The sequence below is a fragment of the Chloroflexus sp. genome (assembly GCF_049970315.1).
Classification (GTDB): Bacteria; Chloroflexota; Chloroflexia; order Chloroflexales; family Chloroflexaceae; genus Chloroflexus.
In genome coordinates this window covers 1-92,771 of the sequence record NZ_JBMFNE010000014.1, presented here as the reverse complement: position 1 = coordinate 92,771, position 92,771 = coordinate 1, and the positions used below count along the sequence as shown (strand labels likewise).

At 54.5% G+C, this 92,771-nt stretch carries 81 protein-coding genes and 2 pseudogenes; 42 read left to right on the top strand and 41 right to left on the bottom strand.

The features are described from left to right. Positions 1 to 48: 48 nt before the first annotated feature. Positions 49 to 1,435: pseudogene (locus ACP5OT_RS11190) on the top strand (IS66 family transposase). 165 nt (positions 1,436 to 1,600) lie between these two features. On the opposite strand, the gene ACP5OT_RS11185 reads toward ACP5OT_RS11190, so the two are convergent. The 6 genes from ACP5OT_RS11185 to ACP5OT_RS11160 form a co-directional block, all read right to left on the bottom strand. After that, positions 1,601 to 2,827, bottom strand: a complete 1,227-nt coding sequence (locus tag ACP5OT_RS11185) for a metallophosphoesterase family protein (protein WP_428112044.1) — start codon at positions 2,825 to 2,827, stop codon at positions 1,601 to 1,603. A 150-nt stretch (positions 2,828 to 2,977) separates the two neighbouring features. After that, positions 2,978 to 3,976 carry an ABC transporter ATP-binding protein gene (locus ACP5OT_RS11180; protein WP_428132150.1) on the bottom strand — a complete coding sequence of 333 codons (999 nt, stop codon included), beginning with the start codon at positions 3,974 to 3,976 and terminating at the stop codon, positions 2,978 to 2,980. 48 nt (positions 3,977 to 4,024) lie between these two features. Beyond that, entirely contained in the window at positions 4,025 to 5,041 is a 1,017-nt protein-coding gene (locus ACP5OT_RS11175; protein ID WP_428112050.1) for an ABC transporter ATP-binding protein, read from the bottom strand. Between the two features lie 34 nt (positions 5,042 to 5,075). Next, a complete protein-coding gene (locus ACP5OT_RS11170; protein WP_287905801.1) occupies positions 5,076 to 6,068 on the bottom strand; it encodes an ABC transporter permease in 993 nt (330 codons plus the stop codon). A gap of 97 nt (positions 6,069 to 6,165) precedes the next feature. Continuing rightward, positions 6,166 to 7,359 (bottom strand): ABC transporter permease, encoded by a 1,194-nt coding sequence (locus ACP5OT_RS11165; RefSeq protein ID WP_015941099.1) that lies wholly within the window; start codon positions 7,357 to 7,359, stop codon positions 6,166 to 6,168. Positions 7,360 to 7,509: 150 nt separating this feature from the next. Continuing rightward, the gene (locus tag ACP5OT_RS11160) at positions 7,510 to 9,447 is read right to left on the bottom strand and encodes an ABC transporter substrate-binding protein (protein ID WP_428132147.1); all 1,938 of its coding nucleotides are present in this window, start codon (positions 9,445 to 9,447) and stop codon (positions 7,510 to 7,512) included. A 477-nt stretch (positions 9,448 to 9,924) separates the two neighbouring features. On the opposite strand from ACP5OT_RS11160, the gene ACP5OT_RS11155 reads away from it, so the two are divergent. Both ACP5OT_RS11155 and ACP5OT_RS11150 read left to right on the top strand, forming a co-directional pair. Further along, a complete protein-coding gene (locus tag ACP5OT_RS11155) occupies positions 9,925 to 10,662 on the top strand; it encodes a Maf family protein (protein WP_424675708.1) in 738 nt (245 codons plus the stop codon). Further along, positions 10,644 to 11,387: a response regulator gene (locus tag ACP5OT_RS11150; protein ID WP_424675707.1), complete on the top strand. Its 744-nt coding sequence runs from the start codon at positions 10,644 to 10,646 to the stop codon at positions 11,385 to 11,387. The genes ACP5OT_RS11155 and ACP5OT_RS11150 overlap by 19 nt, the downstream gene beginning before the upstream one ends. Before the next feature lie 16 nt (positions 11,388 to 11,403). Here the strand turns inward: ACP5OT_RS11150 and ACP5OT_RS11145 are convergent, their stop codons facing one another. The 6 genes from ACP5OT_RS11145 to greA all read right to left on the bottom strand — a co-directional run bounded on the left by ACP5OT_RS11145 (position 11,404) and on the right by greA (position 16,497). Continuing rightward, on the bottom strand, positions 11,404 to 12,696 hold the full coding sequence (locus ACP5OT_RS11145; protein ID WP_424675706.1) for a lysophospholipid acyltransferase family protein: 1,293 nt from the start codon (positions 12,694 to 12,696) through the stop codon (positions 11,404 to 11,406). Further along, complete coding sequence (locus tag ACP5OT_RS11140) at positions 12,696 to 13,661, bottom strand: NAD-dependent epimerase/dehydratase family protein (RefSeq protein WP_424675705.1); 966 nt, start codon at positions 13,659 to 13,661, stop codon at positions 12,696 to 12,698. The genes ACP5OT_RS11145 and ACP5OT_RS11140 overlap by 1 nt, the downstream gene beginning before the upstream one ends. Continuing rightward, positions 13,658 to 14,098: a type II toxin-antitoxin system death-on-curing family toxin gene (locus ACP5OT_RS11135; protein WP_428132144.1), complete on the bottom strand. Its 441-nt coding sequence runs from the start codon at positions 14,096 to 14,098 to the stop codon at positions 13,658 to 13,660. The genes ACP5OT_RS11140 and ACP5OT_RS11135 overlap by 4 nt, the downstream gene beginning before the upstream one ends. A gap of 4 nt (positions 14,099 to 14,102) precedes the next feature. After that, positions 14,103 to 14,318 (bottom strand): hypothetical protein, encoded by a 216-nt coding sequence (locus ACP5OT_RS11130; protein WP_015941091.1) that lies wholly within the window; start codon positions 14,316 to 14,318, stop codon positions 14,103 to 14,105. A 60-nt stretch (positions 14,319 to 14,378) separates the two neighbouring features. Next, positions 14,379 to 15,860, bottom strand: a complete 1,482-nt coding sequence (lysS, locus tag ACP5OT_RS11125; RefSeq protein ID WP_424675703.1) for a lysine--tRNA ligase — start codon at positions 15,858 to 15,860, stop codon at positions 14,379 to 14,381. 163 nt (positions 15,861 to 16,023) lie between these two features. After that, positions 16,024 to 16,497, bottom strand: a complete 474-nt coding sequence (gene greA, locus ACP5OT_RS11120) for a transcription elongation factor GreA (protein WP_287905809.1) — start codon at positions 16,495 to 16,497, stop codon at positions 16,024 to 16,026. 248 nt (positions 16,498 to 16,745) lie between these two features. Here greA and ACP5OT_RS11115 point away from each other — a divergent pair, with 248 nt between their 5' ends. The 9 genes from ACP5OT_RS11115 (at position 16,746) to ACP5OT_RS11075 (ending at position 27,221) form a co-directional block, all read left to right on the top strand. Continuing rightward, on the top strand, positions 16,746 to 19,094 hold the full coding sequence (locus ACP5OT_RS11115; protein ID WP_428132142.1) for a DNA translocase FtsK: 2,349 nt from the start codon (positions 16,746 to 16,748) through the stop codon (positions 19,092 to 19,094). 159 nt (positions 19,095 to 19,253) lie between these two features. Continuing rightward, entirely contained in the window at positions 19,254 to 19,523 is a 270-nt protein-coding gene (locus tag ACP5OT_RS11110; protein ID WP_287905811.1) for a hypothetical protein, read from the top strand. A gap of 52 nt (positions 19,524 to 19,575) precedes the next feature. Then, the gene (locus ACP5OT_RS11105) at positions 19,576 to 20,757 is read left to right on the top strand and encodes a M24 family metallopeptidase (RefSeq protein WP_424675701.1); all 1,182 of its coding nucleotides are present in this window, start codon (positions 19,576 to 19,578) and stop codon (positions 20,755 to 20,757) included. A gap of 652 nt (positions 20,758 to 21,409) precedes the next feature. Continuing rightward, positions 21,410 to 22,507, top strand: a complete 1,098-nt coding sequence (locus ACP5OT_RS11100) for an ABC transporter ATP-binding protein (protein ID WP_424675700.1) — start codon at positions 21,410 to 21,412, stop codon at positions 22,505 to 22,507. Between the two features lie 9 nt (positions 22,508 to 22,516). Beyond that, a complete protein-coding gene (locus tag ACP5OT_RS11095; protein ID WP_424675699.1) occupies positions 22,517 to 23,386 on the top strand; it encodes an ABC transporter permease in 870 nt (289 codons plus the stop codon). Beyond that, positions 23,383 to 24,249 (top strand): ABC transporter permease, encoded by an 867-nt coding sequence (locus tag ACP5OT_RS11090; RefSeq protein ID WP_424675698.1) that lies wholly within the window; start codon positions 23,383 to 23,385, stop codon positions 24,247 to 24,249. The genes ACP5OT_RS11095 and ACP5OT_RS11090 overlap by 4 nt, the downstream gene beginning before the upstream one ends. A 36-nt stretch (positions 24,250 to 24,285) precedes the next feature. Then, the gene (locus ACP5OT_RS11085) at positions 24,286 to 25,428 is read left to right on the top strand and encodes a polyamine ABC transporter substrate-binding protein (RefSeq protein ID WP_428132140.1); all 1,143 of its coding nucleotides are present in this window, start codon (positions 24,286 to 24,288) and stop codon (positions 25,426 to 25,428) included. Between the two features lie 158 nt (positions 25,429 to 25,586). Then, entirely contained in the window at positions 25,587 to 26,189 is a 603-nt protein-coding gene (locus ACP5OT_RS11080; protein WP_428112072.1) for a 4-vinyl reductase, read from the top strand. Positions 26,190 to 26,285: 96 nt separating this feature from the next. Further along, the gene (locus ACP5OT_RS11075) at positions 26,286 to 27,221 is read left to right on the top strand and encodes a pentapeptide repeat-containing protein (protein ID WP_424675695.1); all 936 of its coding nucleotides are present in this window, start codon (positions 26,286 to 26,288) and stop codon (positions 27,219 to 27,221) included. Positions 27,222 to 27,349: 128 nt separating this feature from the next. On the opposite strand, the gene uvrA is transcribed toward ACP5OT_RS11075, so the two are convergent. Continuing rightward, positions 27,350 to 30,274 carry an excinuclease ABC subunit UvrA gene (gene uvrA / locus ACP5OT_RS11070; RefSeq protein ID WP_428132137.1) on the bottom strand — a complete coding sequence of 975 codons (2,925 nt, stop codon included), beginning with the start codon at positions 30,272 to 30,274 and terminating at the stop codon, positions 27,350 to 27,352. A gap of 145 nt (positions 30,275 to 30,419) precedes the next feature. After that, positions 30,420 to 31,703, bottom strand: a complete 1,284-nt coding sequence (locus tag ACP5OT_RS11065) for an MFS transporter (RefSeq protein ID WP_424675693.1) — start codon at positions 31,701 to 31,703, stop codon at positions 30,420 to 30,422. Positions 31,704 to 31,890: 187 nt separating this feature from the next. Between ACP5OT_RS11065 and ACP5OT_RS11060 the strand changes: the two genes are divergently transcribed. The 6 genes from ACP5OT_RS11060 to ACP5OT_RS11035 are packed head-to-tail and all read left to right on the top strand — an operon-like array spanning position 31,891 to position 39,749. After that, positions 31,891 to 32,598 (top strand): DnaD domain-containing protein, encoded by a 708-nt coding sequence (locus ACP5OT_RS11060; protein ID WP_424675711.1) that lies wholly within the window; start codon positions 31,891 to 31,893, stop codon positions 32,596 to 32,598. 46 nt (positions 32,599 to 32,644) lie between these two features. After that, positions 32,645 to 33,328, top strand: coding sequence for an ATP-binding protein (locus ACP5OT_RS11055; RefSeq protein ID WP_424675692.1), 684 nt, complete (start codon positions 32,645 to 32,647; stop codon positions 33,326 to 33,328). Positions 33,329 to 33,378: 50 nt separating this feature from the next. Then, positions 33,379 to 34,308 (top strand): ornithine carbamoyltransferase, encoded by a 930-nt coding sequence (gene argF / locus ACP5OT_RS11050; RefSeq protein ID WP_424675691.1) that lies wholly within the window; start codon positions 33,379 to 33,381, stop codon positions 34,306 to 34,308. 25 nt (positions 34,309 to 34,333) lie between these two features. Further along, complete coding sequence (locus ACP5OT_RS11045) at positions 34,334 to 37,597, top strand: tetratricopeptide repeat protein (protein ID WP_424675690.1); 3,264 nt, start codon at positions 34,334 to 34,336, stop codon at positions 37,595 to 37,597. 2 nt (positions 37,598 to 37,599) lie between these two features. Further along, the gene (gene cdaA / locus ACP5OT_RS11040; RefSeq protein WP_424675689.1) at positions 37,600 to 38,430 is read left to right on the top strand and encodes a diadenylate cyclase CdaA; all 831 of its coding nucleotides are present in this window, start codon (positions 37,600 to 37,602) and stop codon (positions 38,428 to 38,430) included. Continuing rightward, complete coding sequence (locus ACP5OT_RS11035; RefSeq protein ID WP_428132134.1) at positions 38,427 to 39,749, top strand: CdaR family protein; 1,323 nt, start codon at positions 38,427 to 38,429, stop codon at positions 39,747 to 39,749. Before cdaA ends, ACP5OT_RS11035 begins: the two co-directional genes overlap by 4 nt. A 24-nt stretch (positions 39,750 to 39,773) precedes the next feature. Here the strand turns inward: ACP5OT_RS11035 and ACP5OT_RS11030 are convergent, their stop codons facing one another. Beyond that, positions 39,774 to 40,880 (bottom strand): hypothetical protein, encoded by a 1,107-nt coding sequence (locus ACP5OT_RS11030; protein WP_428132132.1) that lies wholly within the window; start codon positions 40,878 to 40,880, stop codon positions 39,774 to 39,776. Between the two features lie 159 nt (positions 40,881 to 41,039). Between ACP5OT_RS11030 and ACP5OT_RS11025 the strand changes: the two genes are divergently transcribed. Further along, on the top strand, positions 41,040 to 42,410 hold the full coding sequence (locus ACP5OT_RS11025) for a right-handed parallel beta-helix repeat-containing protein (protein WP_424675686.1): 1,371 nt from the start codon (positions 41,040 to 41,042) through the stop codon (positions 42,408 to 42,410). 5 nt (positions 42,411 to 42,415) lie between these two features. Continuing rightward, positions 42,416 to 42,757, top strand: a complete 342-nt coding sequence (locus ACP5OT_RS11020) for a cupin domain-containing protein (RefSeq protein WP_424675685.1) — start codon at positions 42,416 to 42,418, stop codon at positions 42,755 to 42,757. A gap of 59 nt (positions 42,758 to 42,816) precedes the next feature. Here the strand turns inward: ACP5OT_RS11020 and gyrA are convergent, their stop codons facing one another. Beyond that, on the bottom strand, positions 42,817 to 45,291 hold the full coding sequence (gene gyrA, locus ACP5OT_RS11015; RefSeq protein WP_424675684.1) for a DNA gyrase subunit A: 2,475 nt from the start codon (positions 45,289 to 45,291) through the stop codon (positions 42,817 to 42,819). A gap of 159 nt (positions 45,292 to 45,450) precedes the next feature. On the opposite strand from gyrA, the gene ACP5OT_RS11010 reads away from it, so the two are divergent. The 3 genes from ACP5OT_RS11010 to ACP5OT_RS11000 all read left to right on the top strand — a co-directional run bounded on the left by ACP5OT_RS11010 (position 45,451) and on the right by ACP5OT_RS11000 (position 49,900). After that, the gene (locus tag ACP5OT_RS11010) at positions 45,451 to 47,532 is read left to right on the top strand and encodes a thioredoxin domain-containing protein (protein WP_424675683.1); all 2,082 of its coding nucleotides are present in this window, start codon (positions 45,451 to 45,453) and stop codon (positions 47,530 to 47,532) included. A gap of 104 nt (positions 47,533 to 47,636) precedes the next feature. Beyond that, complete coding sequence (locus ACP5OT_RS11005) at positions 47,637 to 48,896, top strand: glycosyltransferase family 4 protein (protein WP_424675682.1); 1,260 nt, start codon at positions 47,637 to 47,639, stop codon at positions 48,894 to 48,896. 680 nt (positions 48,897 to 49,576) lie between these two features. Next, entirely contained in the window at positions 49,577 to 49,900 is a 324-nt protein-coding gene (locus tag ACP5OT_RS11000) for an Eco29kI family restriction endonuclease (RefSeq protein ID WP_428132159.1), read from the top strand. Here ACP5OT_RS11000 and ACP5OT_RS10995 read toward each other — a convergent pair. From ACP5OT_RS10995 to ACP5OT_RS10975, 5 genes are all read right to left on the bottom strand, one after another. Then, positions 49,846 to 50,412 carry a GNAT family N-acetyltransferase gene (locus tag ACP5OT_RS10995; RefSeq protein ID WP_424675681.1) on the bottom strand — a complete coding sequence of 189 codons (567 nt, stop codon included), beginning with the start codon at positions 50,410 to 50,412 and terminating at the stop codon, positions 49,846 to 49,848. The two genes, ACP5OT_RS11000 and ACP5OT_RS10995, sit on opposite strands and share 55 nt — an antisense overlap. 24 nt (positions 50,413 to 50,436) lie before the next feature. Beyond that, a complete protein-coding gene (rsgA, locus tag ACP5OT_RS10990) occupies positions 50,437 to 51,417 on the bottom strand; it encodes a ribosome small subunit-dependent GTPase A (protein WP_424675680.1) in 981 nt (326 codons plus the stop codon). Then, positions 51,407 to 51,670: a hypothetical protein gene (locus ACP5OT_RS10985; protein WP_424675679.1), complete on the bottom strand. Its 264-nt coding sequence runs from the start codon at positions 51,668 to 51,670 to the stop codon at positions 51,407 to 51,409. The genes rsgA and ACP5OT_RS10985 overlap by 11 nt, the downstream gene beginning before the upstream one ends. A 421-nt stretch (positions 51,671 to 52,091) precedes the next feature. Further along, the gene (locus ACP5OT_RS10980) at positions 52,092 to 53,093 is read right to left on the bottom strand and encodes a threonine ammonia-lyase (RefSeq protein WP_428132129.1); all 1,002 of its coding nucleotides are present in this window, start codon (positions 53,091 to 53,093) and stop codon (positions 52,092 to 52,094) included. A gap of 12 nt (positions 53,094 to 53,105) precedes the next feature. After that, on the bottom strand, positions 53,106 to 54,086 hold the full coding sequence (locus tag ACP5OT_RS10975; RefSeq protein WP_428132126.1) for an aldo/keto reductase: 981 nt from the start codon (positions 54,084 to 54,086) through the stop codon (positions 53,106 to 53,108). 279 nt (positions 54,087 to 54,365) lie between these two features. Between ACP5OT_RS10975 and ACP5OT_RS10970 the strand changes: the two genes are divergently transcribed. The 5 genes from ACP5OT_RS10970 to ACP5OT_RS10950 are packed head-to-tail and all read left to right on the top strand — an operon-like array spanning position 54,366 to position 58,864. Beyond that, complete coding sequence (locus ACP5OT_RS10970; RefSeq protein ID WP_424677539.1) at positions 54,366 to 55,568, top strand: class I SAM-dependent rRNA methyltransferase; 1,203 nt, start codon at positions 54,366 to 54,368, stop codon at positions 55,566 to 55,568. 33 nt (positions 55,569 to 55,601) lie between these two features. Then, entirely contained in the window at positions 55,602 to 56,798 is a 1,197-nt protein-coding gene (argJ, locus tag ACP5OT_RS10965) for a bifunctional glutamate N-acetyltransferase/amino-acid acetyltransferase ArgJ (protein WP_424677538.1), read from the top strand. Positions 56,799 to 56,804: 6 nt separating this feature from the next. Further along, the gene (locus ACP5OT_RS10960) at positions 56,805 to 57,473 is read left to right on the top strand and encodes an LON peptidase substrate-binding domain-containing protein (RefSeq protein WP_424677537.1); all 669 of its coding nucleotides are present in this window, start codon (positions 56,805 to 56,807) and stop codon (positions 57,471 to 57,473) included. Positions 57,474 to 57,483: 10 nt separating this feature from the next. Beyond that, the gene (locus ACP5OT_RS10955) at positions 57,484 to 57,768 is read left to right on the top strand and encodes a DUF503 domain-containing protein (RefSeq protein WP_015941057.1); all 285 of its coding nucleotides are present in this window, start codon (positions 57,484 to 57,486) and stop codon (positions 57,766 to 57,768) included. A gap of 43 nt (positions 57,769 to 57,811) precedes the next feature. Next, positions 57,812 to 58,864 (top strand): ATP-binding protein, encoded by a 1,053-nt coding sequence (locus tag ACP5OT_RS10950; protein ID WP_428112097.1) that lies wholly within the window; start codon positions 57,812 to 57,814, stop codon positions 58,862 to 58,864. Between the two features lie 27 nt (positions 58,865 to 58,891). Here ACP5OT_RS10950 and ACP5OT_RS10945 read toward each other — a convergent pair whose 3' ends face one another. Further along, positions 58,892 to 59,710 carry a PD-(D/E)XK nuclease family protein gene (locus tag ACP5OT_RS10945; protein WP_428132123.1) on the bottom strand — a complete coding sequence of 273 codons (819 nt, stop codon included), beginning with the start codon at positions 59,708 to 59,710 and terminating at the stop codon, positions 58,892 to 58,894. Positions 59,711 to 59,848: 138 nt separating this feature from the next. Between ACP5OT_RS10945 and ACP5OT_RS10940 the strand changes: the two genes are divergently transcribed. Beyond that, entirely contained in the window at positions 59,849 to 60,076 is a 228-nt protein-coding gene (locus ACP5OT_RS10940) for a hypothetical protein (RefSeq protein WP_428132121.1), read from the top strand. Positions 60,077 to 60,157: 81 nt separating this feature from the next. On the opposite strand, the gene ACP5OT_RS10935 is transcribed toward ACP5OT_RS10940, so the two are convergent. Next, entirely contained in the window at positions 60,158 to 60,700 is a 543-nt protein-coding gene (locus tag ACP5OT_RS10935; protein WP_428132119.1) for an RNA polymerase sigma factor, read from the bottom strand. Positions 60,701 to 61,287: 587 nt separating this feature from the next. Beyond that, a complete protein-coding gene (locus ACP5OT_RS10930; protein ID WP_428132117.1) occupies positions 61,288 to 61,992 on the bottom strand; it encodes a hypothetical protein in 705 nt (234 codons plus the stop codon). 218 nt (positions 61,993 to 62,210) lie between these two features. On the opposite strand from ACP5OT_RS10930, the gene ACP5OT_RS10925 reads away from it, so the two are divergent. From ACP5OT_RS10925 to ACP5OT_RS10890, 8 genes are all read left to right on the top strand, one after another. Beyond that, positions 62,211 to 63,728: a YifB family Mg chelatase-like AAA ATPase gene (locus tag ACP5OT_RS10925; RefSeq protein WP_424677589.1), complete on the top strand. Its 1,518-nt coding sequence runs from the start codon at positions 62,211 to 62,213 to the stop codon at positions 63,726 to 63,728. Positions 63,729 to 63,918: 190 nt separating this feature from the next. Further along, the gene (locus tag ACP5OT_RS10920) at positions 63,919 to 66,087 is read left to right on the top strand and encodes a glycosyltransferase (protein ID WP_428132115.1); all 2,169 of its coding nucleotides are present in this window, start codon (positions 63,919 to 63,921) and stop codon (positions 66,085 to 66,087) included. A gap of 25 nt (positions 66,088 to 66,112) precedes the next feature. Continuing rightward, positions 66,113 to 67,066, top strand: a complete 954-nt coding sequence (locus ACP5OT_RS10915) for a class I SAM-dependent methyltransferase (protein WP_424676740.1) — start codon at positions 66,113 to 66,115, stop codon at positions 67,064 to 67,066. Further along, entirely contained in the window at positions 67,045 to 68,013 is a 969-nt protein-coding gene (locus tag ACP5OT_RS10910; protein WP_424676739.1) for a hypothetical protein, read from the top strand. The genes ACP5OT_RS10915 and ACP5OT_RS10910 overlap by 22 nt, the downstream gene beginning before the upstream one ends. Before the next feature lie 201 nt (positions 68,014 to 68,214). Then, positions 68,215 to 69,576 carry a hypothetical protein gene (locus tag ACP5OT_RS10905; protein ID WP_428132112.1) on the top strand — a complete coding sequence of 454 codons (1,362 nt, stop codon included), beginning with the start codon at positions 68,215 to 68,217 and terminating at the stop codon, positions 69,574 to 69,576. Positions 69,577 to 69,704: 128 nt separating this feature from the next. Further along, a complete protein-coding gene (locus ACP5OT_RS10900; protein ID WP_428132109.1) occupies positions 69,705 to 70,292 on the top strand; it encodes a carboxypeptidase-like regulatory domain-containing protein in 588 nt (195 codons plus the stop codon). 70 nt (positions 70,293 to 70,362) lie between these two features. Beyond that, a complete protein-coding gene (trpC, locus tag ACP5OT_RS10895; RefSeq protein ID WP_424676736.1) occupies positions 70,363 to 71,181 on the top strand; it encodes an indole-3-glycerol phosphate synthase TrpC in 819 nt (272 codons plus the stop codon). Between the two features lie 27 nt (positions 71,182 to 71,208). Further along, positions 71,209 to 71,589 carry a DUF4190 domain-containing protein gene (locus tag ACP5OT_RS10890; protein ID WP_428132107.1) on the top strand — a complete coding sequence of 127 codons (381 nt, stop codon included), beginning with the start codon at positions 71,209 to 71,211 and terminating at the stop codon, positions 71,587 to 71,589. 105 nt (positions 71,590 to 71,694) lie between these two features. Here ACP5OT_RS10890 and hpf read toward each other — a convergent pair whose 3' ends face one another. The 3 genes from hpf to ACP5OT_RS10875 all read right to left on the bottom strand — a co-directional run bounded on the left by hpf (position 71,695) and on the right by ACP5OT_RS10875 (position 74,279). Next, positions 71,695 to 72,288, bottom strand: a complete 594-nt coding sequence (gene hpf / locus ACP5OT_RS10885) for a ribosome hibernation-promoting factor, HPF/YfiA family (RefSeq protein ID WP_424676734.1) — start codon at positions 72,286 to 72,288, stop codon at positions 71,695 to 71,697. Between the two features lie 297 nt (positions 72,289 to 72,585). Beyond that, positions 72,586 to 73,428 (bottom strand): MBL fold metallo-hydrolase, encoded by an 843-nt coding sequence (locus ACP5OT_RS10880; protein ID WP_424676733.1) that lies wholly within the window; start codon positions 73,426 to 73,428, stop codon positions 72,586 to 72,588. Next, positions 73,425 to 74,279, bottom strand: coding sequence for an MBL fold metallo-hydrolase (locus tag ACP5OT_RS10875; protein WP_428132103.1), 855 nt, complete (start codon positions 74,277 to 74,279; stop codon positions 73,425 to 73,427). The genes ACP5OT_RS10880 and ACP5OT_RS10875 overlap by 4 nt, the downstream gene beginning before the upstream one ends. A gap of 210 nt (positions 74,280 to 74,489) precedes the next feature. Between ACP5OT_RS10875 and ACP5OT_RS10870 the strand changes: the two genes are divergently transcribed. Then, complete coding sequence (locus ACP5OT_RS10870; protein ID WP_424676731.1) at positions 74,490 to 75,245, top strand: LLM class F420-dependent oxidoreductase; 756 nt, start codon at positions 74,490 to 74,492, stop codon at positions 75,243 to 75,245. Between the two features lie 73 nt (positions 75,246 to 75,318). Here ACP5OT_RS10870 and ACP5OT_RS10865 read toward each other — a convergent pair whose 3' ends face one another. From ACP5OT_RS10865 to lspA (ACP5OT_RS10830), 8 genes are all read right to left on the bottom strand, one after another. After that, complete coding sequence (locus tag ACP5OT_RS10865; RefSeq protein ID WP_428132100.1) at positions 75,319 to 76,284, bottom strand: hypothetical protein; 966 nt, start codon at positions 76,282 to 76,284, stop codon at positions 75,319 to 75,321. Positions 76,285 to 76,710: 426 nt separating this feature from the next. Further along, the gene (locus tag ACP5OT_RS10860; protein ID WP_424676729.1) at positions 76,711 to 77,103 is read right to left on the bottom strand and encodes a PPOX class F420-dependent oxidoreductase; all 393 of its coding nucleotides are present in this window, start codon (positions 77,101 to 77,103) and stop codon (positions 76,711 to 76,713) included. A gap of 52 nt (positions 77,104 to 77,155) precedes the next feature. Then, on the bottom strand, positions 77,156 to 78,028 hold the full coding sequence (rsmA, locus tag ACP5OT_RS10855) for a 16S rRNA (adenine(1518)-N(6)/adenine(1519)-N(6))-dimethyltransferase RsmA (protein WP_428112124.1): 873 nt from the start codon (positions 78,026 to 78,028) through the stop codon (positions 77,156 to 77,158). Then, complete coding sequence (locus tag ACP5OT_RS10850) at positions 78,025 to 79,815, bottom strand: GAF domain-containing sensor histidine kinase (protein ID WP_424676727.1); 1,791 nt, start codon at positions 79,813 to 79,815, stop codon at positions 78,025 to 78,027. Before ACP5OT_RS10850 ends, rsmA begins: the two co-directional genes overlap by 4 nt. Before the next feature lie 65 nt (positions 79,816 to 79,880). Further along, a complete protein-coding gene (mdh, locus tag ACP5OT_RS10845; protein ID WP_424676726.1) occupies positions 79,881 to 80,810 on the bottom strand; it encodes a malate dehydrogenase in 930 nt (309 codons plus the stop codon). A 108-nt stretch (positions 80,811 to 80,918) separates the two neighbouring features. After that, positions 80,919 to 81,851: an RluA family pseudouridine synthase gene (locus ACP5OT_RS10840; protein WP_428132098.1), complete on the bottom strand. Its 933-nt coding sequence runs from the start codon at positions 81,849 to 81,851 to the stop codon at positions 80,919 to 80,921. Further along, on the bottom strand, positions 81,848 to 82,423 hold the full coding sequence (lspA, locus tag ACP5OT_RS10835; protein WP_424676724.1) for a signal peptidase II: 576 nt from the start codon (positions 82,421 to 82,423) through the stop codon (positions 81,848 to 81,850). The genes ACP5OT_RS10840 and lspA (ACP5OT_RS10835) overlap by 4 nt, the downstream gene beginning before the upstream one ends. 79 nt (positions 82,424 to 82,502) lie before the next feature. Further along, positions 82,503 to 83,009: a signal peptidase II gene (gene lspA, locus ACP5OT_RS10830; protein ID WP_424676723.1), complete on the bottom strand. Its 507-nt coding sequence runs from the start codon at positions 83,007 to 83,009 to the stop codon at positions 82,503 to 82,505. Between the two features lie 172 nt (positions 83,010 to 83,181). On the opposite strand from lspA (ACP5OT_RS10830), the pseudogene ACP5OT_RS10825 reads away from it, so the two are divergent. Beyond that, a pseudogene (locus tag ACP5OT_RS10825) lies at positions 83,182 to 83,700 on the top strand (restriction endonuclease); the annotation flags it as partial. Between the two features lie 183 nt (positions 83,701 to 83,883). After that, positions 83,884 to 84,276: an SH3 domain-containing protein gene (locus ACP5OT_RS10820; RefSeq protein WP_424676743.1), complete on the top strand. Its 393-nt coding sequence runs from the start codon at positions 83,884 to 83,886 to the stop codon at positions 84,274 to 84,276. Between the two features lie 721 nt (positions 84,277 to 84,997). On the opposite strand, the gene ACP5OT_RS10815 is transcribed toward ACP5OT_RS10820, so the two are convergent. The 6 genes from ACP5OT_RS10815 to ACP5OT_RS10790 all read right to left on the bottom strand — a co-directional run bounded on the left by ACP5OT_RS10815 (position 84,998) and on the right by ACP5OT_RS10790 (position 90,967). After that, the gene (locus tag ACP5OT_RS10815; RefSeq protein ID WP_424676722.1) at positions 84,998 to 85,828 is read right to left on the bottom strand and encodes a hypothetical protein; all 831 of its coding nucleotides are present in this window, start codon (positions 85,826 to 85,828) and stop codon (positions 84,998 to 85,000) included. Then, positions 85,825 to 86,907, bottom strand: coding sequence for a cell division protein FtsZ (locus ACP5OT_RS10810; protein WP_424676721.1), 1,083 nt, complete (start codon positions 86,905 to 86,907; stop codon positions 85,825 to 85,827). Before ACP5OT_RS10810 ends, ACP5OT_RS10815 begins: the two co-directional genes overlap by 4 nt. A 15-nt stretch (positions 86,908 to 86,922) precedes the next feature. Continuing rightward, positions 86,923 to 88,848 (bottom strand): N-acetylmuramoyl-L-alanine amidase, encoded by a 1,926-nt coding sequence (locus ACP5OT_RS10805; protein ID WP_424676720.1) that lies wholly within the window; start codon positions 88,846 to 88,848, stop codon positions 86,923 to 86,925. A gap of 27 nt (positions 88,849 to 88,875) precedes the next feature. After that, positions 88,876 to 90,198, bottom strand: coding sequence for a CHAT domain-containing protein (locus tag ACP5OT_RS10800; RefSeq protein ID WP_424676719.1), 1,323 nt, complete (start codon positions 90,196 to 90,198; stop codon positions 88,876 to 88,878). Positions 90,199 to 90,289: 91 nt separating this feature from the next. Next, positions 90,290 to 90,478, bottom strand: a complete 189-nt coding sequence (locus tag ACP5OT_RS10795; protein ID WP_424676718.1) for a hypothetical protein — start codon at positions 90,476 to 90,478, stop codon at positions 90,290 to 90,292. Between the two features lie 39 nt (positions 90,479 to 90,517). Continuing rightward, positions 90,518 to 90,967 (bottom strand): division/cell wall cluster transcriptional repressor MraZ, encoded by a 450-nt coding sequence (locus ACP5OT_RS10790; RefSeq protein ID WP_424676717.1) that lies wholly within the window; start codon positions 90,965 to 90,967, stop codon positions 90,518 to 90,520. 353 nt (positions 90,968 to 91,320) lie between these two features. On the opposite strand from ACP5OT_RS10790, the gene ACP5OT_RS10785 reads away from it, so the two are divergent. Continuing rightward, positions 91,321 to 91,770: a hypothetical protein gene (locus ACP5OT_RS10785; protein WP_424676716.1), complete on the top strand. Its 450-nt coding sequence runs from the start codon at positions 91,321 to 91,323 to the stop codon at positions 91,768 to 91,770. Further along, positions 91,748 to 92,194, top strand: coding sequence for a hypothetical protein (locus ACP5OT_RS10780; RefSeq protein WP_424676742.1), 447 nt, complete (start codon positions 91,748 to 91,750; stop codon positions 92,192 to 92,194). Before ACP5OT_RS10785 ends, ACP5OT_RS10780 begins: the two co-directional genes overlap by 23 nt. Positions 92,195 to 92,771 lie beyond the last annotated feature (577 nt).

Here is a 92,771-nt window from a genome sequence, read left to right as displayed (position 1 = left end):
TTGAGTAACTGCCTACCCATTTTCCGGGAAATGAGTTAACCTATCGCCATGGTCGAGAATCTGCTGGAAATCGACGCCCTGCTCAAGCGATTGACTTCGCTGGAAGCCGAAATTGCCTGCCTGCAAGCCGCGAATGCTTGTCTGCAGGCGGAGAATAGCCGCTTGCAAGCCGCGAATGCCGAATTGCGGCGTCAGCTGGAGCTGAACAGCGGAAACAGCCACAAGCCGCCGAGCAGCGATGGGTATCGAAAGAAGCGAGTGCAGCCGGCCTTGCCCAAGGGCGAGCAGCGGGCGATGGGCGGCCAGTTGGGGCACACCGGCGCGACGCTGCGCCAGGTGGCGCAGCCTGATCGGGTGCGGGTACATTTGTCAGAGCGCTGTCAGGGTGGTGGGCGGGAGGGTGCCCCGAACGAACGGCACGCGGTGGTGAGCCGGCACCAGGTGTTCGCCATTCCGGAGCCGAAGCTGGCAGTGACCGAGCATCGGCTGGGGCTGCACGAATGCTGTGGGCAGCAGCAGCTGGGAGCCTCTCCGGCCGCAGTGGGTAGCCAGGTGCAGTATGGGCCGGGGGTGCGGGCATTGGTCGTGCAGTTGTCGGTGGCTCACAAGATGCCGTTGGCCCAGATTGGCAGTCGGTTCAGCGACCGGTATGGCTACGCACTGAACGACGCGACGGTGGCGGCGCCGCAGGAGCAGCGGTGGCAAGCTGCGGTGGCTGATTTGGACGAGATCGGCCTGCGGGTTGGTGGGCGACTGCAATGGTGGCACACGGCGAGCGACGCCCAGTCCCCCGATTTGGTTGTACATGCGCAGCGCGGCGACCAGGCCTTGCGCAGGGCGTCTTCGATCTTGCCCTTGTTCACCGGCTGGGCCATTCATGACCATCTGGCGGCGGATTACAAGTTCCCGCAAGCGCCACACGGGGCCGGCAATGCGCACATTTTGCGTGCATTGCCGGGCTTGGTGGACAACGGGTCGTCGTGGGCCGGTGCCATGCACACCTGCCTGTTGGAACGCCATGACCAGGCTCGCCCTTTGCCAGGGGAGGCGGCGACAGCGGCACAGCAACGGGATCGGCACATTCTGAGCCAGGCTAAGCAGGAAGCGCCACCCCCTCAACCCCAGACGGGCAGAGGAGGTCCGACAAGCACGCCGGGGCGGAAGCTGCTCCGCCGTCTGACCGAGCATGCGGAAGCCGTTCTGGCCTTCACGCGGGGAGGGCGTGCCGTTCACCAACAATCAGGCCGAACGCGACGTGCGCCCGGCAAAGGTCAAGCAGAAAGTGAGCGGTTGCTTTCGCACGGACCAGGGAGCAAGAGGCTATGCTCGCTGGCAAGCGCTGATTTCCACCTGCCGCGAACAGGGGTGTACTGGCTTTGGGACGCTGCGCAGCCTCTTTGTCCATCACGCAGTCTCCCTACTCGCAGGAGGGTAGGCAGTTACGATTTTGATCTGTAACTATTTAATCATACAATCCGTACTACAGTGGCTCGTTACAAGCTGTGTCCGTGGGAACATTCTTACGATCACCACAGCAAAAAATACTGCTCTTCTAAGCGATAAGGAGCCATCGGATCATAGCATCATCGGTGCGCCAGACCTACGTATCCCCGCCGATCAGTTCATCCGCAGCAGCCAACAATTGTGCGATCCGTTCTAGAGGCGTATTCTTGCTCTTGAGATAGAGTTCGAGCGCGTGTCGTGGTGTAAGACCGGCACGCAACGCTTCAGCAACCCCGGCGAATCGCTGACGAACCGGACGTTCGATATCAAACACAATTGCCGCAATCACTGCCGCACCGGCCTCACGTAACCATTCACGCACGTGGTCTTCACGCAGCAACGTTGCCTGTTCGCGTGACAGTTGCACTTCAACGCGAACCACTGCTTCGCGCAGATCGTGACGATTGATGACGGCACGCAACGCCCCCACCGGATCGCTACTTCGACGCAGATCACGTTCGATACTAACGAACGGGCGTGCCGATAGTTGCACAAATTGCCAGCGTGTTTGTCCCGGCTCCAGCTCAACCAGCACACATCCTTTCGGCTCATCACGTTCACCAAAATCGATCCGCTCGATGCTGCCGGGATAAACAACCGGTGGCCGTTCACCAAGCACCTGATGACGATGAATGTGGCCGAGGGCAACATAATCGACACCGGGCAGAGCCAAGGCCGAACGCGGTAAGCTGAGATCACGACCCAAGATCATCGCCCGCTCAGACCCCAATTGCGCACCTTCGACCGTTCCATGAAAGGCGACCACCGTCGGTATCGTTGCATCGCACTCAGCCACCGCCCGTTCAATAAACTGCTCCAATCGACGACGTAATTCATATTCAATCGTCGCGAATGACACACCGACCATTTCGTCGCGGGTGAGCAACATTTGGCGCGTCACCCACGGCACTGCAATCAGTTGCAGATCGCCACTGCGCGTGGGAAGCCGATACCGACGCAGGCGGTCGGCCACCGTCACCCCTTCGAGGGCCAATGTGGCAAAAATCTCTACTGAGTGAGCGCGCCCTTGCGCCGGTGAGATGTCGTGATTACCGGTAAGGATCACCACCGCTACGCCGGCGTCGCGTAAACGGCGGATGCGCGTCGCAAACTCGCGCTGCACCGTAGGGTTAGGTGAACGGTTTTTATACACATCACCGGCAATCAGGCAAAGATCGATCTGATGATCAAGCCCAACCGTAATTGCCTCGTCAAGTCGGTCAAGATAATCAATCAGACGGGAATGCAAGCCGCGGCGCGGATCGGGCGCACCATAATTTTCGATCCCGAGATGCAAGTCGGCAAGGTGTAACATGCGGATCATGCATATCCTCTCTTGCGGGCAGTGGCAACATCAGCGCACCACACGCAACGTAAAGGGCGACGTCGTGCGTCGCCCCCTTGTCCACTGGGTGTTACTTTGGACAATGGAGAGTCGGCCATCGTGGCAATAACCACGAGCGTGGTAACCAGATCAGAACTGACCGGCGAAATGACATGCCACCCAATGCCCTTTGCGCTTCTCCTCAAACGCCGGTTCCTGCTCTTTACAGATGCTCTTGGCAATCCAGCAACGCGGATGGAAGCGACAACCGCTTGGTGGATTGATCGGACTCGGCACATCACCTTGCAAGACGATCCGTTCGCGCTTCACAAACGGGTTCGGATGGGGAATGGCCGAAATCAACGCTTTCGTATAGGGATGGAGCGGCTCACGAAACAGTTCAACGCTCGTCGTCAGCTCAACCATCTTCCCCAAATACATCACCCCAACCCGATCCGAGATATGCTCGACTACTGCGAGATTATGCGCAATGAACAGGTAAGTCAGACCAAACTCACGCTGGAGCGAGCGTAGCAAATTGAGCACTTGCGACTGGATCGACACATCAAGTGCCGAGACCGGCTCATCGCAGACGATCAGTTTTGGCTCCATAATCAGCGCTCGCGCAATTCCGATACGCTGGCGCTGACCGCCGGAAAACTCATGGGGAAAACGGGTCATGTGTGAAGCGCTCAAGCCAACCTTCGCCAACACTTCACGCACCCGTTCACGCCGTTCGGCCGGTGTCCCAATGCCGTGGATCACCAAACCTTCGGCGACACTCTCACCAATCGTAATGCGGGGATCGAGCGAAGCATAAGGGTCTTGGAAAATGATCTGCATATCGCGGCGCAGTGCCTTCATCTGCCGGCCACTCGCCCGTATCACATCTTGCCCCTCAAAGACTACCTCGCCAGACGTTGCCCGCTCGAGACGCAGCACAGTACGGCCGGTCGTTGTTTTACCACAACCACTCTCACCGACCAAACCGAGCGTCTCACCACGTTTAACGGTAAAGCTCACATCATCAACGGCCCGCACTTCAGCGATTGTGCGCCGCAAAAAACCACCCTTAATGGGGAAGTATTTCTTGAGATGACGTACCTCAAGTAACGTATCGTTCGCCGGTTGCACCACCGGAGTAGTCATTGCCCTCACTCCATGTATCAAAAGCTTTAGCGTCTGCGCGCCATTGTCTCAATCTGCATACAACCAACAGCGCACCCGTCGATTCGATCCCAGCTCGATCATTGGTGGTGGCTGGTCACACTTCTCGAAGCGCTTGCTACACCGTGACGCAAAGCGACAACCCTTCGGGGGATTGATCAGGCTCGGCACCGTCCCGGGAATTACCTCGAGTTCCTCACGTTCATCACCGAGCACCGGCATCGAATTCAGCAAGCCACGAGTATACGGATGCTTCGGATCGCTAAATAGGGACTGCACATCGGCATACTCGACTACCTGGCCGGCGTACATCACCACCACACTATCGGCCATTTCGGCAATCACCCCCATATCGTGAGTGATCAACATAATAGCCGTCTCGATCTTCTCACGCAACTCACGCATGAGGTCGAGGATCTGGGCTTGAATAGTCACATCGAGCGCCGTTGTCGGCTCATCGGCAATCAACAATTCAGGGTTACAGGCCAATGCCATCGCGATCATCACCCGTTGGCACTGACCCCCGGACAATTCATGCGGATACTGACGCATCCGCCGCTGTGGATCGGGCAAGCCAACCATCGAAAGGAGTTCGACACAGCGCTTTTGCGCCTCTTCGCCTTTCAGGCCCTGATGTATTTCCAGCGTCTCGATAATCTGATCGCCGATGCGGAAGACCGGATTCAGCGCTGTCGTCGGTTGCTGAAAGATCATAGCAATCCGATCACCGCGCAACTTCCGCATCTCTTCCGGCTCAAGCGTCAGCAGATCGATCCCATCGAAAATAATCTTTCCTTCGACGATCCGTCCGGGCGGACTCACCAACCGCATAATCGAGAGTGAGGTTACACTCTTGCCTGATCCCGACTCACCGACAATACCGAGGGTTTCGCCGCGGCGCAAGACAAAATCGACACCATCGACCGCCTGCACCACACCCTCTTCGGTAAAGAAATAGGTCTTCAAACCCTCCACACGTAGCAGTTCTATGCCACGTCGGCCGGTTGGGCGCGCCGCGCCCGCTACAACACGAGACTCGGTAGCCACAGGTACTCCATCTATATTCAGCGCTTACGCTCTGTTAGCCGCGCTGCCGCGGATCGAGCGCATCACGCAAACCATCACCGATATAGTTAATCGCAATTGAGGCCACAAGAATGGGTAATGCCGGGATCAGCGGCATCCACGGATACTGAAACATATAGCTCTGCGCATAGCCGAGCATATTACCCCACGTTGGCGTCGGGTCTTGGATGCCGAAGCCGAGAAAACTCAGCGCCGACTCGGCCACCAACGTTCCATTTACACCGAGGGTAAAATCGACGATCATCGGTGGCAATGCGTTAGGAAACACATGGCGGAAGAGAATGCGCGCATTGCTTGCGCCGAGGGCACGAGCCGACTCGATATAGACATTCTCGCGCACCGAAAGCACCATCCCCCGCATCAGACGGGCCGTTCCCGTCCAACCAAAAAATGCCAACACCAAAATCACGGCAAAAATAATCCTGGCTTCACGCTCGGAAACAGCAAACAGAAAGGCCAACAATGAAGCCCCCCAGTCGGGTAATGGCACTGCATTGATATTTTGCACCAAAATCGCCGATAAAATCAGCAAGAGCAGTAACGTCGGGAAGGTCGCCACGATCTCAAGGGTGCGGCTAATGATAGTATCAACCCAGCCGCCGAAATATCCGGCCAGCATACCAAGCAAAATACCAATTGTCGACGCGATAAACGTCGCCGTAAATGCAGTTCCCAGTGACACCCGTGAAGCGTACAGCAGGCGTGTCGCGTAATCACGGCCAAGATGATCGGTACCGAGAATATGCAGACCGCCATCGGCATCAACGCCCATTGGTGTGAGGAAACGACCGGTAAGATTAGGGGTATCGCGTTCGTAAGGTGCGATCAGCGGGGCTGCGGCTGAAAGCAAGAGCAGCGCTGCCAAGAGACCGACACAAAACATTGCCAGCCGATGACGGCGAAAGCGCCGCAAGACAATCGCCCACTGCCCTTCCGAACGTCGGGGGGCGACTTCTTCAAGCGGCACAGCAGTTGTGCTGGTGGCCATTCAATACTCTCCTCGTGTTGATGAACCTATCCCGGCCTCATTGCCGGCAGTAATCTATATGATACCGTACTTTCATCGAGTATGCAGCATAGGTACATTACGTCAAGCGAATCCGTGGGTCAACCACCGTATACAGAATATCGGTGATCAGAATGCCGATCAATAACAGCACCACGTTGATAATCAGCAAAGCCATCACCACATTATAATCGTTACGACCGAGGGCATCAATAAACAAACGACCGATACCTGGCCAATTGAAGACAGTCTCGGTAATCAACGCCCCACTAAAGAGGGCCACCAAAATCCCGGCCAGTAGAGTCACAAACGGAATAAGTGAATTGCGCAGGGCGTGCTTCAAGATAACTACCCGCTCGGCTACACCCTTTGCGCGAGCAGTGCGCACATAATCAAGACTCAAGACCTCGAGCATACTACCGCGCACAAAGCGGCTCCAACCGGCAATATTGATGAATGTCAACACGCCACACGGCATCAAGAACCGCAAGAAACGGTCGAGCAACGAACCGGCCTGCACTGTCCCGATCAGCGGGATCGTATAATCGCGTACTCCTACTGCATCACCGGGGGGCAAATACGGCAAACCGGCATTCTTCGCCAACACCGAGAAGAGCAAAATCGCAAAAATACCGAAGACAAAGCTCGGCAGTGATGCACCGATAAAGGCGACGGTTGTCATAATGTAGTCAAAGCGCGAATACTGTTTTACTGCCGAATAAACGCCGACCGGTACCGCGATGAGGATCGAAAGTAAGATCGACGTCCCCATGAGATATAGGGTATACGGCAAGCGGGTCATAATCAAATCGATCACCGGTCGGCCACGCAGCATCACCTGTGAGATACCAAAATCACCAAAGACAATACCACGACTCACCTTCCGGCCTTCGAGATCGGCCATTGTCACGGGAACTTCGCAACCCTCTTCCACCACCTCGATCCGCCCATCGGGGTAGCGGAGGCGCACCTGGCCGGGCACCGCACAGCCCACCTGCCAATCGGCTCCGATCCCACCAGGGAGTGGCCCGGCCGGCCAACCGATCAACCAGCGGGTAAAGCGAAACGGCAAATAGATATCCAATTCAAACCGTTCGCGGACACGGCGAATATCATCTTCAGAAATACGATTTTGCCCGGCATTTTGACGTTCGGCCAGTAGCTGATCAATCGGCCCACCGGGAACCAGGTACAACAAACCATACGAACAAATTGCTGCGATCAGTGCCACGAGCAGCATTTGTACGAAACGGCGGGCAAGATAACCTGCCATAGGACACTCCTCAAGGGTGGGGAAAGACCAATCGCGGTGCAACGCGAGAGGCTAACCACAGGTATTACGTCTATCAATGCTACACGTGAAGCAAGCGCGGCGATGAGCAAAGATTTGCCCACCGCCGTGCCACTAAGTAGGTAGAACCACTTACTTGGTGAAGAGGTTCATACTGATGTTCTCCCACGTCGGGCTGGCGACCACGAAGGCCTGGATCTCACCACGGTTGCCAGCTTCAATCACGGTTTGCACTTCGGCGCCGGCGCCCAACGTCTCACTACCCAGCACGTCAACTTCACCGGTCAATAACTGGGCTACCGCTTGATTGGTATCGGCGATGAACTTGATAATCACCCGCTTGATCTTTACCTCACCCTTATAGTAGTTGGGGTTGGCCTCAAAGGTCATGCTCTGGCCCTTCACCCACTCCTTCAGGATGTAGGGGCCATTGCTGAGCGGGCGCTCGATGATCTCCGGCAAATTCTGCCACTCGGCAGCCGGCACATCGGCTAGCTTGCGACCATCACTCAACACCTGGTGCGACGGATAGGCACCCAAACCGGCACCGGCAAAGTAGATCGGCCACTGGACACCAGGGTGGAAGGTAACCGTATACTCGGTGTCACTCTTGAAATCAATGCTCTTAATCGAGTTGCAGTATGTCAGCGAGGTCGCACCCGAATCCGGATCGCAGTTGATCTTGTAGGCCAGCTCGAAGTCGGCCTTCTTCAGCGGCTCACCGTCTTCCCATTTAATGCCCGAGATCCACTTATCGGTGACGGTCAGTTGCTTCATCTTGACCGTGCCACTCTGATAGGTGATGGTCTCACCATCAGCGGTGACGATCTCGACACCAGGAGCCAGCGGTACAGCCTCGCCATCAGTGTTCCAAACAATATCACCTTCTTTGACCTCGACATCGGCATTGGTCGCTCGACCACTCTCGATAGTCGAGAGGCCATCAAGACCCACCGGCTGGTAGTCGTAGTCATAAGTGGTTGTTGCCGGAACGCCCAGCAGGTTGACCGCAACGCGCTGTACCGCTGCGCTCTCGATTAGGCTCCACATCGTCTGCGGCTCTTGGGTTAAGCCCAGCACAATTGTGTCACCGTTATCGGTCAGTTCCCACTCATCGGCGTTAGCCGTGTAGTACTCGGTCGGATTAGGCTTAAAGTTCTTCAGCCGGTTGGTAGCAGCATACGTCTCGAGACGGTTGAAGAGGGGCAAGCTCACCATATCCTTGGTGAACTCTTCCTGCACGATCGCATACTGGCGGATGCGCTCGGCCCGGTCGAGGGTGTTGTTCGCAGCAATGATCGCGCGGCTAGCCCGCTCGTTGCACCAGCCCATGTAGTTCTGGCCCTCCCAGTTGTTGGAAGGTAGCGGGATCTGGTTACAGGCATAGAGTGTCTGACCACCGGGGTCGGCCTGACCAGACAAGGCGAAGGCACCCAACTCAAAGTCACGACGGCGCAGACCGGTGCTGCTCCCGAACCACCACGAAGCTGGGGCGTAAGTCGGGATAATCTGGATACCACACGCTGCCATCTGGCGGATGAAGACCGCCGACCATGTCTGGCGGAACTGAGCGTTCGTAGTGGTGAAGCTCAACGACAACGGCTCACCATTCGCGTTCACTCGCACCGAAGCACCTTCCGGCAACTTCCAGCCGGCCTCCTCAAGTAGCGCCTTACCCTTTTCGGGATCAAACGGGTAAACGGTGATGTTCTCCTTCGCCGCCGCCCAGTGCGTTTTCGGCAGGAAGGTATCCATCAACAAGTTCTCTTGCTGCTCAGGGGTGAGATAGGGATACACCGACTGAATCAGTTCAGGGCGGTTGGTGCAATACGCAATCGCCTGCCGTACTCGCACATCACTCAAAATCGGGTGCGGGGTGGTGTATTGCTCGGCCTTCACCTCTTCGGTGACAACGACCGTCTCGCGCACCGGCTCGGCCGTCTGCACGACGACCACCGTCTCACGGATAACCTGGGGTTGAGCAGCACCACCACCACAAGCCGCCAACATAGGAATGATCATTGCCATTGTCGTCGCAACGGCTATGATCCGTTTGGTAAAGCTAGCCATCTGTCTTTGTCCTCCTTGACACTGAGGGCAACGAAACCAACGGTTTCCAGTCTTGTGCTATTGCTCTGCCGATTGGCCGCTCCATTGCGTTCTAAGTTCGCCGCATCACCCCCTTTCCAGATCCTGCATGCCATAGATGCCCAACTACAAAGATGCACTACCGAGCTAGAACACTAGCCCTTTTTTGTGGACGAACGTGTAGCATGAGGCGAGGTGCGGCGACAATCGCGAGCATTGGTGACGAAGACTGTACATCGTTAGGCGGGATTATAACGGTTGTTTCTGCGACTGTCAACCACGGCAACAAATTTGCAGAATATATGTATCTACATCTTACTATGCTTGTGCACCATTCACAAATGAATGCAAGACATCTTCCGGTGACTTCGAGATTATGTATCTACGTTTTTACTATGCTTGCGCGCCATAGCTAGCCATGTTATGATCGGGGCACTGGCAAGCGACAGCAGGAATGCTATGGTTTCGGCACAGGCACCGCAGCTTATCTTGGCTTCAGCCTCACCGCGCCGACGTGAATTGCTGGCACGTCTAGGTGTTGGCTACACGTGGGTAGCGAGTACGGCTGAGGATCATCCGCCACCACCTCTGCCCAACTTGCGCGAACACCTTCCTCCGCTACCGGTTGACCTGCCGGCAGATGATCACCCTACGCTGGTCGCCTGGCGAAAGGCAGACGATATTAGTCGCCAGCACCCAGATGCGATGGTGTTGGCTGCCGATACCGAAGTTGTTATCGATGGTATGGTGCTTGGTAAGCCTCATGATGAAGACCATGCCCGTGCGATGATCCGCCGCTTGGCCGGGCGAACACATACGGTACTCACCGGGTTATGTTTGCTTATGCCGCTCACATTTGGTGTTGATGGAATCGTCTATGAGAGACGGCGAGCATTGTTCGATCTGGTTGCCAGCCGAGTACGATTCCGTTCGCTGAGCGATGAGGAGATCGCTGCGTATGTCGCCTTGGGTGAGTCGCTTGATAAGGCGGGGGGATATGGCTTGCAGAGTGGTGGTGCAGCTCTGATCGCATCTATCGAAGGGAGCTACACGAATGTCGTAGGATTCCCCCTCCTGGCGGTAGCCCGTTTGCTCCGAACTGCCGGCATTACCCCACCCGTTGATCCGATACAGGCATATGCGACATGGTTGTGCAGTCAGGGAAAGGAACCGGCGCCATGGCCAACTCAACCGTAGTTGCGAAACTGTTGATCGTCGATGACCATCCGCTCTTTCGACAAGGCGTGCGCTGGGCGCTTTCGTACGAACCGGCTATTCAGATCGTGGGCGAAACTGCCAACGGTGAAGAAGCATTACGCTGGTTAGCTCAAGTCGATCCGAGCCTCGAACCGAATGTGGTATTGGTTGATCTGAACTTACCCGGTATGAGCGGTCTCGAACTGACCCGTCAGATTCGCCGGCAATATGCGAGTATTGCAGTTGTTATGCTCAGCATGCACGAAAATGACGAGGCGGCGTTCAATGCACTACGTGCGGGAGCAGCCGCGTATCGCTCAAAAGACATTAAACCGGCAGCACTGGCCGACATCATTCGTCGGGTCGCACGTGGCGAGTACGTAATCAACGATGTACTGCTGGAGGAACCGCGCATTGCCGGTCGTATCCTTTCGCAGTTCCGCAGCTTACCTGAAGTACAAACGCTGTCCGGCGAGCTTGGCATGCCGATTTTTACCCCGCTCAGTGAACGCGAGATTGAGGTCCTTGAGCGGATTGCCGCCGGTAGTAGTAACAAAGAAATTGCCGATGCCCTCGGCATCAGCACTCAAACGGTGAAAAACCACATTTCGTCGATCTTGCGCAAATTGTCACTGAACGACCGGACCCAAGCCGTTATTTTTGCCCTTCGGCGTGGTTGGATCGAGACACCACAAGAGATTCAGCCGGGTTCAGCTGAGGAATGAACGCCTCTCATTCTAACTAAAACACTGATGGACGTTCGGTTAGCTTCTGATTAATGGTCGCTTGGATTGTCTCGCGTACCTGCTCTGATAGGGCAAGTACAGTAATCGGATCATCGGCGGCGTCGGGTCCGTACACACCGGTATCAATCGGCGGACAAAACGTAATATACCAATGTGTCGGTAAAGGAATAACACCAAGCAACCCAAACCAAGGAAAGAAGGGTGTCAACGGAAAGTAGGGAAAGCCGAATAGTTTCGCGATCCCTTCCGCATTTGCCAACATCGGATAGATCTCTTCGGCACCGACAACGGCCACCGGCACAATCGGTGCTTGAGTGCGGAGGGCAGCTTGCACAAACCCACCACGTCCAAACCGAGCCAGTTTGTAACGATCTTTAAACAGCTTTCCTACCCCTTTCAGACCTTCCGGGAAAACGCATACCAGCTCATCACGTTCGAGGAGGCGAATGGCATTTTCGGGAATACCCGGAACCTGCCCTAAAGCAGCGAGTGTCGGTGCAATCACCGGTAATGTGGTGAACCAGTGGAGATGGAGTGAGCGAACGATCCGCTCATTTTGGGCCGGATGGTCATTAGCCACTGCGGTAGCGATCATCGCCCCATCCCACGGTAGTACTCCGCTATGATTTGCCACCAGTAACGCACGACCTTCAGACGGCACATGCTCTAGACCCGTCGTGGTTACGCGCCACCAAGTGCGGTACATAAAGGTAAGGAAGGGGCGCGCCACTTCGATAATATCGCGATCCATGCCGAACGGATCGGTCGTGTAATCACCGCGCAATCGGCGTTGAATAAATTGCACCTGTTCATCGATCTGGTAACGCAAGACCATTCCAATTCCACGCCAGAAATCGGGATCAAGATAATCACGCAGATCGACATCTTGCAACATGCTATTCACGCGCTCGATTTGCGCTGCGGTCATACGTTGCAGATTTTCGCCGATGAGGCGCACTACGCCGGCGGCAAAATTACCCAATGCAGCTTGCGGACCGGTTTGTTGCTCGCTGTGTTGACGAATGTCGATTTCGACCTCGAAGAGTTGTTCGGCAGTTGAGCCTGATGGTTGCGGCGATTCCCACTCAACCGATACCGCCGACGGCGGATCGGTCGCTTCTCGATAATCGGCAGCCTCTTCAACGCTTGCCGTATGATCGGGTGAAGCAACCGCAGGTGCAGGTACTTCTGATTCAATCTCTACTGGAACTGCTTTAGTCCGCCCACGTCGACGAGGGCGACGCACCTCTGATTCCGCAAAAGCCGACTCCTGATAATCTTCATTCATTACGTACGCCTCCTGCGCTGTAAAAACTCCTTCAGTGCCTGCGCGGCTGCTGCCCGCTCCGCTTCCGGTGAGCGCGGCATAAGCGAATCGAGGGCAGTAACCATTTCGTACTGCACCGACCAGCCTAATAAGCGACAGGCGCGCTGGGGATCGATAGTACAGCGGTAACGCAAGAAATCGGTATCGAACGGCCATCCAGTCGGCGGTTGGTTGTCAAACAATGGCCCGACCACCGATGACGGCTGCTTACCGAGCCGACGAATGACTTGACTGAGCGGCATCGGCTGTTCAGGAGCAATATTAAACGCACCGCCGGTCGGTCGATCAACTACCGCGAGCACAGCACGAGCAGCATCATCAACGTGCAGCAACTGGATCATCGGGTCAAATCCAAACAGCATTGGCGGTGAAGGTGCATTGAGATACCGCATGAGGGGCGTGTCGTGTAGGAGTAATGGCACATAACGCAGTAGTGTCACCGTTATGTGGGGATGATGTGCAGCAAAATCGGCAACAACCTGCTCTATTTCGCCCAACGTGCGCAACACGCCGTGACGATGTTGGATCGTGATCGGACGATCTTCGGTAATGAACAACGGATTCAGCGGACTCGCCCCGTAGATCCAGCCATGACTACGCACAACAATATGGCGAACGCCGGCTGCTCGGCAGGCACCAAGCAACTGCATCGTTCTGATGACATTGTGCTGGACGGTCGTCTCGTGATCGGGTAACGGTCTATCAAAACCGAGCAGATCGAAATGGATCACCGTTTCGATCTGTTCGGCGCGCAACAATTCAATCCACTGCTGGCGATCAAGGTGCGCAACCAGCCAATCGGCGCGGCCAATCGGCCCAGGCGGAGGTTGTGTACCGAGCACGATCACCTCGTGGGTTTGGCTTAGCAACTGGGCCGACCGCACACTCAACGCCCCGGTCGCGCCGTTAATCAACACCCGTGTCATGACACCATTTCCACATTCTCGCGCAGCCAGCGCTCAAGCTCTTCTCGATCCATATCACCATGGCTTAAGGCACGAAAGACCCACTCAATTTCATCTGGGCCAACTTCAGGCCGTAAACTGGCGCCATTAATAGCGAGGAACCGTAACAACGCGAAAAACGCCGTTGCCTCATTGGCAAAATTAAACGGATGGTGCTTGACAATCATGAAGGTAAGCACAGCCGCCTTACTGCACAGATCGGGATACAGTTCTGAACCGAAGAGAATCTGGCGTGGTGCTTGCAGTGCCATTTGCAAGCGATCTTGGCTTTTGATACCGAACAAACCACCGTAGCGCTCGATCACGAATGTGTGCAAATCGAGCAGTTCATCAGGCGAAAGGTAGGTGATCGGAGTTGCATCTTCGTCCAACATACGCCAGCACTCTACCGGAACCATAGGCTCAAATCCCAATGATCTGACGAAACGCCCGGTCGTACTGATCGCACATCGTTTCGGCCCATGCGCGTAGATGAGGACTCATCGGCCGGCGGATCAACAATTCACGCTCGGTAAAGACTAACTCGATCACCTCTTCATTCCCAAGACCAATTGCCTCGATCCAGCGTTGCACAACCGCCGGCAAACTCTCACGCTCGACCGTAAACGAGCGGGGCATAGGTGCCTCCTTTCTGGGTACGGTTTGCCAGCACCGCATAGATTGCAAACCAGCGTGGGGTTATCCCCGTCCTTCCAACCGTTCCCGTAGATGCGGGAAGAGGATCACTTCACGGATGGATGCTTGGTCGGTGAGAACCATCACCAATCGATCGATCCCGATACCAAGACCACCGGTTGGTGGCATCCCATAGCGTAGTGCATTGATAAAATCTTCGTCCATCTGATGTGCTTCTTCATCACCGGCCGCAAACGCCCGTAACTGTTCACGGAAACGCTCTTCCTGATCAAAGGGATCGTTAAGCTCGGTAAATGCATTCCCGATCTCCATTCCAGCGATAAACGCCTCGAAGCGTTCGGCGAAATCGGGCCGACCGGGAATCCGCTTAGCCAGCGGCGACATTGCCACCGGATAATCGATGATAAACGTAGGCCGGAAAAGATGGGGCTGAACAAACTCCGAGAAGAGTTCATCAACCTGTTTAGCCCATGACGTTTTTCGATCAACCCGCAGACCACGATCGGCAATCGCGGCATGCAACGAATCCAGATCGGTATGCCGGGTAATATCGATACCAGTATGCTCAACAATCGCATCAGCCATTGCGATCCGTGGCCATGGCGGGCGAACATCAAGTTCGCGTCCCTGGTAGCTAACCGTTGTCGTGCCGTGAACGGCGAGACAAATCTCACCCACCATCTCTTCGACGAGGGTCATCATAGCGTGATAATCGGCATACGCCTGATAACACTCCATCATCGTAAACTCAGGGTTGTGGGATCGATCAACACCTTCGTTACGAAAGTTTTTACCGATCTCATACACGCCGGGAAAACCACCGACGATCAACCGCTTGAGGTAGAGTTCCGTGGCGATCCGGAGATAGAGATTCTGACCAAGTGCATTATGGTACGTAATAAACGGACGCGCAGCAGCACCACCGTAGATCGGTTGCAAAACCGGCGTCTCGACCTCAAGAAAGCCACGATCGTCAAGCACGCGCCGCATCGTGCTAATCACCTGCGCACGGGCACGAAAAATATCGCGTCGCTCGCGGTTGACGATCAGGTCGAGGTAACGTTGACGATGGCGCTCTTCAACATCTTGCAGACCGGCCCACTTTTCCGGTGGCGGATTAATCGCCTTAGCCAACACGGCCATCTCGCGCACGAATAACGAACGCTCACCGGTCTTGGTGCGACGGAGGGTACCGGTTGCTTGGACAATATCGAACGTATCGATCTGGTCGCGAAAGCGCTCAAACCACTCATCACCGAGATCGGCTCGGCTCAGCCAGAGCTGAATTTCACCGGTACCGTCTTCGATATGGGCAAACGCAATTTTACCCATCACGCGGCGCGCGCCGATAATCCGCCCGGCGAGGGTTACGACGGCTTCACCAGCGGCAAGTTCATCAAACGCAGCGAGTACCTGACCGATAGTATGGCTACGCCGGCAACGTGGGGGGTATGGATCGAGACCGGCAGCGCGCAATTGTTCGAGTTTGGCAGCGCGTTGGGCTTGTAGGTCGTTTAATTCCATAACCAACATCTTGCATTGCTTGTACCGGCATATTCCTATCGTGCCGGTGTAGTTGCTTTCATTATAACGGAAAAAGCAACACTGCCGAAAAAGGGGACACAACCAAACAGAAAGGGGCGAAAACCGCCCCTTGTTTACCTCGATGACGTTGCGCACACGAGCCCTAACGCACTTTAAGGATTGTCAACTTCATCACCCCAGAGGGAGTATGCACCGTGACCTTATTGCGGGCCCGTTTGCCCAGCAGAGCAGCGCCAATCGGCGATTCATTTGAGATACGACCTTGACGGGGATTAGCCTCGGCGCTGCCGACGATTGTCCACGTCTCTTCTGAACCATCATCTTCAAAGCGTACCGTTACCGAAGAGCCGATGCGTACTTCGCCTGTACTTGCCTGATCTTCATCAATAATTTCAGCGCGTGAGAGCAGGTGCTTCAGCTCACGGATTCGGCCTTCGAGCAACGCTTGGGCCTTTTTAGCGTCTTCGTATTCACCGCTCTCAGAAATGTCGCCCAATTCTTTCGCCGCAGCAATCCGCTCGGCGATTTGCTTGCGCTCCACCGTCATAAGGTGCTCAAGCTCGGCTTCAAGGCGGGCGCGGCCTTCACGAGTCAGGTATGTCGGCTTCTCTGTCATCCTACTGCCTCTACGCTGCCCATGCCGCGCAAACGAGCGGCTGGGAATTTCTCAATATAAAAAGAATAACTGAGAGCGATTCTCTCAGTTAGAGTAAGGAGCTAAGTCGTTGCCGACTCTGTTGCTCCTAGCCACAATTATATGGGCTCGAAGGCGATTTGTAAAGATGGTGATAACCGCGATCACCCTTGCTCGCACAAATATGCTATAATCATGCCACATATCTACTGGTAGATAGCCGGTGAACCATGGCCTCACGCAGCGGGAATAAATCAGAAAGTAAGCGGCGATCCAACGGCAGTCGCAGCCGCAAGAGGAGCGCGAAGACGAGCTGGGCTATCTCGTTGCGACCCGAACATCAGCGAGAGCTATTTGCGCTGGGGTTGATTCTGATCGCTGCGATCACGATCATCTTCGTCGTGACCGGCGAGTCAGGTCGGATCGGCGATCTATATCTTAATGGTGTTCGCTCGCTGTTTGGCGCAGGGATCTTCTTTATCCCGCTCACCCTCGTGCTGATCGGGATCGCTATTCTCTGGCAAGAGCAGTTGAGCGATGCCAGTCTGAGTGGGGCAAACGTCCTCGGTACTCTACTGATACTTCTTGCTATACTTGGCTTGCTCGAAGTACCGGTACACAACATTGCCATCGGTGACCGGTTGAACGAGGGTGGTGGTTGGATCGGCTATTGGCTGTGCGAGACACTGTACATAGCTATCGGGCAGATCGCGGCAGTGGTTGTGATCCTGGCCCTAGGCTTTGTCGGTGTATTGCTCACCTTCAACCTCACCGTGCGCGAGCTGACTGTAGGTATGGTTGAGCGGACGATAGCGCTCTGGCAGTTCATGTGGAGCGCACCACGTCGCACACCACCACCGACAACCTCAACCCGACGCTCGATCTCCGATCTGGTGTTTGCCCCACCGCCGCAAGGGGAAATTGATGATATTATCCCAACCCCCATCGCCGCTCGCCCAACTCGGGCCAGTCTTTTCCAACGACCTACACCTGAGTTACCACCACCATCAACCAAACCGCCCGAACCGGCCAAACCCCTCACACCAACGAAGCCCGAACCGACTCAAGAGATCGTACAAGAACCACTCGACGGCTTTGAGATTTCGCCGGTACGCCGGGCATGGCCCCTGCCATCGCTTGATCTGCTCCTCGAGCGAACGATAGAGGGGGGGATCACCGATGAAGAACGTCGGTTGAAAGCGCGCGTGATCGAAGAGACACTGGCAAGCTTTAAAGTCGAGGCACGGGTCGTCGGTGTCAATACCGGACCGGCAGTAACGCAGTTTGAATTGCAGCCGGCAGTTGGGGTGAAAGTAGCCAAAATCATGACCCTCGAACGCGACCTGGCGCTGGCACTCGCCGCGCAATCGATCCGGATCGAGGCACCGATTCCAGGGAAGAATGTAGTCGGGATCGAGATTCCCAACAGCGCCATCGCGATGGTCACGCTGCGTGAAGTGCTCGATAGTGAAGAGTACGAACTCCATCGCGGGCGGCTCAAGTTACCGCTCGGCAAGGATGTGAGTGGCACCCCGATCATTGCCGATCTGACCAAAATGCCGCACTTGCTGGTGGCCGGGGCAACCGGTTCAGGTAAATCGGTAGCAATTAATGCCTTCCTCTGCGGGCTACTCCTGAAACACACTCCTGATGAGCTGAAGCTGATCTTGATCGACCCGAAGATGGTCGAGATGATTGTCTACAATCATATTCCCCACCTCCTTTCGCCGGTGGTCACCGAGGTCGAGCGAGTTGTACCGACCCTCAAATGGGCAACCCGTGAGATGGAACGGCGCTATAAAGTGTTTGCACGCAATGGGTGTCGCAATATTGACAGCTACCGACAACTGATGCGCAAACGGGCCGATCTTGAGCCGATGCCCTATATCGTAATAGTCATTGATGAGCTGGCCGATTTGATGATGATGGCCGCCGATGAAGTCGAGACCTACATCTGCCGCTTGGCGCAGATGGCTCGTGCCACCGGAATCCATCTGATCATCGCCACGCAACGCCCCTCGGTGGATGTCATTACCGGTCTGATCAAGGCCAACTTCCCCTCACGCATCGCTTTTGCCGTCACATCACAAGTTGATAGTCGCGTGATTCTCGACGTACCGGGCGCCGAACATCTGTTAGGGCGGGGTGATATGCTGTATATGGCCGCCGATTCGGCAAAGCTGATCCGCATTCAGGGCACCTATGTGGCCGATCATGAGGTCGAACGGATCGTTGAGTTCTGGCGTAACGCATCGCCACCGACCGAATCGACATCTGGTGAGCAGCATACCGGTGGCACAAGCCAGCCAACGGCCGGGGGCGAGGGCTTCCAACCTCCGGCAGAGTTCCTCTCACCTGCCGAACAAGATGAACTATTACCACAAGCGATTGCGTTGGTCTCACAACACCAGCGTGCTTCAGCTTCGCTCTTGCAACGACGCTTACGGATTGGGTATTCCAAAGCGCAACAGTTGATCGATCTGCTTGAACAGCAGGGGTATGTTGGTCCTGCCGATGGGAGTCGTTCACGTGAGGTTTTGCGCCACGACGGTCTCTCCTCGATAAGAGAGAACGGCTGAGCCGTATTTACGCAGGTCGTCGGTAGCAGTAGGTTGCGCTTTTCTCGTTTCTGTCGCGCAAAGCGCAACGATTCGGTGAGCCGTGGCGTCTGATCGATGATCATCGGCAACACAGGATACCATCTCACCACACACCAACACCACCAGGAGGAAGCGGTAATGGCGATCGAAGATTTTTATACTCGTGCGCGCCAACTATTGGCGAATCTGCTGGCCGAGACACCTAAAGCCGATCGCGAGCAATTGCTTGATGCTTACGCCGAATTGCTCACCCGACTCCACGCCGAAGAGGCCCATCGGATGCTCCATGAGGTGATCGAAGATGCCCGCACCCGTCTCGATGCGCGCCTCTCGCCCGACCCGATCCGGCAGACAATCGCCGGTGTGCAGACGACGCTACAGGACCTATGGAATAGCTTGTGGCGGTAACCGTGCAATACAGCGTTAACCTTCATCAGAATATCGATACGGAGCACCACAAATGGATCTCTTTCGCGAAAAACTGCACCAAGCCGGCGAATTGCTCGCCGCACACGACCTTGATCTCTGGCTGATCTTCGTCCGCGAAACGTCAGAGCACACCGACCCGGCGTTAAAACTGCTTGGTCATTTTTCCTTGACGTGGCCGACGGCCATTGCCGTGACACGTGATGGGCACGCCTTTGCCCTGACCGGTCTGGGCGATGATGATGCAGTGCGCTGTACCGGCCTATTCGATGAAGTGCAGCCATACACGCAGAGTATTGGCCCTGAGCTGGTCAGATTGTTGCAACGTCTCGACCCCAAACGGATTGGGATCAATATTAGCCGGAGTGATGTCAGTGCCGACGGATTGACCTACGGTATGTACCTTAACCTATGCGATTACCTTGATGGTACACCGTATCGTGACCGTCTCGTTTCGGCGGAGCATTTTGTAGCGGCGCTGCGCAGCCGTAAGACGCCACAAGAGGTGGCGCGGATGCGAGCCGCCGCCGAGTTGAGCATGCGCATTTTTACCGCAGTAGGTGATTTTCTGCGCCCTGGGGTGAGTGAACGCGAGGTAGCCGCCTTTGTGCACGCGCAAACTGCGGCTGCCGGTGCGACTACAGCGTGGGATCCCACTCACTGCCCTGGTCTGAACGCCGGTCCCAATTCGCCGTGGGGTCATACCGGTCCATCAGACGAAATCATGCGCCCCGGTGAAATCTTCCACATGGATTTTGGCGTGCAGATCGACGGCTACTGCTCAGACCATCAGCGGGTCTGGTATTGCTTACGCCCCGGTGAGGACGAACCACCTGCGGAAGCCCAGCATGCATTCAATGCGGTGAAGGCTGCTATTCGAGCAGCGGCAGCGGCCATCCGACCCGGCGTTGTCGGTTGGGAGATCGATGCCGTTGCGCGCCAGACGATTACGGCTGCCGGCTACCCGGAATACCCTCACGCTCTCGGTCATCAGGTTGGACGAGCCGTGCATGACGGTGGTGTGGGCTTCTACCCTCGCTGGGAGCGCTACGGTGATAAGCCGTATGGCACCATTGATTCAGGGATGATCTTGACGCTCGAGCTTGGCGTGCGCACACGCTACGGCTATATTTCGCTTGAAGAAGAGATTCTAGTAACACCGGACGGTTGCGAGTGGATCGGTCCGCCACAAGAGGAGTTGTGGTTGATCCGGTGAGGTGTGTAGTTGGGTCAACGATGATATTGCTGAGACCGAGTCGCTGATGTCCCGCAGGCGTGGACAGATAGACTGACAGGGTACGCGGCCTTTCGCGCATGTGATCTGCCCTTATTCACCAGATGATGATAAAATCCTACCAGCTCTGATCACAGAGAGCTGGCAGGGATGAATAGTTTACCGGAGATGGAGTACGCATTCGTGACGGCGCCGCCATCGATTCATACCGCGTGAGTGAAACAGACCTGCTCGCTGCGGAACTGTTCCTCGTTACATGCCGATGCCGCTCATCTCACTGCATTCCTCTTTCGTGAGAATGGTTTTGGTGCTCCGGTAACAACTACAAATAGATCGGCGAATTACCCGCAGTGTTTGCGAACGATGATCGGTTAGATCCCGGTGCGACGCGAGGCCGGTACGTGGTACCATTGAGGTGATGACATTACATTGTTTGTGTAACATGCCACAAGATTCCGCTGATAGATTATGGTATACTACTGCCATATCAACGCACAGCGTGATGCTAGCGGGCCACGATGCCGGTATCTTATTTTTGGCGGGGCAACACTGCGAAGCGAGGTGAATGTATCGATAACACCTCGCTCTTCGTCACTTATCACTGTTCATCAACGTATTTGGGAGGTGTGTTCAGGTGAGCGACTCGATCGCAATTGAACTCCGCGATGTCGTCAAGCGATTTGGAGACGTGGTTGCGGTCGATCACGTGAATCTACAGATCCGTGACGGCGAGTTCTTTTCGTTGTTGGGACCAAGCGGATGTGGCAAAACATCAACCCTGCGCATGATTGCGGGCTTTGAACTGCCAACTTCCGGCAGCATTGTAATTCACGGGCGCGAGATGGGATTAACCCCACCTCATCTTCGCCCGGTGAACACCGTTTTTCAGTCATACGCTCTCTTTCCCCATCTAACCGTCGCCCAAAACATTGCCTTCGGTCTTGAGATGCGGAAGACACCCAAGGCTGAGATTGCAGTACGGGTCAAGGAAGCGCTCGAACTGGTGCGACTCAGCGGTCTTGAACATCGTCGGCCACGGCAACTCTCCGGCGGGCAACAGCAGCGGGTAGCGTTAGCCCGTGCGCTGGTCAACCATCCTGAAGTGCTCTTACTCGATGAGCCACTCGGTGCGCTCGACCAAAAACTGCGGAAAGAGATGCAGTATGAATTGAAAAGCCTCCAAGCCCGCGTTGGGATTACGTTCGTGTTCGTGACCCACGATCAGGAAGAGGCCTTGATCATGTCTGATCGGATTGCGGTCATGAATAAGGGGAAGATTTTACAAGTAGGAACACCAACTGAAATCTACGAACGGCCCAACTGCCGCTTTGTCGCCGATTTTATCGGTGAGACGAACTTTATCGATGGCGTAGTCATCGGGCGGGACGGTGCATATACCGTGCTCGAGACACCAGATGGATTACGGTTTCGCGGTGTAGCCATCAACCCCCTGAGTAACGGTACGACGGTAACCTACTCCATCAGGCCCGAAAAGATCCGACTCATGGCGCCTAACGGCGAATTACCACCTGATGGTTTAGCAGGAACGGTGTTGACGGTCAACTACATCGGGAGCGATACCCGCATCACTGTGCGTCTTAACGACCGACGCACCATTGACGTATGGGAGCAGAATACACGCTCCACCGTCGACCGTAATGAGTATTGGCAACCCGGGGAAGCAGCAGTGATCATCTGTCCGCCTGATAATGCACTAGTCCTCAGCGACTGAGGAGGGTCAATGGCAACACTGCACCAACAACAACAGCGCCGTGATCGTCTGCGGTTAGCATTGCTCCTCAGCCCCGGTTTTCTTTGGCTGTTGCTCTTTTTTGCCTTACCGTTGGTGATCATCGTTGTCTACAGCTTTATGACCAACGATGCACTGGGGCGAGTCGTTTACCAACCAACGCTCGACAACTACATTACCATCTTTACCCAGAGTTTGTACATCAACGCATATTGGCGTTCGATCTGGACGAGTGTGCTGACGACGGTGATCTGTCTCCTGATCGGCTATCCGCTTGCCGTCTTCATTGCCCGTAGCCCACAACAATGGCGCATGCCGCTGTTAATGCTGATCTTGATCCCGTTTTGGACGAACTTTTTGGTGCGCATTTACGCCTGGCAGATCATTCTATCGAACAACGGCATTATCAATAGTATACTCGAATTGATCGGGGTAGGCCGGCTGACTCTCCTCAATACGGAAGGGGCTACGTTGATCGGTCTGATTTATGGTGAGTTACCGTTTATGGTCCTGCCGCTGTATGCAGCAATAGATCGGTTCGACTTCACGTTAATGGAAGCAGCAGCCGATCTAGGCGCGAATAGGGTACAAGCGTTTCTCCGCGTGATGTTACCGATGACAATGCCGGGAGTCGTGGCTGGCTCAGTGTTGGTGTTCATTCCGACGCTGGGCCAGTTTGTCGTCTCCGAACTATTAGGAGGGGCGAAAGTCGACTATCTCGGCAACTTGATTCAACGCTTCTTCTTGCGCGCAAATCCGATCAACTGGCCACTCGGTTCAGCGCTGGCGGTACTGATGATGTTAGTCTTGCTGGTGCTGATCATGATGTACTTCCGCGTAACGACGGAGGAAGAGCGATGATCAAAACAGCGCCTGCTACGACAACGGCAACGCGGAGCCGCAAGGTCTTTGTTGCCGGGCAGTTGACGTGGAGCGGGTTGGGATTAACTCTCTTTTCGGTACTCGTGTACCTGTTTCTCTACGCACCGATCGCCATTCTCGTGCTCTTCTCGTTTACGCGCGACGAGTTTGGGGTACGTTGGACCGGGTTTACTCTCGATTGGTACATCCGCCTCTTCAATAACCCCCGTATGATGGGGGCGGCTTGGAATACGCTCGTGGTGGCGAGTGTCTCTACCCTTGTGTCAACGGTTATCGGCACGCTTCTGGCGATAGCAATGGAGCGCTATCGCTTTCGCGGGCGTAATGCGATGGAAGGACTGATCTATCTCCCAATCGTTGTACCTGAAATCGTGATGGCGGTAGCTCTGCTCGCCTTTTCGGCAATTGTGTTCGATGTGATCAAATGGCTGACCGGAGAGACGCTGCGCCGTAATCTTACGACCGTTACTATCGGTCATATTGCGTTCAGTATCTCGTTCGTGGTGGTCGTTGTACGCACCAGTCTGAAAAACTTCGACCGCCGTCTTGAAGAAGCGGCTGCCGATCTCGGTGCAAATAGCTGGAACATCTTCTGGCGGATCACCTTTCCACTGATCTTACCCGGTATTGCCGGTGGGGCATTACTCGCGTTTACGCTTTCACTCGATGATTTCATCATTTCACTGTTTTTGTCCGGTCCTGGTACCTCTTTACTACCGGTCGAAGTATATAACCGTGTGCGCCGGGCAGTTACCCCTGAAATAAACGCCATTTCAACGTTAATGCTTCTCTTGTCGATGACCCTGGTTGCGCTCTCGCAGCTACTACAGCGACGGCGCTGAGATAGGTTTACGATAGGAAGGGAGGAAAAGATGCAGATGCTCCGGGTATTTCTCGTAGCGCTGTTGCTGGCGCTAACAGCTTGTGGCGGTGGCAGTACCACAGATGGGCCGGGTAATGAGTACGGGGCGAGTGGTGGTGATACCACAACCACCACCGATGGCGTTGATCGCAGCAAGCTGGCAAAGGAACTCTACTTCTACAATTGGTCAGATTATATTGACCCCGCCATCCTCGATCAATTCGAGGCTGAGTACGGCGTGAAGGTGATCATCGACACCTACGATAGTAACGAAGACATGTTGGCAAAGATCCGTGCCGGTAATTCGGGCTACGATCTTGTCGTACCATCGGATTACGCCGTGCAGATCATGATCGCCGAAGGAATGGCACTGCCGATTGATAAGTCGCTCATCCCTAACATCATTCATCTTGATCCAAACTTGCTCGATCAGTATTTCGATAAGGGGAATGTCTATTCACTCCCGTACATGTACGGTCTGACCGGCATTGCATACAACACGAAGTTCTTCCCCAATGGAATTGATAGTTGGGCAGCCATCCTTGAACCAGATCAAGTTGCTGCATTTGCCGGTAAATTCAGCATGCTTGACGATGCGCGGGAGACACCGGGTGCAGTACTGCGTTACATTGGTCAATCACTCAATTCGACCGATCCGACAGCATTAGCGCGGGTGAAGGAGATTTTACTGGCTCAAAAGCAGTACTTAGCAGCATACAACAGCTCGGATGTCAACCGCAAACTCGCCAGTGAAGAATATGTCCTGGCGCATGCGTGGAGTGGCACAGCTATTCAAGCCCGCAATGGGTTGGGTGAAGAGTTTAGCGGTAATCCGAATATTGCCTTTATCGTACCGAAAGAGGGTGGCACTATTTGGATGGACAATTTTGTCATCTTGAAAGACTCGCCACATGCCTACACTGCGCACGTGTTCATCAACTACCTCCTGCGTCCGGAGATCTCGGCCCAGAATACCGAATACATCGGTTATCTATCGCCAAACAAGGATGCCCTCGAGTTGCTGTCGGAGGAGTTGCGCACGCTCTACGCCCAAGGTTTTGCGCCAAATGAAGAGATGTATAAGCGGCTAGAGTGGATCGTGCGTAACGAAGGGACGACGGTTTTTGACGATCTATGGACGGAGATTAAAGGTCAGTAAGAATACGACGATAATGATTCTGTCATAACGACGACGCAGTGCGTCGTCCTCGTTATTTTTCGCACTGTTCACGTTTATCTTAGTAGCAGTCAAATCTGCTACCGGTTTGTGGTATCCTATGCGTATCCACACACTGAGGGCGCGCAGAGGAGGAGAGCATGGAGATCCGCGATCGCCCCGACCACGATCCGGTTGCCGATATGCTGTTGGTCGATGCGTATATGCGTTGGGCCTTACTGGCGGCGGAAGAAGTGATCGGGCGCAACGGGTTAGCCGTGGTCTTGCGCCAAGCCGGTCTTAGCCATCTCATCGGTAACTATCCGCCCGAACATCTGAAGGCGACGAGTGGCCTCACCTTTTACCATTACGCCTCGCTCAACGCCGGTCTACTCAACTTCTTCGGCCGTTCGGCAAGGAGTATGGCACTACGGATTGGCCGACAGACCGCTCGATTGGCTATCGAGCAGCAGAGTGCGTTGTTTGGAACTGCGGCGTTAATCGCCTCGAAGGTCTTGCCATTCGCTACCCAGGTCAAACTCGGCTTATCGGCGATGCAAGCCGGTTTACGTCGGCTTAGTCAGGCAGTGAACCAAGACCGGCGCTTGGCGATTGAGGATCGTGGCGAGGCGTGGGCATACATCGACTACACATGTGCAATGTCAGCCGGTAAGCAGGCAGATGAACCGATTGGTTACATCCAGTGCGGAATCTTGCAAGAAGCATTACACTGGCAAACCGGGCATGAGTTAGTTTGCCGTTGAGCAGATGGCCTGTCGGTCAATGGGAGCACCGGCGTCAATCTGGCTGGTGGCGAAAATGCCGGCCTTGCCGGGGCGTTGAGGAAGAAGGAGGGCTGTATGGCCGATTTGACACCTGATCAGATCTACGATTTACTCAACCGGCCTGGCCCACTGTGGTTAGTGGGAGCAAATCTTAGCGGGGCAAACCTGAGTGCCGCAAACCTCAGCGGGGCGAATCTCAGCGAAGCCAAATTGAGTCGTGCGCGGCTGACCGACGCCAATCTCTATCGAGCCGATCTGAGTATTTGTGAGTTGGGTGAAGCAAATCTGAGCTGGGCCAATCTCCGTGAAGCGAAACTCAATTGGGCGCAATTGGTGCGGGCCGATTTGAGCGATGCCGATTTACGCAAAGCTGATCTGAGCTGGGCCAATCTTGAGTTTGCAACGCTGATCGGGGCAAACCTACGTGGCGCCAATCTGAGTGCGGCTGATTTCAGCGGTGCGAATCTGTATGGCGCAAATTTAAGCCTCTGTAACTTAAGTGGGGCCGATCTGCGTGATACGGTGATGATTGGCGCCAATCTGAGCGAAGCTCAACTACGTGAAGCGCAATTGGTTAATCTGAGTGGAGCGAACTTGAGTGGGGCGATCTTGCTTCGCGTCAGTTTAAACGGGGCAAACCTCAACGGCGCGAATTTGGCCGGGGCTAACTTGATGCACGCTAATCTACGTGAGGCGACGCTCGATGAGGTGAATTGCATTGGGGCAAATTTGAGTGAGGCAAACCTTAGTGAGGCAAGTTTGTGCAATGCCGATTTTAGTGATGCTAACCTGAGTGGGATTTATCTCAGTGAGGCACATTTACGCAACGCGAGCTTCACGCGCGCGAATTTGGCGCGGGCCAACTTGAGCGGTGCCAATTTACGCGGTGCGAATCTTTGTGGGGTGAATCTCCGTGAGGCGAGTTTGACCGATGCCGATTTGACCGATGCCGACTTAACCGACGCCGACTTAACCGATTGTGATCTGAGCGGTGCGAAGGGGTTACGGTAGAAGCGGCAGCGACGGGAGCAGATGTGGGTGTAGAAGGGGCGCAGTGCGTCGGCACCGGCCCCCTCACCGAAAATATATTCTGGTCGCTACCGTGCCATCAACATCTTTCGGTCATGCCAACCATTAATCTAATCCACATACGTTTGGCTATCGCCAACACCCACCAAACCGACCGCTTCGAGGATCTCACGCAAGAATCGCCCCGTGTGCGAAGACGGATGACGTGCAACCTCTTCTGGTGTACCAAGCGCCACTACCTCACCACCACCATCACCACCCTCTGGCCCCATATCGATCACATAGTCAGCCGTCTTAATCACATCAAGGTTATGCTCGATCACAACCACCGTATTGCCGGCATCAACCAAACGATGCAAAACTTGCAACAAATGTTGAATATCGGCAAAGTGCAAACCGGTCGTTGGCTCATCAAGAATGTAAATGGTTCGACCGGTGGCAACGCGGGCCAATTCCTTGGCTAACTTCACCCGTTGCGCCTCACCGCCAGAAAGGGTAGTGGCCGGCTGACCGAGTTTGATATAATCGAGACCAACATCGTGTAAGGTCTGCAAGATACGACGTACTCGTGGGACATTGGCAAAAAACTCGAGGGCAGTTTGCACATCCATCTCAAGCACGTCGGCAATCGTCTTACCTTTGTACTTAACCTGTAACGTCTCGCGATTATAGCGCTTTCCCTTACATTCAGCACACCGCACCCATACATCGGCGAGGAACTGCATGTCGATCTTAATTTCACCGTTCCCTTCACAAGCCTCGCACCGTCCACCACGCAAGTTAAAACTGAACCGTCCGGGACCGTAGCCACGTAGCTTCGCTTCGGGTGTTTCGGCAAACAGCTCACGGAGCAGATCGAACAGCTTCACGTAAGTAGCCGGATTGGAACGAGGTGTACGCCCGATGGGCTGCTGATCGATATTGATCACCTTATCGAGTCGTTCGAGACCGTGGAGCGCACGGAAGGGGCCAGGTTTAAGCTGGGCACGGTTGAGTCGATTAGCCAACGCCGGATACAGTGTCTCGGTGATCAGCGATGATTTACCCGAACCGGAAACACCGGTCACGGCGATAAAACAGCCGAGCGGAAAACTTACCGTCACATCGCGCAAATTATTGAGCGTAGCTCCTTCAATCGTCAACCAGCCGTTATCAGGACGGCGACGGGTCGTCGGCACCGGAATAGTAAGGCGTCCCGACAAATACTGACCGGTGAGCGATGTCGGATGTTGCGCCACCTGCTCTGGCGTACCGGCCGTCACGACTTGACCACCCTTCACACCGGCGCCGGGACCAAAGTCGATAATCCAATCGGCGGCCTGCATCGTCTCAAGGTCATGTTCAACGACGATCAAGGTATTGCCTAGATCGCGCAGACGCAGCAGTGAGTCGAGGAGTTTACGATTATCACGCTGGTGGAGACCAATGCTCGGCTCATCGAGGATGTACATAACGCCGACCAGCCCTGAGCCGATCTGCGAAGCAAGGCGGATGCGCTGTGCTTCACCGCCGGACAACGTTGGTGCAGCGCGGTCGAGGGTGAGATAGTGCAAGCCAACATTGTGCAAAAAGCCGAGTCGTTCACGGATCTCCTTCAACACATCATCAACGATGTGTCGTTGAGTCTCGCTGAGATAATTTGGCAACTCTCGCGCCCAATCAAGGGCCTGGGAAATATTCATGCGCGTCACATCACGGATCGAGCGACCGGCCACGCGCACAGCCAGACTTTCTGGACGCAGCCGAGCACCCTGACAATCAGGACACGGCTGCTCACTCATGTACTGAGCATAGTGCTCTTGCATCACATCCGAGCCGCTCTGCATATAACGCCGCCGGATCTCGCTGGCCAATCCTTCCCATGTGCGATAGTACTCACCACGCGAACCGCCCTCGTGTGCCCAGGTAAAGCGGATCCGTTCGTGACCACTACCGTAGATAATCACATCGCGTTGAGCTTGGCTGAGCGAGTCCCAAGGTGCATCGAGATCGATGTGGTAATGAGCGGCTATTGCCTGCAACGCCTTGTAGGCCCACGTGTCCTGTTTTTTACGCATCTCCCCCCAATACGTCACTGCACCATCGTGAATTGACAAGGCTCCATTGGGGACAAGCAGGGCCGGATCGACCTCAAGCCGGAAGCCAAGCCCGGTACAGGTCGGACACGCGCCTTGCGGCGAGTTAAACGAGAACATCTGAGGCGTCAGTTCGGGGAAAGAAATGCCACACGCGAGACAGGTATTGCTCTCACTCATCATCCATTCGCGTGGCTGATCGGGATCAGACGGTTGATCGGCGAGGCTGATCAGAACTTTGCCTTCACCAACCCGCAATGCCGTCTCAATACTATCGGTGAGACGCGTCGTGAACCCGGCGAGGTCACCGTTATCAGTGGTTGAGGGTATGGCTAAACGATCGACAACAATCTCGATGGAGTGTTTTACCTTCTTATTCAGCTTAATTTCTTCATCAAGAGAGCGAATTTCGCCATCAACACGTACACGGACAAAACCTTCGGCTTTAGCTTCGGCGAAAATATCTTTATACTCACCCTTACGCTGCGATACAACCGGTGCTAATACGACAAAGCGTGTCCCCGACGGCAAGGTCAAGATACGATCCACCATCTGCTGGGCCGATTGAGCCGCCACCGGCTGACCACAGCGGTGACAATACTGCTGACCGACACGGGCAAACAACAACCGCAGATAGTCGTAAATCTCGGTAACAGTACCAACCGTCGAACGAGGATTCTTGCTGGCGCTCTTCTGCTCAATAGCGATAGCAGGTGACAAACCCTCGATCAGATCGACCTGTGGCTTCTCCATTTGCCCAAGGAATTGGCGCGCATAGGCCGACAGGCTCTCAACGTAGCGCCGCTGACCTTCAGCATAGAGGGTATCAAACGCCAGCGAACTCTTGCCCGAACCGCTCACTCCGGTCAAGACCACCAACCGATCACGGGGTATCTCAAGATCGATCCCCTTGAGATTATGTTCCCGTGCACCTTTGATCACGATTGTCGACTTAGCCACGACCGTCTCCACGCTGATGCTGTAGAAGCGAAAGCGCCGCCCCACCGGCGACGCCGTTCATATTGCGAGCCGCACCGAGTGCGGCTCACTGTAACGATCTATTCTTAGTATACCACGTATACCACGTTCGGCCAGAACAAACAGACTACTCAACGTGAACCGGCGTATCGACAGTAACCACCACGGTATCGGGCTGCGGTATCGTAACAAAGCGCTGACGCAGGGTAGAGAGCAGAACTGTGAGCGCACCGGTCAGCAAGACCGCCCCAAACAGGTATGGCGCATTCGGCGCAATCAGGTCAAACAGGGTACCGGCCAGCAGCGGCCCTAGCACCATCGTGAGGCTATTAAACGACTGCACTCCACCGAGAATCGCGCCTTGCTCGGTAGCCGACACCGACTGCGAAATCAGGCTGGTCAGCGATGGAGTAAGCATACCACTACCCAGGGCCACGATCCCGATTGCCGGGAAGAGCATCCAACTCGCAGGCGCGAGACCGGTCGCAGCAAAGCCGAGGGCCATCAGAGTCAGACCGGCCAGAGCCAGGCGAGCCTCGCCGAAGCGTGCCACCAATTTGCGGATAAGAAAGCCCTGCACCAACACCGCAATCAACCCGATGAAGGCAAAAACGATCGCATTCTGCTGTGGGCTAAACCCAAAGCGCACGTCGCTGTAGACCGGAAAATTGCTTTGCAGGCCGGCAAAGGCAAGATTAAATAACACACTACCGAAGATAAAAGGTTGAACACGAGGATCGCGCGCGACAGCCGTTAGACGAGTAACCGGATTCAGATTGCGTGACACCGACCGCATCCGCTTCTCTGGTGGCAACGATTCGGGCAAGCGGAAGAAGCCAAACATAACGTTAGCAAAGCTGAGTGCAGCAGCGAACAGCGCCGGTGCCTGCAAGCTAATGTTCACAAGGAGGCCACCGATAGCCGGGCCAAGTATAAAACCGAGTCCAAAGGCAGCGCCGATCATCCCCAGTCCACGCGCACGCTCACTGGGAGGTGTAACATCGGCAATGTACGCCTGCGCTGTGCTGATGCTGGCGCCGGTGATACCGGCAGTAATACGGGCAAGGAACAGCAACCCGATAACCGTCTCGACACCGAGGAACGTCAGGTTTTCGGCGACGGCAAAAACGAGATAACTCAGACCGACCCCAAACAGACTCAGCAACAATATCGGTCGGCGTCCGAAACGATCGCTTAACGCACCAAGGATTGGCGCAAAGAGAAACTGCATCAACGCATACGAAGCAGTGAGCGCACCGACCACCAGAGCACGGTTATCGGCCAACCACGACCAACTTGAGCGTTCGACGATTTTGACATATTCAGGCAGCAACGGCAATACAATACCGACGCCGAGGAGGTCGATAAAAATTGTGAGAAAGATAAATAGGAGTGGTGAATGGCGTTTCATAGAAGAGAACCTTACTGTTGATTAGATTGCAACCAAAAAGGTTTGCTGTGCAAATTATATGGCCGTTCACAGATTTTGTCAATACTTTGCACGGAATTTGCACAGTGGCGACATATGGTAGCATGAATAGCAAAAGCAAGGTATCATGAAGCTGCTACGGCCGGCACCTGCCGAACACAGGAGCAGTATGACCTTTCATGGCTTCACAACCGAACGACTCATCGGTATACCGCCGGAATTTTTCACCGACGTCTTACCGGCGATCACTAAACCGAGCGAACTCAAAGTGACACTGCACCTGTTCTACCGGCTTAGTCGGCAGCGTAGCCGTCCCCGTCGGATCAGTTGGGACGATCTGTACCGTGACGAACCGCTCCGTCGTTCATTGCAGGCCCTCAGTTCGCTCCGTTCATTCGAGGAGCTGCTCGAGGAAGGTTTAGCCGCAGCAGTCCGGCGTGGCACCGTCCTGCATTTTGTCGAACCACTCGACGGGCGGGTACGCAACTGGTACCTGATCAATACCCCGACCAACCGACAATGGATCGAGCGCATGGGGACAAGTGGGATCGTTCCACCCTTCGAGGAACCGGCGGAACGGCCGGGCATCATCGAGTTGTACGAACAAAATATCGGACTAGTCACGCCGCTGCTGCTTGAAGAATTACGTACCGCCAGCGACCGTTACCCTGCGGAATGGCTTGAAGACGCCATCCGCGAAGCTGTGCGAGCGAATGTACGTTCGTGGCGTTATATTCAGCGCATGCTGGAGAGGTGGGCCGCCAATGGACGAGAAACTACGCCGTATCAGGCCGGACGACCTATCGATATTGAAAAATATACCGGCGGACAACTCGGACACCTCTTCCGCCGCGGAAGCGACGAAAGCGACCTCTGAGTCGGTGTGTCCGATTTGTCGGGGAGCAGGCTATTACACGCTCGATGTGCGATACGGAGATCCGAACTTCGGCGTATTAATCACTTGTCGCTGTAAGCAGGCAGAAAAAGAGCGTCGCCGTTATGAAGAACTGGAACGGCTCTCGAACCTCGCACCACTCCGTGATAAGATCTTTGCCAACTTTGACCGCACTGTCCCCGGCGTACAACGGGCCTTTGCCCGCGCTTTTGAATATGCGCAAAACCCTCAAGGTTGGCTGATCTTATTCGGCGGCTATGGCTGTGGGAAGACTCATCTGGCGGCAGCCATTGCCAACGAGGCACTCGAACGGCACATGCCGGTGTTATTCACCGTCGTGCCCGACTTACTCGATCATCTTCGGTCGACCTTCGGGCCGAATTCGGAGACGGCCTACGACGAACGCTTTGAACTCGTTCGGGACGTCGCTCTCTTGATCCTCGACGATCTCGGCACCGAAAACACCACGCCGTGGGCGCGCGAAAAACTTTACCAGATCATGAACCATCGGTATAATTATGCTCTACCGACGGTGATCACCAGTAATCGTGACCCGAAGGATATCGATCCGCGCATCCTTTCCCGGATGTTTGATGCTGCCATCTGCCGGGAACGCATCATTATTGAGGCGGGTGATTACCGCCGTTTAAGCCTTGAACAGCGGTACCATCCGCGTCGGCGACGGAACGACCAATCTCGGTCGCAACCGTAACACCACCTGGAACCAGTCGATGGCAACGTGAGAACAGAAAGTATAGCCTTATGACGTTGCGACATTTTCTCTCAGCGGCCGATCTGAACCGTGCTGAAGCCGAAGCGTTGCTCGACCGGGCAGCAGCGTTGAAAGCTACGTGGCGTGCCGGTGTTACCAGCGACCGACCGTTGTTGGGACAGACGCTTGCATTGGTCTTCGAGAAGCCTTCGTTGCGCACGCGAGTGGCGTTCGAGGCCGGAATGACTCAACTTGGTGGTCATCCGTCGTACCTTTCCGCCAATGACATCGATATGGGCGGACGCGAGAGTGTTCCTGATGTGGCACGGAACCTGAGCCGTTGGGTAGCGATTATCGCTGCACGTGTCTTCAAGCACGCAACAGTTGAGACGCTCGCTCGCTATGCAACGGTACCGGTGATCAATGCACTGTCCGACCGAGAGCATCCGTGTCAGGCACTGGCCGATATGCTGACACTCCGCGAACGGTTTGGCCGGTTGCAAGGTTTAACGCTAGCCTACGTTGGTGATGGCAATAACGTGTGCCACTCGTTGATGTTATTAGGGGCGACATTAGGCGTCAATGTACGGGTTGGGTGTCCGATGGATTATCGTCCCGCTCCTGACATTACCGAACTGACCGAGCAGTTAGCCAACCAACACGATGCGACCCTCACGATCACTACTTCGCCGATTGAGGCGGTGAGTGGTGCGGATGCCGTCTATACGGACGTATGGGCTTCGATGGGCCAAGAACATGAAGCCGCTCGTCGTCGCCCCGTCTTTACGCCGTATCAGGTGAACGCAGCGCTGATGGCCCATGCTGCACCGCATGCACTGGCAATGCACTGTCTACCGGCGCATCGTAGTGAAGAGGTAACGGCAGATGTGATCGATGGACCGCAATCGGTCGTGTTTGAGCAAGCGGAGAACCGCTTGCATGTTCAAAAAGCGCTGATCTTATTTTTGCTAGGAAAGTAGCACCGGTAGTAGCGGAAAGAGCGTTATGGCAGGCAACCGGGCAATCTTTGATCGGGCGATGGAACAGTGCCGCGAGGCATCCGCAAAAGGACGCTGGGACGACTCGTTACGCGCGGCAGTGCGCGCTTTACAAGAGTTTCCCCAAGATATTGAAGCGCGCACTGCGGCAGCCGTTGCCTTATTCCAAACGAATCGGTTAGATAAAGCATTGCAGGCGTTTAGCGATCTGTACGAGGCCGACCCAAATAATGCGTTCTATCTCAATTACATCGCTCAGTGCTATCGTCGTCAAGGAAACATTCCTGCCGCCGTCGAGGCCTACAGTGCCCTGGCCGCTCTGCATAGCGCCCAGCAGCGCACGCTGCAAGCAACTGAAGCGTTGCGTGAATTACTGACGTTACAGCCTGAACGAGACGATCAGCGTCGGCGCTTGGCTCAGCTCTATGAAGACCTTGGCGCCATCGCCGAATCAGCCGAGACTCATCTTGAACTGGCTCAACGTCTTCTCGCACGGGGAGAAACGGCTGAAGCGTTGTCTGAGGTCGAGTGGGTTTTGCGCCTCGATGCCAATCACCGCGTTGCCCGTGAATTGGCGACGCGCCTACGCGAACAACTGGGCGGACCGTCTCCCTCCCTTCGCGGTACTAGTAGCTTACGACCAGCCTACCCAACCAGCACACCGCGCGGCTCACATACACAACCTGAGCAGTTGGTCGCTGAAGCAATGGCTTGTCAGCAAGCGGGTGATGAGGAGCGGGCTATCGCTTTGTACGAACAGGCGGTGCAAGCCGGGATCGAACGGGCCGATGTCCTCTATTCACTCGGGTTACTGTACCAAAGTCAAGGTAATCTTAAAGCTGCGGTCAGCGTTCTCACGCGCGCAGCCGGCGACCCCGAATACGCCCTGTCCGCCCACTTTGCGCTTGGTCAAGTCTATCGAGACCTCGGTCAATTACCACAAGCGGCGCAAGAATTTGAGACGACCATCGGGCTGGTTGATCTCGAAACTATCGGCAAGGCCGAGGTTGATGACCTGATTGCAATGTACGAGAGCGCGGCAACGATCTATGAGCAACTGGGCGATCTGGCTCGTGCCTCACTGCTCTATGGTACCCTCGCCGAGTTTCTAGCCAGTAAACGGTGGGGGCGCGATCGTGCTGCCGAGTTCAAAAATCGGGCCAAAGAACTGGCCGATCGCAATATGTTCGCGAAGCTACGCACAATCGGTACCGGTGTTCTCCAACCAGCACCCGCTGCACCACCACCATCTCCACCGATAATTGACCCTGGAAGTGAGCGATGGGGCAAGCTGCGCCCGATCACCGATGTCTTGCGGTCAGGTGAGCGTTCTGAAGAAGAAGTAACACCGGAGGTCACACCAGCAACGCTTGAACAATTGCCGATCATCGAGCGGATGAGTGTGCCGACCAGCCTACCCACGCCAGCATTTCCACCGCCGACGCCGCTCGATCCGTCCGGTCTTGATGAGGTAACGGCCGGCTGGCTCGAACTGAGTGGCACCTATCTTGAACAGGGTCTGCTCGATGCCGCCCTCGACGCTTGTATGGAGGTGATTCACCACAATATCGAATATCTACCCATTCACTTACGTATGGGCGAGATCTATGAACGGCAGGGGCGCCCTGAAGAGGCATTGGCAAAATATCAGTTACTGATCGAGACGTATCAGGTACGAGGCGAAGCCGAAAAGGCGATTGATGTCTATTTTCGCTTTATCGAGCTATCACCCGATTCCATAAATGCACGCTCGAAGTTGGCCGAGATACTACGGCAGACTGGCCGTATCGATGAAGCTGTCGAACAGTCGTTACAGGTTGCCAATACCTATTTTCGCTTGGGTCAAACGAACAAAGCCCTCGAAGAGTTTCGCCGTTTGTTACAATGGGCGCCCAAACATCGCGAGGTACACACTCAATATGGACTGGCCTTGCTTAAACTGGAGCGATTTGAAGCCGCACTCGATGAATTTCGGCAGGCACTCGAACTCGGCTCACCGGACGATCCGGTCGCGCTAGCACGGCTCAACATCACGCTCGCTCTGATAGGCGAACAACCAAATGTCATTTGGGACTCGCTTGCCACCGTTCTGGAGCAATTACGCAAGCATCCCACTGAATTTGCTGCCGTTCAAGCGGAATACCGGGCTGCCCTGTTGATCGACGACCGCGCGTTGCTCCATTATATTCTGGCGATCATCCAACAACAGCACGAGCAACACCATCTGGCTCTCCTTGAGCTTGAACAAGCTCAAATCTTGCTCAACAACGAACCCGATCCGATGCTTCCACTCACCCTCGTGTATCGCGCAGCCGCCGATAGTTATATTGCGTTAGGGCAAGCCGAGCAGGCACTCGAACAGTTACGCAAAGGGCAAGCCGTTGCCGAGCAGACAACGCCCAACTCATCGATCCGCCATCCATTCGCCATTCCACCGTCGCGTGGCGATATGGTGCGTCGCATGGCCGAAGCGTATGCGGTCAGTGATGACTTAGTCGGGGCAGAGCAAGCGTTACTGGAAGCGAAAAAGTTATTGCCATACGATCGGGCGATCTACACCAAGCTGGCGAACGTCTATTTTCGGCAGGGTAAGCTCGCCGAGGCATTGGCCCAACTCGACGAGCTGGCAACATATTACGAAGAACGCCAACAATTGGATTTAGCGATAGAGCTTCTCGAATTCGCAGTACAGCTTGCGCCTAACCATATCGGCATGAGTAACCGGTTGGCGCGCTTACAACTGCGGGTTGGGAAACTCGACCAAGGTTTAGCCGGGCTGGTGCGGGTCAGTGAACTACAAAAACGTGCCGGTCAATTGAAAGATGCCGTTGCGTCGTTACAGGAAGTAGCGCAAACGTACTGGATGTTGAGTGATCATGAACGTGCGCGCGAGATGTACAACCGAATTGTACAGATAGCACCTAACGATGTTGATGCGCGTCAATGGTTGGCCCTCATGCACACCCTCTCGCGTCGCACCAAAGAAGCGATCAGCGAAAAGAAACAGATCGCGCGCATTTTTGCCCAACAACGCGATTATGACAATGCGATTGCCGAGCTGCACCAGATTATTGGCCTCGATCAGAACGATTTAGAAGCCTACTTCATGCTCTACGATATGCTCATGCGACGCGAGGAATACGGACAGGCCAGCCAACTGTGTCGGCGCATGTTGAAGCTGCCGGGAATTGAAACGGAACGGGTGGAAGCGATGTTGAGCGCCGCCAATCGTATGCTTGAGCAACGCAAGCCGGCGCCGCCACAGAGTTGACAATGATAGAGATCGAGCGTCTCTGGGCGCGGCTGAATCCGCTCACCTCGCCCTTTACGCTGATTGACATTCTGCTGGTCGCAGGATTTTTCTATTGGCTGTTGGGCATTGTGCGCGGGACACGCGCCGTCCAATTGCTACGTGGGGTTGGGATTTTACTCGTGATTGCGTTGGTGATGCCCTCGATCGCGAGTGATCGATTAACCCTGCTCAACTGGTTAGTTGTCAATATCATTTCACCAGCCTTGATCGTTGCCATACCGGTCCTCTTCCAACCCGAATTACGTCGGGCATTAGAAAGTCTTGGCCGTTCGAGTGATCTGTTTGGCCGACCATTTGGGGGCGCGAACCGCTCAGAATTGCTCGAAACGATCACCGTTATCAGTCGGGCTGCTGCTCAGCTCTCGCAGCAAGGGGTGGGCGCATTGATGGTGATCGAGCGACGAACACAGTTACAGGAGTTCGCCGACCGTGGCGTTATTCTTGATTCGCGGATTTCGACCCCGCTCCTACTCAATATTTTTTACCCTAACTCACCGCTACACGACATGGCCGTGATTATTCGCGGCAACCGCATTTTGGCTGCTAATGTTGTGCTCCCGTTGAGTGAAGATATTTCCGGGCCACGACGGTACGGTACTCGTCATCGTGCGGCAAAAGGCATTACCGAGCAGACTGATGCTATTGCAGTGGTGGTGTCAGAAGAAACCGGCGCTATCTCGCTGGTCAGTGATGGCCGGATGGTGAGTTACCTGACCGAGTCACGTCTGCGGACGATGCTGGCCGATCTGATGCAGATACCGCTTGAGTCGAACACGAAGAGGGCAGTATGAATGGTGTGCACTCGATTGTCTTGCGCGCTGTATTGGCGTTTGGCTTGAGTTTTGCCCTCTGGTCATTTGTCTCGTTTAGTGAGAACCCAGAAGAGACGGCACGGTTTGAAGATCTGACCTTACAGGTTGTGGGGTTACGCGATGATTTGATCATCGTGGATGCTAACGGTATACCGACCACTACCTTCCCCAATGTTGATGTAACCCTGCGCACCGACCGTCGTCAACGCTCGGAACTACGCCCGGTTGATATTCGAGTCGTGGCCGATCTGAGTGGGCTTGGCCCTGGCGATCATGTCGTACCACTGAATGTACAACCGACGCGCAGCAATCTCTCCTTTAGTGTGCCGGCCAATGGGGTTGAGCCACCGACGATTGATATTCGGCTAGAACCGCTCGTGACGTTAACGGTACCGATTAGGCTCGAGATAGTCGGCTCCCCACCATTCAGCTTTGAACGTGGGACACCGGAATTGCGATCAAATGGCGAGCTGATCACCAATGTGTCGGTCAGTGGCCCACAGAGCCGCGTGATCCGGGTGAGTGCAGCACGAACGGTAGCCAATATTAATCAGCTTCGAGCAACGTATAATGCACCGCTCACCCTGACACCAATTGATGCGAATAACCTACCGGTCGAGGGGGTGCAGGTGAAACCGGCGTCTATTACTGTGATCATTCCGATCAATCCGGTGGTCGGTCTGCGGTTGGTGCCGGTATCGCCGATTATCATCGGCTCACCGGCACCGGGCTATCTCGTCAGTAATGTTGTTGTTGACCCACCACTGATCACGCTGACCGGTAGTTCTGGGCCGCTCGATGCGATTAATCTGTTGCAGACCGAAGCGATTGATATCAGTGATGCCCGTGAGACGGTTGTGCGGATTGTCCCCTTGATTATTCCGATCGGCACGTCACCTGCCCAAGGTGAGCCGAACGCAGTACAGGTGACGATCACCGTTATGCCGATTCCTATGCCATTTCAGGCGCGGCTACCGGTTGAAGTGACGTTGAGTGGTCTGGGCGGCGATCTCCAAGCATCAGTCCGACCGAACGTAATTGAGATGACCTTCGCCGGGACGACCGATCAATTGACGGCATTAGCCGCAACTCCCCTCGTGGTACAGCTCGATCTTACCAACCTTGGTCCTGGCACGTACCAATTTGCCGTGCGACCGTTACTTCCCGGCGGTGTGAGCATCGTCGGTGACCCACCTGAGGTAACGGTGACGGTTGTGCCAATACCCACACCAACCCCTACCCCTGAACCAGAACCGTCGCCGGAGGTTGAGCCGACCCCGACCCCTGATGCAGGGTGAGCGATGATGACCAGTGCATCTGCATTACAGCGGCATCGTGGCCGGAGATGCTTGCCGATGAGCGCGCACAATGCTGGTGGCAGTGATCATCAGAAAGACGATGATGCTCACCGCATTCATCATTCCGCCCCAACGCCGGAATTCGATCAACATGCATAGATCGCCAATCACTCGCAACGCTAACGACACGTGCAATAATCCGAGCGGTAGGTAACTCCAGCCGCTGAACCGGACTGGAACGCTGAGCAAAGCTGGAATGATGATCAGCGCGTGGCCGAAGATCATCGCAAAAACGAAGCCAACGAAAATGCTGTGCAAGATGGCGTCGTATAGCAAGCCGCCATAGACACCGCCGCTTAGCGCCATGAGCAAGCCGCCAATCGTGAGCCATGCGCTGCCTGAGAGCATGCAGGTTGCGCTGAAGCGGGGCAGGCCGGGACGGCGAATCGTGCGCCGGCCAATATCGTAGGCTAAGAGCCAGAGACCGCTTGCCAGCAGGCCAATGCCGGCAAGCCGCGTGCCGTTGGCGTAATCCGCTAGCGACCATCCCAACCCAAGCCAGAGCAGGCCAACGCTAAGGCTAAAGCTCCAGAAGGTATACGCCGGCAGGTGGCGGAGCCGCCCTAATTCGAGCCGTTCACCGAAGATGGTGAGGGTGAGAAAGCTGGCCCACCAGAGCGACGCGAGCGCTAACGGCTGCCCCATTAGCCAGAGCAGATTGCCGCCAAACCACGCCATCCCGCCGAGCGCCATGGTGACCACAAAGCGTACCGGTTGGCGCTTGAGCAGCAGTGCGAAGATTGCAAGCAGGCCAACGCTGCCGCCCGTGATGAGCAACGCGCCGATAATTGCTGGTAAGCCCATCAAAAGGCTGATTCCTCCCAACAATGTCAGCAGCGGCCCGGCAAAGGCCCATGGTCGCCCGATGGCGACTGCTCGCTCTAGCCCAATCACTGTGCCGAGCATTCCGCCTACGAAGAGCTGGCCATGAATCGCAGCCAGCGTGAGCGATGATAACGGCAGCGCCCATCCCATGCGAAGCAATCCAGCCCAAAGGGCGCTGGTCAGCATCATTATCACACCGGCGGCAAAACCGGCTCGGAAGACGTTGGTAGGCGATAGTATCATCATAGCACCTCGTCATCTCTATGCTTGCGTCGTGGCGCGATCGCCTGATACCCACTGTACAGCCGTTTTCACGCGCTCGCTGTGAACAAAGTCACAGCACAAGCAGGCTCGCTAGTCTACAGTAGCCATAGTGAAAGCACGCATCATCAAGGCAGGATGGCGATGATGGCAAACATAGCGCGTTGGCGGGCGATATTGGTGGTCGGCATTCTAGGGGGGCTGCTGCCATGGGTGACGCTAGCAGCGCCTTCGCCAGTGCTCGATGATGGGTGGGGCGGCGACTATCAGCTCATTCGCGTTGGCGCCGGCGGCGATTACGCACAGCTCGGCGCTGCGTTGGCAGCGGCCCATCCCGGCATGGTGATTGAGGTCTTGCCCGGCGTGCAACAGGGGCAATGGACGATCGACCGTCCGCTGGTATTGCGTGGCCGGCATGGCGCGGTGCTTGATGGCGGTGAGGCGGGTTCCACGCTCACCATTACCGCGCCGGGAGTGACAGTGCAGGGCCTCAGTTTTCAGCGCAGTGGTTTGAAACCGATTGATGCGGCGATTCTGGTGCGCGCAGCGGCAGTAATGATCAGTGGTAATCGCTTCGAGCGTTTTGTGCGCGGGGTCGTGGTTGATAATGGCGCGAATGTGATGGTGACCAACAATACCTTCATCGGTGCGCTGGACGATATGCCGCGCGAGCACAGCATTGGGGTTGCCTTGCTAAATGCACCCAGTGTGAGGGTTGAATTAAACACGATCTTGGCGGTGCAGATCGGCATTGCTATCGACAACGCGTCGCGTGGTGTGGTGCGCGGTAATGTGGTGAGCCGGAGCGAGACCGGCATCGTCTCGCCGCTCATTGCAGGCGCTGCAACAATCCTTGGCGTCACCGCTACCTTCTTCAGCGCAGCCCTCTGTTTGCCGTCAGCCAGTGATGTGCTGATCGACCGCAATACGTTGACTGAGAATGTCACTGGCATCAAATTGGCTGGCAGCGCGCGAGTGACGGTGCAAGGCAATTTGATCGAGGGCCAGCGTGGCGATGGCTTGCTCGTACATAATAGTGCTGGCCTGATCGTGCAGGATAATCGGTTTGAGCGCAATGCCCGCGCTATCACCGTTGGCGGCAGCGGGGCGCTGACGGCGCAGCGCAACCGGTTTGCTAATCACGAAACACTGCTAGCGCTGCTGACCGGTGATGCAGCAGTTACGCTGCGCGGCAATGATATCGTACACTACCGCGTGCTACTAGCCAGCGAACCGCAAGCGCCGGTGGTCGTGTGGGCCGGCAACTATTGGCAACGCGGCTGGCCGGCTGATTGGTGGCTGGGGATGCAACTCTGGCGGCACGATCGCAATCGTGATGGGTTTGCCGATCAGCCACTTATGTTTGATGGAGTCATCGACCAATATCCGGCGCTGAGGCCGAACATTGGTGTACAACCGGCTTCAATGCCGGCAACCAACCCGGCATTATGGCTAGTGGCGCTGGTTGCAGGGGGATTGTTGGCAGGTGTTCTGATCCGGCAGCGGAAAGGATAGCGGTAATGGCATTTTCACCGGAACATGTGATCGACATAGCCGAAGCGGTGCGCTCAGCACGCCATGACGGCGCGATTTGGAGCGTGAATAGTGAGCAGATGAACGTGAATCTGATGCGGCTGCGCACCGGTGCAACGATTCCCGAACACGTCAATGCCGAGCTTGACGTGTTGTTAGCCGTGTATGAAGGCGAGGGCGAATTGATCGTCAATGGCGAGGCAATTGCACTCGGTCCCGGCGTGGCGGTGGTGGTACCGCGCAATGCGCAGCGCATGCTGCGTTGCTTGCGCGGGCCGTTGGTCTTTTTGACCGCGCACCGCCAACGCGGGGGCCTGATGCCGCGGTAATTGATCGAAACTGGCGGGTGCAGCACGCAGCACCCGCCAGTGCGTAACACTGCAATCGATCACCCCATCGGATCAATGAGCGTTGGCGCGGCGCCGTTGCCATTCCCGTTCTCATCGGGATCTTCCACCGAGAGGGCAGCGACACGATCACCAGAAGCGACGTTCACCACCGTCACGCCTTGGGTCGCCCGACCCAAGCGCGAGATCTCGCTGGCGCTGGTACGCATCACCATCCCGCCGGTGGTGATGAACGTGAGCAGCGAATGCTCATGCACAACCGCGGCGGCAGCGACTTCATCGGTTTCGTTGCGCAGCTTAATCGTGATCACACCACCGGTCGCCCGTCCTTTCACCGGGTACTCGCTGAGCGCGGTGCGCTTGCCAATGCCGCGGGCGGTGACGACGAGCAGATCGGCACCTTCTTCGGCTAAATCCATACTCACCACCCGGTCGCCCTCGGCTAAATTGATCCCGATCACGCCGGTAGCCGGTCGTCCCATCGGACGCACCTCGCTCTGCGCGAAGCGCAGGGTCTGGCCACGAGCAGTGGTCAGCAAGATATCTTCGTGACCGTGACTAACTCGCACCCAACCGAGCACATCACCCTCTTCCAGGCCAATCGCAATCAACCCATTCGAGCGCACTTGGCTATACTCGCGCAGTTGGGTGCGCTTCATCTTGCCGCGCACCGTCGCCATCACCAGATACTCGGCGTCGAATTCGCGCACGGCCAGCATCGAGGTCACTTGTTCACCCGGTTCAAGCGACACAAGGTTAACCAACGGTAAGCCTTTGGCCGTGCGCGAGCTGTCGGGTACTTCGTGGGCTTTGATCTGGTAGACCTTGCCGCGGTCGGTGAAGAAGAGCAGATTATCGAGCGAATTGCAGGTCAGCAAGTGGCGGACAATATCCTGCTCACGAGTGAGCATGCCCTTAATGCCGCGCCCGCCGCGGCGCTGAGTGCGGTAGGCATCGGGCAATTGGCGCTTGATGTAGCCGCGGTCGGTGAGGGTAATCATCACCCGCACATCAGGGATCAGATCCTCGTCGCTGACCTCGCCGGTGACATCGGGAATAATGCGGGTGCGGCGCGGGTCGCCGTACTTGTCCTTCAGACGGCTCAAGTCTTCTTTGATCAGATGCAGCACCTTGCGCGGATTAGCCAGAATATCTTCGAGTTCGGCGATCAGCTTAATCACCTCGCGATATTCTTCCTCGATCTTCTGCCGTTCGAGAGCAGCCAATCGGCGCAGTTGGAGTTCGAGAATTGCCTGTGCTTGCCGTTCGGTGAGCGAAAAATTGCGCATCAAGTTATTGCGTGCGCTCTCGGCGGTGCGCGAATCGCGGATGGTCTGGATCACCGCATCGAGATTATCGAGCGCGATCTTGAGACCTTCAAGGATATGGGCACGTTCACGGGCGCGGGCCAAATCGAACTCGGTGCGGCGACGAATAACCTCTTGGCGATGGTTGATATACTCTTGCAGCAATCGCTTGAGCGTCAAAACGCGCGGCTGGCGGCCATGCTCGACCAGCGCCAGCATATTGATGCCGAAGGTGGTTTGCATCTGCGTATGCTTGTAGAGCGCGTTAAGCACCTTCTTGGGCTGAGCGTCTTGTTTCAGCAAGATGACCAACCGCATCCCGTTGCGGTCGCTCTCGTCGCGCACATCGCGAATGCCTTCGATCTTACGATCTTTGACCAACTCGGCGATCCGCTCTTGGAGCCGAGCTTTGTTCACTTGGTACGGCAGTTCGGTAACGACGATCATATACGCACCCCGCCCGGCTTCCTCGATGTGGGTCTTGGCTCGCAGCGTGATCTGGCCGCGTCCGGTGCTGTAAGCAGCCAAAATACCCTCCGTGCCCAAAATCAGTCCGGCGGTGGGAAAATCGGGACCGGGAATAATTTCCATCAGCTCTTCGACGGTAGCCTCTGGATGATCGATCAGATAGCTAATGGCATCACACAACTCGCCGAGGTTGTGGGGCGGAATATTGGTCGCCATGCCAACGGCGATACCGGACGCACCGTTGAGCAGCAGATTGGGTAAAATGGCTGGCAATACCACCGGCTCGCGATAACTGCCGTCGAAATTATCCCGAAAGTCGACCGTATCTTTATCAATTTCACTCAGCAATTCTTCAGCAATTGGGGCGAGACGCGCTTCGGTATACCGCATTGCTGCCGGTGGATCGCCGTCAATTGAACCAAAGTTACCTTGCCCATCAATGAGCGGGTAGCGCATACTCCACGGCTGCGCCATGCGGGCCAGTGCATCGTAGACGGCGCTGTCGCCGTGCGGGTGCATCTTGCCGAGCACGTCGCCGACGATACGGGCGCTCTTCTTGTAGGGCTGGTTGCTGCGGAAGCCCATGTCCCACATCCCGTACAGGATGCGCCGCTGCACCGGTTTGAGCCCGTCACGTGCATCGGGGAGGGCACGTGAGACGATTACGCTCATCGCGTAACTGAGGTAGGCCGTCCGCATCTCGTTGGTGATGCTGACGGGACGGACGATACCGATTTCCATTGGTTACTCCATTATCGGGTTTTAGCGCATCATAATGCGATGTTTGCCATCTGATATTATACCCTATCCGAGTGGTTTTGTCGAATACTGTTGAAAACATGTTCTAGAGCAGCAGCTATGCTACAATTCAAACAGTACCTACTATCGAAAGGAGGGAGCATGAGCACCGATGCCCGCCCACTCAACCGGCTCGCCGGAGAAGCCAGTCCATATTTACAACAGCACGCCGATAATCCGGTCGATTGGTATCCGTGGGGGGAAGAAGCACTCGAACGTGCGCGACGTGAAGATAAGCCACTGTTGGTGAGTATTGGCTACGCAGCCTGCCATTGGTGCCACGTGATGGCCCACGAGAGTTTTGCCAATCCAGAGATTGCAGCTATCCAAAACGAATATTTCATCAACATCAAAGTTGACCGCGAAGAGCGGCCCGACCTCGACAGCATCTACATGGCAGCGGCCCAGGCGCTCACCGGACGGGGCGGCTGGCCGCTCAACGTCTTTTGTCTTCCCGACGGGACACCGTTCTTCGCCGGTACTTATTTTCCACCTGATGCGAAGGCGAACCGGTATCGGATGCCGAGTTGGCGCCAGGTGTTACTCTCGATCGCCGAAGCCTATCGTACTCGACGCGACGATCTGACCGCTTCAGCCCAAGAGTTACTCAATCATATCAAACTGTTGGCTCAGCCACTGCCCGAAACGGCAACCGTTGACGAGGCACTGCTGATGGAGGCTGCGGCCAAGCTTGAGCGTGAATTTGACCCTCAGTACGGCGGGTTCGGTGATGCGCCGAAGTTTCCGCAGCCGCTCGTGCTTGAATTTCTCTTACGAACCCACCTGCGAGGTCACGTGCAGGCTTTGCCGATGCTCCACCAAACCCTCGAACAGATGGCTCACGGTGGGATGTACGATCAGGTTGGGGGCGGCTTCCACCGCTATAGTGTTGATACGCGCTGGTTAGTACCCCACTTCGAGAAGATGCTCTACGATAACGCGCTGTTGGCCGAAGTTTATCATCTGGCCGCCCTCGTCACCGGTGATCCGTTCCTTGCCCAGATCGCCGACGAAACGTTTGCCTATCTGCTGCGCGATCTGCACCATCCCGAAGGTGCATTTTTTAGCAGCGAAGATGCCGATAGCTTACCGGTACCCGGCGCCGCCCACGCCGAAGAGGGTGCGTTTTATGTCTGGACACCGGACGAATTGCGGTTGGCGCTAGGCGACGATGCGACAATCGTCGGTGCTTACTATGGGGTAACGCGGCAGGGCAACTTTGAGGGTAAGTCGATTTTGTATGTGCCACGCTCGGCGTCGGCAGTCGCGGCAAGGCTCGGAGTGCCGGTTGAGCGAGTTACCGAGACAGTTGAACGTGCGCGACCGATTCTGCGTGCATTCCGTGAGCAGCGTCCACGCCCTTTCCGTGATGAAAAGATTATTACCGCATGGAATGCACTGGCGATCAGAGCATTGGCGACGGCGAGCGCGCGGGTGCCAGAATATTTGTCCGCTGCCCGCCGGTGCGCCGATTTTCTTCTGGCAAACCTGCGTCGCGCTGATGGTCGGTTGTTGCGCAGTTGGAAGGATGGTCGGCCCGGCCCGGCCGGTTTTCTCGATGATTATGCGCTACTCTGCGATGCACTGCTCGAATTGCACGCTGCTGGTGGTGAGACGTACTATTTGGCAACAGCCATCGAGTTGGCCGAGGCGATGCTTGATCTATTCTGGGATGCACAGTCGTGGATGTTTTTTGATACCGGGCGCGATCAGCCGGCATTGGTGACTCGTCCGCGCGATCTCAGCGATAATGCCACACCGTCGGGTACGTCGGCAGCAACGATGGCGTTGTTGCGATTGCATGCACTGACCGGCAATGATCTATACGCTACGCGGGCCGAGCAGGTGTTGCAACAAGTAGCACCGATGTTGATCCGTTTTCCGCTTGGCTTCGGTCGCATGTTGTGTGCTGCCGATCTGATGATCGGGCCGACTCGCGAATTGGCCATTATCGGTCCCTCCGGCCATCCGACGACTCAAGCCCTATTGGCGGTGGCCCGCGCTGCCTATCGGCCCCGACTGGTGATCGCCCACGCCGAACCCGGCGATCCGATCGCTGAACAGGTGGCATTACTCGCCGGACGCACGTTGATCGATGGTCAACCAACAGCCTATCTCTGTGAGCGGTTTGCTTGCCGGTTGCCGGTCACGACACCCGAAGCGTTGCTGGAACAGTTGGGGTGACGGGACGGGATGCAGAGACGCAACGTTGCCAACGAACACCACGGATCGGCGAAACCCTGGTATGATTTGCAAGTATAGTTGCGTCTCTGTTGTACATCGGCGATATGCACATCCTACACGTTGTCCAACTCTACTGGCCTGCTCCTAGTGGGGCAGCCCGCTACTTTCAAGAGATCGGCGCCCGCCTCGTCGCCGAAGGTCATCGGGTAACGGTACTGACGACCGATGCCTTTGACCTTGAACACCTTTGGATGCCCGGCAAACGACGGATTACCGAGCCGTTCGGTGAACACGATGGGGTGCAAATCAGACGACTAGCGATCCGCCGACTACCCGGTCCGGCGCTCCTCTACCCGATCATCCGTCGGCTGATGGTCGAAGTGGGCCGCTTGGGCCGACCAAGCGTGTCAATCTTGCGCCGGTTCGCTATGCTCACTCCACAGATCCCCGATCTCATCACAACCCTCGCCGATCCGGCACTGTCCGATGTCACCGTCGTTCACACCACCAACATCACCCTCGACTTTGCCCTGATTCCGGTGGCATGCTGGACCCAACAACACGGCCTACGCCACATCTGCACACCATTCGTGCATGTCGGTGAACCGGGGAGTGAGCAAATTGTTCGCTACTACGCGATGCCACACCAGATCGATCTGCTCCGACGGGCAACGTATATAGCGACCATGACCGAGATTGAACGAGCGTACCTGATGCGGCGTGGTCTTCCCGCTGCTCAGATCGTCACCATCGGTGCAGGAGTAACGCCCGCCGAAGTTACCGGTGGCGATGGACGGCGTTTTCGAGCCACCCAGCAGATTAATGGGCCGATGGTGCTGAGTTTGGGTGTGGCTGCGTTCGACAAAGGCGCTATCCATACGTTAGCGGCGATGCGACGGTTATGGGCACAAGGAAGTGACGCAGTATGGGTGCAATGTGGACCGGCGTTCGGTGGTTTTGCCGAAGCAGTAGCGGCCCTGACACCGTCCGAACGAACGCGCGTGCGGATTCTCGGCTACGTTGATGACGATACCCGCCGCGACGCACTCGCCGCTGCCGACGTGTATGTGCAGCCATCGCGCACCGACAGCTTTGGTATCACCTATCTCGAAGCGTGGTGCAACGGTGTGCCGGTGATCGGAGCGCGGGCCGGTGGTGTACCGGCGGTAATCCGGCACGGGGTTGATGGCTGGTTGGTGCCATTTGGAAACGTACCGGCGATTGCTGAGGCCATCGACCGTCTCCTGCGTGATCGCACGTTGGCGAGAGCAATGGGCGCTGCCGGACGAGCACGTGTTTGGCGTGAACTGACGTGGGATGCCGTTTACCAACGAATTCGCCCGCTATATGGCGAGCTTGGGTGAAGCGGTGAGGAAAAAAATCGTAACTCAATCAATTCCAAAGCGTGATAGGATGAATGCAAGCCGTCCTACTCCCACTCTGGTGAGAAAATACCACCGTGGTGATCCAATGATCTACCTTCCACCTCACACCACGCACGTCCCTGTTCCACGACTCAACTTTTGCCCAGAACCAACATAATGCGATCCTCCGTTGGGTACCTTGGATCGCCGGATTCTTTACCGGCTTCGTGACCGACATATTACGATACTATATCTCAACTAACATCAACTACCACGCAACGATACTTGATCCATTTGCCGGTGTTGGAACAACCCTCGTTGAGGGATTACGGAACAGCTTCAATGGTATCGAGTTTGATATTAACCCCTGTGCTACCCTCGCGGCAAAAACAAAGTGTAGCGCTTTTCATGTTTATCTAGCTCGTGTAGCAGCGGCAACAGAAACGTCGGCGGTTGAAGCGCATCGCCGTACCGTATCCGTTGTTCGTATATTTTTAAATGGTGAGGAGATTAGGCATTGCCTGACGGCATCAATATCCAACCACCTGCGGGTTTTTATTCACGTCTCCCATTGTTTAGCCCGGCTGTTGAACGGAACGTGCGCTATTGTCCTGAACTCATTACCACCTTCCGTATGGCAGCGAGCGAATCTTCTCTGCGTGCGACTCATCCCGGAACGTATGTCCGCAGGTGTGGGAAGACGTTCGAGCATTCTACCGTACAATGACAATGCGCGAACTGAGTTTTCTCCAATTTGGCATACAATCGTAACCGGTTTTGGCAACCACGATCCCGGTAAAGGGCGGTACAATCAACAGTGTTCTCTATGGAACCCACTCCATCCCGGTTGTAGATGGGCGCAACATTTGCGATCAAACCGCAAAGACCACCAAGAACTGATCGAGGCCGTGAAACAAGTAGTTCAACAGGATATGTCATACCGCTGTGTTTATCCAACACTTATGCGATCATCGCGTGTTATTTCCATCAGAATACGATCGTAACGACGCCCATCTAGCATGATAGCTCCACGTAACCGGCCCACTTCGCGAAAGCCGGCCCGCACATAGGCCCGGTACGCCCGCTCGTTGAACGCATACACCCACAACGAGATGTTATAAAGGTTGAGATAGCGAAACCCGTAATCGACTAACAAACGAACCGCTTCACGTCCACAACCTTGCCCCCACACCGTTTTATCACAAATAGCGATGCCCAGTTCGGCAATGCCGTGGAGTAGGTTGATACGAAACAAACTACATGTGCCGATCAGCCGCTCACCGTCACGCAGTATTATCGTAAAAGTACGCCGATCGTCTTTGGCTATGGCGTTTGCATTAATCCACTGCTGTTCTTGTTCGAGGGTGTAACTGTACCCCTGTTGGCCTAACAGAGCAGTGAATTCCAGATCGGCAAACCACTGTGCCAGCAGTGGTGCATCATCGGCGAAGATATGGCTCAGAAAGACCCGCTCACCGGCTACAACGACCGGTCGCGTTTGTGGGTGGGCGTTCATCGTCAACCCTTCCCTGGTATCGAACTACCCTTCCTCATCACTGTTCATCAACCGAACATAACTATCGTAGCGCTCAGGCGTGATTTCTCCCCGCTCGACCGCAGCGCGTACTGCACAGTTAGGTTCATGCAAATGGGTACAACCGGCAAAGTAGCAATCGCGGAGAAAGGGACGGAATTCGCGAAAACACCATGCCAAATCGCGCGCCGGCAGTTTCCACAACCCGATCTCACGAATGCCCGGTGTATCGGCGACATAGCCACCTCCCGGCATGGTAAGGGGAATGAGTTCGGCGACAGTCGTCGTATGGCGCCCTTTGGTGAGGCGCTCACTCACCTCACCGGTGCGCAAATTGAGACCGGGCTGGATCGCGTTGAGCAGGCTGCTTTTGCCAACTCCTGACTTACCGGTGACAACGCTAATCTTGCCGATGAGCCGATCGCGCAGGTCGGCAATCCCTTCGCCGCTGATGGTACTCGTATACACGACCGGGTAGCCGATCTGTTCATACGGTCTGAACAGCGACTCAGCGACTTCACGCCCGACGAGATCGATTTTGGTCGCCACAATGATTGCCGGTAGTTCGCTGTGTTCACAGATGACCAGATAGCGGTCGAGCATACGCGGGGTAAACTCCGGTTTAGCGCACGCAAAGACCAACAACACTTGATCGACGTTGGCAACGATGACGTCCTCTTTGTACGCGCCGCGTGAACCGGCAGCCCGCCGAGCCAACTGACTGCGCCGCGGCAAAACCGCCTCGATAGCACCTTGCCCATAACCGACCAAAACCACTTCAACCTGATCACCGATCACGACCAGGTCGGTTGCCTGACGCTCCTTTTTCAAGCGACCACGCAAGCGGCATTCGAGCAGACCTTGTTCGGTCAGTACCCAGAAAAAGCCACTCTGCGCCCGCAATACCGTTCCGATCAGACGGCCAGTCTTGGTCTCCGGCGCCGATACGGTTTGCTCGATCTCCACAGCGGCTGCTTTACGATTCATCAATGCGCACCTCCAGCCGATGTACTCCCAAGAGATCGAATGCCACACTAATAATCCGCTCGATCAACGACGGTGACGGCAGCTCTGCGGCGGTAGCCGCCTTCAGCGTCGTGTGCGCCGATCGCGGTTGCCCCGTTTTGGGCGGATGATACGTTAGCGAGCCGTCACGCTCTAGAATAATCATGATGGTTCCCTCCGCAACAATTGGTCGCGTTTGATGGACGGCGGTGGTGATAGCCTGATGATCTGTCATCGTTAGCAATCCTCGTTCTCAGTACCCGTCTGCCTCAGTGCCATTCGACTTCATTGTGCGGAGGGAATAAAAAGGCTGTGGTTGCTGACGCCACAGCCCAAATAAGTAACGGGCTGTAGGCGCTTAGCAGCTTCCCACAGCCCGTCGGTATCACAGGTTAGCCTGTTTAGCCTGTGCTGTGTGAAGCCCCTCCTGCATCAATGGAGTCGCACAGTACCATCACAACAATCGTTGGGGTTCTATCGCTGATGAGTGGCATGCGCTCCTCCTTTGACCAGAATAGACGTTAATGCTTGCTCGTGCAGCATAACACGCAGTTTCACGATTGTCAATGTGGGTTTCCTCAGTCTTTGGGCTGATCATAAGCCACGTGTCGCCACGAACAATTATCTCGTCGGTACGGAAATGGTGCTTTCGCGGTTCACGTTGCTGCACGTGGCCTTCCTGCTTCACCTGATACCGTTGCTATCACATGCTGCCACGTCTCGGCGGCAACGTTTCGCCCGCAGAGCAACACCACGACTCGCCGTCCTTGCAAATCGCCGATTTGGCCGGAGAGTAACGCTGCCAACGGCACAGCTCCACTCCCCTCGACAATGAGGTGATGCTCGACGAACAACCAATGCATTGCCTGCATAATTGCCGCTTCATCAACGCATACTACCTCATCGAGCACTTGCTGTAATATCGGCAACGTGATCGTATCAGCTTCCAACCCACCGGCCAACCCATCGGCTAATGTTGGTCCATCAGGTATCGGGACAACACGTCCGGCCCGTAAGGCTGCTGCCATTGCCGCGGACGCTGCCGCCTGGACTCCAATGATGCGCACCTGTGGATTGATAGCTTTTGCCCATAGACCAACACCGCTCGCCAGACCACCACCACCGACGGCGACGACCAACACCTCAACGTTGGGTAACGTTTCCCACACTTCTACCGCTAATGTGCCTTGCCCGGCAATGACCATCGGATCGTTGTAGGGTGAGATAAAATACCAACCATGCACTTTGGCCAGCCGTAATGCTTCAGCTTCAGCTTCATCGTAGCTTTGGCCGTGCAAGCGTAAATCTACCGGATAACGATACAACCCAGCGATCTTGGCCGGTGAAGCTGTCGCCGGCACAACTAGTGTAGCGGCATGGCCGGTCAGTGCTGATGCGTGGGCGACGCCAAGAGCATGGTTCCCGGCCGAACACGCAACCACATACACATTGGGCGGTAACTGGCGTAGTACATTCGCGGCACCACGTAGTTTAAAACTACCGGTCACCTGCGCTAATTCAAGTTTGAGCCACACTTCAGCGCCTAACAACGTACTCAGTGGCCGACTCAACTCAAGTGGCGTAGGTTGGACAATACCGGCGATGTGTTGACGAGCTGTCAAGATGGCTACCGGCTTCACATCAATACGAGCTGTCATAGATTACTCTGCTTACGCATGCCCCCGGATCGGTTTAGGCCGATACGGCTCTTCTAATCGCTGAATTTCTTCCGGTGTGAGCTGGATTTCGAGGGCTGCGACTGCCTCTTCGAGCTGATACATCTTAGTTGCCCCGATAATCGGTGCCGTCACTTCGGGTTTGTGGAGCAGCCATGCCAGCGCGATCTGGGCATTGCTCACCCCGCGCTCCCGAGCAATCTCACTCACCCGCTCGACAATTACATAATCGCTGGCATCGTACATCGCGTGCGAGATGGTATCTGAGCGACCACGCACCGTCGCAGCGCCGGTACCTTGTGGCCGATTACCGGCTAAGAAACCACGTGCCAGTGGACTCCATGGAATCACTGCTAGTCCCGCATCACGACATAGCGGGAGCATCTCACGCTCTTCTTCACGGTAGACGAGGTTGAGATGGTTTTGCATCGAAACGAACCGTGCCCAACCGCGTCGTTCTTGTATACATAAGGCCTTGGCTAATTGCCACGCAAACATACTCGATGCACCGATATAGAGAGCTTTTCCGGCGCGCACAACATCGTTCAGCGCTTCCAGCGTCTCTTCAATGGGTGTTTCGTAATCCCAGCGATGAATCTGGTACAGATCGACATAATCCATCCCTAATCGGTGCAGAGAGGCGTCAATTGCCTGCATAATATGTTTGCGGGAAAGACCGCGATCGTTCGGGCGATCGCTCATCGGCTGATAAACTTTGGTTGCAATAACCAACTCATCGCGACGTACCCCAGAATCGCGGATGGCACGACCGAGAATTTCTTCACTCATCCCCAGCGAGTACATATCGGCAGTATCGAAAAAGTTGATCCCCAATTCTAAGGCGCGAAAGATAAATGGACGACTAGCGGCTTCATCGAGCACCCATTCGCGCCATGTCGGCGAACCATAGCTCATACAGCCGAGACAGATCCGCGAGACGTGCATACCGGTTGTGCCGAAGCGGGTGTATTGCATAGTTCCTCCTATTGGCAATGTTCGGTGATATGTCTATCATAGCAAACATTGATGAATCCGGTGTTGCGTAATGTAATCTTCCGGGCGCAGCACTGCCGTGCGGTCCTGGGGCAGCACCGCCGGGCGCAGCACTGCCGTGCGGTCCTGGGGCAGCACCGCCGGGCGCAGCACTGCCGGGCGGTCCTGGGGCAGCACCGCCGGGCGCAGCACTGCCGGGCGCAGCACTGCCGTGCTGCGCTACTTGACCGTATGGTAGGCGCGTGATAGAGTCAACGTACTATGGTAACTGTTACAGTTCATTCAGGTCGGGAACGACCGATCATTCAACGACATCCTTGGGTATTTTCCGGCGCTATCGCCAGTGTGCGCGGTAATCCTGCCCCCGGCGAGGTAGTCGAGGTATACAGTCAAGACGGCAGTTGGTTGGCACGTGGGTTCTGGAGCAGTAGCTCGCAGTTGCGAGTACGTCTCGCAACATGGGACGCTACCCAGCCTCTCGATGAGACGTGGCTGCGTGACACAATTGCCCGCGCTGTGAGTGGCCGGGAGCGCTGGTTAATCGATCCGGCGATCGCTTGCCGCCTCGTCTTTAGTGAGTCGGATGGATTGCCCGGCCTGATTATTGACCGGTATGGTTGCTACCTGGTCATTCAATTGCTTACCCAAGCTATGGCAGTACGTGCTGAGCAGGTTGTGGCCGCACTCGTTGATCTGTTAGCCCCCCGCGGGATTTACGAACGTAGCGATGCGGATGTGCGCGAAAAGGAAGATTTACCAATAGTCGCCGGGTTGCGTTGGGGCGAACAACCACCGCGCATGCCGATATGTCCAATTAGTGCCCTTGGTCAGATGGCAACCGGTCTACGCATGTTTGCTGATGTGACAACCGGCCAAAAGACTGGGATTTATCTCGATCAAGCAATTAATCACGCACGGGTTGGTGCATACTGTAACGGAGCAGAAGTGCTCGACTGCTTTTCTTACGCTGGCGGCTTTGCCCTAGCCGCTGCCCGTGCCGGGGCGTGTCGGATAACCCTCGTTGATGCTAGTGCCGATGCGCTGGCACTCGCCGGTGAAAATCTGCGCCTCAATAAACTCACTACTTCGGCAGAGTTTGTCGTCGGCGATGCTTTTCACATACTACGCCAGTACCGCAATGAACGGCGTCAATTTGATGTGGTGATCCTCGATCCGCCGAAGTTCGCTTATCAACAAACACATCTGCAACGGGCTACCCGCGGTTACAAAGATATCAACTTACAAGCATTGCACTTGATTCGACCGGGTGGCATTCTGGCGACGTTTAGCTGCTCTGGCCTTGTCTCTGCCGATCTCTTTCAGAAAGTCGTCTTTGGCGCGGCTGTTGATGCCGGGCGCGATGTCCAAATCCTTGAGCGGCTTACCCAAGCCCCCGATCATCCGGTCTTACTTAGCTTTCCTGAAGCTGAATATCTCAAAGGTTTTATCTGTCGAGTGTGGTAAACTAATGTCGCTTTGGTTGAACACAGAGTGAATATGAATTTCACAATCTTTGAAGATGGACACATCGCTAGCCCGACCGGTTTTCGTGCAACCGGTATCTCGGCTGGGCTGAAAGAGGGGAGCAAGGCGCGCGATCTGGCTCTCATCTATTCACTGCATCCGTGTCGTGCAGCAGCCCTCTTCACAACCAGTGTCTTCAAAGCGGCTCCCGTTTTTCTCAGCCAAGCGATTTTGTTACGTAACCACGATGCTATCCGTGCTGTGCTGATTAACGCCGGACATGCTAATGCTGGTACCGGTCAAGCCGGTCTGAATGATGCTATCGAGTGCGCCAAAATCACGGCTGATGAACTGGAGATACCACGCGACTCCGTTTTGCTTATGTCAACAGGATTGATAGGTGTGCCGTTGCCGATGCAGCGGATGCGCAACGGGATTCGGCGGGCAGTGAGCGAACTCGATAGTAACGGCGGTCGGCGTGCAGCCCTCGCCATTCTCACGACCGATACTCGTCCGAAAGAACGGGTCTTGCGTGTGTCATTGCGGAACGGTCCCCGTTTTACGCTCGCCGGTATGGCGAAGGGCACCCGTATGATCCACCCTCGCTTGGCAACGGTGCTGGTCATGATCACAACCGATCTCGCTATCAGTCAGCCCCTCTTGCAACGTGCCCTCCATCACAGTGTTGAGCGTTCGTTCAATCGACTGAATATCGACGGGGATCGTAGCCCCAATGATAGCGTGATAATGTTGGCCAACGGTGCTATCGATCATCCACCAATTACCGACTCGAGTACGTGGGAATATGGCGTATTTCAAGAAGCACTCGATTATCTCTGTGCCGATCTCGCCGGACAGATCGTGCGTGATGCCGCCGGTTCTGGTAAAGTAATAAAGGTAGTTGTACAGGGTGCATCTGACGGAGCAATGGCTCAGACCATTGCCAACGCTGTCGCACGTTCTGGTTCGGTGCGTGCTGCTTGCCGGCGTAATTCCTCCGATTGGGGTGCGTTATTGGCAGCAATTGGTGCAAGCGCTGTCGAACTACGACCCGATTTGCTCGATTTGCAAATCGGAACGGTACCGGTGATGACACGCGGTACACCGGTACCGTTCGACCCAACGACACTAGTACAAGCGATGTCTGGTCCAGAAGTTGAGTTGATAATCGACCTCAACCTCGGGCCGGCGGAAACGACCGTCTGGACCTGTACGTGGACGGATGGATGAACCATTATGGAACAGACTTTACCGTTATTTCCCCTCGGCACGCTCCTCTTCCCCGGTAGCTTGTTGAGTCTGCATATTTTTGAAGAGCGTTACCGACTGATGATCGGACGGTGTTTGGCGACCCAGCAGCCGTTTGGTATTGTGTTACTACGGCGTGGGCACGAGGTCATCGAAGGTCGCCGAATGGCAATTGCCCCCGAACCGTATGATGTCGGCACGGTTGCCGTGATTCAAGAGCATCTTCGCCTTGAAGATGGTCGTTACTTGCTCCAGGTTATCGGTCAGCAGCGCTTCCGGATCGTACAAATTGTTGAACAAACGCCTTATCTTGTGGCACAGGTTAAACTGCTATCGGATCACGTTGATGGGCAGACAATCGCTGCAGCCAATGAGTTACGCACTACCTACCAACGTTACTGGGAACGAGTCGCGACCATTACCGGTGCCGAGATCGATGTCGAACCATTGCCACTCGAACCGGTAAAGTTAAGTTATCTCCTCGCCGACCGTCTCCAAATCGATCCGGTCCAGAAGCAACGTTGGCTCGAAGCAAATGTCACCGAGCGTTTACGCAGTCTGAACAAAGCTCTCCGCACTGAATTAGCGATCTTGCCACGCGGACCACAGCGGTTTGATCCGCGCAATATGTTCGGAAGTTGGAATAGTCTGAATTAGTGCAACACGTATGATTATCGGTTCTTGTACTATCCACTTGCACATCGCCACTGCTCAATCGCTGAAAGAGAAACGTCAGGTGTTGCGCTCGCTCATCTCGCGTATCCGCAACGAGTTTAACGTGTCGGTTGCCGAAGTTGATGATCAGGATCGATGGCAGAGTGCGATCCTCGGTGTAGCGGTGGTTGCTACCGATCAGGTCCACGCGCAGCGTCAACTTGAAGCAGTGGTCAGTTTTATTGAACGGCAGCGTCCCGATTGCCCACTTCTGAATTACGCAATCGAAATGCTATAACGATAGTAGCTACCGCGCTCATCGCCGAACAAACAGACACACTATGACAGACGAGATCTATCCCTTTCCGCTGTTGGCGATGGTCGGTCAGACCGAACTTAAGACGGCGCTCATCCTTGGATTGATTAACCCCCAAATTGGTGGCATTCTGATAAGCGGTCCCTACGGTGTTGGTAAGACGACCGCAGTCCGCAGCCTCCTCGATCTTATGCCATTTGTCACGCGCGACGCAACCACAAGCGATGGCAAGCCCCTTATAGAACGGATGCGGTTGATCGAATTACCGCTCAATGCTCGACTTGAAGATGTTGTCGGGGGGATCAACGAGCGGATCGCACTTGAACAGCGGATCGTTCGGCTTGAAGAGGGAATTCTCGCCCGTGCGCACGGTAATGTTCTCTACGTCGATGAGATTAACCTGCTTGATCAGGCCGTGGTAGATGCCATCCTCGATGCTGCAGCACAGGGTCGTACCTTTGTACGCCGTGGCGCAATGATCCGACTCTTTCCCAGTCAGTTTATATTGATCGGGTCCATGAACCCAGAGGAGGGTGCATTACGCCCGCAAATCCTCGATCGCTTTGGTTTACGAGTATGGGTTGCCCCGGTTGCCGATCATCGTGCTCGGCTAGAAATCTACCGGCGGGCACGCGATTTTCGGAACGATCCGGCGGGATTCCGGCAAGTCTATGCTGCCCAGACCACGGCTCTCGCTGAAGAGATTATGATTGCGCGTGAGATACTGCCCCATGTGACGATTCCACCCGAATTGGAGGAACAGGCGCTGGCATTAGTACAGCGTTTACAAATTCCATCGCACCGCGCCGAAATTGCGCTGCTCGAGGGAGCAAGGGCACGCGCTGCCGCCGATTTTCGCAATACCGTTAATACCGAAGATATTCGGCGGATTGCACCGTTGGCGCTTACGTGGCGGCACAGTGACTGGTTTGAACGGCACACTGCCAATGTACACACCGAGCAGGCTACGATCAATGCAGCCCTTGATGAACTATTTCCGGTGAGTGAGACACCACGTCGGCGGGGGCGACGCAGCACGATGCGCCAGATAGAAGATTCGGCGATGGATAACCACTAGGAATCCAGCATGAAAAACGAGTGTTGATTACAATTCTGTAATAGCTTCACCTGCATCTTCAGGAAAACTATACACGACAATCCCTAAACGTTCGGCCACCTTCCGCGCTGCTGGGTCGACCATCGGCGAAATCACAATAAGTTGTTGCGCTGTTCGGCCATGGCGTTGTTGATACCAACGCGCTTTGCGTTCAAATAAATACATGTCAGCTTTGCTCATTGAAGATTTAATCTCACAAATAAGCAAAACACCATTTTTAATTATTAGATCGAGTTCAATTTGTTCAGGACGACCAAACACCTCACCGCTATCATCATACTCATTGACGTGAATCACCTCAAGCGGGAAGAAATCGGTCAAAATACCTCGAAGCGCACTTCGAAAAGATTGTTCGGAAGACAACCCCCAGCGAGCACCTAGTGCACCTATGGTCGAATCAAACCGACGATCAAGCACTTTCATTCCCTGGATAAGTTCACGAATCTCGCGCTGATTCTCTTCCCACCGCCGATCTTGCTCTTCCCACCGCCGATTTTGCTCCTCCCACTTTCGGTTTTGCTCGTCCCACAGTCGTACTTGTTCGTCCCACCGCCGATCTTGCTCTTCCCACCGCCGATTTTGCTCTTCCCATAACCGCATTTGTTCTGCCCAACGTCGTGACTGCTCTTCGCGATCACGACGTAGCTCTTCGAGAATTTGATCAAATCGACTCTCTGTTTCACGGCGGTCAGCAAAGTATTGTTGCGACAGCCGCAAAATTAAACGCTGCAACTCTGGATCACGCTCGAAGAGCGCCGGTAGTTCTTGCAAGATGAGTTCGCGTAGTTGTTCGCGATCAATCGTCATACAAGTTGCTCACACACGGGCCAGCAGAGAATGAACAGTCTAATTGATTATAGCATAGAGTTTCCTTGGGGAAGGGCTGATATTCCACCGGTAGAATGAGCCAGTGGTGGGGCGAATAGGGTGCGAGGGAGGAAGAGCGTGACCGTACCATCGTTTCAAGGGCACGCCATCGGTGCGGTGAGTGGGGCGGGTAGGGTGAACCCACCCGCGTCGCTGGGACTGACCATCATTAAGGTGCACAGAGCGGGTGGGGTCAACCCACCCGCATCTTGGTGTCACGCCATCGGCGGGGTAAGCGAAGCGAGTGGGCGTAACCCCCTTCTCGTTTTGCGCGCAGACCAGCGGCGGGTCGAGCCGGTGGTGTGAGGGGAACCCACCCGCGTCGCTGGGACTGACCATCATTAAGGTGCACAGAGCGGGTGGGGTCAACCCACCCGCATCTTGGTGTCACGCCATCGGCGGGGAGAGGATAGCCTGGAGGCGAGCGATGGCGCGACGTTGGAGGGCCTTAGTGGCCGAAAGGGAGAGACCGAGCTGACGTGCCGTATCAGCAAGCGAGCAGGTGTCGCGAAAGCGCAAGGTGAGCACGCGCCGGTAAGCAAGGGGCAGCGTGGCGATAGCTTGGTTAAGGGCGGCGTGGTCGGCGGCGTGGAGGCAGGTGATAGCGACATCGTCGTCAGCGGCGAAGTGCGCCGCGTCGGTCAGGGGGACGGTCCGCCCGGCGCGCCGGTGGGTATCGACGACCAGATCGTGCGCGAGCCGGAAGAGCCAGGCATCGATGGGCACACCCCGGTCGACAAAAGCCGGCGCGCGTTCGAGGAGACGCAGGAATAGGTCGTGGTGTAGGTCGCGCGCAAGGTCAGGGTCACGCAGGCGACGGGTGAAGTAGCCAAGGAGACGCGGGGCGTAGGTCGTGTAGAGCCAGCCGATGATCTGCGGGTCACGCTGTTGCAGTCCGGTCACGATGGTGTGATGTGCAGGGGATTGCATCTGTGTCTCCAAGTATAGGATTTGGGTAGTGCGAAACGGTACGATTTTTGCAAAACGTTAGTGGTACCGGAGTGGAAGATCCACCCCGGCTTGGAGTCTGAACAACATCTATTTGACACTTAGGCACTGCGCACGCGGATTGGGCGACGCACTGCATTCGGGTGCCAACAAGGATTTGCTGGGTCTAGCGGTTCGTCAGCTTCAGTATTTGGATGGTCGGAGTGAGGTGGTTGATCTGGCGGTGGTGGAGGCGGAGCTGATGCCGAAGGGCGGGGAATCAGACGGATGAGTGATAGAAGTAATGACATGATTGTCTCCTGGTCACTTCAATGAAGAAACTGTCATTTATAATACCGCGCAACATCGCAAAAAGACTCGTTATCAAATGTATGACGGCAAAATTAGTACATTAGTTCGCAATACCAACCTAGACTATGTAGTGATTTAGATATTCTTCACCGTTGTTTCTCTGTTAAAGTAATGACCTAACCTCAATGGCGTACCAACGTACAAGAGGCGCGGTCGACCGCGCCTCTTGGTTCCATATCAGAGCGTATTGACTTGCTGCGTTGTGAATACCGGGCCGATCAACCAGCCTGACCAACACGTACCACCAATCGCCGCACCGGTGCCTCTTGCGCCATCCGCTGCGTCAACTGCCATGTCCCGAGGCAAAAAGCGAGTTGAGCCAACGTCTGCGCAATCTGCTCAAACCACTGAACGGCAATCGTCTGTGGAACGTTATTCGCCATCTGCGACATCCCGATAATAACCAGCACCACCACTACAAATCCGACTGCCAACCCACGCATATTACGTCGCCACGCACCAATTGCCAGTATCAGTAAGAGGGCTACGTTACCAATAGTTGCCAGCATAATGAGCGGCACCCGCCATAGCCCGCCATTGGCCGCGATAATCGCCGATCCACCCCCAAACAATGCAATGATGATAAGCGAAACGAGCCATGGCCAACGGATAGCAGATTGACCACGCAACTGTCGCGTATAACTATATACGGCGATGGCAATCAGGGTAAAACCGGGAGCAATCATGGGGAAGAGTGCTTGGCTAAACAAGGGAACATCGGTGCCATTGAGCGCCATCAACAGTTTCCACGTCGCCTTGAGCAAACCACCGACTGCCAAGAGACCAAGACCGGTAAACACCATCATCCCCAATCCACGATCGACTTGGTATACAGTGCGGGCAAGAAACCATACCCCGATCAGCGAAAAAATCACCGGGAGGTAATCCTCCAGCGCCAGTGCCAGCGAATATTCCATCTCCATCGCAAGCCTCCCGCGTTTGCTCTTGCTTGTCACGTGAGTTCATTATATTGCATATCATACATTCTGACAAGTTACAGATTCAAAACTCGGAAACTAAAACTTGCGCGCATCTTTTAGCGATCTCAAACGGTATAACTATGTAGAACGGTCAGATAGGAGCGCACAGCAGTGTTCTGCTCCCAGCAATGTACTGACAAGTTATCGCGGAAGGAGCAATCATGCTGGCCAAGGTGTTGAGTTGTGCCGTTATCGGACTAGACGGCGTGCTGGTTGACGTAGAGGTTGATGTCGCCGGTGGCATGCCCGCTTTCAGTGTCGTCGGGCTAGGCGACGCTGCGGTACACGAAAGCCGCGAACGAGTACGTTCTGCAGTACGAAATAGTGGTATGCGCTTTCCGATGCAGCGTATTACCGCCAATCTCGCACCTGCCGACCTACGCAAAGCCGGACCGGCGTATGATCTGCCGATCGCGCTCGGCTTGCTGATCGCTACCGGTCAACTCGATACCAACCTTGCCGATGCGGTGTTTGTCGGTGAACTCAGCCTTGACGGTAGCCTTCGCCACACCGACGGCATTCTCCCAATGGCGGCAGTGGCCCGTGCCCACGGCATCACGACGATGTATCTCCCCGCCGAAGACGCGGCTGAGGCAGCATTAATTGACGGTCTCCGAATTATCCCGCTGACCTCACTCCGTGAATTAATCGACCATCTCAATGGTGAGCATCCGATACGACCCTATCAAGGGCAGATGGGTTTTACCCCTATCGTCCCAACGCCACATGTCGATTTTGCCGACGTGCGTGGACAAGAGCACGTGAAACGGGCGTTAGAAATTGCCGCTGCTGGAGGCCACAACGTCCTGATGAGTGGTCCGCCGGGGGCAGGCAAGACGATGCTCGCGCGTGCGCTACACTCCATCTTACCGCCGCTCAGTTTTGCGGAGGCACTCGAAGTCACCAAGATCTACAGTGTCGCCGGGCAACTCCCACGCGACACACCGCTCATTCGGGAACGCCCCTTCTGCGCACCGCATCACACCGTTTCCACCGCAGGACTCGTTGGTGGTGGCACGCGGGTCAAACCGGGCATGATTACCCTCGCCCACCGCGGCATCTTGTTTCTCGACGAGCTACCCGAATTCGGTCACCGGTTAGAAGTACTGCGGCAACCGCTCGAAGACCGCATCGTCACGCTGAGTCGGGCGCAGGGCAGTATCACCTACCCGGCAGCCTTCATGCTCGTTGCGGCACAAAACCCATGCCCGTGCGGCTGGCACGGCGATCCCGAGCGAACCTGCACTTGCTCCCCAACCCTCGTCAACCGCTATCAACGGCGGATCAGCGGGCCACTCCTCGATCGCATCGACATCCACATCGAGGCTCCACGGATCAAATACGACAAACTCAGCAGCCTCGCACCCGGCGAAACCTCAGCCGCCGTGCGTGAACGGGTCATCTTGGCCCGCAACCGCCAAACCGAACGCCTCCGCCAGCACCCGCACTGTTGCAGTAATGCCGATCTCGGCCCGGCCGAAATTCGCGTCTTTTGCACCCTAGACAACGCCGGCCAATCTCTCCTCAAATCGGCGGTCCAGCGGCTCAATCTTTCTGCGCGCAGTTACCACCGCATTTTACGACTCGCCCGCACCATCGCCGATCTGGCCGGCGCCAACCAGATCGCTGCCGTCCACGTTGCCGAAGCCATCCAGTACCGACCACGGCAGGGGGAGTGAATATGGCAATAGGAACTAACCAAGAATGCTGACAGGAACAGTCATGGAGGATAAGAATTTGCCGAATATCACCAATTCTGCTATACTCAGGATCAGCAGTAGCAACTCTAGGAAAATCCATGCTACTTAACTATTGGACACAATCAAAAACGGTAACAAGTTATACAAAAATCTGTTAATAAGGTGCTACATGCGAAAACCTATCGTTATTTTAGGTGCTGGTATAGCAGGATTAAGTATGTCCTATTTCTTAGCCCAGCGTGGTATTCCATCGATAGTCTTAGAAAAAAATCCATATTACGGCGGACTTGCCCGAAGCTTCCGCTGGAATGATTTCTGGTGTGACTTTGCTGCACATCGTTTTTATGCACATGATCAAGAAGTGCTTGATTGTGTACGATCTCTCACTCCAATGATTGAACACTACCGGCGTAGTCGTATTTTTTTTAAGCAACGCTGGTTACGCGATCCGATAGATATTATCGAGTTATTCTCACACCTATCAATGTATGAAAGATGGCACATCGTACAAGATTACCTCAGAAGAGACAAAACATTACCAGACCATTCATTCGAACAATATGTGGCGAAGCGGTATGGTCATGCACTATACGATATTTTCTTTCGCTGTTACACCGAACGACTCTTCTCACTCTCTGGTCAAGACATTGCAGTTGAATGGGCCATTTGGAAAGTTAGACTATCTTCACCACTTGATCGACTAAAGAACTCAACTAGGACAAAGTTTCGCCGATTTTACTATCCAATAAGTGGAGGTTATGGCGCAATTGTTAATGGATTATACCAAAAAATACAAGACCAAGTAATTCTAAACGCACAAGTCACTAGTTTTATCCGTGATCAAAACGGGCAAGTACAAGGCATAACGTATCGTCACTACAATCAAGAGTACGAATTATACGCACAACACATTATATCCACATTACCATTAACAGTCACAGCTCAATTATTAGGAGAAGAGATCAAAATAAACTACCAAAAAGTTGACGCAGTCTATTTATTGCTTAACAAACCTTTAATGAGCAACAATCACTGGTTATATTTCATGGATAGTTCATCAACTATCAATCGTCTTGTTGAATTTAAAAATATGAGCAACTATCAAACACCACCACATACAACAGTAGTATGTGCAGAGGTAACTATTGAAGCACCAAACATCATTGAACGAGTAGTAAATGATTTAGTACAGAGCAGGTTGATCCAACCACATGAGGTAATTGACACACATGTGATACGTGAACCATTTGCATATCCACGATATAGTCGGGGCTATATTAATGAAGTACAACGGTTCCAACAAGTATTGCAACATTACCCGAATATACACATTTTAGGTAGATCAGCACAATTCACTCATTATGAGGTCGATGATCTACTAGATCAGGCATATCAAATGGCACAGCAAATAACAACAACACAGCCCATTACAATCCAATCCACCAATAAAGAACCACCTGTTTGGATTGTAATTTTAACCCTAAACAATTATCATGACACTGAAGAGTGCTTACGTTCACTACAATCATTAGACTACCCTTCATACAATATTATACTGGTTGATAACGGATCGAGCGATAACACACCAGATCTGGTAAGAAAACAGTTTCCAAACGTAAAAGTAATAGAAAACCACTACAACCTCGGTGTAGCGGCGGGGTATAACGTCGGAATTCACTATGCACTTGATAATGGTGCAGAATATATCTTTATCCTCAACAACGACACAACGGTCGATCCCCTTATCATAACACATCTCGTACAAGCCGCCCGCGAACCAAATGCCGGAATTCTAATGCCTATCGTTTACTATTATCACAATCCACAACAGGTCTGGTCGGCAGGAGCACGTTATCGTGCTTTTCCACCAGCCATTGTAATGGAGCGTAAAATTTATAACACATACCATGATCTTCAGTTTGCGATTAGTTGTGGTTTCCTGATAACTCGACATGCTCTTGAAAAAGCCGGTTTGTTTGATGAAAGCTTTCGCTTTCTCTGGGATGACCTAGATTTTTCACAACGAGTACGTAGAGCTGGACTACGCATTCTACAAGTTCCACAAGCTAAGATGTGGCATAAGGTCTCACAAACAACAAACCCTGCGTCTGAGCAATTTTGGCGAACTCATGGTGAAAGTAGTGTTATTTTCTTCCGTAGACATAGGCAGTCATTTCCGCTTCCGCAAATATTTTATCTAGGTTACTTTGCCTTACGCGAATTTATCTTCAAACGTCGTTTGAAATCGTTACCTTCATTCTTACAAGGTATACGTAGTGGTCAAACAAAACAACTAGTAGACGTACCTCTACCCAAGGATCGAATGTCATATCCATAAATGTTATATATTTGGATGTGTCACTATGACAATCCCCCACTCTACATCCTTCATACCAGAGGCTATCTGCAAAATATGCAACCACACTGGTGCAATTCCAGTATTTAGTGGACCTGACCGTCTGATGCGTTTGCCCGGTGTATTTCAAATTGTGCGTTGCTCCTACTGTGGTACATTCTATCAATGGCCGAAATTGCCGTGGGATGAATTACAAAAGTATTATCAAGGAGATTATGACTCCTACATTTCCGCATTAGCTGATGAACCATCACGTATCCGCCGTTGGCTTCGACGGCGATATACTTTGAAAATGCGTCATTTCGTTGAACAATTTACCCAAAATGGAGTGTTGCTTGACATTGGCTGTGGTACAGGTGCGTTTCTAGAAGAAATGCAGATGAGTGGCCGATGGCAACTGCACGGCATAGAACCAACAACAACTGCCGCAAATTATGTCAGACAGCGATTTGGGATACCGGTAATTAATTCATTAGTAGAGCAAGTGTCGCTATCCGACTGTACATTTGATGTAGTTACAATGTGGAATGTGTTTGAACATTTATCCGATCCCAAATTAGTCATCCAGAAGGTCTATCATTCACTCAAACCTAATGGAATTGCAATCATTGCAGTGCCAAATTATGAGAGTCTGAGTAGAGTAATATTTGGCAAATATTGGTGTGGTTGGGACTTGCCACGACATTTATTTGTCTTACCGAGTATTACACTTTTTGAATTGGTTAAACAAACTGGTTTTACTGTGCGCCAGCATAAATGTTTCCTCGGTACTTACGCATTGCTCGGTCATTCGCTATCATTTCTACAACAAGATCTGAGCGGAAGCAAACAAATAGCCTTATCCATACTTCAAAAAATATACACTTCACCAATTGGGAGGCTACTATTCTTCCCTCTTCAGTATATAACAGAGCGGACTGGACTGGCAAGTATTAAAGTTTGGGCATTACAAAAAACATGACATCAATAAATATTCACAACATTATCGAGCATATCTCTGCAATTCTAAAAAAACCATCAACGAATATAATAGTTAGAGCTATTGTCAATTTATTTTTTCTAGGATTGACAGGAATTATTTTTTACCAAAACCGACAGATAATTCCTGTAGTCTGGAATTCATTATCAATACAGAAGTTCGTTACTTGTTTGCTTTTGTATATAACATCACTAGTTATTCAAGCAACGATCTGGATCAACATGATAGGATATCGCCAGCAGAACTGGTATCAAGGCTTCGATGACTTCATGCAGACTTATTTAATGGGGCGCTTACCGGGCGGTTGGTGGAAATGGTTGGGACGTGTTACTGTATATCGTGCGCTTCATCTTTCTAAAACTACTGTATTATGGGTCAGCATTGCCGAATTAGTGCTACTAACGATGTCAGGTACGAGCATTATTATCGTTGTGAGTCTATCGTCGCCGATATGGCAGAGCTTAACAGTGTTACTTAGTCTTATTCTTTCTTGGCTCTTTTTCAAACTGCTTATAGTTCGTAGGCCGGAATGTTATCATCTACGCTCATCTTGGCAATTAATCTGGTATTGGTGTGGCTATTCAACGGCATGGTTACTAGGTGCAACCATTTTGTATCTACTGGCAGCCCCGCTAAGTGTGACACCTCTGACCTTAAAAGATACTGTTCTATTAAGTACTATGAGCGGTTTGGCCGGTCTAGTCTTGCAATTTCTGCCAATAAGTGCTTTGCTTAGAGATCTTGCTCTCGGAGCACTCCTCAATCGCTTTATGGATCTTCCCCAAGTTGTGATAGTTGTGTTTATAATCAGAATAATCTACAATCTGAGCGATATGTCTTCGAGCTTGATTACCTCTGCTATACTGCTTTTAATGCGGCACCGTTCGACGAATGAACCTAGATCAGACACACCTTATGCCGCTGAATAAAATACCGCAGCAAAATGACTTATATAATGTCAATAACCCGTTTGAATTATTCGTCGGCAAAACCTTAACTCCACTAGGATTATGGCGCAATACCACTTGACTTTACAACGCTACACCCAAAGTTGGTATAGACGTTTTCCTCGGCACCCTTTACAATGTGCCCGTAACGTTTCGTCTGTTATTTAGGTTAGGAGGTTTCTTATGTTGCAATCACGGTGGATCATTCTGGCGGTACTAGCTTTAATAGTCAGCGTGGCAATTGCGCCAAACAACTTAGTACTGGCGCAGCCAAATCCAGATAGTGGTGTACCTGGCGGGCCTTTTTCTACTGCATTCCGTGTTCAAAACCTCGGTAGTAGTAATGCTACATGTACATACTCCGTATATAATACTTCAGGGGGTCAAAGCTTCAATAGCCCTTTACCTTCCATTAACCCCGGAAAAAGTGCATATGTGTATACACCTAGTGTACCTTCGTTCCCGTCAGGTGTCTTTTCAGCTATTATTAGCTGCGATCAGCCGGTAGCAGCAGTTGTTAATTACTCGGATAGCGATTCTGGCGATACATTCGTTGGTGTATCATCACCAGCAAACAAACTATACGTTCCCGGTGTGTACGATAATTATTACAATTACTATACGTCGTTTCGCATCATGAATGCCTCTGCTTCTAACAACAACGTAACAATCAAATACTATGACGGATCGACTGAAATAACGAGTGAGACAATCGCTCTTATGCCAAATGGTTCAAGTACTGTGACCCATGAAAATCGTGTCGTGTTCTCTAATAATAAGATCTATTCGGCGGTAATCGAAGGCTCCCAACCGTTAGCCGCCATCGTACAAATCTACGGGAAGGGTCCATATGATCAACAGCTCTATGCGTATACTGCATTTAGCGGAGGTTCAAAAACTGCTTACGTTCCTCTCGTTATGAGCAACTACTATGGATATAACACTGCAACCAGCGTTCAGAATGTCGGTACAGGTCCGACATCCGTAACAATACAATATTCAAATGGCGATACCCATACTGTCACCTTGAGCAGTGGGGCTTCACATACTTTTCTCGATTTCAATCTACTGCCCCCCTCCAACTCGACCTACAGCGCAGTTGTGACAAGTACTAACGAACCCATCATCGTCACAGTGAACGAGTCACGCAGCGGTAGCAGACTAGCAACAACCTACGAGGGTTTTTCCAGTGGTTCTAAATCCTGGGTAGCACCCATTGTAATGAAGAATTACTACGGCTTCCAGAGCTCCATCACTTGCCAGAATATTGGTAACGGACCGGCCAATATTTCAGTTGCCTTCAACGGTGAAGCTGGTGGTGGTCCGGTAACTCTACTGCCACAACAGAAGGTTTCCGGCCTAGCGGTGAATCAATCATTTGCTATGCTGCAGCAATTTGATAATTCACTGCCAAACGGCTTTATCGGCTCCGCTGAAATCACTTCGGATCAGGATATCATTTGTGTGATCAATCAAAGCAACCAGAACGTTGGTGCAACACAGGATCAACTATACGCATACAACGCTCTCATCAAACAACCATAGCTTTACGATGCGGAGCAAGGATGAGAATTATTTCATCCTTGCTCCTTGACAAGTTGTATTGTACTTCTTCGTGCGAGGGCTGTATTTGTTACGGTCCTATTTCTGCTTGTGTTGGAAGGTTTCACATGATGTATCGTTTATTACTAACTGTCATACTGATTGTGTTAAGTGCTTGCTCGACTACAACTCCTCAAGCTACACCAACAGTTGTCGACTCGTCAAACGCATCATCACAAGGATATCCGGTAATAACGCCAAATGTTCCCAATACATCTTCTGTCTATCCTGTACCAAATGCTGAACCTATAATGTCAGCCAGCCCGTATCCAGTACTTGAAGCAACAGTTTCTGCTTCAACTCCAGAACCCACCCCACCCATTGTTGTTGATAGTACCAAGGGTGCAATCCGCGGCGTGCTGCTTGATACTGAGGGTAAACCAATTGCGCAGCTTTTTGTATTCTTAGCCACGATTACCGATAATACGACCGGACCGGTTATCTCCTTCTCACTCGATTCACAAAAGGGTGCTACTGATAATCAAGGCAATTTCGTTATCCGAGACGTACCGGCGGGTGTTTATTCACTCGCAATCTGGACACCGGCTACTAACTTTCTCATTCCCGCGCCTAATGGTGAGCCGGGATCGGCGATTCGTGTTGAAGTACGTAACGGTGAAATTACCGAACTAGGTCAGATCCGTATTCGCAGACCGTAGCTCTAGTAAATAAGAAACGCGGAGACCTCTCTAAAAATGTGATCACCCATAATTCTACCCAACCAACGCTATGCCTGAACCATCCATCCTTGAACAGATTGTGGCCCATAAACAGCTTGAGGTCCGCCGACAGCAAGCGAAAATCCCTCTGGTAGAATTGCGCGAGAAGGTTCATCGAGCGCCACCAGTGCGCGATTTTGCGGCAGCCCTCCGTCGCACACCGAGTACCGCACTGATTGCCGAGGTCAAGAAAGCATCGCCGAGTCGGGGGGTATTGCTCACCGATTTCGATCATCTGTCGCTCGCCCGCACTTACGTGGCGAATGGTGCTGCCGCGATTTCGGTGCTCACCGACCGGCGCTTCTTTCAAGGCAGTTTGCTGTATCTAGCCGGCATCCGCAAGCTCCCTGAAGTACAGAAGGTCGGTACCCCACTGCTGCGTAAGGATTTTATTATCGATCCGTACCAAGTCTACGAAGCACGTGCCTACGGCGCCGATGCGTTGTTACTGATCGTCGCTGCGCTTGACGATGCGCTCCTCCGCGATTTGTTTGTTCTTACCTACGAGTTGGGAATGCATGCGCTGATCGAGGTGCATACTATCGCCGAACTTGAACGTGCGTTATCGCTCCAACCCCCGATCATCGGCGTGAATAACCGCGATCTGCATCGGTTTGTCACCGACCGCACCACGACGAAGATGATTGCCGACGCTTTACCACCTCCACCGCACCGCCCATTACTGGTGAGTGAAAGCGGTATCTTTACGCCAGAGCACGTTGCCGAAGTGCGTAGCTATGGCGCCGATGCCATCCTAGTCGGCGAGGCATTGGTGACAGCAGGTGATATCGGCGCACAGGTGCGGGCGCTCGCAACCTCATCCACGTAGTGATTTGCGAGAAAAGGAGTATTGACCGTGCGACAGTGCCCGATTTGCGGTCATGTCTTTACCGGTAACGAGCGGTTTTGTCCGGTATGCGGTCAGGCCCTGGGAGTAGCCGACCGAACGCCTGCACCGGTACTTAATACCACCATCAACCTCACGCCAACCCATAATAGCCGGTTGGCAATTGCCAGCTTGATCTTCGGGATCACGACCTGGATTCTGTTTTTCATCCCCCTCTTACTGGCGGTACCGGCCATCGTGTGTGGACATCTCGGACAAGGGGCGATTAAGCGTAGCAATGGCACAGTGGTCGGGAACGGTCTGGCTATGCTGGGGCTGGGATTGGGATATGCGCACATCGCGCTGACGCTGGTAGCGCTCTGTGTGGCTATAGCGATGGTTGCCAGCTAACAAGATCGAGATCCCATCTTACATCTCATAACGTGACATACAACAATCCTGCCGTAGAACGCGGTCATCGAGTTCTGCGGCAGGATAACGCTACCCACGACAATACTATCCGACTTCTGGCACAATTACGCCGTAGTTGCCATCACGCCGGCGATATAACACACTAATCTGCATTGTCTCGGCATCTTGAAAGACGAAGAAGTTGTGGCCGAGTAACTCCATTTGCTCGATTGCATCATCAACGAACATTGGACGCAGCCGGAACGTCTTCGTTCGAATGACCTTCGCGACCGGTTCGGTTTCAGCCGGAGCCGTCATCGTTTCGGCTTCAGCTTCGGTAATCGCCACTTCTTCAGCCGGAGTTAACCCATTAGTCGCGCGCCGCAATTCGCGGCTTCGCCGCCAATATTTGTCTTTGTAGCGCTGAATTTGGCGCTGCAATACCTCCTGCACTTCATCGATTGCGGCATAGAGGTCGGCGGCACGCTCTTCAGCGCGTAGGATGACGCCATGCTCGGCCACCAGCGTCGTCTGCACTCGATAGACTTCACCGACATTACGCTGGTGTTCGTGTTGTACTTCGACGGTGATACTGGTAATGCCGTTCAGATAACGCCCAAGCTTGGAGAGCTTCTCCTCGATATGCGCACGCTGGCGATCTGAGATTTTGCCGTTTCGGCTCTTGATGGTAAACTCCATCGGTTTCCTCCATCCGCTGACGCCACTCATCGTTGAGTGACCGGCGATAAAAAAACAGCCCGGCCTTTACCATCAGCGCGGTGAAGACCGAGCTATTTCTCAAAAGGTAACGGGTTGTGGAGCAGCTTGACCAAACAACAGGGTCATAGTACATTACTCCCGAACCTAATGCTCCACTTCGGTAGCATAACTGAAAAGCTTTGCCTGTATTCTACTACGCCCCTACCCGTCGTGCAAGATGCGCAGAGTAAGAAACTGTTCACCATGCGTAGTAATTGAATAGTGCAACGGTCGCTGTCACACCAGCAGTTCCATCCCCTCCGCCGCAATCGCAAAGGACAACGAACTACCCTGCGCTGCCAACTGAGCACGAAAGCGGGCAGCAATGGCATCGAGTTCATCGTCGGTTCGGGTCGGGGCATGGTGAAAAATGAACAATCGCTCGACACCGGCTTGTTGGGCAACCTCAATCGCGTCTTCAATCCGGCTATGGCCATAGTCTTCGACCAGCTCATCACGCAAGTATGGTGCGCTGTGGATCAGGACATGAGCATTGCGGGCAAAGGCGATGGCCTGTTCCCGAATCCTATCTTCGTTGTAGCGCACATCAGTTATGTATACCAGCACACGGGAATCCTCTTCCAAGCGGTAGGCCCAGATCGGAGAATGCGAATGACGTGAGAGTGGTAAAGCGCGTACTGTCAGTCGCCCAATGGTAAACGGCTCGGTCGAGATAGTTGTAAAGCGATGAGTGGCACCAATATGGGCCAAACCGTAAACCGGTGAATAGACCGGTGAGAGCATACCATCGTAGACCATCTGTAACGAGCCACGGGTGCTGTCGGGGCCGTAGATATCGAGGCGATTACCGGGAATGTGGACGACACCGGGGAAAGGAAGACCAAGGATGTGATCCCAATAGGTATGGCTAATCAAAAGGGTCAGCGTACCACGGCCACGCCCGAACTCCCCCTGCATCAATTCATCGCCCAACATACAGAAACCGGTACCGGTATCAAGGACGATCAATTCACCACAGTCACCGGTTACGGCCGTACAGCACGTATTACCACCGTAACGCAACATCGCCTCGTGGGGAGTCGGGACAAAGCCACGTACTCCCCAGAAACGCACCTTCATCGCGACCTCCGTAATTCCATTCCCTCAAATGCTGCCGTTACCAACAACCCCGGTGCTGCCATCGCCTGCTGTTCGGCTACGATGCGGTCGAGTTCCTCATCTGTCCGGTGGGGATCGTGATGAAACAATATCAACTGGCGCACCCGTGCTTCTTCGGCGATTTCACGGGCTTGGGAAGCGCTGCTGTGGCCCCAATGGGGAAAGCGGGCATACTGGGCATCGGTGAATTGCGCATCATAGATCAGCCAATCAGACTCGTAAGCCAATTCAATAATCGCTGCTTTCATCGCCGCCAATGCCCGTAGATCACTCTGACTCCGCGCTGTAGGCTGACCGGTCCACTCAATGCGCTCTTCGCCAAACAGGACGGTATGAAACGGGCCGGTATCGGGGATGAAGGTGAGCACACCGTCCGGCGTCTCTAGCCGATACGCGAGTGCGCGGTACGGGTGATTGGCAAGCGCCGTTCGCACCTGTACCGGACCCAATTCAAAACAATGACCGGCACCGATCTCGAAAAAGTTAATCTGTGCCCGCAGATCATCCATAGTGAGCGGCAACAGCGGGTCGCTCAACGCACCGGCCAGTGTCGTTCGCAAACTCGATTGAGTACGGGCGAGGCCGTAGATATCGAGTTTCAGATTGGGATCGAAGAGAGGCGCAAAAAAAGGAAAACCTATGATATGATCCCAATGGGTGTGCGTTATCAAGAGATCAATATGATGCAATGTTGTATGTTGCTGCTGAAGGGACGCACCGAGTAGGCGTAAACCGGTACCGGCGTCGAGGATAATACGGCGCTCTTCAGCCTCAACCTCGACGCATGTTGTATTCCCTCCGTACCGTAGCATGTGAGCATGGGCAACCGGATATGATCCACGAGTGCCCCAAATCCGAACTCTCATCGATGCGTCCGTGTTATTACGTCTAAACTGCGAGACAAGTCGCGCAACGTGACGCAGTGCTGCATTACAGTTTACAGCATAAACGCAGTTTGTAAATGCTTTTTAGCGTATCATTTTTTCGTTATCAAGCGTTGAGGAAGTAAGAAAGGATAGCTCATGGCACGCTTTCGGGTAGGCGTTCAACTGCATCCACAACATACGACGTGGGAATCGTACCGTAATGCCGTCCGCTATGCCGAAGAGATCGGATGCGACACCATTTGGAACTGGGATCACTTCTTCCCGTTGTATGGACCACCGGATGGAGCCCATTTTGAAGGTTGGACCCTCTTGACGGCGATGGCGGTGATCACCCGGCGGGCCGAGGTTGGCTGTCTGGTAACGTGCAACAGTTACCGTAATCCGGCGTTGCTGTCGAATATGGCAAAGACCGTCGACCATATCAGTGGTGGACGACTGATTCTGGGTATTGGGGCAGGCTGGTTTGAGCGGGATTATACAACGTATGGTTACGAATTTGGCACTGCTGCCGACCGGCTGCGGGCACTACGGACAGCATTACCGATCATTAAGGAGCGCTGGGCAAGCGATCAACCACCGCCGCTCCGCCGCATCCCGATCTTGATCGGCGGCGGTGGTGAGAAGGTGACGCTCCGCATCACAGCTGAGCATGCCGATATATGGCACGGATTTGGGCCAATCGAGAATTTTAAGCGAAAGAATGAGATTCTTAATCAGTGGTGTATGCAGATCGGGCGCGATCCGACTACGATTGAGCGCAGTGTGTCACCCCGTGCCGGTGAGCCGATTGAGCCGTATCTTGAGGCAGGAGCGACACATATCATCATTGGTATGGGTGAACCGTGGAACTTCGGACCGGTTGAGGAGTTGCTCAAACTACGCGGGGATTAGTGAGCAGCCGTCCGATCGCCGGTCTATGATAAAGACGGGGACCTGCCTGGCCCCCGTCTTCGTATAATGACAATCAACGCAACGTGGTATACCATTCGGTGTAGAGTTCTTGGAAACTCTTACCGTAGATGCCGCGATAATCCGCCGAACCGGGGGCACGTCCACGACCGTTAGCGTACAACTCATTGAATTTATCCCAGCCATACGTGCGCGCGAGATACTCAACGAATCCGGCCCACATCTCGTAAGCTGCCATCGAATTGGCACTACCGACAAAGGAGGCTAGGTTGCCGCGATAGCCGGCCTGATACAGTTCGCGTGCTCGTGCCTGAAACGAGGGCGAATCGGAGAGGCTCAGCCAGTATTCACCCGAAATCCAGCTAGCTAACCCTTCGAGCAAGACCAGATCGGCCCGGCTTTGTGCTTCACGACCATACGCTTCAGCCTGTAGCGCATGGGCCAATTCGTGGGTAGCGATCACCAGGGCTTGATACGGCTCTTCGTTGGGGCGGTAGAAGATGCGAATGTTGGTACGGTCATGGGTATAGGCAATCCCACGTGTATCACTCGTCGGCGCTAATGCCGGATTGTAGAAGCCAATGGAGACACGCTCGGTAAGTTCGACATCGAAGCGGCGCTGGAGGTAGCCAAGGGCATACTCGATCTTGACGGCCAGATCACGCACCTGTTCGGCACTGAACGTCCCGCGACCAACATAGAAATCGAGACGGCGTCCGGCGTAGACAAACTCACCCGGCAAAACCGGCCCACGACCGGGCAGAAAGCTGGTTGGCGCGACTTTTACCTCAAATGTCTCCAGAAACTCACGACGGGCAAGGGTCGGTGTGAGGGTCGGCAGCGGCAACAGTGATGGGGTTGCCGTTGCTGTTGGTACGCCGGTCGGCGTTTCAGGTGGTAGCAGTTCGGCCACCTTGGGTGATGGTGGTGGTGACGGCACCGTAGCCGCCATAAGTGTTCCCAGCAACAGCAGAACCAGCGTGGGCAACAGCACCATCAGCGTGCGGTTTGTGCGTTTCACGCATTCCCTCTCTTGAACGGCGCAACGTGGCGCTGAGTATTGGTATGCGTCATCATTGCTACGCTTATACCATTACATGGCGGAGACTGTCAAATGCGATGATGTAGAGTATAGACCACCGCTTTCTGCATCAGATGCGACTTTTTCGCTCCGCGCGATGACAGGAATTTGCGCGTGAGAACTGTAGTGTCATTACATGAGCGCGCACCCGCCCGCGCAATCTTGGTGGGGACATTTGTCCAACCCACGCACAAGGACGATTGCGGTGGGGTGGGAGCAGCGGGATGATGCCCGCTCCGCGCACAAGGACGGTTCGGTGGGATAGGAGCAGCGGGATGATGCCCGCTCCGCGCACAAGGACGGCTACAATTGCTCTTTACAGCAACCTAAGCACATCCGAAACGCATCGTCAAGCGCGATCGCCGATTACATATCAGCCGGTGCAACCTCGATCCACGCCCGTTCCACACCTCGCACATTCATAAAGAAATCAAACATGGCCTTCATGAGACCATACTTATTATCAAGTGCCTCACGGGCGGTTTTGACTTCCTCAGGGGGTAAAATCCGTGCTCGGGCCGGCACAGTCGGTCCCAGTGGCTTGCCTGCCCGATCCGACGGCCCAATCTCAACGTGGGGGTTGTTCCGGATCCGCTTAACCTTACCGGCATTAGCCGTCGTCATAATGTAGATTTTGCCATTGTGCTCGGCGAACCAAACCGGCGTCACCACCGGCTGACCGTTTTTGCGGAACGTAATGAGGTTTGCATATTCGTGCCGGTGTAAACCGGCGAAATAGGAAGTTGTCTGCTCTGCCACTATCTCCTCCAGAAGTTTCGTATCTTAGTCAAGAGATTGGCCCTCTTTAGTACTATACCCCGGATTCGGATAAAGCGGCGAGCAAATTTGCCCATTCGGCTAAAGTCACCGTTTCAGCACGACGTTGCGGATCGATCCCAACCTTATGCAACGCCGTTATGATCTGCTCACGAGGGATGGTTACACCCAACGCTGCTAAACCACCGGGTAGCGCATTCCCCAATTGTTTGCGGGCGTGGAGAAAACCGGCTTTGATCAAGCGAAACAGCATATTGACATCAGGCACGGTAACAGGGGGTTGCAGGCGCCGTTGCAAACGGAGGATCGCCGAATCGACCGCTGGGGCAGGGAAGAAACTACTGGCCGGTACGCGAGCCACAATCGAGGGTTCGGCGTAGAATTGAACAGCGTGAGCCAGCACGCTATAATCGCCGGGGCTGGCACAGATACGCTGCGCAACCTCCCACTGCACCAATAACACACTCAGCTCAGGTGGGGTTGTTGCTTCGAGAAAATGGCGCAGGAGCGGGGCAGTAATTGCGTAGGGAATGTTCGCGACCAACTTGTAGGGTGGCATTGCGGCGGCGCGGGCCAGCAAATCGGCAGGAGTTATGGTCAGCACATCACCCTGCACAAGATAAAGGTTGGAACGACCGCTGAACTCGGCGGCGAGGCGATCGGCCAAGCGGCGATCTAGCTCGACACAAATGACTCGTCCTGCCCGTGGCAATAATTCCCAAGTCAGCACTCCCAGGCCTGGACCGACTTCGATCACGGTATCAGTCGGCACGAGCGCAGCTTCGGCGATAATGGTCGCGAGAACACGCCCATCGAGTAAAAAATTCTGACCCATCCCGCGGGTTGGGCGCAGATTAAGTGCCCGTAACGCAGCTCGGATGCGTTGCGGATTCAGGTAGGGGTTCATTGTTCAATCGGTACAAAGATCGTAATCCGCGTTCCCTTACCGGGGGTGGAATCGATTTCGGCACGGCCACCGACGAGACGGGCGCGTTCATCAATGTTGAGCAAGCCCAAGCTCCCACGTCGCTCGTAGGAACGCAGCACCGCCATTTTATCGAACCCAACGCCATCGTCTTGGATCACAACTTCAAGCATCTGATTATTAAGCCGGCGCAAGCGTACCCAGATATGGGCGGCTTTGGCATGCTTGATCGCATTGGTGACCGATTCTTGGATCATATTGAAGAGAGCACCTTCGACCTTCGAGCCAAGCCGCACCTGGTCAATATCACCGGCTTCGAGGATGATGGAGGTATCACCGGCCTTAGCGCGCAAACGATCAAGATACTGTTCGAGCGTCACTTTCAGCCCTTGCGTTTCGAGCATCAATGGCCGCAGCTCAAACAGCATAGTGCGCACCTCGTAATTCGTCCGTTTCGCGATAGTACTCAGCTCATCAAGTTCAACCAACGCTTGGGCAGGATCGCGTTCGAGCAATCGTTTGATAAACTCAGCTTTCATAGTAATCACCGCCATCGACTGAGCCGGCCCGTCGTGTAAATCACGGGCCAACTGATGGCGAACTTCTTCTTCACGCGACAGCAACTTTTCACGCTCTTCTTTCAAATCGTAAATCAACTGGGCATTATGCAAAGCAACAATCGCATAATTAGCCAAAGCGGTCAGCATCTCGACCTGATCGGGTTGCAGCATCTGATTGGTCGCCACCACGAACAGTCCATACGCTCGCATGCCAACCTGCAACGGAATGAGCGCCGCCGATGTGCAATCACGCAAAGCATCGATCTGTTGCAGTGCCGGAAATTGGGCAAATGATGTGATCATCTGCGGCGTAGTGGCGCGGAGAGCAGCGGCTAGCCCGGTATCCATCTGAAGCGAACGATTGAGATCACGGGATGTCAAATTTGAGCCAAATGCGACATAGAGTTCGTTAGGTTGACCAGACGAAAGCAACACTACACCGGTGCGGTAGGTAACAATGTTACGGCTCTCACGAAGCAATGTCTCAAGCACCTGCCGATAATCGGCTGTCGCGCCGAGCGTGAGCGCGACTTTGTATAGTGAGCGCATCTGGTCGCGATAGGCATGGGCTTCTTGCAACGCTCGTTCGGCTTCTTGCTGGGCTTGTATCACTCGCTGACGGTTCGTCTCGCTCTGCCGTTCGGCCAAATTCCCGGTCACCCATGGCACAATAGCCAACGTTAGCCCGCGCAACCCCAATGCAACATAATCGAGCATCGTCATAAGTGCTTCAGGCGCGATCAGGCGCCGCCATCCGATGAAGGCGGCCATATATGCCACAGCGGCCAAGGCACCGGAAAGGACACCAATGTGGAGTGGTTGCCGAATCGCGGCGTAGGTCAGCGGCAGGAGGTAGAGCGGGAAAAAGATCACAATCCGCTCACCACCCAAAAAAGCCATCAGCGAAATAAAAGCAATATCGAACAAATACGACAGGCTGACGAAGCCGGCCACCGCCGGAATAAAGGTCAAGACGGTCATGATCAGAGTGAAGCCGGCATACAGCAAAAAGATCAGCGTTAGTGGTTCGAGATTGGTAGTAATTGGCCAGAGATTCCCGTTGGAAAGAAACTGGGTAACAGCACCAAGCAAAACAAGCATGAGCCAGCGCGCCATTGCATAGAAGCGCTCACCACCCAGTGGGCTCCAAGCAGAAGCTGTGCGTTGTGATGATGACGATGAGGTTGGTGATTGCACCGAACTGGCCATAGACACTCACACTCTAGTTAGATACAGTACGGCGGCGAGCATCTGCATCGCCGCCGCAATGGGATTTACAGCGATTTGAGCGTATCGAGAGTTGCTCGCACTGCCTTGGCCGAAGCGTTGAGAAGCGCCATTTCTTCCTCGTTCAACGGCAACTCAATAATCTTTTCAACACCACCGGCACCGAGCACCACCGGTACACCGAAGTACATGTCGTGCAGACCATACTGGCCGGTCAAGTACGCTGCTACCGGTACCACCCGCTTCTTATCCTTAAGCACGGCCTCAACCATCTGCGCCGTCGCCGCCGCCGGCGCATAGTACGCACTACCGGTCTTCAGCAGGTTAACGATCTCGCCGCCACCTTTCCGAGTGCGCTCGATGATCTGGGCCAACCTTTCAGGGGCAATAAAGTGGCTTACCGGAATACCGCTGATGGTCGAAAAGCGCGGTAACGGCACCATCTCATCACCATGACCACCCATCAACATCGCCTGGACATCTTCGACTGAAACCCCAGCTTCCATCGCGATGAATGTGCGGTAGCGCGCTGCATCGAGCACACCAGCCTGCCCCATCACCCGCTCCTTGGGGAAACCGCTGACTTCGGCAGCCAGATAGGTCATCGCATCAAGCGGATTATTGACCATGATAATAACTGCGTTGGGCGAGAGAGGTGCTGCCTTGCTAATGCAGTCACGGGTAATATCGGCGTTGACCTTAATCAGATCCTCTCGGCTCATGCCCGGCTTGCGCGGCGCGCCCGATGTCACCACAATAACATCTGAATTCGCGGTATCGGCATAATCGTTGGTACCGATCACCCGCACGTCGAAGTCCTCAATGGGCGATGCTTCGTACAGATCAAGTGCCTTGCCCTGCGGTATCCCTTCTACAATATCGAGTAGCACAATGTCGCCCAACTCTTTTGCAGCCAGCCAATGCGCCGTCGTCGAACCGACAAATCCGGCCCCGATAATGCTAATCTTCTTGCGCATACCTATCTCCTCACAACTTCGTGGCGCCAGTTATGGAATGCAACGGAATGCGTCGTTGCCCTCCTTGCGCATTGTATCACACTTGCTTGTAGGCAATAGAGACAGGCTTCACTGCATAGCGTTGAGAACTGACGACAAATCTGATGGCAACGGTGCTGTGAACTCACACCACTGCCCATTGCTGGGATGAAAGAAACCGAGCTGACCGGCATGCAAAAACTGGCGCGTCAACCGCAGATGAGACCGGCGCGGCCCATAAACCGGATCGCCGACAATCGGGTAACCGAGATGACGTAAATGAACCCGAATTTGATGAGTACGCCCGGTTTCGAGCTGCACTTCGAGGAGACTATAGTCACCAAAAGTAGCAATAACCCGATAATGCGTGCGAGCCGGGCGACCATCGGCCACGACCGCCATGCGCAAGCGATCACGCGGATCGCGCCCGATAGGAGCGTCGATGGTACCACGGACGGGTGGGCAACCAACGACCAATGCCTGGTAGATTTTGCGCATGCGACGAGCCTGCTGTTGTTCGACCAAAGCCCGTAACACAGCATCGTGACGGGCAATCACCAACAGACCAGACGTGTCGCGGTCGAGACGATGCACGATACCGGGACGCACTTCACCGCCAATCGCCAGATCGGGGTAGCGGGCCAACAACGCATTGACGAGCGTGCCACGGGGATGGCCTGGCGCCGGATGAACGACCAGTCCGGCCGGTTTGTTGATCACGGCTATATCGGTATCTTCATACACTACGTCGAGCGGAATAGATTCGGGCACTAATTCAACCGGCACCGGCGGCGGGATGATCACGTGAATGACCGTGCCAGGACGTAGCGGCTGGCTGGCACGAGTTGGCCGACCGGCGTATAACACCATACCCTGTTCGATAAGACGCTGCACCTGTGTACGGGACAAATCGGGCATAGATGTGGCAAGAAAACGGTCGATCCGCTGACCATTCGCTTCCAACGGTACGATCAGCTCCCGTTCCTCGGCATCAAGCCCTTCAATGGCAACGACCTCCTTCATGACGGTAACTCCGAATTACGTTGCGATGGCTCGGTTGGCGGTGAAGATTCTGGTGCGCGGCTCAACAACTCGTTCAGCAACCCGTCATCGACCGGTTCCGGTTCGATAACAGACGGCTCATTACCGATAAAGATGATGTGAAATACCAAAACCGCCACGCCTAAGGTAATCGCACTATCGGCCAGATTAAACATTGGCCACCAACCAAACTGGATAAAATCAACCACGTACCCTTGCCGTAAGCGGTCGAAGAGGTTGGAAAGACCACCACCAAACACCAAGCCGGTAGCCACCGTCACCCAGCGCGATTCGGCAGGTAACAGGTATTGGTAGGTGAGGGCCAACACCAACAAGATGAAGCCGGCGCCAACCGAGAGAACCCCACCCTGATCGGGAAAAAGACCAAACGCAACTCCGGTATTTTCGTGGTAGACCAATTGCACCCAATCAAAGAGCAAACTAATTGGACGATTGACGCGCAGGAATACGGTGCTCAACCAAGCTTTACTTACTTGATCAAGGATCACAACCGGTACAGCCACAAATATGAGTAGCATCCAACGAGTACGCATAGCGGTTATTGTGACCTTTTTTTGTATCACGCCACTACCGCGTCCAAGCCACGTAGCATCCAACGAGTACGCATAGCGGTTATTGTGACATCATCGCCTGGCGTAACCGACGCAACGCGATTTCATCAAGTGCATATTGCAACATCAAGAGGGCCGCGCCGATGGTAATCGCACTATCAGCTAGATTAAAGATCGGGAACCAGCCTACCTGGATAAAATCGACGACGTAACCCAAACGAATGCGGTCGATGACATTGCCGAGTGCGCCACCGAGAATCAGCCCCATCGCGGCTTGCACCAGTGTGCGTCGGTTTGGGAGTTGGGTTATGTAGAGATAGATCGCGCCGGCCATAATCACAAACGCAACAACTGTCAGGACATCTGATTTGCCTTGGAAGAGGCTAAACGCGATACCGGTATTATGCGAATACGCGAGCCGGATATCCTCACCGATCAACGGAATAAAGCGCGTCATTGGCGTTGGACCGAGCGTGTCGATAATCCAGCGTTTGGACGCCTGATCTAGTACAATTGCTAACACCGCCACGAGCAACGGTGTGATCCAGCGAGCCTGTAAGAGCTTCACAATGCTTCCTCCTGTGAAGGGATACAACTCAGTGCCGACGGCAAATAGTCAATGATAAGAACAAATGAACCTACACCGGCCAATGCCGCTCTTGTTCATTATAACGTAGGAGCATGAAATAGACGGGTAATGGTCATCAATTAGAATATAGCATGATAAATAGCTACGGCACATGGAGGATAGTCATATGTCTTCAAGCTCACGTCCTAGCACTAGAACTAATCTTCTCACTTCTTTGCTTAGTATCCTCATCGTATTCAGTCTATTCAGTGGGTTGTCGCTCTGGTGGACAATCAGCCTGATAGTTAGTAGTCTCACCATTGTTTTCTTTATCGCCCGCTCGCTGCACCATGCACGTGTGCAACGGTTGTATCGTCAGCAATTGCTAGCATTATCGCCGAGCGAATTCGAGCAGCGCATCGCCCTGTTACTTGAAGATTTAGGGTGGCAGAACGTTGTGGTACGCGGTGGCAGTGGTGACCGCGGTGTTGATATTACCGCCCAACGAGACGGTTTGCGCTACATTATCCAATGCAAACGGTACACCAAACCGGTCGGACCCAACTAGGTGCGCGATCTCGTTGGCGCGCTCCAGATTCAGCAAGCTGACCGAGCCATTTTGGTGACGACAAGCACCTTCACCGATCAATCGCGTCTCGAAGCCCGCGGGCAAGCACTCGAATTGTGGGATCATCAAGTGTTGTGGCAACGGACCAAAGAGGCCGAACAGCGACGATTGACCAACCAGCAGCGCCGGAAATGGTCAGTGGCCCTCCCGGTTGCTTTCGCGCTTGGTCTTAACCTTGTTGTTGCCGGCATTGCCTTCAGCATTAGCGGACCGCCGGTCATCAGCATCGACCGCATTGGGCAACCGATGCCGGTTAGAGAAACGAACGGTGAAAGTGCGACTTTCTGGTCGTTGGGTGCCAATAGTCCTACACCACAATCAACAGTACCTAACCGTCCTTCGGTCACACCCCGTCCCACTCGTACCCCACAACCAACGGCGACGCCACAACCGACCCCCACACCGGTACGACCGACCGCATCGGTTTTTAATGGTGGGAACGTGCGCGCTGCACCTAACCTCCAAGGCGCCGTCCTTGATCAAATTCACGCCTATGAAACGGTCATCCTGCTTGGCCGCAGTGCCGATGGGGTATGGATACGGATTATCAACCCGCGCGGCCAAGAGGGTTGGGTCCACCGCAGCCTATTGACCCTTGATCAGGCAATCGCCGAGACACTGCCGGTGATCACACCGTAGCGCAATCCTGTTGCCGATCATCATGGCCAAGCCTGCACATACCGAACACATCGTGATGCACCGCGACCCGCTGCGCGCACACCTTGGGAGGCAAGGGGAGAAGCGTGGCCTGCGGGGAGGCGCTGCCGATGGGCAACCGGAACATCAAGCGTCCTCCATGCTCAGACGGGCGGTCATGGTAGCCTAGGATCGGCTGCGGCAGATCAGTACGTCGGAGGAACTGCTGACGAACGCGGCGAACGCCTTTGTCGCCAGGTTCCTCAGCTCACCACCGATGACCATGGCGTGCGGACACGTTCATACCGGTCACGAGATCATCGACGTGCGGCTGAGCACCCACAGCGAACGAAGCGTATCGTTTCACCGAGGGTACACCTCGCTACCGGCTCGGCAGTGCATGTTAGTATCACACCCACCACTGCCGAGCACGATCCAGCCGGCTACCCACGGACAGGCAACGATGAAAGCGGTCGAGCCATTTGATCAGTACAGCGGTGATCTGGTTGCGCCTACCCGGTTCTATTCTACTGACAGCACCCTGCCTTGTGGTCACATTGTTACCCGGTCGTGCGGTTGCTATCGTAATTGACGATGCCGTACTCTGTTGGTTCGATCCTGACCACGCGCTGGCGTTGGGATGAAAGGCAGACCACGCTCTCGTCCTTAGGGCTAAGCCAACGGGCACGGTTGGGGTACAATGAAGATCATCGGCGTCATACCGCTACCGTACCCGATCCCACAACACCATTGCCGGTCGCTCACTCAACATCACCCGATCGGGGCTATAGCGAACCTGCGCGCCATGGTCACTCCTGAGCACGCGCCGGTCGAGATCGGGTGGCATGGTGGTGATATATCCCTCATCGTTAAAAAAGAGACGGACACACGAAAACGCAAAGGTTAAATCGTGCGGGCTGGTCAGCGTGAGGTCAAGTTCGCCGTTGTTGGTCATACCGGCGTTCACGCCCATATCACCGAGCATCTGGCGAATGGCATCAACATCGACATTGAGGCGTTGGCCCTTGGCTCCACTCAGCGTGATCGTGATATGCCGACTGGTTAAGACCGAGTCAATTAAGAGGAGTTCGTAAGGTGTCTGCTCAAACAAGATCGCGGCTGCCGGATTTGTACGGTCGATAACCCGCCCAGCCAGTGCCCAACCTAGTGCGTTCACGTCATACGCGATACGTAGAGCGGTAGGAAACGCGAAGGAAATAGCTGTGGCCCCTTGAATAGAAGTGGTCCATTCGGCCATAGGTAGGCCAAAGCCGTAGAGAAAGCCGCGCAGAATGGTTAGACCGAGATCGAGGCTCACCTGCCGTGATCGCCGGCCACTGATGTCGATCAATTGTGCGACCGACGGTTGCACACTCAGCGGACTAGAGTCGGTGAGCAACGGTAAGAGTGAACCACGAAAGATGCTCCGCCCACGTCGATGAACGACGACCGAGAGCGGGCGGATGCGGGCATCAGGGACACGGACCGGATTAGCGCCAAATAGGTCATGGACAAGTGAGACGAGCGGATCATCAGTACAAAGATGAAGCATCATAGACTTCCTCGACGAGATAATTTCAGAAACGGCGGCAGATCGTCGGTTAAGACTGCGGGTGGAGATGGTGGATTGCCAGGAATGGATGCCGAGGCAATGTGCTGCCGTTGGCGAAAGGAAGCCACGTCACTCGCAATCAGAGTGATCTGCACCCGTTCGGGTTGTGGTTGGTAGGGAGACACGACAACACCGATAGCCAAATCGATATCATTGGCAATGGTCTGATGAAGCTGGGCAATCGCGCGATCTACATCGTGCAAACCTAAACAACTACCGCCAATAATAGAGAGAAAGACACGGCGAGCCTTTGTCAAGTTGCCTTCTAACAAATCGCATTGGAGAGCATACTTCATCGCACGTTGTACTGCATCGCCACCGGTAGCACTCCCGATACCGAGCATCGTCAGGCCGGCATTGCGCAGGGTTTGGACGACATGAGAAAAATCAAGCTGCATCAGCGATGGTGACGAGAGCTGCTCAATCACCCCTCTCATTGCAGCACCCAAAATGATGTTGCTGTAGGTCAGCGCTTTGGTCAAGGTTTCACGTGGATCAACAAAATTGAGAACCTTCTGATTTGAGACCACGACTACCGCATCGGCAACCTTACTCAGTTCGACCAATCCTGCTTCAGCCACGCGGCTACGCTGCCCCTTCTCAACGTGAAACGGCATTGTCACGAATGCTAAGGTCAGCGCACCCAACTGACGCGCAAGACGAGCGACAACCGGAGCAGCACCGGTACCGGTACCACCGCCCATACCGGCAACGATCACGACCAGATCGGCACCGGTAAGGACTTGTGCCAACACCGGTTCACTTTCTTGCGCAGCGGCCGCTCCAACCGATGGATGACCACCAGTGCCTTTGCCGGCAGTCACTTGTGGACCGAGCAATATCCGGGTTGGAACATTGACACGCCCGGCCAGATCTTGCCGATCGGTATTAGCAACAATCACCTCCACCTGATCGGGTAGAAAGGTGAGTGTACTCACCAGATTCCCACCACAACCACCAATACCAATGAGCTTTATCGTGATGGGTGCGCGCGGGTGGATTGGCGGATCAGACGATTGCATAGGCTTCCTTACGGGTCATTCCCTATCGGTGACAGGAACACTGGCAGCAGGTTCGAGCACTTGCACCCGATCGACACGAATCCGAAAATGTCGACGGAGGAGATGAACGAGCGCTTGCAGGGCGCTGCGCAACCGCGGTGATGAATGTTGCAACAATCCTTCAACGGCAATCACCAATGCTCGCTGATCGAGATGTTCGGCCGGTCGGCCCACCCCTCGCGCAGCCCGGGCAACGAAGCGTTCATGCCGTAGGCGATACACCATTCCGGTATGATCGATGTAATAATGCCAACGAGCATCGATATGGGCGTTGGGTAACAGGAAACTGGTTGGACCCGGTACCGGGACGATGAGAATAGTATCAATAGGTTGACGCCGCACTTCACCATCACCGGCAAAGAGGCTAACGTCGATCAACGGTTGGCCGTGACGAGCGGGGCCTAACAGCGGCACCGTACTCATCGGCGACGGTGGCAGATGGTGACTGTTAAGACAAGATAGCCGCACAATCCCGGTCGCTGTTGATCGCAACCCACTCAGCAACGCCGTCAGCCGACCGAACGGACTCGACGGCGGCAATGGCCGTTCGAGCGGCCAATCAGGGGTTGGTAAGCGACAGGCCACCACATCGAGGGCGAAAGGCATCAGCGCCACCGGTACTCCGTCAATCACGGCCGTTTCTGCCGGAGCAAGCGGCGCCCCAAGCTCTTCGGTTAACGCATACTGGATCAGCGCCGCTTTAGGATGGTAACGGCGACCGGTGCGGAGTGCGAAGAGATCATCGAGTAACAAGTGAGCGAGTTGATCGGCCCGCTCGCGGCTCAGACCGGCCAGTATCATCTGCCCCGCAGCGGCCTGCCTAAGTTCGCTCAACCGATAGATCACCTGCCATTGTCCTACCGGCGAGCACAGGCTATCAAGGGCAAAGTGTTGGCAAGCGAAACTCAATCCTGCCGTGAGCGCCAGCCGATGATTGTAGCTAATCGGCATACCCAACGTGTCGAGGTGTCGGAGAAAATACTGATGAAATGCCCAACCAGGTTGAAAACCGTTGACCGGATCGACGGCCCGAAAGATAGCTTCGAGTAAGGCCATCCGTTGCGGACTGGCCGGAATAGTGCTGAGGCGCTCAATTGGTGTACCGGCACGGAGCGTATCGTCGGGACCAACTTCAGCACAGAGTGCATCACGGGCATACACCTCAACCAGATAGCGTGTCCCATCTGGCAAACTCAACGCACGTTCGCGGTCGTTTGGCGCCGCAGCCGGGCGTGGTGCGAGGGGGCGGGCAACCAACGAGGCCACCGGCATACCGAGTTTCGCAGCATGGGCATGGCTCCAAAAAGGCCATTCAGATGGCAACCCACTACCGGCAGCACGGTAAGCAATATCGAGCATATACTGTCGCAACCGATCACCCACCGGCAACGACGGTGCCGCCGTAAGATCGGCAAACACCTCGTCGAGAAATGGTTGCCACGGAAACCCTGCCGGATCGGTCTTACGACCGGGAGCAATATCGAGATGACGTACTACCTGATTAGGTGGGATGTGATACTTCTGCACCAGCTCACGCACGAGCCAAAGCGCAGCCGCGTACTGTTCCGGCGGATACGGATCCCGGCCATCGTTACGATTCTCCAACTCGATCCCCAAAGATACCTCATTACAGCCATAAACGGTACGGCCATCGACCTCCCAGCGACTCACACCGGCATGCCAGGCAATATCGTGATCGGCGACCAACTGAAAAATCTGACCACGCTTAGTGATGTAGTAATGCACTGAAACCTCTCGTCCCGGCGCACCACCTTGCCGCAGCCACTTGAAGTCACCGGGATACGAGCCGGCGGTCGCGTGAAGTACAATCATCCGAATCCGATCTGGCGAACCCGGTTGAAAATTGTTACGGGTCATCCCAACCCATTCGATCTGGTACATTGCACACCTGTTATGCAGCACTACAGACTATTCACGGGATTTTCGCCGTGCCCGCCATTCCTCTTGGATGCGGAGTCGGCGAATGATCGGCGAGCGACGAACAGAATTCGCGCTTAACGTAAGGGCCGGCATCTGATCGCTTGGTGGACGCAGATAAAGCGGGCCAAACCGCCGATTACGCACATAGAGCGCAGGCACAAACCAGGACACTTGATCGGACTCGCTCACGTACAGCGCGATCCGAGCGGCGGCTAAGGCTTCTTGCACACTCCGTCCCTGCGCTAGGCCGGCGTAGACAATACTCGCGATGCGTGTAGCTGCATCGGCGCGGATCGTAAACTGCATCCCGATTACCACCGGCACCCCGGCTACACTAAGGGCCGGGGCAACACTGCTCAACAATGGAGCGCCGGGGGTTGTCATAGCCCCTTGGCAAGCGTGTAACAACACCATCCGAACTCCACCTGCTGCTGCTGCCAACGCACTCGGTGGCGTCCATTCCTCGCCACCATGCTCACAATCCAGTAACAATGCACCCTCACCACGCTCGTAGCGACCGTGGCCATAGTAGTGAATCACGTCGGGTGCCCATTCACGAACCACCCGTTCCAGTTCGCGCCGTGAGACCGGGCTTAACTCCCGCACCTCGGCCAACTGTCGCTCGAGCAGTGGTTGCAAAGCGTTCATCCGCACACTTCGCTCAAGTTGACGCAACTCAGGTGGGATACCGGCCTGTGGAGAGAGAGCCAGAATCCGCAGCGCACCGCTACCGGGTGTCGGTTGCGGCGGTGGACCGGTATGTTTCAAGCGTCGCTCAATCGTAGCCGATAACCGTCGTTCGGTCAGCAACGGCGTGGGTTCATCGGCCCACAGCAACTCCCATGGCAGAGACGCTAACGCGACATCTGCGGTGGCGTGCGCATTGAAATGGCAAGCGATCAGCAGTGGACGGTCAACGGCCAGCGCAAAGTTCCGCACCATCTTCAGCGCCTCTGCACCGCGTGGATCATGGGTCAAGGCACGAAACAGCCGACGACCCACACGGCGTGGTAAATCTGGTGGCACATGCTCGTCATCGTCCCAGAAATTAAGTTCACGCAAGCGGTCCTGCTCGGCCGGAGTAAAGGTAAAAGCAGTTTCTTGGGCTGATGTCCACGGATGCGGATAAGCCGGATCTTGCAGCACATCAAGGGCACGCAACACGAGCGGTACATCGTCACTCGCGATTGGCATCGGCATTTGACTGTGGGTGATGTCGATCACCTCATTCGCTTCCCAGCGCACGAAGAAACCGCGATGGTACGAGCTAAAATCGATTGAGAGCAATACCGGATGGTAGATTGATCGCATAAAACGTCTTAGGCTTGCCTAGCTCAACACCGTTACCCCTACGAGGCCTTACCCTGCATCGGCCACAAACCACCACAACACGCTTCACCGCTTACCTCTCCGATCTCGTCGGCACATCGGCGGCCAACAACACCACTAAGAGCCGTTGATCGGCGTTCGGCTCACGCAACAGTAACCGTTCGCGCTCCAAGGTCTGACGCAAACGTTGACGGGCGATCAGGGCACTACCGGTAGGACGGTCGGGAACCGGTCGTGATGAGTACAATCGCGAGCTATTCATCAAGTACCTTCTTTCTACTACACATTGTAGTAAACATGGTCATAAAGAAACGACATCACTGCGGGCGACACCCCAATCGAGGCGTGACCAACGACCGGCGGAGGCTAACAGGGTCAGCTCACACTCCTGCCATCGTTCCGGCGCCCACACTTCGAGATACTGATCCATCCCTACCAGTACAGCAGTACGTTCAAGACCGGCATAGGTGCGGAGAGGAGGAGGGAACGTAATTATTGCTTGCGCATCGAGAAGCGACACCTGCGCCTCGGCAAACAGCAACCGCCGCAACCATCGTTCATCGCCACCACCGAGCGTAAGCGTACTAACGCGCTGGGCGAGACCACGCCAAAATGGTTCGGGGCAGATGTGAAGACAGCGCTCAAAACCGCGTGTTACCACGACGGTGAGGCCGAGCAGCGGACGCAGTGGCGATGGGAGCACGCATTGACCACTTTCATCAATTGACACGATCCACGTTCCGAGCAGCATACTCTCCTCACGACAGTTCAGTCTACAATCAGGGTAATTATTAGGATATTGTTGGGCGCTTATTATACCTGATTGTTTGTACTATAGCATATAATAGTCAAGGCGTCTAGTCGTCTACATAGTACCTTTGGGGGAGATTGACTTTACTACAATTTGTAGTATTATGGAGATACGGCGTCTGTCACCACGATACCGGTGAGGCTTTTCAATCGCGATGTAGCGGACACCTGTCCAATCAGCGAGGAGGTAGGCGTCAACTAAAACCCAATAGCTACCCAAAAACAACCCTTGATTCTAGACATTTGACGTACAGTATGGTATACTCATACCGTGACAACGAAAGGAATCCTACAATGCTCGCAGTGAACCACACTACCACCATCGATACTGTCACTGATGCCGATCATCTCGCCGTTCAACTACCGTTACAGGTCATCGGGCTCTCAACGATGTACGCAGCGGCATTGCAATTCATTCAGCGACGGTATCCAACCCTTGTGCCTGACCATCTGTGGGCAGAAGTAGCCGGTGGGGTCGTCCTCTCGCTAGCGCCGGTTGCCGTCGCTGCTCGTCGCGTTCGTGGTCTTGATTGGCGACACTACGAAGAACTGGTTTGGCGCAGTTTTGTAGCTGCGGGGATTCCGATCATTCTCTGGCAGCTCGGCGAAAGTGTTCTTCGCCGTCGCGAGGCTGAAGAGTACTTACGCCGTACACGAAGGAGCGTTGTTGAGTATGCCGACGATCCCACGCCGCTGGCCAACCGAACTGGAGACCGAGAGGGTGGAACTGATCCGCGTGGCTGACGAGGCAGTTCAATACATCCAGCAAGCGCGGAGCACGCTTGAACAAGCGTCCCCCGAACTGAGCCGCAACATCCACCTTGCCCGGGTGATGCTCGTGACTGCCGAACGTGCGGTTTACGATGCGCTCACCTGTATCGAGCGCATGCGCCGCTATCTCGCCATTGTGCGTGGAGCCGATATCAATGGCCGTTGGCCGATGGTCGCCGCCCGGCAACGCGATGATAGCGAACATGCGCTCGAGCGAGCAGCGCAGAGCCTTGAAGAGGTGCAAGACCTGTTTGAACGTCTGCGACCGACTTATCCATCAAATCTGACCCTTGCTGAAGCGATATTGGCCGATATGACGCTGGCCCTTGCCCGTGCCCGCCGCTCAATTGAACAAATGGTACGCTTGCTAACGGAAGCGGCCATCGGTCGTGATTAAGGAACGGAGAGAGACGTTGTTCTGCAACATCTCTCTCCTCAGTCAACCTTGACGTTTGACCGAAATCGGTTCTGGTACCCTGAGGCGCGTGTCCACAGTCGGCCACCACCAGGTGATCGCCATATTTATCACTAACACTATCGTGGTCGCAAGACCGCCTTCCGGCCCAAATGCGCCACCGGTCAACCAATCAGGCCCTGTCTCCCATCAAGGTGACACTAGATGTCGCCTTCGCGTCATTCCGCGCGCGATACCACCTTCGTGTCATTCCACGCGCGATACCGCCTTTTTGTCATTCCGCGCGCGATACCGCCTTCGCGTCAGTCCGCGCGCGATACCGCCTTTTTGTCATTCCGAGCGGCGCGAGGAATCTGAGCGGGTTGGGTACGACCCCTCGCTGCGCTCGGGGTGACAACAGTTACTTCCGTTGTCCACAGTTGCAATTCCGACTCTTGGGTGACCAGACCCCTCGCTGCGCTCGGGGTGACAATGGAGGAAGCGGCGCGGGGTGACAATGGAGGACGGTCACGGGTGACACGATACCACCTTCGCGTCATTCCGCGCGCGATACCACCTT

Bases quoted from the DNA above. Each gene is read 5' to 3' on its own strand.
- ACP5OT_RS11115 (WP_428132142.1), top strand. From the start codon at position 16,746: ATGGCCTCACGCAGCGGGAATAAATCAGAAAGTAAGCGGCGATCCAAC.
- ACP5OT_RS11090 (WP_424675698.1), top strand. From the start codon at position 23,383: ATGATCAAAACAGCGCCTGCTACGACAACGGCAACGCGGAGCCGCAAG.
- ACP5OT_RS10840 (WP_428132098.1), bottom strand. From the start codon at position 81,851: ATGAAGGAGGTCGTTGCCATTGAAGGGCTTGATGCCGAGGAACGGGAG.
- ACP5OT_RS11085 (WP_428132140.1), top strand. From the start codon at position 24,286: ATGCTCCGGGTATTTCTCGTAGCGCTGTTGCTGGCGCTAACAGCTTGT.
- ACP5OT_RS11060 (WP_424675711.1), top strand. From the start codon at position 31,891: ATGACCTTTCATGGCTTCACAACCGAACGACTCATCGGTATACCGCCG.
- ACP5OT_RS11030 (WP_428132132.1), bottom strand. From the start codon at position 40,880: ATGATGATACTATCGCCTACCAACGTCTTCCGAGCCGGTTTTGCCGCC.
- greA (WP_287905809.1), bottom strand. From the start codon at position 16,497: ATGACAGAGAAGCCGACATACCTGACTCGTGAAGGCCGCGCCCGCCTT.
- ACP5OT_RS10795 (WP_424676718.1), bottom strand. From the start codon at position 90,478: ATGAATAGCTCGCGATTGTACTCATCACGACCGGTTCCCGACCGTCCT.
- ACP5OT_RS10950 (WP_428112097.1), top strand. From the start codon at position 57,812: ATGACAGACGAGATCTATCCCTTTCCGCTGTTGGCGATGGTCGGTCAG.
- ACP5OT_RS10935 (WP_428132119.1), bottom strand. From the start codon at position 60,700: ATGCAATCCCCTGCACATCACACCATCGTGACCGGACTGCAACAGCGT.
- ACP5OT_RS11140 (WP_424675705.1), bottom strand. From the start codon at position 13,661: ATGACACGGGTGTTGATTAACGGCGCGACCGGGGCGTTGAGTGTGCGG.
- ACP5OT_RS11095 (WP_424675699.1), top strand. From the start codon at position 22,517: ATGGCAACACTGCACCAACAACAACAGCGCCGTGATCGTCTGCGGTTA.
- ACP5OT_RS10880 (WP_424676733.1), bottom strand. From the start codon at position 73,428: ATGAAGGTGCGTTTCTGGGGAGTACGTGGCTTTGTCCCGACTCCCCAC.
- ACP5OT_RS11000 (WP_428132159.1), top strand. From the start codon at position 49,577: ATGTCCGCAGGTGTGGGAAGACGTTCGAGCATTCTACCGTACAATGAC.
- argF (WP_424675691.1), top strand. From the start codon at position 33,379: ATGACGTTGCGACATTTTCTCTCAGCGGCCGATCTGAACCGTGCTGAA.
- ACP5OT_RS10820 (WP_424676743.1), top strand. From the start codon at position 83,884: ATGCCGGTTAGAGAAACGAACGGTGAAAGTGCGACTTTCTGGTCGTTG.
- cdaA (WP_424675689.1), top strand. From the start codon at position 37,600: ATGATAGAGATCGAGCGTCTCTGGGCGCGGCTGAATCCGCTCACCTCG.
- ACP5OT_RS10925 (WP_424677589.1), top strand. From the start codon at position 62,211: ATGCTGGCCAAGGTGTTGAGTTGTGCCGTTATCGGACTAGACGGCGTG.
- ACP5OT_RS10785 (WP_424676716.1), top strand. From the start codon at position 91,321: ATGCTCGCAGTGAACCACACTACCACCATCGATACTGTCACTGATGCC.
- ACP5OT_RS11160 (WP_428132147.1), bottom strand. From the start codon at position 9,447: ATGGCTAGCTTTACCAAACGGATCATAGCCGTTGCGACGACAATGGCA.
- ACP5OT_RS10900 (WP_428132109.1), top strand. From the start codon at position 69,705: ATGTATCGTTTATTACTAACTGTCATACTGATTGTGTTAAGTGCTTGC.
- ACP5OT_RS10955 (WP_015941057.1), top strand. From the start codon at position 57,484: ATGATTATCGGTTCTTGTACTATCCACTTGCACATCGCCACTGCTCAA.
- ACP5OT_RS10800 (WP_424676719.1), bottom strand. From the start codon at position 90,198: ATGCGATCAATCTACCATCCGGTATTGCTCTCAATCGATTTTAGCTCG.
- hpf (WP_424676734.1), bottom strand. From the start codon at position 72,288: ATGGAGTTTACCATCAAGAGCCGAAACGGCAAAATCTCAGATCGCCAG.
- ACP5OT_RS10975 (WP_428132126.1), bottom strand. From the start codon at position 54,086: ATGCAATACACCCGCTTCGGCACAACCGGTATGCACGTCTCGCGGATC.
- ACP5OT_RS11045 (WP_424675690.1), top strand. From the start codon at position 34,334: ATGGCAGGCAACCGGGCAATCTTTGATCGGGCGATGGAACAGTGCCGC.
- ACP5OT_RS10905 (WP_428132112.1), top strand. From the start codon at position 68,215: ATGTTGCAATCACGGTGGATCATTCTGGCGGTACTAGCTTTAATAGTC.
- ACP5OT_RS11135 (WP_428132144.1), bottom strand. From the start codon at position 14,098: ATGGTTCCGGTAGAGTGCTGGCGTATGTTGGACGAAGATGCAACTCCG.
- ACP5OT_RS11155 (WP_424675708.1), top strand. From the start codon at position 9,925: ATGGTTTCGGCACAGGCACCGCAGCTTATCTTGGCTTCAGCCTCACCG.
- ACP5OT_RS11025 (WP_424675686.1), top strand. From the start codon at position 41,040: ATGATGGCAAACATAGCGCGTTGGCGGGCGATATTGGTGGTCGGCATT.
- ACP5OT_RS11110 (WP_287905811.1), top strand. From the start codon at position 19,254: ATGGCGATCGAAGATTTTTATACTCGTGCGCGCCAACTATTGGCGAAT.
- ACP5OT_RS10945 (WP_428132123.1), bottom strand. From the start codon at position 59,710: ATGACGATTGATCGCGAACAACTACGCGAACTCATCTTGCAAGAACTA.
- ACP5OT_RS10985 (WP_424675679.1), bottom strand. From the start codon at position 51,670: ATGACAGATCATCAGGCTATCACCACCGCCGTCCATCAAACGCGACCA.
- ACP5OT_RS11080 (WP_428112072.1), top strand. From the start codon at position 25,587: ATGGAGATCCGCGATCGCCCCGACCACGATCCGGTTGCCGATATGCTG.
- ACP5OT_RS10960 (WP_424677537.1), top strand. From the start codon at position 56,805: ATGGAACAGACTTTACCGTTATTTCCCCTCGGCACGCTCCTCTTCCCC.
- ACP5OT_RS10815 (WP_424676722.1), bottom strand. From the start codon at position 85,828: ATGATGCTTCATCTTTGTACTGATGATCCGCTCGTCTCACTTGTCCAT.
- ACP5OT_RS11065 (WP_424675693.1), bottom strand. From the start codon at position 31,703: ATGAAACGCCATTCACCACTCCTATTTATCTTTCTCACAATTTTTATC.
- ACP5OT_RS11035 (WP_428132134.1), top strand. From the start codon at position 38,427: ATGAATGGTGTGCACTCGATTGTCTTGCGCGCTGTATTGGCGTTTGGC.
- ACP5OT_RS11165 (WP_015941099.1), bottom strand. From the start codon at position 7,359: ATGGCAGGTTATCTTGCCCGCCGTTTCGTACAAATGCTGCTCGTGGCA.
- ACP5OT_RS11020 (WP_424675685.1), top strand. From the start codon at position 42,416: ATGGCATTTTCACCGGAACATGTGATCGACATAGCCGAAGCGGTGCGC.
- ACP5OT_RS10870 (WP_424676731.1), top strand. From the start codon at position 74,490: ATGGCACGCTTTCGGGTAGGCGTTCAACTGCATCCACAACATACGACG.
- ACP5OT_RS10980 (WP_428132129.1), bottom strand. From the start codon at position 53,093: ATGACAGCTCGTATTGATGTGAAGCCGGTAGCCATCTTGACAGCTCGT.
- ACP5OT_RS11185 (WP_428112044.1), bottom strand. From the start codon at position 2,827: ATGATCCGCATGTTACACCTTGCCGACTTGCATCTCGGGATCGAAAAT.
- rsgA (WP_424675680.1), bottom strand. From the start codon at position 51,417: ATGAATCGTAAAGCAGCCGCTGTGGAGATCGAGCAAACCGTATCGGCG.
- ACP5OT_RS10805 (WP_424676720.1), bottom strand. From the start codon at position 88,848: ATGTACCAGATCGAATGGGTTGGGATGACCCGTAACAATTTTCAACCG.
- ACP5OT_RS10995 (WP_424675681.1), bottom strand. From the start codon at position 50,412: ATGAACGCCCACCCACAAACGCGACCGGTCGTTGTAGCCGGTGAGCGG.
- lysS (WP_424675703.1), bottom strand. From the start codon at position 15,860: ATGGAATTAAACGACCTACAAGCCCAACGCGCTGCCAAACTCGAACAA.
- ACP5OT_RS11170 (WP_287905801.1), bottom strand. From the start codon at position 6,068: ATGGCCACCAGCACAACTGCTGTGCCGCTTGAAGAAGTCGCCCCCCGA.
- ACP5OT_RS11075 (WP_424675695.1), top strand. From the start codon at position 26,286: ATGGCCGATTTGACACCTGATCAGATCTACGATTTACTCAACCGGCCT.
- ACP5OT_RS10970 (WP_424677539.1), top strand. From the start codon at position 54,366: ATGGTAACTGTTACAGTTCATTCAGGTCGGGAACGACCGATCATTCAA.
- ACP5OT_RS11010 (WP_424675683.1), top strand. From the start codon at position 45,451: ATGAGCACCGATGCCCGCCCACTCAACCGGCTCGCCGGAGAAGCCAGT.
- mdh (WP_424676726.1), bottom strand. From the start codon at position 80,810: ATGCGCAAGAAGATTAGCATTATCGGGGCCGGATTTGTCGGTTCGACG.
- ACP5OT_RS10875 (WP_428132103.1), bottom strand. From the start codon at position 74,279: ATGCTACGGTACGGAGGGAATACAACATGCGTCGAGGTTGAGGCTGAA.
- trpC (WP_424676736.1), top strand. From the start codon at position 70,363: ATGCCTGAACCATCCATCCTTGAACAGATTGTGGCCCATAAACAGCTT.
- rsmA (WP_428112124.1), bottom strand. From the start codon at position 78,028: ATGAACCCCTACCTGAATCCGCAACGCATCCGAGCTGCGTTACGGGCA.
- ACP5OT_RS10930 (WP_428132117.1), bottom strand. From the start codon at position 61,992: ATGGAGATGGAATATTCGCTGGCACTGGCGCTGGAGGATTACCTCCCG.
- ACP5OT_RS11145 (WP_424675706.1), bottom strand. From the start codon at position 12,696: ATGAATGAAGATTATCAGGAGTCGGCTTTTGCGGAATCAGAGGTGCGT.
- ACP5OT_RS11150 (WP_424675707.1), top strand. From the start codon at position 10,644: ATGGCCAACTCAACCGTAGTTGCGAAACTGTTGATCGTCGATGACCAT.
- ACP5OT_RS11130 (WP_015941091.1), bottom strand. From the start codon at position 14,318: ATGCCCCGCTCGTTTACGGTCGAGCGTGAGAGTTTGCCGGCGGTTGTG.
- ACP5OT_RS11105 (WP_424675701.1), top strand. From the start codon at position 19,576: ATGGATCTCTTTCGCGAAAAACTGCACCAAGCCGGCGAATTGCTCGCC.
- gyrA (WP_424675684.1), bottom strand. From the start codon at position 45,291: ATGGAAATCGGTATCGTCCGTCCCGTCAGCATCACCAACGAGATGCGG.
- ACP5OT_RS11180 (WP_428132150.1), bottom strand. From the start codon at position 3,976: ATGACTACTCCGGTGGTGCAACCGGCGAACGATACGTTACTTGAGGTA.
- ACP5OT_RS10920 (WP_428132115.1), top strand. From the start codon at position 63,919: ATGCGAAAACCTATCGTTATTTTAGGTGCTGGTATAGCAGGATTAAGT.
- ACP5OT_RS10790 (WP_424676717.1), bottom strand. From the start codon at position 90,967: ATGCTGCTCGGAACGTGGATCGTGTCAATTGATGAAAGTGGTCAATGC.
- lspA (WP_424676724.1), bottom strand. From the start codon at position 82,423: ATGCGTACTCGTTGGATGCTACTCATATTTGTGGCTGTACCGGTTGTG.
- ACP5OT_RS10810 (WP_424676721.1), bottom strand. From the start codon at position 86,907: ATGCAATCGTCTGATCCGCCAATCCACCCGCGCGCACCCATCACGATA.
- ACP5OT_RS11005 (WP_424675682.1), top strand. From the start codon at position 47,637: ATGCACATCCTACACGTTGTCCAACTCTACTGGCCTGCTCCTAGTGGG.
- ACP5OT_RS10850 (WP_424676727.1), bottom strand. From the start codon at position 79,815: ATGGCCAGTTCGGTGCAATCACCAACCTCATCGTCATCATCACAACGC.
- argJ (WP_424677538.1), top strand. From the start codon at position 55,602: ATGAATTTCACAATCTTTGAAGATGGACACATCGCTAGCCCGACCGGT.
- ACP5OT_RS10915 (WP_424676740.1), top strand. From the start codon at position 66,113: ATGACAATCCCCCACTCTACATCCTTCATACCAGAGGCTATCTGCAAA.